Source organism: Bacillus nitratireducens, from assembly GCF_001884135.1.
Lineage (GTDB): Bacteria > Bacillota > Bacilli > Bacillales > Bacillaceae_G > Bacillus_A > Bacillus_A nitratireducens.
Map to the genome: position 1 here is coordinate 1 of NZ_MAOC01000086.1, position 115,343 is coordinate 115,343.

Below are 115,343 nucleotides of genomic sequence, written 5' to 3' on the forward strand. Positions count from 1 at the left end.
GACCTTGTCCCTGTGAGAGTAGGACGTCGCCAAGCAAAAACCTAAGTCGTTTCGACTTAGGTTTTTTTGTGTTTATTTTTATTTACCGAATGTTAAAATCTATAAATTTAATAACGCCAAAGATGAAAAAAGAATAAAATAGAGGCTGTTTAAAATAATAGCAATGATTTTTTGTGCTCCTGATTTTCCGAATGCTCCTAAAATAATACCTAAGATAGGAGGTATTATTTCTATCATAAGTATATATCTAAAATAATGAGAGTAGAAAAAATGGGATGATATAAATAAGTATTCAATAATTACAGCAATTATCGCGATAGAGAAACATAAATAGGATAATAGCACAGGTATTTTTTTCACGGTTATTCCTCCTTAGAAATTAAATGGTTATAATATAAGTTCTATTGATGTATAGAATACAAGAGTATATATACTTTGGTTGAAACATACTGAAGTCAATTAGACATAAAATAGATCTCTAGAAATATATATTCTAATTCCCTTTTCTTCTTGCATATAGTTGCAATTCTTCTTTTGAATATAACTAAAACACGAACGTTATCGATTGCTAATAAAAAAAACATTCGATTATTTGTTGACATTGTTTATGAAATATTGTTAATATAGCCATAGAAACAATAATATATAAGACCTCATATAATCGCGGGGATATGGCCTGCAAGTCTCTACCTAACGACCGTTATTCGTTAGACTATGAGGGAAAGTCACTCGGTATTTTTCTATTCACAAGGGATACGTATGCCTGAGTAGAGCGCTTTCTCTCATAGTAAAAGAGAAACTGTTCTATTTCAGGCTTTTTTTATTTGAATCGGGGGGATTCTAATATGAAATCACTAGTTGGAGTCATAATGGGAAGTACGTCAGACTGGGAAACAATGAAATATGCTTGTGACATTTTAGATGAATTAAATATACCGTATGAGAAAAAAGTTGTATCCGCTCATCGGACTCCGGATTATATGTTTGAATATGCAGAGACAGCTCGTGAACGTGGATTAAAAGTTATTATTGCTGGAGCCGGTGGAGCAGCGCATTTACCAGGAATGGTTGCAGCGAAGACGAATCTTCCTGTAATAGGAGTTCCAGTTCAATCAAAAGCGTTAAACGGCTTAGATTCATTATTATCCATCGTCCAAATGCCAGGAGGGGTTCCAGTTGCAACTGTTGCAATTGGTAAGGCTGGTTCAACGAATGCTGGATTACTTGCTGCACAAATACTTGGATCATTTCATGATGATATACATGATGCATTAGAGTTGAGACGAGAAGCTATTGAAAAAGATGTGCGCGAAGGTAGTGAGCTAGTATGACGAGAATCATTTTACCTGGAAAAACAATCGGCATTATTGGAGGCGGCCAGCTAGGAAGAATGATGGCATTGGCAGCTAAGGAGATGGGATATAAAATTGCTGTTTTAGATCCTACAAAGCATTCACCATGTGCACAAGTTGCTGATATTGAAATTGTTGCACCATATGACGATTTAAAAGCAATTCAGCATTTAGCGGAGATCAGTGATGTTGTCACATATGAATTTGAGAATATTGATTATAGATGTTTACAATGGCTTGAAAAACATGCTTACTTACCGCAAGGCAGTCAGTTGTTAAGTAAAACACAAAATCGTTTTACAGAAAAGAATGCGATTGAGAAAGCTGGGCTACCAGTAGCAACGTATAGATTGGTTCAAAATCAAGATCAGCTAACTGAAGCAATCACTGAGTTATCATATCCTTCCGTCTTAAAAACGACGACAGGCGGATATGATGGGAAAGGTCAAGTTGTTTTAAGAGGTGAGGCTGACGTTGATAAAGCGCGAGAGCTTGCGAATGCAGCAGAGTGTATTTTAGAGAAATGGGTGCCTTTTGAAAAAGAAGTATCAGTTATTGTGATTCGTAGTGTAAGTGGTGAAACGAAAGTATTTCCGGTAGCGGAAAATATTCATGTAAATAACATTTTGCATGAATCTATCGTTCCAGCCCGCATTACAGAAGAACTTTCTCAAAAAGCAATTGCTTACGCAAAGGTACTTGCGGATGAACTAGAACTTGTGGGAACACTAGCGGTAGAGATGTTTGCTACAGCTGACGGTGAGATTTACATTAATGAATTAGCACCAAGACCTCACAATTCAGGACACTATACACAGGATGCATGTGAAACGAGTCAATTTGGTCAACATATTCGAGCAATCTGTAATTTACCTCTTGGCGAAACAAATTTGTTAAAACCAGTTGTCATGGTAAACATTTTAGGCGAACATATAGAAGGGGTCCTAGGACAAGTGAATAGACTAACCGGGTGCTATTTACACTTGTATGGAAAAGAAGAAGCAAAAGCGCAGCGAAAAATGGGGCATGTTAATATTTTAAATGATAATATTGAAGTCGCTCTAGAAAAAGCGAAGAGTTTGCATATTTGGGACCATCAAGAACAACTGTTGGAGGGAAAAAGATGATTAATCGTTATACACGCCCTGAAATGGGTGCAATTTGGACGGAAGAAAACAAATTTAAGGCATGGTTAGAAGTTGAGATTTTAGCTTGTGAAGCATGGGCTGAGCTTGGCGACATTCCAAAAGAAGATGTTAAAAAAATTCGTGAGCATGCATCATTTGATATTGATCGTATTTATGAAATTGAAAAAGAGACACGTCATGACGTAGTTGCATTCACTCGCGCTGTATCAGAAACACCAGCATTAGGTGAGGAACGTAAATGGGTTCATTACGGTTTAACATCTACAGACGTAGTAGATACAGCGTTATCTTACATCTTAAAACAAGCGAATGAAATCATATTAAAAGACTTAGAAAACTTTGTAAGCATTTTAGCTAACAAAGCGAAAGAGCATAAATACACGATCATGATGGGAAGAACACACGGTGTTCATGCAGAACCAACAACATTTGGTTTAAAACTTGGTCTTTGGTATGAAGAAATGAAACGTAACGTAGAGCGTTTCAAACAAGCTGCTGATACAGTTCGCGTTGGTAAATTATCGGGTGCGGTTGGTACATACGCGAATATTGATCCATTCGTAGAAAAATTTGTTTGTGAAAACTTAGGATTAGAAGCAGCACCAATTTCTACACAAACATTGCAACGTGATCGCCATGCTCATTACATGTCAACACTTGCACTAATCGCAACATCTATTGAAAAGATGGCAGTTGAGATTCGTGGTTTACAAAAGAGTGAAACACGTGAAGTTGAAGAGGCTTTCGCAAAAGGCCAAAAAGGTTCTTCTGCAATGCCACATAAGCGTAATCCAATTGGATCTGAAAATATGACTGGTTTAGCTCGTGTTATCCGCGGTTATATGATGACAGCTTACGAGAATGTTCCATTATGGCATGAGCGCGATATTTCTCACTCTTCAGCAGAACGCGTAATTTTACCAGATGCTACAATCGCGTTAAATTACATGTTAAATCGCTTTGGTAATATCGTTAAAAACTTAACTGTATACCCAGAGAATATGAAACGCAATATGACAAGAACATACGGCTTAATTTATTCTCAGCGCGTAATGCTTACATTAATCGACAAAGGTATGGTACGTGAAGAAGCTTATGATATCGTACAGCCTAAAGCGATGGAAGCTTGGGAAACACAAGTACAATTTAAAGAGCTTGTAGAAGCTGATGAGCGTATTACGAGCAAGTTATCACAAGAAGAAATTAATGAATGCTTCAACTATGAGCATCATATGCAACACGTTGATACAATCTTTGAACGCCTTGGGTTAAACGAAGCGTAAAATTTCATATGGCACAGAATAGAGTCATTCTGTGCCATTCTTTATAAAAACATTATTCACATTTTTCAAACTACAGGGGGCTTGCGAAATGCAAAAGCTAGAATTGCTGTATGAAGGTAAGGCAAAAAGAATTTATCGTACAGAATCAGCAGATATGGTTTGGGTAGAGTACAAAGATAGTGCGACTGCTTTCAATGGGGAGAAAAAAGAGACGATTACAGGAAAAGGTCGTTTGAACAATGAGATTACAACTTTATTGTTCAGAAAGTTACAAGAAGTAGGAATAAAAACACATTTTTTAGAGAAGTTATCTGAAACAGAGCAACTTGTTAAAAAAGTGAGTATTATTCCTCTAGAAGTTGTCACAAGAAATGTAATTGCAGGAAGTCTTTCAAAACGATTAGGAATGGAAGAGGGAACTGTACTTGCAGAACCAATCGTAGAATTTTACTTCAAAGATGATGATTTAGGAGATCCGCTTGTAACGGAAGATCATATTCGTGTATTAAACGTTGCATCACCAGAGCAAGTAAGCGTATTACGAGATATGGCTCTACAAATCAATCAAGTGTTGATTGATCATTTCGCAAGCTGTCGTGTAAGATTAGTAGATTTTAAATTAGAGTTTGGTGTAACAGATGAAGGAGAAATCATTTTAGCGGATGAAATTTCACCAGATACTTGCCGTTTATGGGATGAAACGAGCAATGAAAAATTTGATAAAGACGTATTCCGTCGTGACCTTGGAAATTTAACAGAAGCTTATGAAGAGATTTTAAAACGTTTAGGGGGAATTTCACATGTATAAAGTTAAGGTATATGTAACGTTAAGAGAAAGCGTATTAGATCCACAAGGAACAGCAGTAAAAGGGGCACTTCATAGTCTTTCGTTCACAGAAGTACAAGACGTTCGAATCGGAAAATATATGGAATTAACAATTGATAAATCAGTATCTGACCTTGACGCAAAGGTAAAAGAAATGTGTGAAAAACTATTAACAAACGTTGTAATGGAAGACTTCCGTTATGAAGTTGAGGAGGTTGTCGCACAGTGAAATTTGCAGTCATAGTATTCCCAGGTTCGAACTGTGATGTCGATATGTTCCATGCAATTAAAGATGAGCTTGGTGAAGAAGTAGATTACGTTTGGCACGATAGAGAGAATTTAGATGAATATGATGCAATTTTACTACCTGGTGGATTCTCTTACGGTGACTATTTACGTTGTGGTGCTATTTCTCGCTTTGCTAACGCAATGAAAGCAGTGCAAAAAGCTGCTGAGCAAGGAAAACCAATTTTAGGAGTGTGTAATGGATTCCAGATTCTTGTTGAATCAGGATTACTACCAGGAGCACTAATGAGAAACGAAAACTTAAAATTTATGTGTCGCACTGTTCAGTTACGCGTTGAAAATAATGAAACGATGTTTACATCACAATATGAAAAAGATGAAGTAATCAATATTCCAATTGCACATGGTGAAGGGAATTACTATTGTGATGAAGCGACTCTTAAACAATTAGAAGAGAATAATCAAATCGCATTCCGTTATGTAGAAAATCCGAACGGTAGCGTTTCAGATATTGCTGGTATTGTAAATGAAAAGGGAAATGTACTTGGTATGATGCCACACCCAGAGCGTGCTGTAGATGAATTGCTTGGTGGTGCTGAAGGGTTAAAAGTCTTTCAATCTATCTTAAAACAGTGGAGGGAAACATATGTCGTTAATGCTTGAACCAAATCCAACACAAATTAAAGAAGAGCGCATATATGCGGAAATGGGGCTAACAGACGAAGAGTTTGCCATGGTTGAAAAGATTTTAGGCCGTCTGCCAAATTATACAGAAACAGGATTATTCTCTGTTATGTGGTCTGAACATTGTAGTTATAAAAATTCGAAGCCAGTACTTCGTAAATTCCCAACGACGGGTGAGCGCGTTCTACAAGGGCCTGGAGAAGGTGCTGGAATTGTAGACATCGGTGATAATCAAGCGGTTGTATTTAAAATGGAAAGCCATAACCACCCTTCTGCTATTGAACCATATCAAGGAGCAGCAACAGGCGTTGGTGGTATTATTCGTGACGTATTCTCTATGGGAGCACGTCCAGTAGCTCTATTAAACTCACTTCGCTTCGGTGAATTACAATCACCACGTGTGAAATATTTATTCGAAGAAGTAGTAGCAGGAATCGCAGGATACGGTAACTGCATCGGTATTCCTACTGTTGGCGGCGAAGTACAATTTGATCCATGTTATGAAGGAAATCCACTTGTAAATGCAATGTGCGTAGGTTTAATTAACCATGAAGATATTAAAAAAGGGCAAGCGCACGGTGCTGGTAATACAGTAATGTACGTAGGAGCATCAACTGGTCGTGATGGTATTCACGGTGCAACATTCGCATCTGAAGAGCTATCTGAAAGCTCAGAAGCGAAACGTCCGGCAGTTCAAGTAGGAGATCCATTTATGGAGAAACTTCTTATTGAAGCTTGCTTAGAACTTATTCAGTCGGATGCACTTGTTGGAATTCAAGATATGGGAGCTGCTGGTTTAACGTCATCTTCTGCAGAAATGGCAAGTAAAGCAGGTATGGGTATTGAAATGTACTTAGATGATGTACCACAGCGCGAAACAGGAATGACACCATATGAAATGATGCTATCTGAATCACAAGAACGTATGTTAATTGTTATAAAAAAAGGTAGAGAGCAAGAAATAGTAGATTTATTTGAGAAGTATGGTCTTGCAGCAGTTACGATGGGGAAAGTAACGGAAGACAAAATGCTTCGCTTATTCCATAAAGGTGAAAAGGTAGCTGAAGTACCAGCAGATGCTCTTGCAGAAGAAGCACCAATTTATCATAAACCATCAAAAGAAGCAGCATACTTTGCTGAGTTCCAGCAGATGAAAATGGAAACACCAAAAGTAGAAAATTATAAAGAAACGTTATTCGCTTTATTACAACAACCGACGATTGCGAGTAAAGAGTGGGTTTATGATCAATATGATTATCAAGTTCGCACAAGCACAGTTGTTACACCAGGTTCAGATGCAGCAGTTGTACGTGTACGCGGTACAGAAAAAGGATTAGCAATGACGACAGATTGTAACTCTCGCTACATTTATTTAGATCCAGAAGTGGGCGGTAAAATTGCAGTAGCAGAGGCAGCACGTAATATCGTATGTTCTGGGGGAGAGCCACTTGCAATTACAGATTGCTTAAACTTCGGTAATCCAGAAAAACCAGAAATCTTCTGGCAAATTGAAAAATCAGTAGATGGTATGAGTGAAGCTTGTCGCACATTACAAACGCCAGTTATCGGCGGAAACGTATCAATGTATAACGAGCGTAGTGGTGAAGCAGTATATCCAACACCGACAGTTGGGATGGTTGGACTTGTACACGATTTAAAACATGTAACAACACAAGAGTTTAAGCAAGCTGGCGATTTAGTTTACGTAATCGGAGAGACGAAAGCTGAGTTTGGTGGAAGTGAATTACAGAAAATGGTCCACGGCAAAATTTTCGGCCAATCACCAAGTATCGATCTAGATGTAGAATTAAAACGCCAAAAACAAGTATTAGAAGCAATTCAAGCTGGCCTTGTTCAATCCGCACATGATGTTGCTGAAGGTGGTTTAGCAGTTGCAATTTCTGAAAGTGCAATTGGTGCTAACGGTTTAGGTGCTAATGTGAAATTAGATGGAGAAGCAACAGCAGCATTATTCTCTGAGTCACAATCTCGCTTTGTTATAACTGTAAAACGTGAAAATAAAGAAGCATTCGAGAAAGTGGTAGAAGCAATTCAAGTTGGAGAAGTAACAAATACAAATGAAGTAACAATTCATAATGAAGAAAATGAAGTATTACTTACAGCAAATGTAGATGAAATGAGAAAGGCTTGGAAAGGGGCAATCCCATGCTTGCTGAAATAAAGGGGTTAAATGAAGAATGTGGCGTTTTCGGAATTTGGGGGCATGAAAATGCAGCACAAGTTTCGTACTACGGATTGCATAGTTTGCAGCACCGTGGTCAAGAAGGCGCAGGCATCGTCGTAAATAATGGGGAAAAAATCATCGGTCACAAGGGGTTAGGTTTAATATCAGAAGTGTTTTCAAGAGGTGAGCTAGAAGGATTAAACGGAAAATCGGCAATTGGACACGTACGATATGCGACGGCTGGTGGAAGTGAAGTTGCTAATGTTCAACCATTATTATTCCGCTTTTCCGATCATAGTATGGCGTTAGCTCATAACGGAAATTTAATTAACGCAAAAATGCTTCGCCGTGAATTAGAGGCGGAAGGAAGTATTTTTCAAACTAGTTCAGATACAGAAGTACTTTTACATCTCATTAAACGTAGTACGAAAGATTCTTTAATTGAAAGTGTAAAAGAAGCTCTAAATAAAGTGAAAGGTGCGTTCGCATACCTTTTACTAACTGGAAATGAAATGATTGTTGCGCTAGATCCGAATGGATTCCGTCCTCTTTCAATTGGAAAGATGGGGGATGCTTACGTTGTAGCATCAGAAACATGTGCTTTTGATGTAGTAGGTGCAACATACATTCGTGATGTAGAACCTGGTGAATTACTTATCATCAATGATGAAGGAATTCACGTAGATCGTTTTACAAATGAAGTAGATCATGCAATTTGTAGTATGGAGTACATTTACTTTGCACGTCCGGATTCTAATATTGCAGGTATTAACGTCCATGCAGCACGTAAAAACATGGGAAAACGTTTAGCGGCGGAAGCACCTATTGAAGCTGATGTTGTTACTGGTGTACCAGACTCTAGTATTTCAGCAGCAATTGGTTATGCGGAGGCGACAGGCATTCCATATGAGTTAGGACTAATTAAAAATCGTTACGTTGGACGTACGTTTATTCAACCTTCTCAAGAACTGCGAGAGCAAGGGGTTAAGATGAAACTTTCAGCAGTAAGAGGTGTAGTTGAAGGAAAACGAGTTGTTATGATTGACGATTCTATCGTAAGAGGAACAACAAGTAAACGAATTGTTCGTATGCTTCGTGAGGCTGGAGCGACAGAAGTTCATGTAAGAATTGCTTCACCACCTCTTAAATATCCATGCTTCTATGGTATTGATATTCAAACGAGAAAAGAATTAATTGCAGCAAATCATACAGTAGAAGAAATCCGTGAAATAATCGGTGCAGATTCACTAACATTTTTAAGTGAAGATGGATTAGTAGATGCAATTGGACGTCCATATGAAGGGAAATATGGCGGTCTATGTATGGCTTACTTCAATGGTGACTATCCAACAGCTCTTTATGATTATGAGCAAGAGCTTTTAGAAAGTATGAAATAAGAAGAAAAAAGCTTCTACTTCCTTTGATGTAGAAGCTAGCTTCTTTCTTAAAACGGCCCGCCCTGGATGGGGAGAAATTAAAAGACGAGGTGTAAATAACGATGGCGAATGCATATAAGCAAGCAGGAGTAGATATTGAAGCTGGATATGAAGCGGTATCTCGCATGAAAAAACACGTACAAACAACAATGAGAAAAGAAGTACTAGGCGGTTTAGGCGGTTTTGGAGGTATGTTTGATCTATCAAAATTTGCATTAGAAGAACCTGTATTAGTATCTGGAACAGATGGCGTGGGAACGAAATTGATGCTCGCTTTTATGGCAGATAAACATGACACAATTGGTATTGATGCAGTAGCAATGTGTGTAAATGATATTGTTGTCCAAGGAGCAGAACCGCTTTTCTTCCTTGATTATATTGCTTGTGGTAAAGCTGAACCTAGTAAAATTGAAAACATCGTCAAAGGTATATCAGAGGGCTGTCGCCAAGCTGGTTGTGCATTAATTGGTGGAGAAACAGCTGAAATGCCAGGGATGTATTCTACGGAAGAATACGATTTAGCTGGTTTTACAGTTGGAATTGTTGATAAAAAGAAAATTGTAACAGGTGAAAAAATTGAAGCTGGTCAAGTATTAATTGGCCTAGCATCTAGCGGTATTCATAGTAATGGTTACTCTTTAGTACGAAAAGTGTTACTAGAAGATGGCGAACTATCTTTAGATCGCATTTATGGACGCTTAGAGCTACCTCTTGGTGAAGAATTATTAAAACCAACGAAAATTTATGTCAAACCTATTTTAGAACTATTGAAGAAACATGAAGTATACGGTATGGCACATATTACAGGTGGCGGATTCATTGAAAATATTCCACGTATGTTGCCAGAAGGAATTGGTGCTGAAATTGAGCTAGGAGCTTGGGAAATTCAGCCGATCTTCAGTTTACTTCAAGAAGTTGGGAAACTAGAAGAGAAAGAAATGTTCAATATTTTTAACATGGGTATTGGTATGGTAGTAGCGGTGAAGGAAGAAGATGCAAAAGATGTTGTTCGTCTTCTTGAAGAGCAAGGAGAAACAGCTCGTATTATTGGACGTACTCTACAAGGGACCGGTGTTACTTTCAATGGGGGCACAGCACTATGAGTAGATTAGCAGTTTTTGCTTCTGGAAGTGGATCTAACTTTCAATCTCTCGTTAATGCGGTAGAAGAAAAAAGATTGGATGCAGAAATTAGTTTATTAGTATGTGATAAACCAGAAGCACGTGCTGTTGGACGGGCACATTATCATCATATTCCGTGTTTCGCCTTTTCAGCGAAAGCATATGAGTCAAAAGAAGCATTTGAAAAAGAAATATTAAAGAAGCTAGAAGAGTATGAAATTGATTATGTTATTTTAGCTGGATATATGCGCTTAATTGGACCGACTTTACTAGGAGCGTACGGTGGGAAGATTATTAATATTCATCCATCACTATTACCGAGTTTTCCAGGGAAAGATGCTGTTGGTCAAGCGTTAGAAGCAGGTGTGAAAGTAACTGGAGTAACGATTCATTATGTAGATGCAGGTATGGATACAGGTCCGATTATTGCGCAAGAAGCAGTAGTTGTTTCTGAAGGGGATACGAGAGAAAGCTTACAAAAGAAAATTCAACAAGTTGAACATAAATTATACGTAAATACAGTGAATCAAATTGTTCAGTCTGTGAAAGAACCAACTGTTAACTAACATACAACCAGGGGTGAAGGATAAATGAAAAAGCGTGCATTAGTAAGTGTTTCAGATAAAACAGGAGTAGTAGAATTTGTTAAAGGTTTACTAGAACAAGGGATTGAAGTTATTTCAACAGGTGGTACGAAAAAATTACTAGAAGAAAACGGTTTACAAGTAATCGGTATTTCTGAAGTAACTGGTTTCCCAGAAATTATGGATGGCCGTGTAAAAACATTACATCCAAATATTCATGGTGGTCTATTAGCAGTTCGTGATAATGAAACACATGTAGCGCAAATGAATGAATTAGGCATTCAACCAATTGACTTTGTTGTTGTTAACTTATACCCATTCAAAGAAACAATCGCTAAGCCTGATGTAACATTTGCTGATGCAATTGAAAATATTGATATCGGTGGCCCAACAATGATTCGCTCTGCTGCGAAAAATCATAAATTTGTATCGGTAATTGTAGATCCAGTAGATTACGATGTTGTATTAGCAGAACTGAAAGAGAACGGCGAAGTCAAAGAAGAAACGAAACGTAAATTAGCAGCGAAAGTATTCCGTCATACAGCGGCATATGATGCGTTAATTTCTAACTACTTAACAGAGCAAATGGGTGAAGAAAGTCCAGAAACATTAACGGTGACATTTGAGAAAAAACAAGATTTACGCTATGGAGAAAATCCACATCAAAAAGCAACATTCTATAAAGCGCCATTCGCTGCAACTTCTTCTGTTGCATACGCAGAACAATTACACGGTAAAGAATTATCTTATAACAATATTAACGATGCAGACGCAGCGCTTAGCATCGTAAAAGAATTTACAGAACCAGCAGTAGTAGCGGTAAAACATATGAATCCATGTGGCGTTGGAGTAGGAACTGATATTCACGAAGCATACACTCGTGCTTATGAAGCGGATCCAGTATCAATTTTTGGCGGTATTATTGCAGCTAATCGTGAAATTGATAAAGCTACAGCTGAAAAGTTACATGAAATTTTCTTAGAAATTGTTATCGCACCTTCTTTCTCACAAGAAGCTTTAGAAGTATTGCAAAGTAAGAAAAATTTACGTTTACTAACTGTAAATATTGAAAAGGCAACAAGCGCAAGTAAAAAGCTAACTTCTGTACAAGGTGGACTTCTTGTTCAAGAGGAAGATACGTTATCATTAGATGAAAGTACAATTTCAATTCCAACGAAACGTGAACCATCAGAGCAAGAGTGGAAAGATTTAAAACTAGCTTGGAAAGTTGTAAAGCATGTGAAATCAAATGCAATTGTTTTAGCGAATGATAACATGACAGTTGGTGTAGGTGCGGGACAGATGAACCGTGTAGGTTCTGCAAAAATCGCAATTACACAAGCTGGCGAAAAAGCACAAGGTAGCGCACTTGCATCTGATGCTTTCTTCCCGATGCCAGATACAGTAGAAGAAGCAGCAAAAGCTGGTATTACAGCAATCATTCAACCAGGCGGATCAATCCGTGATGAGGATTCTATTAAAGTGGCAGATAAGTATGGGATTACGATGGTGTTCACTGGCGTACGTCATTTCAAACACTAATAGAGGATGTTTAAAAGGTCCGGTCGAGATAACTGTCGCATGTCGTCGTTGCATTGCCAGTGCGGTACTCATGTAGGAAAGCTACACTCCGTGTCCTCCTGGCAAATGCGCCTCGACCTGCTCGGTTCTCTCGATCCTCCCTTTTAAACTTCTATTGATACGGATGTTTAAAAAGCCCGGTCGAGATAACTGTCGCATGTCGTCGTTGCATTGCCAGTACGGTACTCATGTAGGAAAGCTACACTCCGTGTCCTCCTGGCAAATGCGCCTCGACCTGCTCGGTTCTCTTGATCCTCCTTTTTAAACTTACATTGATATGAAAACAAACTAGGAGCATAGCTTCTAGTTTGTACTTATTTAATTATTGGGGGATGAAATATGAATGTTTTAGTAATTGGCCGTGGTGGGCGTGAGCATGCTTTAGCTTGGAAATTTGCGCAATCTGAAAAGGTAGAAAAAGTATATGTAGCGCCAGGTAATGAAGGTATGCGAGATGTTGCAACACCAGTTGATATTGATGAGAATGATTTCGATGCATTAGTCTTATTTGCAAAAGAGAAGAATGTTGAATTAACTTTCGTTGGACCCGAAATTCCGCTTATGAACGGAATTGTGGATCGTTTTAAGGAAGAGGGACTTCGTGTATTTGGCCCTAATAAAGCGGCTGCTGTTATTGAAGGTAGTAAAGCTTTTACAAAAGAGCTTATGAAAAAGTATGATATTCCAACTGCGGCATATGAAACTTTTACAGACTATGAAGAAGCAGTAAAGTATATTCAAAAAGTTGGTGCACCGATTGTAATTAAGGCAGATGGTTTAGCTGCTGGTAAAGGTGTAACAGTAGCGATGACGCTTGAAGATGCATTACAAGCTGTGAAAGAAATGCTGCAAGATGTCAAGTTCGGCGAAGCGAGCAAGAAGGTCGTTATTGAAGAGTTTTTAGATGGACAAGAATTTTCATTAATGGCATTTGTAAATGGAACAACTGTGCATCCGATGGTAATTGCTCAAGATCATAAACGGGCTTTTGATGGGGATAAAGGTCCAAATACAGGTGGAATGGGTGCATATTCTCCAGTACCACAAATTCCAGAATCAGCAGTTCAAGAAGCGATTCAAACAGTATTACACCCAACTGCCAAGGCGATGATTGCAGAAAACCGTTCGTTTACAGGTATTTTATACGCAGGTCTTATTTTAACAAATGATGGTCCAAAGGTAATTGAATTTAATGCACGCTTTGGCGATCCAGAAACAGAAGTTGTATTACCTCGCTTAGAAAATGATTTAGTTGATGTATGTAACGCTGTATTAGATGAAAGTGAGTTAACATTGCAATGGTCAGAGGAAGCGGTAATTGGTGTTGTACTTGCTTCGAAAGGATATCCAGAAGTATATAAAAAAGGTGACATTATTAACGGATTAGACGCATTGCAAGATGTGATTGTTTTCCATTCAGGCACAGCGATGAAGCATGGTGACTTTGTAACAAACGGTGGCCGTGTACTATTTGTTGCTTGTAAGGCGAATAGTTTACAAGAAGCGAAAGACAAAGTATATAAAGAAATCGGTAAAATTGAGAGTGATGGTCTATTTTATCGAAGTGATATAGGATATCGTGCAATTGGGCATGAGATGACGAGAAGCTAATATAAAAATCCCGCTGATTTCTCAGCGGGATTTTTTATTCATCTTTATCTTTTTTCAATTTTCCTTTTTGCTTTGCCATTTCTCGAAGCAAATACTCGATGTGTGCATTGACGCTACGAAACTCATCATTTGCCCATTTTTCGATGACTGCGTGTAATTCAGGATCAATACGTAATGGAAAGCTTTTCTTTTTAGCCATAATTATTTACAACCTTTTAATATAGGCTTCCTGTATTAATAACTGGTTGCGCACCTTTATCTGAAACGATGGCAACTAATAAATTGTTCACCATATTTGCTTTACGCTCGTCATCGAGTTCCAGTACGCCTTCTTCATCTAACATATGGATTGAATCTTTCGCCATCTTCACAGCACCTTCAACAATCTCTTTTCTAGCAGCTAATACTGCTTTTGCTTGTTGACGTTGGAGCATTGCATGGGCAATTTCTGTTGCGTAAGCTAAATGTGTTAAACGAGTTTCTAATACTTCTACACCAGCAATTTCAAGGCGTGCTTCTAGCTCACGCTTTAATTCTTCAGAGATTTCTTCAGTGTTTCCTCGTAACGTGATACAAGTTTCATCTTGGAAATTATCATAAGGATATTTTGTTGCAACGTGGCGGATTGCTGTTTCGCTTTGAATTTCTACGAATCGATCGTAATGTTCAACACCAAACATTGCTTTTGCAGAATCAACAACTTTATATACGATAACAGCTGCAATTTCAATTGGATTTCCCTCAACATCATTTACTTTTAATTTCTTACTGTTAAAGTTTTCAACACGTAAAGATACAGTTTGACGGAATGCAAACGGAATTGTTAAAAATAAACCGTTTTGACGAATTGTTCCTAAATAATTACCGAAGAACGTAATAACTTTCGCTTGATTCGGTTGAACGATACCGATACCTGTAGCTAAAACAGATGCTAATATGAGAACTAAAATAGCTATTACAAACATTTCTTGTACAAGGCAAAATACACCGATAGCGGCTAAAAATAAAATTCCAATAACGCCGAGAAATCCATTAACATAAAATACTTGTTTTTCTTTCATATGATCGCCTCCTGATATAAAAATGATATCACTTTTATATCATTCTATGCAAGGGGTTTACACCTAATTTTCTGAATTTTATCGCTTGATGTTTTTTATGTATGTTTTAGGGGTGAGAATAAGAATGTACGTTCTGTTTTGTGGTAAAATAAAGAAGACTTAACCGCCCACTGCAGCAGCTAAGTCTCTTTGAGAGCATCTTGCATCGTGACAAATGATTCAAAGCGGTTTTGCCAGGATTAATTCTTCAATCGCTGACTCAATCTCTTTGTCAGAAGTATCATAACTTCCATTTGACTTTGGTTTGTCATGACTGGAAGCTTGATTCACTTCTTCTTTAGCATGTCCTTTTTCAGTAAAATTCATGCTAGGCATTTTAAATGCGCCCATATTCATATATTTTCCAAACTTACATGCTTCAACGATAGGGCAGAAACGAACGATGCCCTCTGCAATTTTCATGGCACCAATCCATAGTAAAACTTTAGACCAAGTGCACCTAGGTTTACGTACGAGTTTAGCTGTACTACAACCGAAGAGGATAAGTCCGAGTGTGATTCGAATTAGAGCACTAATTGTACCGATGTTTTGCTTCATTAGAAAAACACTCCTTTTTGATGAACTTCGAAATAGAAATACTATTTCATTTGTTAGTATTCCGTATAAGTTTTTTGATATGTAATCCAACATTTAACGTTGAAAAAGATGTTGGAATGGGCGTGTGTGTAAGTAGCTTTTTTTGTTATAATGAAAGAATGCATAAAAGGGAGCGCGAAACTTGACTCGCCTTTGTGAACAGATGTAGTAGAAGAACTTCAAAAATCCTAATAAAAACTAACTGCTTTTTTGAGCAGGGATATAGATATGATTAGAAAAAAAGAAAGGGTGTTTTCATGTACGATATTTCCAAATGGAAACATGTATATAAGCTAGATCCAAATAAGGAGCTAAGCGATGAACATTTAGAAATGATTTGTGAGTCTGGAACGGATGCTGTTATTGTGGGCGGAAGTGATGGTATAACAATTGATAATGTATTACACATGCTAGTTAGCATCCGCAGATATGCAGTTCCTTGTGTGTTAGAGGTTTCTGATGTGGAGGCAATTACACCAGGATTTGATTTTTATTATATCCCAAGCGTTTTAAATAGCCGAAAAGTAGAATGGGTAACAGGTGTTCATCATGAGGCATTGAAAGAATTTGGGGATATTATGGACTGGGACGAAATTTTCATGGAAGGGTATTGTGTTTTAAACCCTGAAGCGAAAGTAGCCCAGCTTACAGATGCGAAATGTGATTTAACAGAAGATGATGTGATTGCATACGCGCGTTTAGCAGACAAGTTATTACGTTTACCGATATTTTATTTAGAATACAGCGGTACGTATGGAGACATTGAACTTGTTAAAAATGTAAAAGCAGAATTGAAACAAGCTAAGCTATATTATGGCGGTGGAATTTCTAATGCAGAGCAAGCGAAAGAAATGGCGCAGTATGCTGATACAGTAGTTGTTGGAAATATTATTTATGATGATATAAAATCCGCGTTAAAAACAGTTAAAGCAGTAAAAGGAGAGTAGGTGCAGGCGTATATGAGTACGACAGATAGGTTATTAAATGGTTTAAATCCAGAGCAACAAAAAGCAGTACAAACAACGAATGGACCACTTCTATTAATGGCAGGTGCAGGTAGTGGTAAAACACGTGTGTTAACACATCGTATTGCGTATTTACTTGGTGAAAAAGGTGTAGCACCATGGAATGTACTAGCTATTACCTTTACAAATAAAGCAGCTCGTGAAATGCGCGAGCGTATTGATACACTTGTCGGACCAGAAGCAGAAGATATTTGGATTTCTACGTTCCACTCTATGTGTGTACGTATTTTACGACGTGATATCGATCGTATTGGTATTAATCGTAACTTTACAATCTTAGATTCAGGCGATCAGTTGACTGTAGTCAAGAAAATTATGAAAGAGCGCAATATTGATCCGAAAAAATTTGAGCCGCGCTCTATTTTAGCTGGTATTAGTAATGCGAAAAATGAATTGTTATCTGCAGATAAATATGCGAAAAAAATTACAATCGCTGATCCATATGAAAAATTAACGAGCGATGTATATACAGAGTATCAAAAACGTCTTTTGAAAAATAATTCATTAGACTTTGATGATTTAATTATGACAACGATTCAGCTATTTGAACGTGTTCCAGAAGTACTAGAGTTTTATCAGCGTAAGTTCCAATACATTCACGTGGATGAGTATCAAGATACGAACAAAGCGCAGTACCTTCTTGTTAAACATTTAGCAACACGTTTTAAAAATTTATGCGTTGTAGGTGACTCAGATCAGTCTATTTATCGCTGGCGTGGGGCTGACATTTCTAACATTTTGTCATTCGAAAAAGACTATGAGAATGCGCAAGTTATTCTGTTAGAACAAAACTATCGTTCGTCACAAAATATTTTAAATGCAGCGAATGCTGTTATCGAAAAAAATACGAATCGTAAACCGAAGAAATTATGGACAGATAATCAAGTTGGAAGCAAAATCTCGTATTACCGTGCTGCAACGGAAAAAGACGAAGCATATTTTGTTGCGAAAAAAATTCGTGACGATATTCAAATGGGGAAACGAAAATATACTGATTTTGCAGTATTATATCGTACAAATGCCCAGTCTCGTATGGTCGAGGAAATTTTCCTGAAATCTAATATTCCTTACAAAATTGTCGGCGGTACGAAGTTCTACGATCGTAAAGAGATTAAAGACATTTTGGCGTACTTACGTTTAATTGGGAATCCAGATGATGAGATTAGTTTCGCACGTATTATTAACATGCCGAAGCGTGGAATTGGTGCAACTTCTATCGATAAAATTATTAATTACGGTGTACAAAATGGAATTTCATTAACTGCTGTGTTCGATGAGATTGAACATGTTGGAGTAAGTGCGAAAATTACAAAGGCAGTAAAAGAATTCGCAGGTTTATTACACAACTGGGTAAATATGCAAGAGTATTTATCTGTTACAGAATTGGTTGAAGAAGTTATTGAAAAGACAGGCTATCGCGACATGCTGAAAAATGAGCGTACTTTAGAAGCAGAAGGTCGTCTAGAGAACTTAGATGAGTTTTTATCTGTTACGCAAACATTTGAATCTCAAAGCGAAGATAAGAGCCTTGTTGCATTCTTAACAGACTTAGCGCTTGTTGCTGATATTGATCGTGTAGATGAAGATCCAACTGCTGGTGAAGAAGTTATTTTAATGACGATGCACTCAGCAAAAGGATTAGAGTTCCCAGTTGTCTTTATTGTTGGTTTAGAGGAAGGGATATTCCCGCATACTCGTTCTCTGATGGAAGAAGATGAAATGCAAGAAGAACGTCGTCTTGCTTATGTAGGTATTACTCGTGCAGAAGAAGAATTATATTTATCCAATGCACAAATGCGTACTTTATTTGGTAGAACAAGTATGAACGCATCATCTCGATTTATTACAGAAATCCCGGCAGAACTAGTGGAATCATTAAATGAAACAGCGCCGAAGCGTGAAACTTCGTTTGGGGCAAAAGGAAGAACGAAAAGTACAACAACAAGTACAACTACAACACGTTCTCGTTCAGCTTTCGTACGTCCTGCAGCTAAGACAACGGGCGGCGAACAAATTGGCTGGGCGGTAGGTGATAAAGCTTCCCACCAAAAATGGGGAGTCGGTACAGTTGTAAGTGTAAAAGGTGAAGGTGATGCAAAAGAATTAGATATTGCGTTCCCAAGCCCAATTGGTGTTAAACGTTTATTAGCAAAATTTGCACCTGTGACGAAACAATAGGAAAGGAATGAGGATATGTCAAAAGAGATAGCAAAAAAACGTATAGAAGAACTACGTGATTTGTTAAATACATTTAATTATCAATATCACGTATTAGACAATCCTTCTGTTTCTGATGCGGAGTATGACCGTAATATGCAGGAGCTTATAAAATTAGAAGCAGAGAACCCAGAGTTTATGGGTGAAGACTCTCCCTCCATTCGCGTTGGGGGGACTATTCTTGATATATTTGAAAAGGTAACGCATAAATCACCAATGTTAAGTTTAGGAAACGCGTTTAATGAAGGAGATTTGCGTGATTTTGATCGAAGAGTACATCAAGGAATTGATGATGCGAATGTAAGATATATATGCGAATTAAAAATTGACGGACTTGCTGTTTCACTTCATTATGAAAAAGGACGCTTCATTCAAGGAGCAACACGTGGTGATGGTATAACGGGTGAAGATATTACCCAAAACTTAAAAACGATTAAAGCTATCCCACTGCGTTTAAATGAAGAAGTAACGTTAGAAGCACGAGGCGAGGCCTATATGCCGAAGCGTTCATTCGTTAAGTTGAATGAAGAGAAAGAACAAAATGGTGAAGATGTATTTGCAAATCCACGTAATGCGGCAGCAGGATCGATACGTCAACTTGATCCAAAAATTGCAGCAAAGCGTAATTTATCTATGTTTGTGTATGGTCTTGCTAATGTAGAAGAAAAAACAATTCCATCCCATAGTGAATCACTGGATTTCTTAGGTGAGCTTGGATTTAAGACGAATCCAAATCGTCGCACATGTGAAACAATCGAAGATGTAATAGCCTATGTAGAAGAATGGCAAGAAAAACGCCCGCATCTTGATTATGAGATTGATGGAATCGTTATAAAAGTAGACGATGTTGCTCTTCAAGAAAGCTTAGGAACTACAGCAAAGAGTCCAAGATGGGCGATTGCTTATAAATTCCCGGCTGAAGAAGTTGTTACGAGATTAACAGGGATTGAATTAAGTGTCGGCCGCACAGGGGTTGTAACACCAACTGCAGAGCTAGAGCCAGTGCGAGTAGCTGGAACTGTTGTTCGTCGTGCTTCTTTACATAACGAAGATTTAATTCGTGAAAAAGATATTCGAATCGGTGACTACGTTGTTGTGAAAAAAGCTGGAGATATCATTCCTGAAGTTGTGAACGTTATTTTTGATAAGCGTACTGGTGAGGAAGAAGAATATCATATGCCAACGCATTGTCCAGCGTGTGAGAGTGAACTTGTTCGTTTAGAAGAAGAAGTAGCACTTCGATGTATAAATCCGGCTTGTCCAGCTCAAATTCGTGAAGGGTTAATTCATTTCGTTTCAAGAAATGCAATGAATATTGATGGACTTGGAGAACGTGTAATTACACAACTTTTTGATGCGGATTATATTCGTACGTTTGCTGATTTATATTCATTGACGAAAGAGCAGTTACTACAGCTAGAACGTTTCGGTGAAAAATCAGCAACAAATTTAGTCCAAGCAATTGAGAGTTCTAAGGAAAACTCATTAGAGCGGTTATTATTTGGTCTGGGTATTCGTCATGTCGGTGCGAAAGCGGCACGCACATTTGCTGAGCATTTCGAAACGATGGATGAGCTTGTGAAAGCGACGGAAGAAGAACTAAAAACAATTAATGAGATTGGTGAAAAAATGGCTCAATCCGTTGTAACGTATTTCGATAATGAAGACGTATTAGAGCTATTACAACAATTTAAAGAGTATGGCGTGAACATGGCATACAAAGGTATAAAAATTGCTGATTTACAAAATGTTGAATCGTACTTCGCAGGAAAAACTGTCGTCTTAACAGGGAAATTAGAAGTTATGGGCCGCAGTGAAGCGAAGAAGAAAATTGAGGCATTAGGTGGAAAAGTAACAGGAAGTGTTAGTAAAAGTACGGATTTACTTGTTGCTGGTGAAGCTGCTGGTTCGAAGTTAGCACAAGCAGAGAAGCACAATGTTGAAGTTTGGAATGAAGAGAGGTTCTTACAAGAGCTGAATAAGTAAGAGGTGCAAACTTACGATGAAAAAAATAGCGTTAGCGGTATTAAGTCTTAGCCTACTTGTAAGTGGGTGTAGCATGGGTTCTAACAAAGATGAAAAAACAGTTGAGAAATCAGGGAAAGCGAAAGAGCAAGCTGTTATCTCAAAATATTCCATTTCGGATGAATATTATAAGACAACATTTCCATTTGATCCAGGTCGTGCACGTGGTTTAGTTGGACAAAGTTTGAACAATCGTCTAGATATAGATGAATTTGAAACGGGACTAATGCGCATTGCGAAAGAATCATTTAGCACGAAAGATTATTTCTTTAAAGGCGGAAAGTTTCTAGAGGCTCAAGATATACAAATGCTTGTAAAAAGAAAGCGTACAGATGCCGAACAAAAAGAGCTAGAGGATAAGTTGAAAAAAGATGCAGTTAAATTTCCAAATATCGGACTGAATCCAGCCTTAAGTGAAGGTTCGGAGTCACTAGAAGTAAAAAATACAAAAAATCCAATGTATATCTCAAATATTTTGGAACATGACTATTACTTACAAAATGGTGATAAAAGTACTGAGCCTGATGGTGTTGTAGTTGGATTAGCGATGAATTCGGTTCATTATTACGAGGAAGAGCATGGTTATCCGCGTGAGGCTAAAATCGAGCAAGAAAAAATGTTAGCTGAAGGGAAAAAAATGGCACAAGAAATCTTGAAAGCCATGCAGCAAAAAAGCCCTGGAATAAAAGATGTTCCGGTTACATTTGCAATTTATCGTCAAGGTCCAAAGTCTTCACTTGTGCCAGGGAATTTTGTTTCTTATGCTAAGGTAGAAAAAGGTAGTGAAACGGTTGAGGATTGGAAGCCGATTAATGAGAAATACTATTTGTTCCCGTCTGAACAAGCAAAATCGGATAATAAACGTGAAGATCTTGCAAGGGTGTCAAACTTTAAAGCGAAATTAAGTGAGTATTTCCAAGGCGATTATACAGCTGTTATCGGTACTGGAATGTATAGAGATGATGAATTAAAAGAAATGAAGCTCGATATTCCTGTTCAATTCAATGGGGAAGCTGAAGTGATTGGCTTTACACAATATGTAGCGGGACTTGTTATGGAATACTTCCCAAATTATATGAGAGTACAAGTGACAATTAAATCAGTGGAACGTCCAGAAGCAATTATTATACGTGAAGCGAAGCAAGATGAACCACTTGTGAAAATTTTAGATTAAAGATGAAAGCTGTTTCTATAAAGGAACAGCTTTTTTTCTTGAAAAATTTTGTTATAATTTTAAATGTTACAAATAAAGGGGTAAGGGGTAAGATCATGGAAGAACTAAGCTTTCAAGTCATTATTTTATTAATTGCATTCGGGTTTTTAGCTGCTTTTATTGATTCGGTTGTTGGAGGAGGAGGGTTAATTTCGCTTCCTGCACTTATGTTTGTCGGTTTATCACCAGCTTCGGCAATCGCAACAAATAAATTAGCTGCAACGATGGGGACGCTTACGAGTACAATTTATTTTATTCGATCAGGTAAGGTTGATTTTCGAATTGTAGGAAAGTTAATCCCGTTAACTATTATTGGAGCAGTTGCAGGTGCTTTAGTAGTAAAGTTTATTCCGCCTGATATTTTGCGTCCACTAGTACTTGTGATGTTGGTTTTTATTGCCATTTATATTATTGCGAAAAAAGATTGGGGAAGTGCATCTACCTATAAAAAGATGACAAAAGGAAAAACATTAATGTTTTTCTTTGTTATTTTAATGATTGGGTTTTATGATGGATTTTTTGGACCGGGGACAGGATCCTTTTTAATTTTTGCATTTTTATTAATTGGTTTGGATTTTATTCAAGCGGCAGCATCTGGAAAACTTTTGAATTTCGTTAGTAATATCGTATCTTTAATTACTTTTTTATTTTTAGATGTGATTCATTTTGAATACGGTATTATTATGGGGTTATCAATGATTTTAGGTGCTTATTTTGGATCGAAGTTTGCGGTTCAAAAAGGTGTTGGATATGTAAGGACTTTATTTTTATTAGTTACTATTTTATTGATAGGGAAAAATGTTTTGGAATATACTCATATTTTGTAGATTCATACGTATGTATGAATCTCTTTTTTTTTATTATATTTTAAAAATTTATTAATTTTTAAAATATAAGTCTAGGAATATTTGAATAAATCTAAATTATCGTGTAGAATAATGTTGTAAAATGTAAACGTTTTTCTAAGGGGAGGCTAAAAAAATGGTAGTAGCATACAAACATGAGCCATTTACAGATTTTTCAGTAGAGGCTAACAAATTAGCGTTTGAAGAGGGTTTAAAGAAAGTAGAATCTTATCTTGGACAAGACTATCCATTAATTATCGGGGGAGAAAAAATCACTACAGAAGACAAAATTGTTTCTGTAAACCCTGCAAATAAAGAGGAACTTGTTGGTCGCGTTTCAAAAGCAAGCCGTGAATTAGCTGAAAAAGCAATGCAAGTAGCGGATGCAACATTCCAAACTTGGAGAAAGTCAAAACCAGAAATGCGTGCAGACATTTTATTCCGTGCTGCAGCAATCGTTCGTCGTAGAAAACATGAGTTCTCTGCTATTCTTGTAAAAGAAGCAGGTAAACCATGGAATGAGGCAGATGCTGATACAGCAGAAGCAATCGACTTTATGGAATATTATGCTCGTCAAATGTTAAAATTAAAAGACGGTATTCCAGTAGAAAGCCGTCCAATTGAATATAATCGTTTCTCTTACATTCCATTAGGAGTAGGTGTTATCATTTCTCCTTGGAACTTCCCATTCGCAATTATGGCAGGTATGACAACAGCTGCTTTAGTTTCTGGTAACACAGTATTACTAAAACCAGCTAGTACAACTCCTGTAGTAGCAGCGAAATTTATGGAAGTATTAGAAGAAGCTGGTTTACCAGCTGGCGTAGTAAACTTCGTTCCAGGTAATGGTTCTGAAGTTGGTGACTACTTAGTAGATCACCCTCGTACACGTTTCGTTAGCTTCACTGGATCTCGTGATGTAGGTATCCGTATTTATGAGCGTGCAGCGAAAGTAAACCCAGGCCAAATTTGGTTAAAACGTGTTATCGCTGAAATGGGCGGTAAAGATACAATCGTTGTTGATAAAGAAGCAGATCTTGAATTAGCAGCTAAATCTATCGTTGCATCAGCATTCGGATTCTCAGGACAAAAATGTTCTGCATGTTCTCGTGCAGTAATCCACGAAGATGTATACGATCACGTATTAAATCGTGCTGTTGAATTAACAAAAGAATTAACAGTAGGTAACCCAGAGGCGAAAGATATCAACATGGGACCTGTTAATGACCAAGCTGCATTCGATAAAGTAATGAGCTATGTTGCAATTGGTAAAGAAGAAGGTAAAATCGTATCAGGTGGCGAAGGAGACGACTCTAAAGGCTGGTTCATCCAACCAACAATCGTTGCTGACGTTGCAGAAGATGCTCGCTTAATGAAAGAAGAAATCTTCGGACCAGTAGTAGCATTCTGTAAAGCAAAAGACTTTGATCATGCACTTGCAATTGCAAACAATACAGAATACGGTTTAACAGGAGCAGTTGTTACTAACAACCGTGACCATATTGAAAAAGCACGTGAAGACTTCCACGTTGGTAACTTATACTTCAACCGTGGATGTACTGGTGCAATCGTAGGTTACCAACCATTCGGTGGCTTTAACATGTCTGGTACAGACTCTAAAGCTGGTGGCCCTGATTACTTAGCACTTCACATGCAAGCAAAAACTACTTCTGAAACTTTATAAGAAATAGTAGAAAAGATCTTCACAGACTGTGAAGATCTTTTCTTTTTGAGAAACTCTCGATAATAGAAGCTAGTTAATTTCAATTAAGAAAGGGTTACCGAATATTACTATTTGTTCTTTGGAATTAGTTAAACCCTATTAATAGTGGGATAAACATGTAAATAGAAACAAAACAGCGAGAAAAATTGACTTATTAGTCATATTTTTTAGTATTCATTTTGAGAATTTCCTGTATAATACAATTTGAAAGAAAATCTATGGTTAGACAAGAGAACACTCCTTTCGGTTTTGCTCACTGAAAGGGGTGTTTTTTTACGTCGCCAAAAACTCTGCTGTACTCGTTACATTTGCGTATACTCCATTTAAACTCGCCAAAATTGTATTATGAATATAAACAGCTGGTATAGTAGCATTCTTAAATGAAAGATCTTTTGTAGCACAAGCATCGTGTATTAGGGTACAGTGAAGGCCAAAATCAAAAGCAGCCCTTACCGTAGCATCAATACACATATGGGTCATCATCCCGCATATTACGACGTGCTCAATTCCTGAACGTTGTAATCGTTCTAGAAGATCAGTTTCTCGAAAGCTATTTGGATAATGTTTAAGGATAACGGTTTCCTCTCTAAGTGGACGGACATTTTCATGAATATGGACACCTTCTGTATTGGGTAGGAAAAAAGTAGCGTTATCTTTTATAGCTACATGCTGGATATGAAAAATAGGTTCGTTTCTTATTCTAAAATGTTGCAGTAGCTGATTAGCATATTCACTTGCTTCTACTGGATTACGTAATTCCATCTTTCCATTTGGAAAATAATCATTTTGAATATCGACGAGCAAAAGGGCTGTTTTCATATATTCATCTTCCTCCGAGTTTCATATTCAAATAATGTTATTCAATTCATAGAGAGGATTCTCCTTTTAAAAAATATGAGGGAGGAGAATTTAACATAATATTGTATTGTAATTTTTTATTTGAAAATTTCAATAGAGAAATAATTAATATTTTTCCGAAAAATGTATTGACTCTTATTATTCTGAGTTCTATAATGAGAATTAATTAAATGACAATTAAATCGATACACTCTTATCCAGAGAGGTGGAGGGACTGGCCCTACGATACCTCAGCAACGGGTTTTTTAATACCGTGCTAATTCCAGCAAGCTTAAAGTAAGCTTGGAAGATGAGAAGATGTGAACGAGTACATATAAGTGCTCTCCTTCTTATCTTTTACAAGTGATAAGAAGGAGAGCACTTTTTATTTTACCTCGAAAGCTCTACTTCAAGTTTTACAGCATATAGGAGGGAAGAAAATGATTTCTTTTAACAATATAAGTAAAGTATATGAATCAGGTGGGCAATTTGTTCATGCAGTGGAGGATGTAACGCTATCAGTTGAAAAGGGAGAAATTTTTGGCATTATCGGATTTAGTGGTGCTGGAAAGAGTACGTTATTACGTTTAGTAAACATGCTAGAGAGACCAACTGAGGGAACGATTTCAATAGATGATAAAGATATTACATCATTATCGACGAAAGAATTAAGGAAGCTAAGACAAAGAATCGGGATGATTTTTCAAAGTTTTAATTTATTTAATTCAAGAACAGTGTTTGGGAATATTGCTTATCCATTAAGGTTAGCGAAAGTATCAAAGAATGAAATAAAAGAAAGAGTAAATGAACTGCTGAAGTTTGTAGGATTAGAAGATAAAGCAAACTATTATCCAGAGCAACTATCAGGTGGTCAAAAGCAACGTGTTGGTATTGCTAGGGCACTTGCAACATCGCCAGATATTCTTATATGTGATGAGGCAACATCAGCTTTAGATCCAGAAACGACGACAGAGATATTAAACTTATTAAAGAAAGTAAATCGAGAATACAATGTAACGATTCTTCTTATTACACATGAAATGCACGTGGTGAAAGAAATTTGTCACCGTGTAGCTGTAATGGAGAAGGGGAAAGTTATTGAAGAAGGGAAACTATTTGACGTTTTCACACAACCAAAAACAAAAACAACTCAAAACTTTGTACGTTCTGTTATTAATGATCACTTACCGGAAAGTGTGCTAGCGAAAATTCAAAACGGAGGTCAGATTTACCGCTTAACGTTTACTGGTGAGGAGACAGGACAGCCTGTACTATCATATATTGCGAAAAATTATAACGTTGATGTAAATGTTCTTTACGGAAATATTATTGAACTCCAAAATGTTTTATTTGGAAATCTTCTAGTAGAACTACAAGGTGAACAAAGAGAGATTCAAAAAGCATTACAACATCTAAGACTGCAAGTGCAGCTGAAGGAGGTAGAAGCTCATGCGAGTTGATTGGAGTATATTTTGGCCTCGCATATTAGATGCGACGGGGGATACCCTCTTAATGGTAATTGTAACTCTTATATTTGCTACAATTCTCGGTATACCTCTAGGTTTACTGTTGTATGTAACGAGAAAAGGAAACTTTTTAGAAAATAAATGGGTCTTTTCTATTCTTAATATCATAATTAATACAATTCGTCCGGTTCCATTCATTATCTTTTTAGTAGCTTTAAGCCCACTAACAAGAAGTGTTATCGGAACGACGATTGGAACAGCAGCAGCAATCTTCCCAATGACGTTAGTTGCATCAATTGGTATTGCTAGAATGGTTGAAACAAATCTGGTTTCTGTTCCGAAAGGGGTAATTGAAGCAGCGCAAGCAATGGGAGCTTCACCAATTAGAATTGTTTTTGAAATTCTTGTGCCAGAAGCGTTAGCGCCATTAATCTTGGGTGTTACGTTTATGACAGTTGGTTTAATTGAATTTTCTGCAGTTGCTGGGCTTGTCGGTGGTGGCGGTCTTGGTGACTTAGCAATGACATATGGTTATCAACGTTTTGATACGTCAGTTATGTTTGTAACGGTTGTTTTACTTATTATTCTCGTACAAATAGCTCAAAATTTAGGAAACTACTTTGCAAAAGTCTTTTTACGTAGATCATAAAAAGGAAGAGGGGAAAAGAAAATGAAGAAAATTTTAGCATTTGCATTATCAGCGATCGTAGGAATTACAGCTTTAAGCGGCTGCTCAGGTGGAGATACGGGTGCAGGAGCGAAAGAGAAAGTAGTTCGCGTCGGTGTAACTGGAACAGATGGAGACGCTTGGGAAATTTTGAAGAAAAAAGCTGAAAAAGAAGGGATTAAAATTAAACTGGTTGAGTTCTCTGATTACACAACGCCAAATAAAGCGTTAGCTGATGGAGATATTGAATTAAACTCATTCCAGCATATCGCTTTCTTAGAGCAATTTAAAAAGGAGCATAAGTTAGATATTACAGCTGTCGGTACAACGCAAATTGCACCAATGGGCTTATACTCTGAAAAATATAAGAAAGCAAATGAAATCCCAGATGGTTCAGAAATTGCTATTCCAAATGATCCAACGAACCAAGCACGCGCATTAAAACTTCTTGATGCAGCTGGATTATTAAAGCTTAAGAAAGATTTCGGCCTATTTGGGGATCCAAGTGGTATCGCTGAAAATCCGAAGAAGCTAAAGATTACACCGGTTATCGCACAGCAAACACCTCGTGTATTAAAAGATGTAGCAGCTTCAGTTATTAATAATGGTGTTGCTGGTCAAGCTGGATTAGATCCAGCGAAGGATCCTATTTTCTTAGAAGATCCAAAGAATGAAAATGCGAAACCTTATATTAATATTTTCGCAGCTCGTACGAAAGACAAAGATGATCCAACGCTGAAAAAAGTAATTGAATTGTATCATTCAAAAGAAGTAACAGATGCAATTAAGAAAGAAACGAATGATGGTTCAATTTCAGTAGATCTTTCACTTGAGGAGCTTGAAAAAATCGTAAAATAATTATTGGGTTTAACGACTAACAGTAGGAACCCCTCCGCTGTTAGCTCGTTCAACATAGAATCTACTTAACAAACAAAACCCTAATTCTGTACCTTCCAATTTTGTATAACATAGAATCCAATGTTTGTTAAGTAGAGTGATGGACCAGGAGTTTTCCTGGTCTTTTTTTTATTAATGAAAATAGCTAGCAAATAGTAAGGTAATCCAAGTTATAACGGGATAAGAAAATAAGCTGAAAAGGAGTGTAATTACGAATTGCTTTTTATGAATGAAGTATTTTTCGGATAACAAGAAGAAAATAGAAAAGATGACAATGAAAACGGCTGATATTACCCCAGGATTATAAGAACGATAAATGAAATACAAGATAATATGCTGAACGGCGTTAAAGAAGATACAGCTCTGTATAAAAAGGATCAAGTAAATAGAAGATATGATGCTTAATTGATATAGAATGACTATGATTAAGACGAAGGTTGTTAATATGGAAATTGCAATGAAAAATTGTTTGTTAGTTATAAAATGGATTGAAAATCGATTAGCGATATATTGTGGCATTCGGAAAGCTTCTTCGAGGTTATGAAAAAAGAATAGAAGGGGGATTAGCCAGATTATATTAGTGGTGAAATGTCTTGTTGAAGATGTTTTAATCAACTTATATCAGCTCCAATAAAGGGATAGAAAGCCTATAAGAAAAGGCTTTCTACAAGGGTATAGTTATTCAATTATGATGCTTTTTAAATTACTCTCAGGTTGCGGTTGTTCTTCCGCATAAGAGGAGAGCTCCTCTTGCAAAATATTTAGTGCTTGCTTAGCTGATTGCTGAATCGGATTCGGTAGCTCTTCTAATATACGCATACCGACTTTTATTTTTGTACGAATTATTCTTCTTAGTAGCTCCTCATGCATGCACTACACCTCCAAACCGAATGTTTAGTACATCTTCTTCAAACTTCGCTCCTTGAATAGAAAGGTGTGTTAATGTTTTTGGTAATGTGATGTTCCGTTTAACAGAACCAGCTCGAATAATAAGTTCATCACCTTTTTGATTTAATGAAAGTTCACTTTTGTTTGAGAAGGGAATGGATAGAACGAAAATATACTCATCGCCATCTTTTTTCACATATTGTGTGCGGCCATTAAATTTCACTTCAGTAGGAGAAGGGTCTGATTTAAATAAAGCATTTCCTACACGCTCTAACATAGGTAAACCAACAACTTCTTGTTCAAACATGGGAGCTTCGTAAATAGGAAGTGGCTGAAAACTATCTTTAATTAACGCCTTATATTTCTTTTGTGTATCTTTCCATGCCTGAAAGTAAGGGTCGGTAACAGTGTTAGGGATGACGCGGTTAATCATAATGGCATCAACGTTATAATCGTATAAGTTTAAATACGTAAAGCTGCGCTGAGCTTCTTTAATGACCATTTTTTCAGGATTTACAACGATGCGGATACTTGTTACCTCTCGGTTTGATAAAATATCTCTCATTTCTCCAAGCTGTTCAAGTGTATTTGTTAATTCGTCCATAATATCATCGGTTGGAAGGGGGACACCAAGAAGTGGTTGAGCTACAGGACGAACAACTTTTAAAATCTTCCTTTTAATAGGAAAGAGTTTTTCCATCCACCAGCCGAGCATGTCTGGAAAGCTAAGCATTGCTAAAGTTTCTCCAGTCGGTGCGCAATCAATAATGATGACGTCGTAAGTGTTGTTTTTATAGTAATCGAGTACTCGAAGTAAGCTAATTAAATCTTCCATACCAGGGAACATCGTTAATTCTTCTGTTGTAATATCATCAGCTGCTTTGGAAGTGAAGAGTAGTGTAATATATTTCTGCAATTTCCCCCAGCCTTTTTCCATTTCATAAATCGTATTAATCTCTTGTGCCCATAAATTTTTACGAATTTCTAATGGCTCAGAAGATAGTTTTATGCCAAATGAATCTCCTAAGCTATGAGCAGGATCTGTACTCATTACTAATGTTTTTAATCCTTGTTTTGCACTTTGGATTGCTGTTGCTGCTGAAATGCTAGTTTTTCCTACGCCGCCTTTACCTGTATACAGAATAATTCTCATCATTAATATCCCCTTTGTTTCGAATATCGAATATTACGAGTGTCGAAATATTTAATTGAATAAAAACCCAACTAGGGTCTTATTCAATCGGAATGTTTTTCATTTTAGGTGTAGAAACCTTTTCTTCTGTTTTTTGCTGTGACGTAGCAATGTGATTCATGATCTTTTGGAATATTTGTAGTAAGAATGCTTTTTCTTCTTCTGACAATGCGTCTGTCACTAGGCTAAAGTAATGGGCTGCATTTTGTTTTACTTCTTGAACGAGCATTACGCCGTTTTCTGTTAAGCGAATTAATACAATACGTCGATCGCTTTCATTCCGGTAGCGCTCAATATACCCCTTTTTTACAAGACGGTTTACAACGCCTGTCGTTGTACTCATCGGTATATCAAGAAGGTCGGCGATTTTTGTCATTGTAATATCTGTATTGCGCTCCATCCAAAGTAAACAAAATACTTCTGTTTTAGAAAGTGTTAAATCAAGGCTTACCCATTCTTCAGGATAGAAAAGTTTCTTGGCGTTATCTAGCAGTAAGTCTAAAAAATGTTCATATTGCAGCAATTATTTCCACTCCCGTATATTTCGAGGTTCGTAATATTTGTTTTTATTTTATGTGGAATTGAAATAAATGTCAATAATTTTAACTGTTTTTTCAGATTAGACAGAAATCTATCTTTAAAATAATATTTTTTTATGATAGATTTATAAATAGCAAAATAGAATTTACATAAAAATCCATCATGATAAATATATTTATCTATAATGGGTGTATAGCTAACGAGGGGGAGAACGATGAGAAGACGAAATACGCAAGCGTTCACGTTTTTAGCATGGACTTCATTTGTTTGCGCGCTTTCAGGTATGCTAATTGGGATTTATACGTTAGATGAAACGCTTAGTGTAAAAGGATACTATTTAATTGGAACATTATTTTTAACAATGTCTTGTTTTGTGTTACAAAAAACAATTCGTGATAATGAAGAGGATAACGAGAGATTTCCAAAAAATAAACCGTTAGATAAAGAGTAAATCGTAAAGAAAGGCATTTGCCTTTCTTTTTTTATGTAAAAATACCGTAAGTGCCGTGTGTTGACTTGCTTGAAGTACTGAAAATTTGGTATCATCAATAGTATTGTAGATTGAACGATATATTATGGAGGTGGCCTAGCCGTGTCAAGAATTTCCGTTGAGAATGTAAAGCACGTAGCACATTTAGCACGTCTTGCAATTACTGATCAAGAAGCAGAAAAATTCCAAAAACAACTAGATGCAATTGTTACATTTGCAGAACAGTTAAATGAATTAGATACAACTGATGTAAAACCAACAACTCACGTATTAACTATGAAAAATGTTATGCGTGAAGATGTACCAGAAAAAGGTTTACCAGTAGAAGAAGTATTAAAAAATGCACCGGATCACAAAGATAATCAAATCCGTGTTCCAGCAGTATTAGAATAGAGGAGGGAATTTCGATGTCATTATTTGATCATTCGGTATCAGAGTTACATAAGAAATTAAACAACAAAGAAATTTCCGTTACGGATTTAGTAGAAGAATCTTACAAACGTATTTCGGATGTTGAAGATAACGTAAAAGCTTTTCTTACATTAGATGAAGAAAATGCACGCGCGAAAGCGAAAGAATTAGATGCAAAGATTGGTGCTGAGGATAATGGCTTATTATTCGGTATGCCAATCGGTGTAAAAGATAACATTGTAACTAACGGTCTTCGTACAACTTGTGCGAGCAAAATGTTAGCAAATTTCGATCCAATTTACGATGCGACAGTTGTACAAAAGCTAAAAGCTGCTGACACAGTTACAATCGGTAAATTAAATATGGACGAGTTCGCAATGGGTTCTTCAAATGAAAACTCAGGTTTCTACGCTACGAAAAACCCATGGAACTTAGATTACGTTCCAGGCGGATCTAGTGGTGGTTCTGCAGCAGCTGTAGCAGCAGGAGAAGTATTATTCTCTCTAGGTTCTGATACGGGTGGTTCTATCCGTCAGCCAGCTGCATATTGCGGCGTTGTAGGTTTAAAACCAACTTACGGACGCGTATCTCGTTACGGATTAGTAGCATTCGCATCTTCACTTGACCAAATCGGACCGATTACGCGTACAGTAGAAGACAATGCATACTTATTACAAGCTATTTCAGGTATTGATCGTATGGATGCAACTTCTGCAAACGTTGAAGTTGGAAACTACTTAGCTGGTTTAACAGGCGACGTTAAAGGTTTACGCATTGCTGTACCGAAAGAATACTTAGGCGAAGGTGTTGGCGAAGAAGCTCGTGAGTCAGTACTAGCTGCGTTAAAAGTGTTAGAAGGTATGGGCGCAACTTGGGAGGAAGTATCTCTTCCACACTCTAAATACGCTCTAGCAACGTATTACTTATTATCTTCTTCTGAAGCATCTGCTAACCTTTCACGCTTTGATGGCGTACGTTACGGTGTTCGTTCTGATAATGTAAATAACTTATTAGATCTTTACAAAAACACACGTAGCGAAGGTTTCGGAGATGAAGTAAAACGTCGTATTATGCTTGGTACATTTGCTCTTAGCTCTGGTTACTATGATGCATATTACAAAAAAGCACAACAAGTACGTACATTAATTAAAAACGACTTTGAAAATGTATTTGCTAACTATGATGTTATTATCGGACCAACAACGCCAACTCCGGCATTTAAAGTGGGCGAAAAAGTGGACGATCCAATGACAATGTATGCAAATGACATTTTAACAATCCCAGTAAACTTAGCGGGTGTTCCAGCGATTTCTATCCCATGTGGATTCGGTGCTAACAACATGCCACTTGGTCTACAAATCATTGGTAAACACTTCGATGAATCGACAATTTACCGCGTTGCACATGCGTTTGAGCAAGCAACAGACTATCATACAAAAAAAGCAAGTCTGTAAGGAGGCGAGCATAGATGAATTTAGAAACAATTATTGGTTTAGAGGTTCACGTTGAGTTAAAAACAAATTCGAAAATTTTCTCTGCGAGTCCAACAGAATTCGGAGCGGAGCCAAATACACAAACAAGTGTAATTGACTTAGGATACCCAGGGGTACTTCCTACTTTAAATAAAGAAGCAGTTAACTTTGCAATGAAAGCTGCAATGGCATTAAACTGTGAAATCGCAACGGAAACGAAGTTCGACCGTAAAAACTATTTCTACCCAGATAATCCGAAAGCTTACCAAATCTCTCAATTTGATAAGCCGATTGGTGAAAATGGTTGGATTGAAATCGAAGTAGACGGTAAAAAGAAACGTATCGGTATTACACGTCTTCATTTAGAAGAAGATGCTGGTAAATCAACGCATACAGCTGATGGTTCATTAGTAGACTACAACCGTCAAGGTATGCCTTTAATCGAGATCGTATCTGAGCCAGATATGCGTACTCCAGAAGAAGCATATGCATACTTAGAGAAGTTAAAATCAATCATTCAATATACAGGCGTATCTGATTGTAAGATGGAAGAAGGTTCTCTTCGTTGTGATGCGAATATTTCACTTCGTCCTGTTGGACAAGAGAAATTCGGTACAAAAGCAGAACTGAAAAACTTAAACTCATTCACTTACGTACAAAAAGGTCTTGAGCATGAGCAAGTGCGCCAAGAAAAAGAATTATTATCTGGTGGTATCATCCAACAAGAAACACGTCGTTATGATGAAGCAACGAAGAAAACAATCTTAATGCGTGTGAAAGAAGGATCTGACGATTACCGTTACTTCCCAGAGCCAGACTTAGTTGAACTTTACATCGATGATGAGTGGAAAGAAGAAATTCGTGCTTCGATTCCAGAACTTCCAGATGCACGTAAAGCTCGCTATGTTGCAGAAATTGGCTTGCCAGCTTATGATGCACACGTATTAACATTAACGAAAGAGATGTCTGATTTCTTTGAAGCAGCAATTGAAGATGGAGCAGATGCGAAATTAACATCAAACTGGTTAATGGGTGAAGTGCTTGCATACTTAAACAAACAGCAAAAAGAATTAAAAGACGTTGCATTAACGCCTGCTGGTTTATCTAAAATGGTTCAATTAATTGAAAAAGGTACAATTTCTTCTAAAATCGCGAAGAAAGTATTTAACGAATTAATTGAAAAAGGTGGAGACCCAGAAGAAATCGTTAAAGCGAAAGGTCTTGTTCAAATTTCTGACGAAGGTACACTTCGTAAGGTTGTAACAGAAATTCTTGATAATAATGAGCAATCTATCGAAGACTTTAAAAACGGTAAAGACCGTGCAATTGGCTTCTTAGTTGGTCAAATTATGAAAGCGACAAAAGGACAAGCTAACCCACCGCTTGTTAACAAAATCTTACTTGAAGAGATTAATAAGCGATAAAAATAAAAGAGGAATTCTTATTTTTGAGCGCTAAAATAGTATAGATTCTTAAAGATTAAACAGAAAAAACACCCGTATTTGGGTGTTTTTTCTGAGTTAATCAAACGTTTGTTTAAATGGTGAAAAATAATTTAAATAAACGTTTGATTAACTGTCAAAAGTGAAAAAATGTTTGTATAGCAACTATGGTATGATAGTTGCAAAAAGGTGGGAATAATGATAAATCTAGACATAGAGGTTTTTTTCATCTCATGAAATAATAGATAATTATTATTCGTTATATGTAAATTGTTGTGAGGAAATAGATGGACATAAATTTTTTTGTCAAATAAAGCAAAACCATTATGAGAGAATGTTACTTATGATGGACTACACGAATCGGGTTCTTACTGCCTGTTTGAGCGGGATAAAAGAAGGATAGGAAGATGAGAGGAGGTAGGCATAGGGATACTGAATAAGGGTTCGGTGTATTCTTTTTTCAATGAATAAAGAATTTCCTGTGCTAATACATGATGAAGCGAGCAAGGATTATTTATAACCCTACTTCTGGACGCGAGTTATTTAAGAAGAGCTTACCAGAAGTATTACAAAAATTAGAACAAGCTGGATATGAAGCATCTTGTCATGCGACAACTGGTCCTGGAGATGCAACTGTGGCGGCGAGGCAAGCTGCGGATCGTAAGTTTGATGTTGTTATCGCAGCTGGTGGTGATGGTACGTTAAATGAAGTGGTGAACGGTTTAGTAGGACATGAACATCGTCCAAAGTTTGGAATTATTCCAGTTGGAACGACAAATGATTTTGCGCGTGCGATCGGTGTACCTCGTGCTATTGAAGAGGCTGCGGATATTATTTGTGAAGGGAAAACAGTTCCGTTAGATCTTGGTAGAGCGAATGATACATATTTCATTAATATCGCTGGTGGCGGCCGTATTACAGAATTAACATATGAAGTGCCAAGTAAGCTGAAAACGGTATTAGGTCAACTTGCTTACTATTTAAAAGGAATCGAAATGTTACCATCATTACATCCAACATATGTTGAAATCGAGTATGATGGGAAGTTACTACAAGAAGAAATTACGATGTTTTTAATTACAAATACTCGTTCAGTTGGTGGATTTGAAAAGGTAGCACCATATGCGTCTATTAACGATGGGTTATTTGATTTATTAGTGCTGAAAAAAGGTTCTATCGCTGATTTAATTAAAGCAGCAACACAAGCGCAGCGTGGGGAACATATTAACAATCCAAAAGTGCTATATACACAAGCGAATCGAATTAAAGTGCATTCACCAGATAAACTAATGATTAATTTAGATGGTGAATATGGTGGAGATGCACCGATGGAATTCGAAAATATATATCATTGTCTGGAACTATTTGTTCCTGAACATCAAGAGGATGCCCTGTAAAGGCATCTTTTTTTTGCTTTTATCTCACTATTTGCGAGTAATAAGACTCTCTCGCTGATTAAAGTTTCACTTTATACAGATGAATTGTAAATTGGAAGTTAGTTTGATTTTCATGGTATTTTTACAAACCGTTTATTTTATATCCATATTTTATTGATAAACTAGAAGAGATAAGAAATGAGAGGTAGGATGCTATGGAGAAGGTAAAAGCAATATTATTTGATAAAGATGGGACATTAATGGATTTTCATTCAATTTGGATAAAAGTAGCAGAAGAGCTTGTAGCTGAATGTATAAATTTATATCAATTACCAGAATCAATGCAGCAGGTTATATTAAAAGAGATTGGCGTGGACGGAGCAGTCGTTCATCCGCATAGTGCGCTAGCAGCAGGAACGAGCCTTGATGTAGCGAAGGGGATTTGTAAATATATCGTATCATCTAGAGAAGAAGAGATGCATGAATGGGTAAGTGAAAAATTGTTTTCTCTTATGTATGAGCATCGAGAACATATGAGAATGACGGCAGATTTACCAAAAATTTTACAAGTATTAAAGGATAGAGGGTTTATTTTAGGTGTCGTCACAGCTGATGATTTTGCACCGACAGAATTATTTTTAAAGCAGTATCAATTAGAGCCCTTTTTTGATTGTGTCATAGCCTCAGATACGTTTCCGGCACAGAAACCAGATAAAAGAATTGTAGAATCGTTTTGTGAGAGATTTAATTTAGAAACATATGAAGTAGCGGTCGTCGGGGATACACCGACGGATTTACATTTAGCGAAAAATGGTGGCGACTGCTATGCAATTGGCGTACTATCTGGTACGGGTGATCGTCAAACGTTAGAACCACTTGCAGATTTAGTGTTACAATCTGTTGAAGATTTAATTTCTCATTCAAGTGAGTTTATTTGGAAACAAGGAAAGTCTAATGTATAAACGGATAAGTCTATAAAGACTCTTTATGAGTCTTTATAGACTTATTTTTTATGCCGCGATATTAAGAGAATGGGATGAATACTAGAAAGGGGAAGTTGGCATACATCTTGCAATATAAAGAGAAAACATTGTATAGAAAAGGATGGGGTACACAATGAACACAAAAAAATTTGCTAAAGTAAATGAACAAATTCCAGGACCGAAAGCAGCGTCTTTATTAGAACGCCGCCAAAATATAGTACCAAAAGGAGTAAGTAATGGTATTCCAACATTCGTACAGTCTGCAGATGGAGCTCTTGTAACAGATGTTGATGGTAATCAGTACATTGATTTTGCAGGAGCGATAGGGACAATTAACGTAGGACATTGTCATCCAGCTGTTAAAGAAGCACTTCATAAACAAGTAGATCAATATATTCATACGGGATTTAATGTCATGATGTATGAGCCATATATTGAATTAGCGGAAAAGCTTGCTGCATTAGCGCCAGGAAGTTTTGATAAACAAGTCCTGTTTTTAAACAGTGGTGCAGAAGCAGTTGAGAATGCGGTGAAAATCGCTCGTAAATATACGAAGAGACCTGGGATTATCGCATTTTCTAAAGGGTTTCACGGGCGTACATTAATGACAATGACGATGACAAGTAAAGTAAAACCATATAAATTTGGATTTGGCCCATTTGCTCCAGAAGTATATAAAGCGCCATTCCCATATGAATACCGTCGTCCAGAAGGATTAACAGAAGAGCAGTATGATGATTTTATCATTGAAGAGTTTAAAAACTTCTTCATATCAGAAGTAGCACCAGAAACAATTGCAGCTGTTGTAATGGAACCTGTTCAAGGGGAAGGTGGATTTATCGTTCCAAGTAAGAAATTTGTTCAAGAAGTACGCAGCATTTGTTCAGAGCACGGTATTTTATTTGTAGCGGATGAAATTCAAACAGGCTTTAGTCGTACCGGAAAATACTTTGCAATTGATCATTATGATGTCGTTCCAGATTTAATTACGGTTTCTAAATCATTAGGTGCTGGTGTACCGATTAGTGGTGTTATTGGCCGTAAAGAAATTATGAATGAGTCTGCACCGGGAGAACTGGGCGGAACGTATGCAGGAAGCCCACTAGGATGTGCGGCTGCATTAGCAGTACTTGATGTAATAGAAAAAGAGAATTTAAATGATAGAGCGATAGAAGTAGGAAAAGTCGTAATGAGCCGATTCGAAGAGATGAAAAATAAATATAATTGCATTGGTGATGTGCGCGGTTTAGGAGCAATGTGTGCATTTGAGCTCGTTCAAGATCGTAAGACGAAAGCGCCTGACAAAACATTGGCAGCTAATTTATGTGCGGAAGCAAATAAACGCGGATTACTTCTACTATCAGCAGGAACATATGGAAATGTTATTCGTGTGTTAATGCCATTAGTTATTACAGATGCGCAGCTAGAGGAAGGTTTAACAATAATTGAAGAATCATTGCAAGCTTGTTATGAGCAAGCAAACATCGCTCGTGTTTAAAAACTAAATTATAAATCGCAAACATTCTAGCTTACTCTATATAAAATGCAGAAAATTCACTTTATAATAAAGGTAGTAAAGTGAATCGATGGATATGAAGTAGGGAGTGGCTAGGATGGTTGCAGAAAAGGAACGAGTGTTGATGGATTTACAAGATGTATTTGAATATGCATTTGACGAAATTTTTGTTACAGATGATAAAGGAATCGTTGTGCGTGTAAATAGTATGTGTGAAAGACATTACCAGCTCTCTGCTAAGGAATTAGTAGGAAAGCATGTAAAAGAACTACAAAAAGAAGGGATTTTTTATCCGTCTGCAACGTTAGAAGTAATTGAAAAGAAAAGGCCAGTTGAACTTGTTCAAACAACGAAATCAGGAGAGTATTTGCATGTTCGTACAAGACCTGTTTTTGATGATGAGGGAAATTTAAGAAGAGTGATTAGTTATTCCCGAGATCTTACAGAACTCTATCAATTACGTCAAAAGGTAGAGGAAATGGATAATCAGTTAAAAACATATAAAAAGGAATTAAGAGAAACATATGAACACGAAGGACTTATTTTTAAAAGTATCGCTATGCAAAAAATAGTCGAAACAATCAAAAAAGTATCTGTGGTGGATAGCACTGTTCTCGTATTAGGTGAGACGGGAGTAGGAAAAAGCCGATTAGTACGCCATTTGCATGAAGTAAGTCACCGGAAGAATGAAAGTTTCTATGAAATTAATTGTGCGGCATTGCCGACGAATTTAATTGAATCAGAGCTTTTTGGATATTCAGGTGGGTCTTTTACAGGGGCAAATCGTGAAGGGAAAAAGGGATTACTAGAATCAGCACATAAAGGGACCCTTTTCTTAGATGAAATTGGTGAAATGCCGCTTGAAATTCAAGCGAAGCTTTTGCAAGTATTACAGGAGAAAACATTTCGGCCGGTAGGAGGAAGAGACTTAAAAAAAGTAGACGTTCGTATAGTCGCGGCTACGAATAGAGATTTAAGTAAAATGGTAAAAGAGGGAACATTTAGGAAGGATTTGTATTACCGCCTAAATGTAATCCCAATTTCAATTCCTCCGCTTCGTGAAAGAACAGAAGATATATTACCGTTAGTCTATCATTATTTACAGCACTTTAATAAAAAGTATGGACGTGATGTGAAGCTAGCTCCTAGTACGTTACAAATGTTTGTAGGGTATTCATGGGAGGGAAATAATAGAGAGATAGAAAACGTAATCGAGAGGATTGTTATAACTGCTGACGATGTTATCACGATAGAAGATTTACCGATATCGATGCAGGAGTCTACAGTTGAGCAATCGGGTCAAAGTCTCTATAAAATGTTAGAAGAAGTGGAACGAAACATTATCTTAAAAACATACAAAACACATGGATCCAGTTATAAAGTCGCAGAATTCTTGAAAATAAGCCAATCTGCTGCTACTAGGAAAATTAAGAAGTTTATAGAGGAGGATTATATAGTTGGAGGAGAAGAAGGAACTTAAAAAAGTGCTATCACGTTTTGATGTTCTTTTCCTTGCGATAGGCGCCATGCTTGGATGGGGTTGGGTTGTACTCTCAGGGGATTGGGTTACATCGGCTGGTTCTATAGGGGCAGTTATTGCTTTCGTTATAGGAGGATTACTTGTTATTTTCGTTGGACTAACATATGCTGAACTTGCTTCTGCCATGCCGGAAACAGGCGGTGGTTTACTATATGTAAAAAAAGCATTTGGGAAAAAATCAGCATTTATCGCATCGTGGGCAATGGTACTTGGATATGTATCAGTTGTTACTTTTGAAGCTGTTGCTTTACCAACAGTGGTAGATTATATACTGCCAAATTATCAAAGTATTTATTTATGGACGATAGGAGGTTGGGATGTATACTTGACGTGGGCGATGATTGGAATGGGCGGGGCATTACTTATTACAATCATTAACTACTTTGGTGTCAAAACAGCCGCTGTATTTCAAAGTATATTTACAATATTTATTGTAGCGACGGGCATTATGCTCGTTTTTGGATCTAGTTTTAACGGGGATACAAAAAATTTAGAGCCATTTTTTATAAATGGTGCAGGCGGAGTAATGGCTGTCCTTATAATGGTTCCATTTCTGTTTGTCGGATTTGATGTAATCCCGCAAGTAGCGGAAGAAGTGAATCTTCCGTTTAAAGAAATTGGAAAACTTTTAATATTCTCTGTTGTTTGTGCGGTCGTATTCTATCTACTTATTACAGTTGGAGTTTCGATGGCATTAGATCAAAATGCACTCTTGAATACAAAATTGGCAACTGCTGATGCGATGGGAGCAGTATTTGGATCGAAAATATTTGCGAATATTTTAATCTTTGGCGGGTTAGCTGGAATTGTTACAAGTTGGAATGCTTTTATTATTGGAGGTAGTCGTGTGTTATATGCGATGGCTAAAAATGAAATGATTCCAGCTTGGTTTGGAAAAGTACATCCGAAATATAAAACACCTACTAATGCGATTATGTTCCTAGGGATGTTATCATTTTTTGCTCCGTTACTTGGAAGACCAGCACTTGTATGGATTGTAAATGCAGGTGGACTTGGGATTGTTGTTTCATATTTATTAGTTAGTTTATCATTTTTAAAGTTACGCAAAACAGAACCTAATATGGCTAGACCGTTTCGCGTGAAGAATGGAAAAGTAGTCGGGAGTATAGCAGTAATATTAAGTATTGGTTTTATTTTATTGTATATGCCAGGGATGCCTGCTGCATTAATTTGGCCGTACGAATGGCTAATGGTGTTAGGCTGGACGATTTTAGGTGGTTATTTCTTTATGAGAATGCTGTTTGATAAGTATAAGAACAATTCTAATGAGAATGAAGATATAGAGGAGGAAGAAAACATTGGATAAAAAAGCGACGTTCGTAAACTTAGAGAAAAAGGCGATGTATATAAATGGTGAGTGGATTACACTGCAAGAACAAATCGAAGTAAATAATCCAGCGACAAAGGAAGTATTTGCAACTGTGCCAAAGGGCGGGATTACAGAGGCAAAGCAAGCAGTTGATGCTGCACATGAAGCTTTTAAATCATGGTCAAAATTAACTGCAGCAGATCGCGCAGTTAAGTTGAAAAAATGGTTCACACTCATTGATGAAAATAAAGAAGAAATTGCAGCAATTATGACGAGAGAACAAGGAAAGCCGTTTGCAGAAGCACTTGGTGAAGTAAATTATGCAAATAGTTTTGTTGAATGGTACGCAGAAGAAGGAAAGAGAGTATACGGTGAAATGATTCCTGCTTCTCATCCGAATAAACGTATTTTAGTTATAAAGCAACCAGTTGGGGTTATGGCAGCTATTACACCATGGAACTTCCCAGCTGCTATGATTACGAGAAAGGTAGCTCCAGCGCTTGCAGCGGGCTGTACAGCGGTTGTGAAACCAGCGAGCCAAACACCATTAACGGCATTGAAGTTAGTTGAATTAGCACATGAAGCAGATATTCCAAAAGGTGTAATAAATATTGTAACAGGTAGTGCAAAAGCAATTGCTGATACGTGGATGGAAGATGAGCGTGTTCGAAAGGTTTCCTTTACAGGATCAACTGAAATTGGGAAAGAATTAATGGCTAGCGCTGCACAAACGATGAAAAAGGTTTCACTTGAGTTAGGTGGTCATGCTCCATTTATTATTATGAATGATGCTGATTTAGATAAAGCGGTAGAAGCGGTAATCGGTTCGAAATTCCGTAACGCAGGACAAACGTGTATATGTACAAACCGCGTCTTCGTTCAAGAAGCAGTGTACGAAGAATTTGCAGGAAAGTTCACAAAAGCTGTAGAGCAGCTTAAAGTTGGGGACGGATTCGGTGAAGGAACAACTGTAGGTCCACTTATTGATGCGAATGCAATTTCGAAAGTACAAGAACATATTGAAGATGCAATTCAAAAGGGTGGAGAAGTTTTATACGGTGGCCATAAATTTGCAGAGTTAGATGGATATTTCATTCAGCCAACAGTAATTGGATTGGCAAATGACACGATGCTTTGTATGAATGAAGAAACATTTGGGCCGGTTGCACCAGTCGCTAAATTTAAAACGGTTGAAGAAGTAATCGAACGCGCAAATAATACACCATATGGCTTGGCTGCTTATATTTTCACAAAAGATATTAGTCAGGCATTCCAAATTAGCGAAGCATTAGAGTACGGAATTATCGGCTTAAATGATGGACTTCCATCAGTTGCACAAGCACCATTTGGTGGCTTTAAAGAAAGTGGTATCGGCCGTGAAGGAGGCCATTTCGGTATCGAGGAATATTTAGAAATTAAATATATTTCGTTAGGGCTATAAGTAGTATACTAGAATCTCGATAAGGTAACAGAGAAGGAGATTCTAGTATGGTATATTGGCTATTATTACTCGTAACAATTATTTTTGAAGTGGCTGGAACGATTGCGATGAAATTATCGAACGGTTTAACAAAGCCCGTTCCAAGCGTACTTATTTTCGTATTCTATGGAATTTGTTTCAGTGTGTTTGCTATCGTTGTTAAAAAGATTCATTTAAGTATTGCCTATGCAATTTGGTCTGGTGTAGGAACACTACTTATTACAATCATTAGTGTGTACTTTTTTAAAGAGCATATTAATTTATTCCAAGCATTTTGTATTCTCTTTATTGTTTTAGGAGTAATTGGACTTAAGGTTTCATCAGCATCATAAAAGGCTATCTTCCGGTGTGGAAGATAGCCTTTTATTTGTATTAAAATGCCCAGTTACCTTTACGGAAAATAGGCTCATGTCTTCCATCAGCTGTAATACCATCGATATCAAGCTCAGCTGATCCGATCATGAAGTCATTGTGTGTAATACTAGTGTTTGCTCCGTTTTCAGCAAGTTCTTCTTTAGACATTGTTTTTCCGCCAACTAAGTTGAATGCATAAGCACTTCCGATTGCAAGGTGGCAAGATGCATTTTCATCAAATAGCGTATTGTAGAATAAAATATTTGTGTTTGAAATTGGTGAGTCATGAGGTACTAAAGCCACTTCTCCTAAGAAGTGAGAACCTTCATCTGTTTCTACTAAATGTTTTAAAGACTCTTCACCAGTTTCAGCTTTGTAGTCTACGATACGTCCGTTTTCAAATGTTAACGTGAAGTGATCGATAATGTTACCTGCAAATGCTAACGGTTTTGTGCTAGATACTTGGCCGTTCACACCTGTTTTAAGTGGCATTGTAAATACTTCTTCAGTTGGAATGTTAGCCATAAATGGTACGTCCTTTTCATTTAAGCTACCAGCACCAGCCCATACATGCTTTTCTGGAAGTTCGATCGTTAAATCTGTTCCAGGGCCTGTATAGTGAAGAGCTTTATAATGCTTTTCATTTAAGTAATCTACTTTTGTATGTAGCGTTTCATCATGTTCTTTCCATGCTTCCACAGGATTCTCTAAATCAGCACGAGTAGCTTTGAAGATAGCATCCCATAGTTTAGCTTCTTGTTCCTCTGGCGCTACATCAGGGAATACTTTCGCAGCCCATTCTTTCGTAGGAACAGAAATGACACACCAGCTTACTTTGTCCGCTTGTACGTAATCACGGTATACTTTCATCGCTTCACCGGCTACTTTATGAGCAGTTGCGATACGAGTTGGTTCTACGCCTTTTAATAAATCCGGATTTTCTGCATAAATAGACATAAATGCAGCGCCTTCTTTTGCTAATTCTTCACGAGCATGTGCTTTCCAAGAAGGAAATTCAGAGAAAGCTTCTTCAGGAGCTAGATCGAACTTTAAGCGTGTTAACGTCTCATCATTCCAATCAACATATACGTGTTTTGCACCAGATTTATATGCTTTTTCTGTAACGAGGCGTACAAACTGTACAGCCTCAAGAGGTGCACTAATTGATAAAGTTTGTCCGGGTTGAATATTAACACCAACATTGACTGCAAGAGCAGCATATTTCTCTAACGTTTGTTCAAATGACATATGTATAATCTCCTTTAGTTTGAAAGATTTCTTACTATATATAATACAAGAAAATTCTAAAAATATATATAAATATAAAGTAAAAAGAGAGCTCAAAATGTATTGAGCTCTAATAGTTATTTAATCGAAGAAGCAAATTGTTCTACAGTCGTTGTATGGTGTATGCGAACACGCTTCATTTTTAACAACTCATCAGGTTCACCCTTCGTAATGAATTGTCCAGGTTTCGTTGTCGTTGCAAATTGATAGTATTTCTTTGTTTCTGCGACAACTTTATCGTCTACATGACCGAATGGATAAGCAATTGCGATAACAGGCTTACCTGTTATTTTTTCGAGCTTCTCTTTCGATCCTTTTAATTCTTCTTCATAGTTTGTAATTTTCGGCAAGTCTGCATGTGTTGCTGTGTGAGATTGTACAGAAAAAATACCTGAATCAACCATTTCTTTTATTTCAGATGTAGAAAGAGCGCCTTCTACATCAACGTTATCAACAATCATATATTCAGTTGCTGTCGGTTTGAAAGTATCATCTTTTAGCTTTTGTAAAATGCGAAATGCATTCATATTATTTTTCATACCGTCATCAAATGTAACGAAAATGGGTTTATTTACTTTATTAATATCGCCCCAACGTTCAAATGTTAATAATGTATAACCATTGTCTTTTAAATACTTCATTTGAGCTTCAAAGTTAGCAGGCGATACGAATAAATCTTTAATACCCTGCCCGTGATAATCATCAATTGCGTGGTACATGAGAACAGGTACTTTTTGCTCGAAAGTAATAGTAGATTTCGTAAGTGGAATAGCTTTTCCACCCTCTATTATTCCTGTTGCTTCAATTTGGAATTCACCGCGTTTTCCTTCAAATTCTTTTATATCAAAAGGAAGTGTAAATTGTTTCTCCTTTTCTTTAGAAGAAAAAGATTTAGTATTTTCTTTTCCATCAGCAGTACGCCAAATTTTATACTGCACTTCGGTTAAAGAATCTTTTATATCTGTTATATGAATGGCTGTGTTTGTAGATTCGTGCGTAATTGGATTATAAGAAATTTTACCTTGTGTTTGTACAGTCTCTTCTTGTTTTTTTACTTCTTGTACCTTTTTCTCTTTTGCAGGTTCTGGGCTAGCATTATTTGTGTTACAGCCTGCTAGAATGGCAGACGTACATAAAGCAATTGCTGCATATTTTCTCATGAAATCACCTTCTATTGTGTATTATGTTGCATACTTACATTAAAATCCCCACCGCTATAAGAGAGGTGGGGATATACCCTTGTTCATCATATCATTTTTAGATATGGGATAGGTTAGTGACTCTGAATAGATGTATTCTTTCGTTTTTTATTAGAATTGATAATAATATAACCGACTACAAAGATAAGAGGAATAATGAAGACATAGATAGGCATTCCCCATAAATAATAGCTTTTCATGGTCAAGACTAGTAAATGTAAGAAGTCGAAAAGGGCGTGGGCTTTCATAATATCCTCCAATATTTTTTACAAATTATAACATTTTTCGTTTGTGATTTGTATATTTTGGTAAATGTTTTAAGTTAATTTTAAAGTAAGAGAAAGGTTTATTAATATGCAATTTTGCATATATAGAGTGATTTCTATTTAAATATTAGGATTTTAGACTATAATAAGAACCGCTATAAATGTAAGCAAGAATGATGTACGGAGTGGAGAACAGAAATGAAATATAAAAAACTAGTATATATACTTTTCATATCGCTATTCATAGTCGGTTGTCAAAGTGAAGTGAGTAAAGCGAATAGTGTGGAGGAGTATATTCCATCACGCCTTATGAATGCGGAAGTTACGGCGGATATTATGACGATTGAGATGGATCGTGATACCCGTAAAAAAGTAGAGGGTATTACTAAAAAAATGAGAAATCATGTGGAAAATGATCAAGAATGGTATGTAAACTACATATCGGGGCATATAGATAAACAGGTGAAACCTTATCATCCTAATTTTGGTGTTACGGAAGAAGAATATAATTTTTTTAGAAATGCCGTTGAGAATAGTAGTTTATCTAATACAAGTGATGGGAAACTTAAATTTAAGCAAAAAAGTAACCATGAGATAGAAATTATTTCAAGTAAAAATCTGGAGCTATTTCATAATATAGTAATTGATACGGAGAAAAATATAGTGAAAACTTCGTTTGGAGAATGTCAGTATGTTGGAGAAGAGGAAACACCTTTGGAACAAAAGATAACGGGGCCCTGGCATGGCAAGCAATGGATGCTAAAAGAACAAAATTTAATTTACGTATTTTCTTTGGGGAAACTTGAAGGAGAGAATAAATCCATTATTGATATTTCAGTAAAAGGTATACATGAAGGAAAGCTTATTAGTAAAGAAGAAGTAGTTGAATTTCGTTCAGTTTCATAAAGCATCAAAAAATCACCTTACTTAAACAAGTAAGGTGATTTTTTGTTAAATAAACAATCCAGCGATTGTTGCAGATAAAATAGAAGCAAGTGTTGATGCAAATAGCATTTTCCAACCAAATTTGGATACGACGCTTCCTTGCTTTTCAGAAAGGGCACGGATTGTACCAACGATTGCACCAATTTGGCTAATACTTGCGAAGCTAATTAAGAATACAGTAACGATTCCAACTGTACGTGGATCTAATGTTGCAGCAGCGCCTTTTAAATCAAGGATTGCTACGAATTCATTTAAGACAATCTTCGTACCCATAATACCACCAGCTGGGATAATATCATGAGTTGGGATACCCATTAAGAATGCGAATGGAGCAAGTATATAACCGAAGATTTGTTGTAAAGTAACAGCATGTCCCATTGCACCTGAAGCAGCGCTGATTACGTAGTTTACAACTTCCATAACACCGATAAAGGCGATCATTAATGCGGCAACGATACCAGCTACTTTTAAACCATCAAGTGCACCGTTAATCATTGCGCCGATAAAGCTGTCTCCGAATAAACTTCTATCAAATTTTTGAATCACTTCATCTTCCTTTTTCGTATCAACTGGTGTTAATAACGAACAAACGATTAAGCTTGAGAATAAGTTTAGCGGAAGGGCTGCTAGTACATATTTCGCATCCAACATCATTACGTATGATGCTGTAACAGAAGCAGAAACTGAGCTCATCGCAGAACAACAAATGATAAACATACGGTTTTTATTGAAATGTTGTAAATCATTTTTAATAACGATTAACGCTTCACTTGAACCGAAGAATACAGAGTTTACTGCGTGGAATGATTCAACGCGTGGTAAACCAGTAATTTTTGAAATTGCACCGCCGACAACGCGAACGATGAATGGTAAAACACCTAGATAACTAAAGATTGAAAGTAGTGCTGAGAAAAATACGATAATTAATAATACATTTAAGAAAAAGACAAAATCTCTTTGAATTCCATTAAAGAGAAAATCAACACCTGTCGTACCAAGTTTAATTAGTTTGTTGAAAACTTTACCAATGAAAACAATGATTTGTTGACCAATCTTTGTGCCAAACATAAACCAACCGATTAAAATTTGAAAACCAATCATAATAGCAATTGCACGGAAGTTGATTTTACTTTTGTTGTTTGACAAAGCAAAACATAAACCTAAAACGACAAGAATGCCGATAATGCTCATTACATATTGCATGTAGTTGCCCCTTTCAGAAGTTCGTATAAAGTTTGTACATAAAACGCTCGTTATATTACTAAAAATAAAGTAATAGAGGTTTTATGTCATACGTAAGATGTCTGACCTTTTTGAAAATAAAAAATAAAAAAAGACCCCTATGGATTCACTTTCATCTATGAGAGAAAGCTAATCAATAGGAGTCTTTTTATACATAGGCTAATATTCATTAGTTTTCCCCATAGTCCAGCAATTTAAGGTTGCCGGGTAGAAACTCTCGATCCATATTATCGACTATATATGAGGTAACATCGTCCGTATTAAATTAGTAGTAGCGTAACATTACTAGAGAACTATCGTCAATAGCTTTTTTTCTTCCAATAGAAATAGACCATATAAGTATGATAAAATGTAACGCAGTGTTATGAAAAAGAGAGGTCGGAAAATGAGTACAAAAATGACGCCACCAGTTGAAAAAAACGAGTTTATAGATGTAGTGTTTGAAGATTTAACACATGATGGTGCCGGTGTTGCGAAAGTAAAGGGATATCCTATTTTCGTTAAAAACGGATTACCAGGTGAGGAAGCGCAAATTAAAATTATTAAAGTGAAGAAAAACTTCGCGTTTGGTCGTTTAATGAAGCTTCATCAAGAAAGTCCATATCGTAAAGATGCAGAATGCCCCGTGTACAACGAGTGCGGCGGTTGTCAGCTTCAGCACTTAACATATGAAGGACAATTACAAGCGAAAGAAAAACAAGTACGCGACGTTATGCAGCGCATCGGCGGACTAAGCGATGTTCCTGTTCATCCTGTACTTGGCATGAAAAACCCGTGGGTATACCGTAATAAAGCACAAGTGCCAATTGGAGAACGTGAAGGTGGACTTGTGGCTGGTTTCTATCGTCAAGGAACGCATGACATCATTAATATGGAATCATGCTTAATTCAGGCGGAAGAAAACGATACATTAATTCAAGAAGTAAAACGTATTTGTGAAAAGCACGGTATTTCGGCTTACAATGAAGAGCGTAACAAAGGAACACTTCGCCACGTAATGGCTCGCTACGGGCAAGTAACAGGGGAAATTATGCTTGTCTTCATTACTCGTACAGCAGAATTGCCGAATAAAAAAGCAATCATTGAAGAAATTGCAGCGAAATTCCCTGAAGTAAAATCGATTGTACAAAACGTAAACACGAAGCGTACAAACGTAATCTTCGGAGACACAACGACAGTACTGTACGGATCAGAATATATTTATGACTTTATCGGTGACATTAAATTTGCGATTTCAGCACGTTCATTCTATCAAGTAAACCCAGAACAAACGAAAGTGCTATACGATAAAACGTTAGAATACGCACAATTAGATGGTAACGAAACTGTAATCGACGCATACTGCGGAATCGGATCAATTTCCTTATTCCTAGCACAAAAAGCGAAAAAAGTGTACGGTGTTGAAATCGTCCCAGAAGCAATCGAAGACGCAAACCGAAACGCAGCACTAAACAACATGACAAACGCTGAATTTGGTGTAGGAGAAGCAGAAGTAGTTATTCCAAAATGGTATAAAGAAGGCGTAATCGCTGACACAATGGTCGTAGATCCACCGCGTAAAGGTTGTGATGAGGCACTACTAAACACAATCATCGATATGAAGCCAAAACGCGTCGTATACGTATCATGTAACCCAGCAACGTTAGCACGTGACTTAAAAGTACTAGAAGAAGGCGGATATAAAACGCAGGAAGTACAACCTGTTGATATGTTCCCGCATACTACTCATGTAGAGTGTGTAGCTTGGCTTAAGTTGGTATAATAGAAAAGCAGTTGATATAGAAAAAATCTATACCACCTGCTTTTTGGTTTATAAAAATACCATTCAGCAACGCTTTTAGTCAAAATAAATATTGCTGATTTTTACAAATTATAAATTGAGAGTTTGAAATTGTATTCATATTGAGAGGATTTGAATTTGAAATGATAGATAATTTTTGGAATGATTTACCACGACCGTTTTTCGTACTTGCACCAATGGAAGATGTGACAGATGTTGTTTTCCGTCACGTAGTAAGCGAAGCTGGTCGTCCAGATGTATTTTTCACAGAGTTTACAAATTCGGATAGCTATTGTCATCCAGAAGGTATGAAAAGTGTACGTGGCCGTTTAATTTTTACAGAAGATGAACAGCCAATAGTGGCACATATTTGGGGAGATAATCCTGAATATTTCCGTCAGATGAGTATTGGTATGGCAGAGTTAGGATTTAAAGGCATCGATATTAATATGGGCTGCCCTGTACCGAACGTAGCATCAAGAGGAAAAGGTAGTGGCCTTATTCTACGTCCAGACGTTGCGGCAGAACTTATTCAAGCAGCAAAAGCAGGCGGACTACCTGTCAGCGTAAAAACACGACTTGGCTTTAAAGAGTTAAGTGAGTGGGAGGATTGGTTAACGCACATTTTCAAACAAGATATTGCGAACCTTTCTATTCATTTACGCACAAGAGAAGAAATGAGCCAAGTAGACGCGCACTGGGAACTAATTCCAGAAATTAAAAAATTACGTGACCGCATTGCACCAAATACGTTAATAACAATCAATGGAGACATTCCTGACCGTCAAACTGGAATGGAACTTGCTGAAAAATACGGTATTGATGGAGTTATGATCGGACGAGGTATCTTCAAAAATCCATTTGCTTTTGAAAAAGAGCCAAGAGAGCATAGTAGTAAAGAACACCTTGATCTTCTAAGACTGCAGCTTGATCTTCAAGATCAATATGCAGAAGTATTACCACGCTCTATCACAGGGCTTCACCGCTTCTTCAAAATTTATGTAAAAGGCTTCCCTGGAGCTGCTGAACTAAGAAATCAATTAATGAGCACGAAATCAACTGATGAAGTGCGTGCGTTGCTTGATAAGTTTGAGGCGAGCGTTGATGTGGTAGAAAATAGTGAAACGGTGTAACTTTTGAAAGTTACACTGTTTCATTTTAATTAAGGTGAACTGTATCATAAGTAAGTGAGGTATTCTATGTAAAACAAGAGTAAGAAAAGAATACAGGAGAAAATCGAAAATGGCGGGTTGGTCTTGATTTTCACTGATATTATCATGTTTATTTTATTATGCCTATAACTTGGAGGCTATGTGAATGTTAAGTGATCAGACGAGATATTCTAGGCTCGCGAATATAACAAAGATAATAAATACAAAATTAGAACTACGTGAAGTATTGCAGCGTGTAACAATGGCGATATCAGAGGAGATTGTTAGGTGCAACGCTGTTGGAATTTATTTACCTCAGGAAGATGGAACATTTAGAGGGTTTGCAGGAAAACCAGAGACCATAAGTGGCGTAACGATTGATACTCAGGTAATTGATCCTGAAATAGATTTACTAGCAAAAGAAGTTATTGAAACAAAAAAAACCATCTATATCCCTGATACCTCAAAGGATAATCGGCCGGACCCGAGACCAGTTGATGCGTTCAAAATTAAGTCCTTATTAGCCCTGCCTATCTCATTTGGGCAAGAGTTATTTGGTCTGGTTTTTTTATTTGATTATGGAACTCCAATGAACTTAACAGATTCAGAAATTCAGAGTGTTGAAGCTTATGTAAATATGGCTGCGGTCGCAATTCAAAACGCAAATAATTTAACACAAAAGGAAAACCTCATTGCCGAGAAGCAGCTGTTACTAAATGTTACCCGTGATTTATCAATGTGTTCCTCGATACAGGAAAGTTTTGATAAATGTTTTTTTTACTTAGGACAGATTTTAGAGAGTAAAAACGTGGCTATCCACCTTTTAGACCCGCTAGACAAAACGACGATTAAAACAACGAAGTTAAGCAAGGACTGTGATTGGGCAGAAGCGTATTGGATGGAGAAAAGCTATGAAGCCAAGATCCAAGAGGTTATTCAAACAAAAAATATAGATAGTAAGGGTCTACTGATGATTCCATTGGTTTCAATGGGAGAAGTATTAGGGGTAATCGTCGTTGGTAAAGAGGGAAAAGCTCACAATTACGATAATTCCCAAATTCAACTGGCAAAATCTATCGTTGATGCTACAGCTCCTACGTTTTCAAACTTGTTATATACGGATCGACTTGAAAGCATGGTGGAAGAGCGAACGAGAGAACTAGCTACTGCTAATGAAAAAGTTACAAGTGTGATTGAAAGTATTACGGATGGATTCTTTACTTTGAATAATAAATGGGAATTTACGTACGTAAATAAGCATCAATATTTTCCACAAAGAAAAACAGCAAAAGATGTATTAGGCAAGAATATACGGGAAGTTTTCCCGAGTAGCGTCGACACAGTCATGTATAAGGAATTTCATCGTGCAATGTCAGAGCGAACTACAGTTCATTTCGAATTTCTCTCTACCTCTGATGAATATTGGCACGAAGTTATTGCATACCCGTATGATGATGGTATTTGTTGTATTTTTAAAAACATAACGGAAAAAAAGCGATATGAGCAGGAATTGAAGAGGTTATCCAACATAGATTTAATAGGGCAAATGGCAGCAGGTATCAGCCATGAGATTAGAAATCCAATGACAACAGTACGAGGATTTTTGCAGTTATTAAAAGAAGAGAGCATCTATGAGAAACATAATAAGTACTTTAATTTAATGATTGAAGAACTTGACCGTTCCAATTCTATTATTACTGAATTTCTCTCAATAGGTAATACAAGGAAATCAGATTTGCAGATGTTCGATTTAAATTCAATTATCCACGATAGTATTCCTTTAATAAAAATTGATACGTATAATCAAAATAAATATATTCAAGTCGATACAAATGACATTCCGGAATTACTTTTAAATCGTAATGAGATACGGCAATTATTAATAAACTTATACCGAAATGGCTTAGAAGCGATGAGCACAGGGAAAGTTCTAACCATTAGTACCTACAAGGAAGGTCAAAATTGTGTGGTGCTTGCAGTGCGGGATCAAGGAAAAGGTATCAGGCCTGAAGTATTAGAGAAACTGGGTACTCCATTTTACACGACCAAAGATAATGGAACTGGATTGGGGTTAGGCATATGTTATGCCATTGCTGCCCGTCATAATGCAAAAATAGAAATTCAAACAGGATCGGAAGGCACTACCTTTTTTGTTAAATTTAATTATGAAAATAATGAACAATAACCTTATTTAGATTAGTTACGGTGAACCGTACCACAAATAAAAAGGAAAACCTAAGTAAACACAATCAATATATTTCACCTGAATTTTGCGTAACATTCATGTTTGAGTTGCCCACTAAATTAGAGTTGCATAAAAAGAAATGGACTAACCTATATCAGGTTAGTCCATTTTCAAGTGTGTTAATTAATAGTAAATCCCCATCCGTAGTTTCGCACGATTATCCCATTATTTTTTGATGTTTTAAAATCATCCCCAAAAGCATTAATCCACCTAAGACTACAAAACCTCCCCCTAAAATGTTAAAGTAGTAACTTAACGACATTAATTTACACATGCTAAAAGCATTATTATAATCAACATTTCAGGAGGAAAAACAATGGCAATGAGCAACAACGATATATTAAAAAGAGTAAGGTACGCTTTAGATATAAGAGATATAGATATGGTAGAAATCTTTGAACTTGGCGGGATGGAAGTAACGAAAGAGGACGTACTTGATATGCTTACAAAAGTAAAGAGAAGTCCACAACATGAAGCGGAAGATGATGATGTAATCGAAGATGAGTACGTATTAACATGCGACATGATGATGCTAGAGGCATTTTTAAATGGATTTATTACTTTAAAAAGAGGGAAGCAAGATCCGAAACCAGGGCAACCGGCACCTGTACAGAGCAAGGAGAGTGCCAATAACCTTCTTCTAAAGAAAATGAAAATAGCACTATCTTTAACGAGTGAAGATGTGCTTGATATATTAGACAGCGTAGGCGTTACGGTAACAAAAGGAGAGTTAGGCGCTCTGTTAAGAAAAAAAGGCCATAAGCATTACAAAGAGTGCGGCGATAGATACGCAAGGAATTTCATTAAGGGATTAGGCGTAAAGTATAGAGGATAATAAGTTCGTTAAAACGGTAAATGATATAATAGGTAGAGTAGGAAGTTTGTATCCTACTCTTTTTTATTTGTAAAAATAATACACTAGGTGATGAAATGGTACATACATATTTAGGTGAGACAATTAATTTTCATATAACTTATAAGAAGAAAAAGTCCGTGCGTCTTTTTGTAGATTCTTACGGAAATGTTGAGGTGCAAGCTCCGAAAGGGACGCCTGTTGAATACTTAGTCCAATTGTTAGAGGAGAAATGGGATTGGATTCAGAAAACACGTAAGGAAATGCAGGAGAGAGTGCGTGGTCCACAGGAAAAGGCTTATGATCAAGGAGAGGGGTTTCTGTATTTAGGGCATACATATCCGATACAGATTTCTCAAGATGCAAGTATAGAGCAAGATAACGCGGTGTTTGAAGGGGATAAGCTACATATTTATGTGAAAGAATTTAAGGATGAGAAAATACAACAAGCTTTAAAACGATTTTACTATAAGCAGTGTAAGGCGTTAGTAGAGAAGAGTATTAAAGCACATCAAAATAACTTTAAAACAAAACCGCGTTCTATTCGTATTACAGATAGTAGTCGTACGTGGGGAACTTGTGATTCAAATCTACAGCTAACATTCAATTGGAAGTTAGCGATGGCGCCACAGCGGGTAATTGACTATGTAGTCGTTCACGAAATGTGCCATATGGTTCATTTAAATCATGATCGCTCTTTTTGGCGCCTTGTCGGGAAGATAATGCCTGATTATAAGGAAATGGAGAATTGGTTAGCATTATCTAGTTGGAAGATGACGGTTTAGTAGGGAATATCGATTTTTGTCGGTAAAGCGATATTTCTTATCGAACCGTTGATATAATTTCATTTATCAAGGAATTTTTCAATGGGGAGAAAGTAAAAGGAGATGTCACAGCAGACATCTCCTTTTTGTCGGGCGTAGGAACTATCGTCCAAACTTCACAACGAAATCTCCATCCACTTTCTCCATCTCATATCCACGATACCCCTCTGAAAGTAACGTTTGCTTTTCACTAACATCACTCATCGGAACATCTTTAATATCCGTCCAATTGTTTTCTTTATCCCCACGCAATTCCTTCACAAAAACATACCGCATACTACCACCATACTTCTCCTTCAATGCAGCAATTTCCATCCCTTGCGCAAATTTATCCTTTAAACTAGGAATGTTAAAAGGTGCAACGGTGCAGCAAACATAATCATATTTGCTGTCTTCTTTTTGTAATTCATCCATAATGACTGTGGCTAATATTTTTTGCATCCCATTTCCTCGGCAGTTCGGATGAACGTTTGATATTTCTTGATAGATGACGCGGTGTAGTTCGTTTTCTGATAAGCCAATATCAAGTCCTAAATGTTCATCATCAATAGGAGGGACGAGCAGGGCACGAAATGCGATGAGTTCGTTTTCGATAAAAGCACCGATCATCATGCCGTTTCCTTCTAGAATGTATTGAAATTCTTCCAGTGAGAGCGGTTGTAAACGACCTTTATCTTCTAATGCTTCAACTACAACATTTTGTAATGATAAAATTTGTTCCATATGTTCTAAAGATAGTAATGTAACGTGAAATGGATCGTTATTTTGTTTTAATGTTCCTTCGTATAGAACTGTCATGTGTTAGTCCTCCTTTAGCGTACAACGTCTTGAAAGACGATTAGTTCTTGTAATGTATCTTCGTTTATTTCAATGCCGAGTCCTGGCTTTTCGTTTAAGCGAATGAATGGTACGTCGTAATGTAAGTTCCCGATGTCTTTCGTGAACTTTAATGGTCCTGTAAGTTCGACGCTCGTAATGATTTTTTTCGAGAAAGCGACATGGAATCCTGCAGAAGAGGCAACGGATGATTCGACCATGGATCCAACTTGGCATTCAATGCCTGCCATTTCAGCTTGATGAGCGAGTTTTACAGCGGGATATATGCCGCCGCATTTCATTAGTTTTATATTTACTTTATCAGCTGCGTCTAATTTAATAATTTGGCGCATTTCACGAGAGCCTTTTAATCCTTCATCAATCATGAGCGGAAGGTCTGTTTTATAACGAATATGAGCCATTGCGTCAATATCATCCGCTATAACAGGTTGCTCAATCCAATCGATGTTTAAATGTCCTAATGAACGAAGTGCCGTTAATGTGTTTGCGCTATTTTTCCACCCTTGGTTTACATCAACGCGAATCGCGATATCACTTCCTACACGTTCACGTACTGCTTCAATTCGTTTTACATCTTCTTTTACATTTGTACCGACTTTCATTTTGAAAGATTGGTAACCTTTCTGAATCATAGAGACAGCTTCTTCAGCCATGTCTTCTGGGTCTGCGATACTTAAGACGTGAGTGACAGGAAATTCTTCATGGTAGCGCCCGCCAATTAATTGATATACAGGTTGGTTTAATTTTTTGCCCATTATATCAAAACAAGCAATATCTATCGCAGCCTTCGCAGTAGGTACACCGTAAATTGTATTGTCCATCATATCGTGTATTTTCTCGATGTTCATTGGATTTTGTCCAATGAGCGTAGGAGCTAGTGTATGTTTTAAAGTATGGAAAGTACTTTCCCATGATTCGCCTGTAACGTGATCATCAGCAACGCCTTCACCGTAACCGATAACGCCGTCATTTGTTTCCATTTTGATGATAATAGAAGGCATATCAGAATAAGAACCATAACTAATAACAAACGGATCGCGAAGCGGTAAACGAATTGCATAAAGGTGAATAGCTGTAATTTTCATTGGGTAGAGACCCCTTCCTGTTTACAATAGTTTTGTACATTTGATATAGTTGACGTTAAATAGTCGTTAATTAATGATAAGGAGTTAGAGAAATGATGATAAAAATTGCAGTTGTCGGTTCAAAGGAGTTTATGGAGAATCTTTTGCCTATTGCTCATAAACTAGAAGAAATAGAGATTGATCCATATATTTACCTTCATCCGGCGGAATCTTCGGAACTTTTAAAGCGTTTAAAGCCTTGTGATTTCATCTTTTTCTCAGGTGCTTTACCTTATTATATGGCAAAAGAAATAAGAGAACAATTAAGAATTCCAAGTACGTACTTACAGCAAGACGAGGCAACTGTCGCATCTTCCATTCTTTCTGTCATGTATCACCAACGTATTCAACCACATAAAATTTCAATTGATTTAGTAGACCGCTCATTCATTATAAATGTGTTCCATGATATCGGTATAAAAGAAAGTCCACAAGTGTTTGATTATGAAAATATGCTTTGGAGTAAAGATGAGATAAAGAGAGTTATTGATTTTCATGTAGCTAAATATCAATCTGGAGATGCTCATTTAGCTTTAACTAGTATTCACGCTGTCTATGATGAACTTCAAAAAATAGGTATTCCTTCAGAGCGTATGATAGATCCGAAGCAATCCATTATACATGGGTTAAAAGATGCGAAAATAAAAGCTGAGTTAGCAAAAAGCCATTCAGCTACTGTTGGTGCTTGTATGATTTCTTCTTTAAAATTACGAGAAGGTTTGCTTGAGCAATTAGATGTCATTTCAAAAGAACTACGTGGTTCATTTAAAAAAGTTGATGAAATGACGTTCATTTTGTATACGACTCGTGGTGATATTGAATCGATTATAAAAACAAATATGATAAATAATTTATTTGCGAGTATAGAAGGAACGATAGCTATTGGATTTGGTTACGGAAAAACTGTGAAGGAAGCAGAGCAAAATGCTAAAATCGCTCAAGGTTTCGCGAAGAATAATCCAATAGACCACTGTTTTTATATACTAACAAGTGATAAAGAACTATTTGGTCCGTTCCCGAAAGAACAGAGAGTACAAAGTTTGAAGAATGACAACCCAGAACTAATGAAAATAGCGAAGGAAACGAAACTTAGTCCAGCAAACTTGTCAAAAATTATTCAATTTAGTCAATCGCATCCGTCATTGAAGTTTACAGCAGCAGATCTTTCTGAATACTTACAAGTGACTCGGCGATCAACAGAAAGGTTATTAAAGAAACTAGTTGATTATAGATATGCTCATATTTGCGGCGAGGAAATGCCCTATCAACAAGGGCGCCCTCGCGCAATATATGAACTGAATTTACCGTTATCTTTAAGCTTCTAGTTGAGCCTTTTGTTTTTTTAGTAGTTCTGCTTTTTCAATATCTGATAGTTTCGTAATTGTGAGACCAGTTATGCCGTAAATGATTGAAATAATAGGTACGATGAAATTCAATATAGCATAAGGAGCATATTCGAATGCGCCAACTCCAAGTGTTGCGAGTATGAATACACCACATGTATTCCAAGGTACGAAAACAGAAGTTAATGTTCCGCCATCTTCTAATGCTCTGGATAAATTTTTAGAATGTAGTCCTTTTTCTGTGTATGCATTTGCGTACATTCTTGAGGGAACAACAATCGAAATATATTGTTCAGAGCAAGTAAGATTTGTTGCAAAGCAAGATGCGATAGTAGAAGCGATAAGTCCTTTTGCTGATGTCGCTAATTTTAAAATTTGATTTACAATTGAGCGAAGAATACCAGTATGTTCTAGTACTCCTCCGAAAGTCATAGCAACAATTGTCATAGAAACTGTATTCATCATCGAATCTAAGCCACCGCGGTTAAAGAGTTCGTCTACTAGCTTGTTTCCAGTGTCTATGACAAATCCATTTTGGAGTGCACCGACAGATGCGGAGACAGAACCGCCTTGAATAAAGACTTGTGATAAGAATCCTAAAATAATACCTACAAGAATAGCTGGTATAGCAGGAACTTTTTTAGCGACCAATACCATAACGACTACGGGTATGATTAATAGGAAAGGCGAGATAACAAAGTTTTGTTGCAATACTTGTAATGTTTGCTCTATGCTTTTTGCATCAATATTGTTAGCGCCAAAGCTTCTTCCTAAGAACGCATAAACGATAAGAGTAATAATTAAACCTGGAATTGTAGTAAATAACATATGACGAATATGTGTGAATAAATCTGTATTTGTTAATCCTGCGGCTAAGTTTGTTGTGTCTGAAAGCGGTGACATTTTATCGCCGAAATAAGAACCGGAAATGATAGCACCGGCAACCATTGGAGCTGGGATTCCCATACTTAGGCCAATGCCCATTCCTGCAACACCAATTGTTCCCATTGTAGACCAAGAGCTACCGATAGCTAATGCAACAATAGAACAAATAATTGTAATTGAGACTAAAAATAGTGATGGAGTTAAAAGATTTAAACCGTAATAAATCATTGTTGCGACGATTCCGCCGCCAATCCAAGCACCGATCGTTAAACCTACTAGAATAATGATAACGATAGCGGGTAATGCGAGGCGAATTCCTTTATACATTGCTTCTTCAATGTCGTTCCATTTGTAACCGTAACGCCAGGCAACGATAGAAGCAACGGTTGTACCGATAATAAGTGGGACGTGAGGGCTTTGTTTTAATACAACAATTGTAACCATCATAACTGCAACTGTAATGATAATAGGGATTATTGCTACGCCAAAAGGTATTTCTTTTTTCATAAACTGCCTCCTCATTATGTATGTTTGTATTTTTAGAATTGTCGCAAAATAGACGTTTATTAAGTTATAATAACTAAAAATACATGTAAGCGTCAATAAAAAACAGAAAATAAGGAATGTTCTATCTGTATAAAGTGAGTTGTCGATAGTATTTAAAAATAAATAATTGACTTTTTTCTTAAAATTCAATATGTTCATAAAAACATCTGTTTTTCATAAGTATAATTAACCTGAATGGTTTGTAATTTGGGAAGGAGAATGTGGCTTTGAAAACATTAGAACTACAAGAGCGTTTAATGGAAATTTTTCAGCATTTGCATGAAAACCCTGAAGTGAGTTGGAAAGAGTATGAAACGACAGCGTATATTACTAACTTTTTAAAAGAAGAAGGAATTTCATATAAAACATTTGATGATTGTCCAGGCGTAATCGCTGAAATCGGAAGCGGGAACCCAGTTATTGCGATTCGTGCTGATATGGATGCACTATGGCAAGAAGTAGACGGAGAATTTAAACCGAATCATTCATGTGGTCACGATGCTCATATGACGATTGTAATGGGTCTTATTTTACAATTGAAAAATATGAGATGGGATAGTGGAACGGTTAGATTTATTTTTCAACCGGCAGAGGAAAAAGGAAATGGTTCTTTAAAGATGGTAGAGAAAGGCGCCGTGGATGATGCTGATTTCTTATTTGGTGTTCATTTAAGGCCGATTGAAGAACTGCCTTTGAAACAAGCTGCCCCATCTATTCGTCACGGAGCAGCAGGATTTTTAGAAGGGTTGATTCACGGAGATGATGCACATGGGGCACGCCCGCATCAAGGGATAAATGCGATTGATGTCATCACGATGATTAATATTGGATTGAAAAATATATGGCTACCACCGCAGACGTCGTATTCTGTTAAGATGACGAGATGCCAAGCTGGTGGTGATAATCTAAATATTATTCCAGGTAACGGACATTTTAGTTTAGATGTAAGAGCAGAAAATAACATATTACTAAATGAATTAAAGCAAAAAATAGAGCAAGTAATTCAGTCAGCTGAATCAATGGGATCTAAACTTTCTTATGAGTGGATTGATCTTGCACCAGGGGCTGAAGTGTCAGAAGAAGCTGAGCGCTTTATGCGTAAAGGTATTCTTGAAGTGTATGGGGAAGAGGGATGTACTGGACCACTGTATACGACAGGAAGCGATGATTTCCATTACTACACAGTGAAGAGGCCACATTTAAAAGCTGTCATGCTTGGACTAGGGGCAAACCTACAACCTGGATTACACCATCCGTATATGAAGTTTGACCATTCTTGCATAATGGATGGAGTAGAAATATTGAAACAAACTGTATTGAAAGTATTAGAAAACAGGGGCTAGAAAGCTCCTGTTTTTTTTGTAGGAATTTGTTGTTAAGTCGATATATTCGATTTTGCGATAATATAATTTCGCGTACCAATTAATTTGATAAAAATGAGCATTCAGTACGTGGTGTATAATAATAGTAATATTTCTTAATAGGAGCAAACGAATGAACGAACAATATTACGATGCTGTATTAAATATAAAAACTGTCGGCGAGCAAAAAGGATTTAATAAGTCTATGCATTATCACCGTTATGAACCGACGCCATATAGCGGATTAGATGAGTTATTGAATCAATATGAAATAAGAAGTAGCGACCAGGTTGTAGATTTTGGGTGCGGAAAAGGACGATTAAACTTTTACATGCACCATAAGTGTGGTGCTTCGGCCGTTGGGATTGAAATGAATGAAGAGTTTTATAAAGAAGCAATGGATAATCGTGATCGTTATGCGCGAAAAGTGAGAAACAGTAAAGATAAAATTCGGTTTGAATGCTGTTTAGCGCAGGAATATGAGATTGATCCACGTGATAACCGGTTTTATTTCTTCAATCCATTTTCTGCCCAAGTATTTATGAACGTAGTAAATAACATTTTACTTTCGGTAGAAGAAACGGAGAGAGAAGTAGATATCATTTTATACTATCCTTCTGAAGATTATATTTTCTTCTTAGAGAACCAGACTGCGTTTGAATTGAAGAGAGAGGTTAGATTGCCGGGTGCTTATGAGAAGAATGGGAATGAGAGATTTTTAGTTTATACATTAGGATTATAAAAAAAGCAGGTGCCAAGGCACCTGCTTTTTTTAAACTCACGTCTATATAATTAGTTACGGATTAAGTAATCAAATGCACCTAAAGCTGCGTTTGCACCTGAACCCATAGAGATGATGATTTGTTTGTAAGGATTATTTGTACAGTCACCTGCAGCAAACACTCCTGGTACGTTTGTAGCGCCGTGCTTGTCTGTTACGATTTCACCGCGAGCGCGTTCAACTGTTTCGCCTAACCAGTCTGTGTTTGGCACAAGACCGATTTGTACGAATACACCTTGTAATTCAACGTGATGAACTTCTTCAGTTTCACGATCGATGTAAGAAATACCGTTTACTTTATCAGTACCAGTAATTTCTTTCGTTTGAACGTTTTTCAGAACAGTTACGTTTGGTAAGCTCTTAAGACGCTCTTGTAATACAGCATCAGCTTTTAATTCTGGCATGAATTCAAGAACAGTTACATGCTTAACAATACCTGCTAAGTCGATAGCTGCTTCGATACCAGAGTTACCTCCGCCGATAACCGCTACGTCTTTTCCGATGAATAATGGACCGTCACAGTGTGGGCAGTATGCTACACCTTTATTTTTGAACTCAGCTTCACCTGGTACGCCAACATTACGCCAGCGAGCACCTGTAGAAACGATTACGCTCTTACTTTTCAGAACAGCGCCGTTTTCAAGTTCCACTTCAATAAGTTCTTTTTTCTCTAAACGTTTCGCACGTTGTAGATTCATTACATCGATGTCGTATTCTTTTACGTGCTCTTCAAGACTTGCTACTAGCTTAGGACCTTCAGTGCGTTTTACGCTGATGAAGTTCTCAATGCCCATAGTATCCATTACTTGACCACCGAAGCGCTCAGCAACGATACCAGTGCGGATGCCTTTACGTGCTGCATAAATTGCTGCACTTGCACCAGCAGGGCCGCCACCAACAACAAGAACATCGTATGGATCTTTATCAGAAAGCTCTGATGCATCTGGACCGTTACCCATTTTAGCTAAAATTTCTTCAAGTGTCATACGACCGCTTCCGAAAGATTCGCCGTTTAGGTACACAGTTGGTACTGCCATGATGTCTTTACTTTCTACTTCCTCTTTGAATGCAGCGCCATCAATCATAGTATGTGTAATACCAGAGTTAAGAACGCTCATTACGTTAAGAGCTTGTACAACATCAGGACAGTTATGACAACTTAGGCTGATATAAGATTCAAAATGATATTCGCCTTGAATGTTTTTGATTTGATCGATTAATTTTTGTTCAACTTTTGGAGCACGTCCACTAACTTGAAGTAAAGCTAACACTAATGAAGTAAATTCGTGTCCTAATGGAATACCAGCGAATACGACACCAGTGTCTTCACCAGGGCGATTTACGCTAAAGCTTGGTGTTCTCTCTAATTCAACTTTTTCTACTGTAATCTTAGATGACATAGTAGCTAATTCGTCTACTAGAGCTAACATATCTTTAGATACGTTATCGTCTCCTGCGCTTACTTTAAGTAAAATATCGTTCTCCATTAACTGAAGGTATTGGGATAGTTGTGTTTTTATATCTGCATCTAGTATCATTTTGATCGAACTCCTTAGATTTTGCCTACAAGGTCAAGGCTTGGTTTAAGTGTTGCAGAACCCTCTTGCCATTTAGCTGGGCAAACTTCACCTGGGTTGTTACGTACGTATTGAGCTGCTTTAATTTTGTTAACAAGAATGCTTGCGTCACGGCCGATACCGTCAGCATTGATTTCCATAGATTGGATAATGCCGTCTGGATCGATGATGAATGTACCACGAGCAGCAAGACCTTCTTCTTCCATTAAAACGTTGAAGTTTGTAGTGATTGTGCGAGTTGGGTCACCAATCATAATGTATTCGATTTTGCCGATAGTTTCTGAGCTATCATGCCATGCTTTGTGAGTGAAGTGAGTGTCTGTAGATACAGAGTATACTTCAACGCCTAAGTCTTTTAGAGTTGCATATTGGTTTTGTAAGTCTTCAAGTTCAGTTGGACAAACGAATGTGAAGTCTGCTGGGTAGAAACAAACTACGCTCCATTTTCCTTTTAAACTTTCGTCAGTAACTTGGATAAATTCTCCATTATGGTAAGCATTAGCTTTAAACGGTTTTACTTCTGTGCCGATTAATAACATATTAAAATTCCTCCTAAAGGTTGGTTTTGAGCATCGGAAATTAGTTTGCTCATAAAATATATTTTTTAATTAACTATAATAATTCTAATTCGATATTAATTATCATATAGAAGTGGTTATTTTGTCAAGAGAATAAACCAACTTTATACCAATTTAATTAATATTTATTCTCAATTAAGGCTACTAGGGAATTAAAAGGTAATTTTCAAGTCATAAATTTTCAATGAGTGTTTGAAAGAGTAGTGTGTATGTTAGAGACATGGTGTAAGTATAAATTCTTAGGAAGGAAATATTTCTTAGAAGTTGTAGATTTGAAAAGGAACTGCTTACTTCTATTTTACAAAGAATTGTGAGATAAATAAAACAAAATGTATCGGAATCTTTGTGAACAATTATTGTCATCATAAATATATATAATAAGAAGTATATTGCAATGAGAAATAGAAACATTGACGCTCATTTCTAACAAGATATAATAAAAGCGAGATATGTATTGCAATAGAGAAGATATAGTATAGATTGAAAAAACTTCAGTCTATTATTTTTTACTTCTTTTAGAAAACGTTTACATTTAGTGTGGAGGGGAAACCATGTCTAAGTTCACGAAGTATTTTTTAATGGAAGCTAAAGATGTGATTGCATATGTGCAAGAGAAATTACCTAGGTTCGAGCATGCAAAGGGGCTAAAGTGTAAAGAAATAGGTGATGGTAATTTAAATTATGTGTTCCGCGTTTGGGATGAACAGAAGAACATTTCTGTCATTGTAAAGCAAGCTGGGGATACAGCGCGTATTTCAGATGAGTTTAAGTTGTCGACGAATCGAATCCGTATAGAATCAGATGTTTTGCGATTAGAAGGAGAGTTAGCATCTGGACTGGTGCCAAATGTATATTTGTTTGATAGTGTGATGAATTGTTGCGTGATGGAAGATTTATCAGATCACACAATATTGCGTACAGCACTCATAAATCATCAAATGTTTCCGAGGCTTGCTGATGATTTAACTACTTTTATGGTAAATACTCTTCTATTAACATCAGATGTTGTAATGAATCATAAAGAGAAGAAGGAACTCGTGAAAAATTATATAAATCCTGAGTTATGTGAGATTACAGAGGACCTCGTATATTCAGAGCCGTTTACAAATCATAATAAACGCAACGAATTGTTTCAATTAAATGAGGGTTGGATTAGAGAGCATATTTATAGTGATAAAGAACTTCGTATGGAAGTAGCAAAACTTAAGTTTTCTTTTATGACGAATGCACAAGCGCTACTTCACGGTGATTTACATACTGGTTCTGTTTTTGTAAAAAGTGATTCTACAAAGGTTATTGATCCTGAATTTGCTTTTTATGGACCTATGGGATATGACGTTGGGAATATAATGGCAAATTTAATGTTTGCATGGGTGAATGCAGATGCAGTGATGCAATCTGGTATGGAGAAAGATACATATATGAACTGGCTAGAATCTACCATGATTGATGTAATTGATTTATTTAAGAAGAAGTTCTTAGATGCTTGGGATATTCATGTGACAGAGGTTATGGCGAAGGAAGAAGGCTTTAACCAAGTTTATTTACAATCTATATTAGAGGATACAGCTGCAGTGACGGGTCTTGAGTTAATTCGTCGTATTGTTGGTCTAGCGAAGGTAAAGGATATTACTTGTATGGAGAATGATGCAGCGCGTGCTAGAGCGGAGCGAATTTGTCTTAAGGCAGCGAAGAAGTTTATTTTACAAGCGAATCGATATAAAACAGGTAGCAGCTTTGTAGAAACGTTAAGAAAACAAATGCATAGTGCGAAATAAGGGGAGAAGATGATGGCAGAGCAATTAATACCAATTCAGTGGAAAGATGATGCTTTAGTGTTGTTGGATCAAACGGTATTGCCGAACGAAGTAGTCTATGAATCTTTTAAAACGGCTGAGGGTGTTTGGGATGCGGTTCAAGTAATGAAAGTACGAGGAGCGCCGGCAATAGGTGTTTCAGCAGCCTATGGTGTGTATTTAGGGGTAAAGGAAGTTGCTGAAAGTTCGGCGGAAGAATTCATAGAGGAAGTAAAAAAGGTATGTGCATATTTAGCAACCTCAAGACCGACGGCAGTAAATTTATTTTGGGCACTTGAAAGAATGGAAAGTGTAGCGAAAGAGAATGCTCACTTATCAATTGTGCAGTTGAAAGATAGATTATTAGAAGAGGCAAAAGAGATTCATAGAGAAGATGAAGAAATTAACCGTCAAATTGGAGAACACGCATTAACATTATTCCGTGATGGCATGGGAGTATTAACGCATTGTAATGCAGGGGCGTTAGCAACGACGAAGTACGGTACTGCGACAGCTCCAATGTACTTAGCGAAAGAAAAAGGATGGGACTTAAAAATCTATTCGGATGAAACACGCCCTAGATTACAAGGTTCAACGTTAACAGCATTGGAACTACAGCGAGCGGGAATCGATGTAACGGTCATTACAGACAATATGGCAGCAATGGTCATGTCACAAGGGAAAATTGATGCGGTAATCGTTGGATGTGACCGCGTAGCAGCAAACGGGGATGTAGCAAATAAAATTGGAACATTAGGCGTATCTATTTTAGCTAAATACTACAACATTCCGTTTTATGTAGCAGCACCAACACCGACAATTGATTTGAAAACACCGACAGGAAAAGAAATTCCAATTGAAGAAAGAGATGCTTCTGAAGTAATCAATCGTTTCGGACAATATTCTGCTCCGAAAGAAAGTAAAGTATATAATCCGGCATTTGATGTTACGCCATATGAAAATGTAACAGCGATTATTACGGAAAAAGGGATTGTGGAAGCGCCGTTTACAGAGAACTTAAAAAAGCTATTTTAGTAAGTAGATATATAGTCAGTCATCATAAGCTTCATACTTAGGGGGATGTATATGTTATTACAAAACGAAAGAGAAGAAATTGTAGCGTATGGAAAGAAAATGATCTCTAGTGGTTTAACAAAGGGGACTGGGGGTAATATTAGTATTTTCAATCGTGAACAAGGTCTTGTTGCGATTAGCCCAAGTGGTTTAGAGTATTATGAAACAAAACCTGAAGATGTAGTAATATTAAACTTAGATGGTGAAGTAGTAGAAGGTGAGAGAAAACCGTCAAGTGAACTAGATATGCATCTGATTTATTATAGAAATCGTGAAGATATAAATGCGCTTGTGCATACACATTCACCTTATGCGAAGACGATTGCGTCATTAGGATGGGAACTTCCTGCTGTATCGTATTTAATTGCTTTCGCAGGCCCGAATGTGCGCTGTGCACCGTATGAAACATTTGGTACGAAGCAATTAGCAGAGGCTGCTTTCGACGGCATGATTGATCGCCGTGCTGTTTTACTTGCGAACCATGGTTTAATGGCCGGAGCGAATAATATAAAAATGGCATTTACTGTTGCGGAAGAAATTGAGTTTTGTGCGCAAATTTATTATCAAACGAAAAGCGTCGGAGAGCCGAAATTATTGCCAGAAGATGAGATGGCGAATTTGGCGAAGAAGTTTGAAGGGTATGGGCAGCAGTAGAATGAAAAAACACCCTCAAGATTTTACTCTTGAGGGTGTTTCTATGCCTTCTTAAGCAACAAATACATAAAGTAAGGGGCACCAATTAAAGCAACGACAATACCTGCGGGGATGCCGTTAGGTTCGACGATATTTCGTCCGATTGTATCCGCTAGTAGCAATAACCACCCGCCGATTAAAACGGCGATTGGCATGAAGATTTGATGCCTTGGACCTACTAAAGATTTTGCGATATGAGGAGCCATTAGTCCAATAAAGCTAATTCCTCCTGTTACAGAAACAGCAGCGGCAGCAAGTGCAACGGCTGCGATTAATAAGTATCTTCGTTCTTTTTCAATTTCAATTCCAACACCGATTGCGACTGGCTCGTTTAGTGCTAGTATATTTAATCGATTTGCTTTATAGAAGACAAATGGGATTAATACGATTAGCCATGGAAGCATTGCTAAAACAAATGTCCAGTCATCTCCCCAAATGTTTCCGGCAATCCATTTTGCGATAAAGTCCACTTTCATACGATCAGCGGATGAAATAAGGACAATCATCGCTCCAGATAGTGCAAATGAAAAACCGATACCGGTTAATGTTAATTGTATTGGCTGAAGGCCTGTGGATTTGCTATATGAAAATACGTAAATTAGAACAGCTGTTAGAAACGCACCGATAAATCCAACGACTGGTAGTAAGTAAAGAAATGAACCTACGTCTATTGGGAAGTATAAAAAGAAAACAGCAACAGCGACTCCAGCTCCAGAATTGATTCCGAGAATACCAGGTTCAGCTAAATCATTTCGGGTAATGCCTTGCAGGATAGCCCCTGATAAAGCGAGAGCCATACCAGCTAATAATGTAATGACAATTCTAGGTAGTCGTAAAGAATATAAAACGAATTCTTCTTTAAATGTACCTTGTCCCATCAGCGTTGGGATTAACCTGTCATAGGAGAGGGCGGCAGAACCGAGCCCCATTCCAATTACAATAGTTGTGATGGTAAGTATAAGTAATGCGAGTATGATAAGACGTTGTTTCTTTAGAATAGATTGCATCATGAGAAAGTTCTTCCTCCTTTACGTACAATGAATAGGAAGAATGGTAATCCTACAATTGCGACGATTGCAGCAACTGGTGTTTCGTACGGAGCGTTAATTGTACGTCCGATTGTATCTGCGAGCAGCATAAAGGAAGCACCAGCGATCGCTGACATTGGTATAACGAAACGGTAGTCTGGTCCAACGATTGGACGAACCATATGCGGTATCATTAAGCCGATAAAAGCCATGTTTCCGACAAGTGCTACAGAAGCGCCAGCAAGCAAGATAATAATGATAAATAAAATCGTTTTAATGACGATAATTTTTTGACCAAGTCCAACAGCAACTTCTTCACTGAAACTAAGGACTGTCAATTTCCTTGCAAGTAAAATAGCGATAAATATACTTATTGAAATAACAGGAATAATAATTTTTAATTGGCTCCAAGTCGTTCCAATTACGCCCCCAGCCGTCCAAAGTGATACATCTTGTGAAATTTTGAAGTAAATGCCGACGCCTTCTGAAATTGCAAGTAGAAATGCTGAAACTGCAGCACCCGCTAATACAATTCGAAGAGGGGAAAGTCCGCCCTTTTTCACCATGCCAATTCCAAATACCATAATAGCGCCAATTGCAGCACCGATAAAGCAAGCTAGTGTTAAGTAAAGGTAGCTTATAGAAGGGTTGAAAGCAAGTGTTAGTGCAAGTGCAGCATTTGCTCCACCAGATAGCCCTAATAATCCAGGATCTGCAAGTGGATTTCGTGTTAATCCTTGCATAATTGCTCCAGAAACAGCAAGTCCAGCTCCTACAAAAACAGCGGCAACTTCACGTGGTAAACGTATTTCGCGAATAATAGATATTTTGTCTCCTTTAGCGGAGGAAGTGAGTGCTAACCATACATCTTTTATAGAAGTATCTGCAGCACCTAACACCATTGCGAACATAAAAATAAGAAAGAATGCAATGATACTCAAAATTAATTTGTATGTAAAAGCCATGGAACGTGGATTATCGTGATCTTTTGTCATTCGTTTCACATCTTTTCTTTTCATAGAATAAAGGAAGAGGAATTCTTAAATTAAGAATTCCTCATGTTTGTATTATTGACCAAGAAAGCTCTTCTTGAAGAAGTCTAGCTGGAAATCTAATGTAAGTGGATCATTGAAATAGAATTCCATCATGTTCGCTTCATATACACGATTATTTTTTACTGCTGGAATGTTTTTATATGATTCTGTCTCTTGGAATGAGTTATCAGTATCTTTGTTTTTACTTACGATTAAGTAATCACCAGCGAACTCAGGTAATACCTCAGTAGATAATGCGTAGTATCCTTCTTTTAAAGCTTTTTCTTTTACTTTTTCAGGCATTTTTAATTTCATTTCTTGGTAAAGAATTTCTGTTCCACGGCCCCAGTTTTCGCCGTATACATAAAGCTGTTTGTTGAAGTTTTCAACAACAGAAACTGTTGCATCTTCACCGATTTTAGCTTTAATGTCTTTTCCAGCTGTTTGTGCACGTTTCTTGAAATCATCAACCCAAGTTTTTGCTTCTTTTTCTTTATTTAATAATTTACCGATTTCTAAGTGTTGTGTTAAGTAATCAACTTTTCCGTAAGTGTATGTTACAGTAGGAGCGATTTTCTTTAACTTATCAACATTTTTAATATTAGATAAACCAATGATTAAATCTGGATTTAATTCTGCAATCTTTTCAACATTCTCATCTGATACTTCAGCAACATTTTTAAGCTTGCTATCAAAACGTGGGTTTTGTTTAGACCATGAATCTACCCCAACAAGATTTACACCTAATGACATTACGTTACCAGCGAATGATGATAGGACAACAACACGTTGTGGATTTGCTGGAACTTCAACTTTACCATTTTCAGATTGGTATGTAATTGTTTCTGACTTCTTACCTTTTGCGTCGTTCTTCTTGTCTGTTGAACCATTGCTACAAGCACTCATAACAAGGACGAACAGAACTGTTAGTGAAATAAATAATTTTTTCATCGTCTTTCTCCTTTGGATAGATGATATGTGATATACAATAAATTGTTTAACTGCAATCTCTTTGAAAGAGTAGTGGTAATACAAAAGTCTTGAATATGAGATTTTACAATATAGTATTGACCATATTAATGAGAGAAGATGTAATCTCACAGTTGCTAATAATTAACAAATTGATAATGATTATCACTATTGATTCTTTAAATAATATAATTTTATATAGGTGTATTGTCAATAGTAATTTTGATTGTAAATTTTGCGGAAACAGGTTATATTTTATTGAGAATGATAATCAATGACTAATAGCTGAGGAGTGAACACGAATGAATCAAGAAGAATTGTTTGATGTAACCGTGATAGGCGGAGGGCCTGCGGGGCTTTATTCAGCTTTTTATAGTGGACTAAGAGAGATGAAAACGAAAATAATAGAATTTCAACCACAGTTAGGTGGTAAAATACATGTTTATCCGGAGAAAATGATTTGGGATATTGGCGGATTATTACCGGTTACTGGCGAGAAATTAATTGAGCAACTTGTACAACAAGGATTAACATTTCAGCCTGAAGTTGTATTGAATACAAAAATAGAATCAATTATTCGTAATAAAGATGGTATTTTTACGTTGAAAACAAGCAATGGTGAAGAACATTTTTCAAAAACGGTGATCGTCGCAACTGGGAGTGGTATATTGAATCCACAAAAGTTGTCAATTGAAGGTGCGGAGAGATTCGAAGTCTCAAATTTAAATTATACAGTTAAATCGTTAAAACGTTTCAAAGATAAAACGGTAATTATTTCAGGTGGAGGGAACTCTGCAATTGATTGGGCAAATGAATTAGAACCAATCGCGAAAAAAGTGTACTTAACATATAGAAAAGAAGAATTATCTGGTCACGAGGCACAAGTTAAACAACTTATGAATAGTTCAGCAGAATGTTTCTTTAATACATCGATTACAAAATTAATTGCTGGTGATAACCATGAAACGATTGAATATGTAGAATTAACAAATCATGAAACGGAAGAGGTTTCTCAGTTATCTATCGATGAAGTTATTATTAATCATGGATATGAACGTGACATTACATTATTGGAAAATAGTGAGCTAGATGTCGCAATTGTAGATAATTACTTTATTGCAGGGAATGCAAATAGTGAGTCCTCGGTAGACGGATTATATGCTGCTGGAGATATTTTAAAGCATGACGGAAAATTACATTTAATTGCAGGGGCATTCCAAGATGCTGGAAATGCTGTGAATAAAGCGAAACAATTTATTCAACCAGATGCAAGTGAGTATGGTATGGTTTCTTCTCATAATGAGGTATTTAAGAAGAGAAATCGAGAATTGATTAAGCAGATGATAAAATAATAAGGTGAAACTTTAATTAGTGGGGGGCCATCCCCCTACTGATTATCAGCCCGCACCAATCGGGCTTTTATTTCCCACAAATAGCGGGATAAAGGAACAAGTATACCCCCACTTACTTCTCTATTCGATTAGATGAGAGATGTAAGTGGGGGTTTTCCTGTTTACTATATTTTCAATCATGATAATGACACCGGTTTCATTAGTTCATGTGACATGAACGTTTTATTTGTAATCTCTCTAGAAAACAATGAATCTAGGATTGGTTTATGCTGTCCCTTTTTCCTGTTCATTAGGAAATGGCATATTTAGTATAGACGCAATGTATTGTTTTCCGTGTTTTCGAGCTAATGATTCTAATATTTGGCGAACGCGTTTTGTAAGATGACCTTGTTTTTTTATAGCCTCACAATATGCGTCATAGAAAACGTATTTAGCCCAAAGGAAATCATCTTGTTGGAATAAGAAATGATTTTTGTACCATTCGCCAATTGTATGATAGCAATTGTTTTCATGTACTGCTGCACTTTGTGAAAGAATACGATCGGATAAAGAATTAGATAGATGAGAAATTGTGTTGTCTGTTTCAACTCGTAATGTTTTTTCTAACATTGTAATGATGTGACGAGTAGCCATATGTTAACTCTCCTTTGTGTAAATGGGTAATACCATTCTATATTTAAAAAAATACTTACTATACTATTATACAATATATGGAATGCATCTACCTGCTTTTTAATTTGTATTTACAAAATCTTTTTTATTTGTTTACAAAAATAAAGTAAGATACAGTATATATATGAAAAAATAATAAAGGAATGAACACATTGTATATAACGATAGAAGAGGCTGCGGAGTATTTGAATTTACCCAAATCGTACGTTGAAGATTTAATTCAGCAAAAGAAAGTTCGTGCACTGTTTGATGGAGAGCAATATTTAATAAACAAGGAACAGTTTAATACACATTTAGAACAAATGGAGAAATATAAGCAGTTAGTGGAAGAAATATTAAACGAACCAATTCCAGAAGATATGGATGTTAAAGACGAAGATTAAATTTATAAAAAGCCCCCGTATTAAGATATGCAGAAATGTATCTTAATACGGGGGCTTTTTATATTAAGGGGTGAAAAAGTCATTCAAAAACTTAGAGTTACTTTAAGGGAAAGAAGATTTTATAGGGATTAGTACTATTAGTTAAAAGCATATTTTTTCATAGCGGGGACAAACATAGCGAACATAACCTGTACAGATACATATACTATCAGTGCAAAAGCTTATAAATTAATGGAAGGGGTTTTCTCGTGAGTTTATTTAATTGGGATTTTTTGGAAAATTTAATTGGATCTTATGTAAGAATAAACAGAGGTGGACCAGAATCTCAAAAAGGAGCAATAGTATCAGTATATGCGGACTACTTCGTATTACAGAATGAAAAAGGAGAGTACCATTACTACCAGCTTCGCCATCTGAAAAGCATTACAAAAAATACGAAAGATGGTGGGATAGGTGATTCCGTATGGTCGGAAGAAGACAGTGCGGAAGACTTTGAAACGCTACTTCAAGGCTTCAAATACCGCTGGGTGAAAATTAATCGTGGCGGTCCAGAGAAAATTGAAGGTATTTTACAAGATGTTTCTAGCGATTATGTAACGTTAATTATAAAAGAAGAAGTTGTATTAATTGCACTATCTCATATTAAAAGTGTTAATTATAATGCACCAGTAAGTGGAGAGAGCGATGAGAGTAGTGATGAGAGTAGCGATGAGAAAAGTAATGAAAACAGCAATAATTCAAGTCGAGCTCGTGCACTAAGACAATCAAGTAGAGGAAGATAATACAGAAAGGAGGGTATGAACTTGAAGAGTGTAGTAAGCTGTGATCAAATCAAAGGTTTAGTCGGTGAGAATGTAAAAGTAAATCTTCGCGGACCGGAAAGTCGAGTAGGTGTACTGTTATTGTTAGGAAAAGATTATCTTACACTACAATTACCCCATGGAGAATTAGTGTATTATCAGCTGAAACATGTGAAGAGTCTAGTCAGGAAAGTGAAAGAAGCACAAGGAGAATATGGTTCATGTTTCTATGCTGATGAAGATACTTTTTTAGATGTATTAAATGACTTGAAGTATAAATGGATAAAGATTAATCGTGGTGGACCAGAGTGTGTGGAAGGTTTATTAAGTGATATACATGATGGAAGTATTACACTAGTAAACGGTGATGAGGTCATTTATGTAATTAATTCTCATATTAAGAGTGTGAGTCAAGTAGTTAAAAGTAAAAAGAATGAAGAAGAATAATGTTTAATAAATAAGAGGGGCATTATGATTGAAAGTGAAGAACGATTTCATATTTCGCTGCAATAATTTCGCGGTATATGAAAAAGAATTCTTACTATTAAAAGACAGAACATTGCCCCTGATTATTTTTTTGAAATGGAAGACAGAAAAGCGCAATTTCATAGAAAGGAGGATATAGATGAATGAGTTAAACAAGAACATTGGGGAAAATATATACGTTAAATTAATCGGTGAAAAAAGGTTTAGAGGTATATTAATTGATGTAGGAAATGATATTGTAGTTCTTTACAATGGACAAGACTATGTGTATATATCTTTATACCATGTCCAATATTATAAATTTTTGAGAGGGCATGATGAAGAAATATTAAAACCAGATGTGGACTCTGTAATTAAGAGAGAATCACCTTCAATTTCTTTGAGGAAAGTATTAAGCACATCTAAAGGGATTTTTACAGAAATTTATGTGGCAGGAAATGCTCCAATACACGGTTATGTTACAAGTGTAATGAACGATTATATTGTTTTTTATAGCCCGGTTTATAAAACGGTATATATATCTTTAAAGCATTTGAAATGGTTAATTCCTTATAAAGAGAACCAAGTACCTTATTCCCTCAACAAAAATGAACTCCCCGTAAATCCATTAAATATTACTTTAGCTAGAACATTTGAAGAACAGCTTATTAAAATGGCTGGGAAAATTATGGTTTTTGATTTAGGTGAGGAATATAACAAAATCGGAAAGATGGCGAAAATTGATGAAGGACATATTGAAATATTAAAAGCACGTGACGCAAAAATGTATGTGAATATTCAACATGTGAAATCTGTCCATTGTCCGTAAGCTAGTTTAAAGGGCTGGCTTTTTCTTTTATATATGTGGAAGAAAAGGTCGAGCTTATTTTTTTACCGTTATTTGGATATGAGGGGGGAAGTGAATTGAATATATAAGTATGTTCCTGTTTTTACTTATAAAGAGGTAACCTTGTACTACATTATAAAAAAAGATGTACGAGCTACTTTTTGTTGTATTCAATTCACTTTTTGAGTAAGTGCTGCTCAACTAATTTATTAAAGGGGTTTTATTTGTGGAGCAGTTTCCAAATTCGTTTTCGATTACGTTGCTTGGCAGTGCTGGTGGAGCAGCAAAAGCAGTGTTAGCAATTTTGAATCAAGCGGTAGTAAATGAAAAAGATCCAATTTATGACGTCATAAAGAATGTGAATTTTCATTTGGTGGATATAAAACAAAAAGATAAAAGTTATTATGATGAGTTGTTTCCAAATTTGAAAGAGCAATTTTTTTTATATGAAATAAATCTTCAAGATGTAGTCAAATTTAAACAACATTTAAAAGAAAAAGGAACGAAGGTTGTTATTGATGTTTCAGGCGCAGATACGATTAGGGTACTGAGTTGTTGTAATGACCTTGGTATTTGTTACATTAATTCGGCTTTGGAAAATGAGGCAGTAGATCAAGACGATAGTTTACTTGGTTTTCAGCTTACGGAAAGGTATACGAGGTTTGAGAAGGAGAAAGAAACATTTACAAATACAAGAGCGATTATAGGCTCGGGTATGAATCCTGGTGTTGTTCAATGGATGGTTGTTGAACTTATGAAAGAACGTCCAAATGAAAAGCCACGAGCATGCTATATTGTAGAACATGATACTTCGTTTTTGAATGATAAAGGGCTAATAAAACCTCATACACTTTATGCATCATGGGCAGTAGAGCGTTTTCTTGATGAAGCGATATGGAGTTATCCTATGTATATGAGTCATCATCGTCCACTTTACTTTTATGAGGATGTATATGCTTCAGAGTATAAGGTAAAGTTAGGTGAAAAAGAATTTTACGGTTGCTTAATGCCGCATGAAGAAGTTTTAATTTTAGGGAAATCTTTTAATATGGAAGTTGGTTTTCTTTATCGGATCAATGAGTATACAACAAACTTAATTAGACAGAACTTAGATAAAGTAGAAGATTTATGGAATTGGAATCGTAAAGTATTTAATCCAGCAGAAGAAGATATTGTAGGAGAAGATTTAGTCGGTGTGTTACTCGTTTATGAAAATGGCGAGACATACATGTATAATGTAATGAATAGTAGCCAAGTTTTTCAAAAATATAAAACAAATGCGACTTACTTCCAAGTAGGGTGTGGAATTTATGCTGGCTTATGTAGTTTACTGTTAGATGCTTTTGGACAAGGTGCTTATTATGTAGAAGAATTATTATTAAATACTGAAAGTAAGTATGGGGAATATTTAAATTTATATATGAAGGATTTTGTAGTAGGGCATAATGATTTTACAGATGGATTACTACATGATAGGGTAAGAATGATATAAAATGTGACTAAAAAGGAAGGAGGTGTATATCTCCTTCCTTTTTAGCATTAGAAGGTTAATATTGCCCTGAAAGCAATTTCATAATTATAATTTAAAGGGATAACATTTGAAATGTTTGTTGGTATTGATCAAGAGGAGTTTTTATATGAACAAATACAGGAGCTTGATTTATGAAGAAAGAGAAGCTTTAAAAGTATTTATATTATTATTCTATATTATATTCTTTTCATATGACATTATCTATTATTTCGTTTATCCCGCTATGAATATTAATGAAGCAAGGATAGGGTGGCCAGAAGGTGGTATGGGAATAGGCGTATATATATTAGTAATATCCTTATTTCCTATTTCGATATACTTTCAAAAACAAGGCTATGTATATTTTGTAAAATATTTATTTTTAATTGGGTACATGCTTATTGACCTTATTAATAACTTAATGATTTATTTACACAGTGATCGTGTTTTTGAAAATGGAAATATGGTTGAAATATTTTTAATTTTATTTGCACCGATTTTCGTGAATAGAAAATATTTTTATTTTGTTTCCTGTAGTGTAATTGGAAAATATGTATTTTTCACGCTGTTATTGCAAGATATAAAAGTTGTGATTCCGCTTGTTTTATGTGTATTCTTTTGTATTATTTCACATTCTCTGTTAAAACGTTTCCAGTCTTATGTAAGAACAGTTGTTGAGATGATGAGCAATATGAAAGAGACCGAAAATTTAGCTGTTATTGGGACTATGTCTACAACAATTGCTCATGAAATTCGAAACCCATTAACAGCTTTAAAAGGATTTACACAAATTCAAAAGGAAAGAAATCTTGAAGATACGATGAGTTATGAGATTATGCTGCAAGAAATTGAGAGAATTAATGAGTTTGTTAGTGAATTGATGTTATTAGGAAAACCGAAACCAACAAATTATGAATGGTGTAATATACGGGAAATCCTTTTATATGTTGTACAGTTAATGGAAAGTTATGCGACTCAATATAAAGTGAAATTTCATTTGCAAGTAGATGGAAATTTACCCGTTATAAATGGTGATGATAAACAATTAAAACAAGTGTTATTAAACATTATCAAAAATGGAATAGAATCGATGCCAAAGGGTGGGGATATTCAGATTCGTGCATATAAAAAAGCTGGAGAGAATTTGTGTATTTCTATTGAAGATCAAGGTTTTGGGATAGAAAATGAGAAAATAGAAAAGATCGGAAAAGCTTTTTATACAACAAAAGAGAATGGTACAGGCCTTGGACTAATGATTACATATAAAATTATTGAAGAACATCAAGGGAGTATCGCGATTCAAAGTAGTGTGGGCGTAGGAACGAAAGTGGAAATTTATTTACCAACAGTGTAGTACATTAGACGAAATTATTTTTCAGAAAAGTGTTCTTGTTGTGTAAATATAAACATTTTATAAAATGTTTCAAGAAGGGTTTTTTTTATAAAACACTTCGTTTATAATGGAGGAAAATATCGACATAGAGCTTTTAGCTCGTGTAACGGTTTGGTAGTGTTATGAAAAGAAAAGAAGGGGTGCACGCGCATCCTTTTTTCTATGCAGATATGATGAAAGGGGTGGTATGATGGAATTAACATTAAATTCAACTGTATGTTTACACACAATTCAATTTCGAAAAGAGCAAAAGAATTATATTGTAAAAGATACGATTACAGGAGAGACATATGAAATGCCGCCACTTTGGATTGATGCACTAGCAATGATGCGTGACGGCTTTTTATTGGGAGAAATAGAGGAGAAATTAAAAGAAGAGTATCCGGCCGAAGACGTAAATATGGTAGCATTTACGAGGCAATTGTTAGAGCTAGAACTTGTCGAAATGGTGGATGGAGAAGAGATAGCTTGTACAAAGAAGAGAGATAAAGATTATTTAGCTTGGTTACGCCCAAGAGTGGAACAATTCTTTTTAAACTTAAATAAAAAATATAAAAGCAAAGGTCAAAAATGATCTTTGCTTTTTTTGTAGGCCGTGTTTAAAAAATAACAGCAAATGCTCTTGCGAAAGCGCCGTCACTATCTTTAATTTTTAAAGGTGCTGCCGAGAAAAAGAAACGTTTCGCTTTAATAGCATCTAGATTTGTTAAGTTTTCAATTAAGTAAATGTTATTCCCTAGTAATATGTGATGAATCGGCGATGTTTCTGTCGTTACCTCATCAGGAGAAATAAAATCTAAACCAACTGATTTTACTTTTAATTGAACCAGTTCTTCAGCTAATTCTTCGGAAAGATAAAACGCTTCTTTCTCATAAGCGGCTGTATTCCACTTATTAGATAGATTGGAATGGAAAATGACAATATCATCTTCTTTTATATCGGTATTATGCAATACTTCCTTAGGTAACTTTCTCTCTTGAATATGAGTTACATCGATAAGAACGGCCTCACCTACAAATTGCTTTAGGGGTAATTGATCGATAGTGGTTGCACCTGAAATGAAATGCGCAGGGGCATCGCAATGTGTACCTACATGAACGACAGAATGAAAATCTGTAACTTGATAGCCCGTCTCTTCAACGTTTGTAATTGCTTCTAGTTGGATTTTTGGTGTTCCAGGAAATTGAGACATATTGTTTTCAAATGTTTGTGATAGGTCGATTACTTTCATTTTGAATACCTCCAATATATATTTTAAAATATAAAAAACTCATCTTTCATAATCAAGAAAGATGAGCTTTGCACACAATGGTTAAGTTTTATCTTGCAAAATGCATTGCATTTTGCAGGAATTAGCACCTATTCAGTTTGTATAAACTGAGGTTGCTGGGCTTCAAAGGGCCGGTCCCTCTGCCTCTCTTGATAAAGAAATATTTAGTTTTAATATTTTGATTTTTTAATATTTAAATTGTAATTCATTTCCTTTTTCAGTGCAATACAAAATAGGTATTCACCCAAATAAAGTTGCTCGCATATTGTAGCTTATGTAAATAGAATGCTGCGAAGGAGTGAGTGCAGTGACAGGTAATGTATTGAATTATTATGCCGGTGGAAATACAGCTAGAGGATTTCATAATTTATACGAAGAGAATTTAAAAGAGCTAGACAGGTTGTTTATTTTAAAGGGTGGTCCAGGAACTGGGAAATCTTCTTTAATAAAGGCAATAGGTCGTGAATGGGCTGAAAAGGGATATGATATTGAACTTTTGCATTGTTCTTCTGATAATAAGTCAGTTGATGGAGTGATTATCCCAAAATTAAAAGTAGGAATTGTTGATGGAACATCACCGCATGTTATTGAGCCCAAAATGCCAGGGGTTGTGGAAGAGTATATTAATTTAGGAGTTGCTTGGGACTCAGATAAATTAAGAAAGCAGAAGTTAGAAATTGAACGATTTGTATCAGAAGCGAGCAAGGCTTTCCAATCTGCTTACGGATGTTTTAAAGAGGCATTAGTTATACACGATGAGTGGGAGAAAATATATATTAATAATATTGATTTTAACAAAGCAAATGAACTAACAGATCAGTTGATTCAGAAATTATTTACAGATAAAAAGGGGAAACAATCGATTGTGAAACATCGGTTTTTAGGAGCTGCTACACCGAAAGGAGCAGTTGATTTCGTTCCTAATTTAACAGAAGGATTACCACATCGTTATTTTATAAAAGGACGCCCTGGCTCAGGAAAATCAACAATGCTCAAAAAGTTAGCGCAGGCAGCAGAAGAAAAAGGGTTTGAAGTTGAAGTATATCATTGCGGATTTGATCCAAATAGTCTTGATATGGTTATTGTAAGAGAATTAGGATTTGCAATTTTTGATAGTACCGCACCACATGAATATTTTCCGAGTCGCGTGGGTGATGAGATTATAGATATGTATGCTCTTATTGTTACACCGGGGACGGATGAAAAATATGCTAAAGAAATTCGTGACGTTTCCATTCAATATAAGGCAAAAATGAATGAGGCGATGTCTTTCTTGGCAAAAGCGAAATCAGTTCGTGATAAATTAGAACGAATTTATATTGCTGCAATGGATTTTTCAAAAGTGGATGCATATAAAGAGGAAATTCAAAAAGAGTTTGAACGAATTACCGCTACTGTAATTGAAAAGAGAAAGTAGGCTTTATTGAACTGTCAGAAAATTTCTGGCAGTTATTTTAGTATGTAGTAAAATTAGTAATATATTTGTCGAATTTCCAAGGAAATAATCAAAAAATGGGGATGGTATGAAATGAGAGGGAGAATTGAATTAGAGCTAGAAAGAATTGAACAAGAGAATGATGTGAAAATTTTATTTGCAGTGGAATCAGGGAGTCGTGCTTGGGGATTTCCATCGAAAGATAGTGATTATGATGTTAGGTTTGTTTATATACATCCAGTAGAATGGTATTTATCAATTCATGATAAACGAGATGTAATTGAATATCCGATTAGTAATGATTTAGATATAAGTGGCTGGGATATTAAAAAGGCTTTGCAGCTATTCGCAAAGTCAAATCCAGCTTTACTTGAGTGGATTCGATCACCAATTTTTTATTCGAAAAACTCTAATTTTCCAGAGCAACTTCAACAAATGAGTGAAAAGAATTTCGATCCAAAAGCAACGATATATCATTACTTACATATGGCGTCGAAAAATTATCGTGAATTTTTGCAAGGTGAGAATGTAAAGTTGAAAAAGTACTTTTATGTATTACGTCCTATTTTAGCTTGTAAATGGTTAGAAGAGAAAGGGACATTGCCCCCAGTAGAATTTGACCGGTTAATTACGGAACTATCAGTAGAGCGTAATGTATTGAATGAAATTGAAAAGCTACTAATAAAGAAAAGGGCAGGTACTGAATTAGATATTGGATTGAAAATTAATGTGTTGAATCAATTTTTAGAGGAACAAATTAATTATTATCAACAATATGTGAAAGGAATTAAAAAGGGATTGGGGATCGATATTGAGAGTTTGAATACACTATTTCGAGATATGCTGTTTGAAGTATATGAAAAAGAGCACAAGTGAGTTTGTGCTCTTTTTTATTTTGTAGGAGTAAAGAAAACCGATATAGCTGCGATAAGACCCGCAAATGAGGATAAATGAAAAATTTCATGCCAAGTTATATTGCATTGTCTATTCGTTATCGACTCGTTTTAATGGTTGATCTGCAGGACCTTCAATAACGTCGCCCTCAATTGAAAAACGGGAACCATGGCAAGGGCAATCCCACGTACAATCACCGTTATTCCATTCAACTTCACAGCCAAGGTGCGTACAAGTGGTATCGACGATATGTAATTTTCCTTCTGTATCTTTATAAGCACCTGCTCGTTTACCGTTGACATGTACAACAGAGCCCTCGCCAACTTCAAGATCTTCTGGTTTACGTAATGCGGTTTCAATTTTCCCTTCAATTAAATGTTTAGCAACATCAATGTTCTGAGAGAGAAATGTTTTTATATCTGGGTTTGCATGAAAGCGTGATGGTGCAAACAGCTCTTTATATGGGCTGTGAATTTTTAGAATGGAGTCCTTCAGTAAATGAGCTGCAGCAGTTCCTGTTGTCATGCCCCATTTGCGATATCCAGTTGCAACAAATATATTTGGATTCCTTTCGTTAATATGTCCGATATAAGGGAGCTTGTCTAGAGTAATTAAATCTTGCGCTGACCATCTATAGGGAACTTCATCTACTCCAAAAGTTGCTTCAGCAAAAGAATAGAGTGCTTCATAATGAAGCATCGTATTTATTCCCTGTCCCGTTTTATGGCTCTCTCCGCCAATTAATATCAACTTTTCTCCATTGCTTGTCATATAACGTAAGGAGCGTTTTGGATCATCGATGCTTAAATACATGCCGCCCGGATAATCCGTTTTTGCTTTTATTGCGAGAGCATAGGAGCGTTCTGCATACATCCGCGTAAAGAAAAAGCTATTAGCATCATAAAAGGGAAAATGTGAACAAGAGACAATATATTTACAAGTGATGCGATGGTCACCCTTTGTAATTACTTGTGGATAATCTCCTTTTTCCACATCAATAGCTGTTGTTTGTTCATAAACCTTTCCGCCCATCTCCACAAACTTTTCTAAAAGTGTTTTTAAATAAAGAAGGGGGTGGAATTGCGCTTGATTTTTCATCACAAGTGCAGATTGTACGGGAATAGGAATCGGCAGGGATTGAACATATTCACAAGGAATATTTAATTTTTGATAGGCTTCATATTCTTTCGTTAAATTTCGCAGGCCATTATCGGTAGTTGTATATAAATACGAATCTTCATTTGTGAAATTACAGTCGATTTTATATGTTTGCACAGTGTCACTTATGAATTGTAGAGCATGATTATTTGATTCATAGTAAAGCTTGGCCTTTTCAACACCGAAATGATTTATTAATTCGTCGTAAATAAGATCATGTTGTGCTGTTACTTTTGCGGTTGTATGCCCAGTTGTTCCATTTAAAACAGAGCCGGAATCAATTAAAACGACTCTCATTCCTTCTTTAGCGAGTAAATAGGCGGTGGTAATGCCTGTAATGCCAGCGCCGATAACAGCAACTTCTGTCTTTATATTTTCGGATAGATGAGGAAAAGTAGGCAATTGAGTAGATTCAATCCAATAGGATGATGGTAACTGCGGAAATGTGTCATCTGTCATTTTGGAAACCTCCTGAATTAGAACAATTTTCCTTTTAATATTTCCATATTATATGGAATTCATGTATGTTGTTTTCGTAGCATTCTATTCTTATTAAACGAAAGATAAAATTATTTTAATATAATTATTTTATTAGGGGCAGTATGAAGAAGTAGGATTTATATAAAGCTCAATTCAAATGATTCGATTTGTTGATTATATAGAGAGTTCTTGAATAGGATAGAGTCTATGGTGTGTAAGTGGATGTGTATATATAGCGGATAAAGCCTTATGAAATCTATGTTTTTTCTTTAGTGAAATAAAGTATAATTATAAAAATATAACCAACTTTTATTACTAGGTCATAAAAGTTGTTGACAATATAGAAATTCTATTGTTATGATTCATCATGTGGAAAGGTTGATAGAGAGTAAAAAGAGAAATGTTTTTCATTGATAATAAAAGCGAAAAATAAGTGACGATAGAGTGAGTATATTTTCCTTATAATAGATGCTTTTTGGATCACCTAGTAAAATCAATCTGGAAGCAAGAATTAATATATGCAAGTTGCGCAGGGCGCGGCATAAGAAAGGGGCAAAAGGATGAAGGAGCTTCATACGTTTGGGTGGTATGCAGCACGTGTATCACCACATTTGCCGAAAAAAGCATTTAAACCAGTTCCTACTCGTTTATTTGGTGGACTGGCTTATTTGCTTGTGGCATTGGCGGGGTTAATATCGATTGGTGTATTTGAATTGAATGTGTGGGCGAATCTAGGAATTGCGATTGTTCTCGGATTATGTTTTGCTTCACTTGGGTTTTTAGGACATGAAATTTTACATGGAACTGTTGTAAGAAAGGCATGGCTTCGTGATTTCTTAGGCGCGATTGCATTTATGCCATTATCAACAGGCCCTAAACTTTGGAGAAAGTGGCATAATGCAACGCATCATGTTCATACGCAGCATGAAGAGAATGATCCAGATGCATGGCCGACACTTGAGAAGCTAAAAAAGAGTAAGTTTCTGAGTTGGGTATATCGTATGCCTCTTCATGTACGTTCATTCTTTAGTTTTCTGTCATTAACAATTCAATTTACATTGCATTCGACTCGAATGTTCTTTCATTTTATAAAAGAATTTAAGTCATCCAATCAAAAATCTGTATGGCTTCAACTTCTTTTGCCTTGGACAGTTTGGATTAGTTTATTGTTTATTATGGGACCTGGAAAATGGTTATTTGCATATGTGATTCCGTTGTTAATTGCTAACTTCATTGTAATGGCATATATCGCAACAAATCACCGCTTAAATCCAATTGTTCCAGTAAATGATCCGTTAGCAAACTGTTTATCAGTAACAGTGCCGCGCTGGGTAGACGTTTTACATTTCAATTTCTCATATCATACGGAACATCATCTGTTTCCTGCTATGAGCTCTAAATACTATCCGTTAGTAAAAGATAAAATTAAAGAAATGTGGCCGGAACGCTATCATGAGATGCCAATGACCAAAGCTTTGGCAGCGCTATGGAATACACCACGTGTGTATTATCAAGGAAGTGAATTAGTTGATCCGCATAGGGAGCATTTCTATGGTTCTTTAGGAAATGGACTAGACCCTCATAATATTTCATATCGTGAGGATCATATAGAGGAAAAAGAGAGTATTAAAAAAGTAAATCAATAATAGATATATTTTACGATGAAAAAGCAAGCTCTTTTAGAGCTTGCTTTTTGTTATAAAGAAACTTCTTTTTTGTTCTTTGCCTTGACTTGTATAGAGTTAGTTTCTTTTCGTTGTAGTCGTTTTTCTAAAAGATTAACAAGGTAAGTGAATAGAAGAACAAGTGCGAGATAATATACACCAACGATTATATATGTATCTAATTGTTGGAAGTTACCTGCGGCAATGGATAAACCTGATCCCCATAATTCGGACATTCCTACATAAGCAACGAGTGAAGAATCTTTTAATCCAATGATGAATTGGTTCCCTAGAGGAGGAAGCGATAGGCGAAATGCTTGTGGTAATATAATACGGCGCATCGCTAAAGGATAAGGCATACCTAAAGAGCGAGCGGCTTCTAATTGTCCTCGGTCAACGGATTGAATTGATCCTCGGAAAATTTCAGTAATATATGCACCGTTATGAATTGCTAAAGCAATTGCGCCTGCCCAAAAAGGGGTAAAAACAACAACGGATGTAATCCCAAAATAGAGAATGGCAATTTGAACAATTAAAGGTGTACCACGAATAATGGCGATATATACATGAGCAATACTATTTAAAACTTTATTGTTAGAGATTCGAAAGAAAGCGACTAGTAATCCAATTAGTGAACCGAGTAATAGGGATGTTAGTGTTAATTGTAATGTGACTATAGTAGCCTTTAAGAGTGTGGGGTAGGTAGAGATAAAAATTTCAAACATATGTGTCACCTCATATTGTATGGATTTTAGTAGTGAATAAAATGCCCCACATACAAAGTGGGGCATGATTTATGAAATCTCTAAATGGCCAACTTACTTTGTTTTTACCTCGTCTCCAAGAATATTACGCCCAAACCATTTCTTACTAATTTTTTCATACGTACCGTCTTTAATGATTTCATCTAGCGCTTTATTTACCTTTTCGACCATGTCTTTATTGTCTTTATGAATAGCAATTCCCATTTCATCAAGGTTTAATGGTTTTCCAGCTTCTTTTATATTGGATTTACCTTCTTTAATCATACGAAGACCAACCATTTGATCAGTAATAACTGCGTCTACACGTCCTGGTTCTAAGTCCATAAGTGCAGTAATATCACTATCATATTCTGTAATTTGATCTGTATGTTTTGCAACAAGAGTTTTAAAGGTACTTGCTTTTACAACACCTATTTTTTTACCTTTCAAGTCCTCTGGAGAAGAGATAGATGTATTCTTTTTAGCTACAAAAATTTGTGCACCAGAGCGATAATATGGATTTGAGAAATTCACGGCTTTTAATCGCTCTTCTGTAATAGCCATACTTCCTAATATCACATCATATTTTTTTGATTGTAGACCTTGAATTAACGTTTCCCAAGGATTTGTAACGGGAACAGGTTTCATTCCCATCTTTTTCGCGAGAGCTTCACCTATTTCTACATCAAAACCGACAAGCTTTCCGTCATTTTCTTTATAATTAAAAGGTTTGTATAAACCACTCATCGCATAACGAAATTCTTTTTCACCATTAGATGAGGTAGTAGTGCTTTCCTTGCTACAGGCTCCTAGTATGAAGGATGTACACAGTGTAATACTCGCAACAATAGTTAATAGTTTTCTTTTCATAAAACCCCTCCTATATATTGATCATACGGATGGTTTTAAGTATGTTATCGAGATATTTTATTTGGATGATTAGTTGTGCACCGTATGACTGTATTTCTTTTCGTTTGAAACAGAAGTTACATTATAAAACGTTGCGTAAAAATTGCTTGGCCCGTTCATGTGATGGAGCTGAAAAGAATTGCGCGGGAGGAGCTTCCTCTACAATCTTCCCGTCATCCATAAAGATGACGCGGTCAGCTACATCTCTTGCGAAATTCATTTCATGAGTAACAATAACCATTGTCATTCCTTCTTCAGCAAGTTCTTTCATAACTTGCAACACTTCTCCAACAAGTTCAGGGTCTAAAGCTGAGGTAGGTTCATCAAATAGCATAATTTTAGGATTCATGGCAAGAGCTCGTGCAATCGCAATTCGTTGTTTTTGACCACCGGAAAGGAGGTGGGGAGTTACATCTGCCTTATCTTGTAGGCCAACTTTTTGTAGGAGTTGGTTTCCAATTTCCCTTGCATTTGCTGTCTCTAATTTTTTTACGTGAATAGGTGCTTCTGTGATGTTTTCTAGTGAGGTCATATGAGGAAAGAGGTTAAAGTGCTGAAAAACCATACCGACATTTTCACGGACTTTGTTTAAATTTGAATGCTTTGGATCAATTCGTTCACCTTGTAAATGAATTTCACCTTCATCGTACATTTCTAAAAAGTTAAGACAGCGAAGTAATGTACTTTTGCCGGAACCACTGGCACCGATTAAAACAACAACTTCTTTTTCTTTTACTTCTAAATCAATTCCTTTTAAAACATCAAGTGAACCGAATGATTTTACTAGATTTCGAACTTGAATCATACAAAACCCCCAGTCAAAAATATATTTTACAAATGTTGCCCCTTATTTCTGTAATTAGTCATAAATTGTCAGAATCCTTTATTTTTTTGGCGAGATTTGATATTCAAGGAAATTATGATTTTTAAAATCTCAATACCTTTCTATATCGAAAATATGGATGACAATATATAGATAGCACTTATATTGCTTATAAGAAGGGGAAAGAAGAGATGGAAAAAGAAAGGAAAACATTTTCCTTTGGTTTACGTATACGACCTATGCTATTTACGACAGCTTTAGCTTTAATTACATATTCAACAAGTTTATTTTTAATTTACGTTATATATGATTATTTTCAAAGTTATGTAAGTCAAACTGTTTATAATATTATCGTTATGTTATTAGGTGTAGTATGGTCTGGAATTTTAGCATATGGAGCAGCAATTTTTTTAATTAAAACACTTCGGAAGTTGGAAGAAGCTGCAAGGAAAGCGGCGGAGGGTGATATTCGGGAAGATGTCCCATTGCCAAAGACGGATGATGAAATTAAGTCTTTAAGTGCTGCATTTAATAGGATGCTAGGAAATTTAAGAGGTAGGGTAAAAAATATTGATACTACATTTTTGTATGCCAATAATCAAGTTCAGAAAATTAGAAAACAAACAGGTGAAGCGACAAAACAAGCACAAGGTGTGTCTGAAACTCTTGCGGAGATTTCTTCCGATGCCGAGCAATCAGCAGCATCGATTCAAGCGATCGTTTCTACTGTTGATACAACGACTTCTATTGCAAATGAAGGAAAAGCAAAACAGTCTGAAGAGTTGTCTTCAGAAATGGTTCAAGCTTTAGGACAAAGTACACGTGTATTTACTTCTTTAATTCAAGGTATTCAAACATTGGCGAGAGAAAATGAAGATTCGATGGAAAATGTACAGAAATTAGAAGAGCGAATGAAACAAGTTGAACACATTGTTTCTGTTGTGAGTGAGATTGCTACCCAAACAAATTTATTAGCACTCAACGCTTCTATTGAGGCAGCTCGTGCAGGAGAGCATGGAAGAGGCTTTGCGGTTGTAGCAGAAGAAGTACGTAAATTGGCTGATGAAAGTGATCATTCCGCAAAAAACATATCGCAGTTATTGCGGAATATGCAAGATGAAGTACAGCAAGTCGCATTGAAAATGACAGAGCAGGTGAAGAAAGCTAAAGAAGAGGCGAAACGCGGAGAAGCTACAGAATTAATTTTAAAAGAAATGTCATCAAGTGTTATGGAAGTAGCCGATGCAACCAAGAAAATTAGTAGTTATATGAATGAACAAGTGAGTCACATTCATCAAACAGGAGCACAAACAAAGGCTGTAGCAGCAATTGCGGATGAAACGTCAGCTGGTTCACAAGAAGTGGCACGTGTGACATTACAACAGTCTAAAAATATGATAGCAATCGATCAATTATTAAAAGACTTAGAGAATCAATCAGCGGATTTAAAGCAAACAATTGAACGGTTTTCAATGTAAAAGAGAAGAACAGAATGCTGTTCTTCTCTTTTTTTTAGCTAGATTTAATATCTAACGTTAAAAAGTATAAACTATGAACGTTTCCGCAACATTCTTTTCTGTCCCTTTCGGATGAAAATTATAGCGAGCTATAATATTAAAAGGGGTGTCTTTTATGAAAAAAGAAAAAAGACAACGATTAATTAAACAATTTGTAAAGGAGTATGAAATAGAGAAGCAAGAAAGATTAGTAGAATTGTTAGCAAAAAAAGATGTATTAGTAACACAAGCTACAGTTTCTCGAGATATTCGTGAGTTAAACTTAACGAAGGTACCTTCTCAAGAAGGATTAATGATATATAAATTTTTCTCAGAAGAGCATTTACAAACTGATATAAAGTTAAAGAAAAAATTACGAGAGGTTGTTGTAAAAATTGATTGTGTAGATCAATTAATGGTTATTAAAACATTACCCGGTAATGCACATGTTATTGGTGTTTTGTTTGATGAGTTAGATTGGAAAGAAAAAATAGGATGTATATGTGGAAATGATACATGCCTTATAATTTCTCAGTCGAAATCAGATAGGGAGATTTTAGAAGAAAGGTTAAATTTAATTATTTAGATGCAAAATCCTGTTTTTAATAAAAATTAAAAACAGGATTTTTGTGTAAATACGGAAGTTAAATATTCAACATATATGCGTAATACATGTATTTTTTTATTGAAAAAGCGGGATGGAGTGTTATAAAAATACAAATTCATATGATTTTAAAAAAATAACTTGTTTAATATTTCACAATGATAATGTGGATGTTTTCACAAAGGTGAAAGCGCGTAGCATTTATTATGTACTTGTAAGACATCAAACATATTTAAAAGGAGGTACAACAAATGAAGCATCCGATACATGTTACTTCAGAAATTGGGGAATTACAAACGGTGTTATTAAAACGACCTGGTAAAGAAGTGGAAAACTTAACGCCAGATTATTTACAACAATTATTATTTGACGATATTCCATACTTACCAATTATTCAAAAAGAGCATGATTATTTTGCACAAACATTACGCAATCGGGGTGTTGAAGTTCTTTATTTAGAAAAACTAGCTGCTGAGGCATTAGTAGATAAAAAACTTCGAGAAGAATTTGTTGATCGTATTTTAGAAGAAGGACAGGCTGACGTAAATGTTGCACATCAAACTTTAAAAGAATATTTACTTTCCTTTTCAAATGAAGAATTAATTCAAAAAATTATGGGTGGTGTACGGAAAAACGAAATTGAAACAAGTAAGAAGACACATTTATACGAATTAATGGAAGATCATTATCCGTTTTACTTAGACCCAATGCCTAATTTATATTTTACTCGTGATCCAGCAGCTAGCGTGGGCGATGGCTTAACGATAAATAAGATGAGAGAACCGGCGCGTAGACGTGAATCATTATTCATGGAGTACATCATTAAATATCATCCAAGATTTGCAAATCACAATGTGCCAGTTTGGCTAGATCGTGATTATAAGTTTCCAATTGAAGGTGGCGATGAGCTAATTTTAAATGAAGAAACAATTGCAATTGGGGTGTCTGCCCGTACGTCAGCTAAAGCAATTGAACGTTTAGCTAAAAACCTTTTTAGCCGACAAAATAAAATTAAGAAAGTGTTAGCAATAGAAATTCCAAAATGCCGAGCATTTATGCATTTAGATACAGTGTTTACAATGGTTGATTATGACAAGTTTACAATTCACCCAGCCATTCAAGGGCCAAAAGGAAATATGAATATTTATATTTTAGAAAAAGGTCCAGATGTGGAAACTCTTAAAATTACACATCGTACTTCTTTAATGGAAGCATTAAAAGAGGTATTAGGTTTAAGTGAATTAGTTCTTATTCCTTGTGGAGGAGGAGATGCAATTGCTTCCGCTCGTGAACAATGGAATGACGGTTCTAATACATTAGCAATTGCGCCAGGTGTAGTTGTTACATATGATCGCAACTATGTATCCAATACTTTATTACGGGAACATGGTATAGAAGTCATTGAGGTGCTAAGTTCGGAATTATCTCGTGGTCGTGGGGGTCCACGTTGCATGAGTATGCCAATTGTTCGTAAAGATATTTAGTATAAATAACGGAGAAAGTAGGGATGAAGTATGTTAATGACTAGACCAAATTTAAAAGGAAGAAGTTTTCTAGCTGAAAAAGATTTTACACAAGAAGAATTATTATATTTTCTAGATTTAGCAGCAGAATTAAAAGAGAAAAAGAAAAACGGTGTCCCACATCATTATTTAGAAGGTAAAAATGTAGCGCTATTATTTGAAAAAACCTCTACTCGTACGCGATGTGCATTTACAGTAGCATGTACAGATTTGGGGGCGAACCCTGAATATTTAGGGAAAGGTGATATTCAGCTTGGGAAAAAAGAATCCGTAGAGGATACAGCAAAAGTGTTAGGACGCATGTTTGACGGAATTGAGTTTCGTGGATTTAATCATGAAACTGTAGAATCTTTAGCACAAAATTCTGGTGTGCCGGTTTGGAATGGATTAACAGATATGTGGCATCCAACACAAACACTGGCAGATTTATTAACAATTAGAGAACATGTAGGGAAATTAAAAAATGTGAAGCTCGTTTACGTTGGAGATGGACGAAATAATGTTGCTAATAGCTTACTAGTTGGTGGAGCGATCGTTGGAATGGATGTACGTATTTGTACACCTGAATCTTTATGGCCAGAGCAAGAAGTAATTGATTTAGCAAAAAAATATAATGAACAGGTAATGATAACAAGTAATGTGGAAGAAGCTGTTGCGAATGCAGATGTAATTTATACAGATGTATGGGTGTCTATGGGTGAGGAAGAAAAATTTGCTGAACGTGTCGAGTTATTGAAACCTTATCAAGTAAATATGAAAATGATTAAAGAAACAGGAAATGAAAATGTGATTTTCTTACATTGTTTACCCGCATTCCATGATGTTGAAACGATGTATGGTGAGGAAGTTTATGAGAAATATGGGTTGAGGGAAATGGAGGTAACTGACGAAGTATTCCGCAGTAAACATTCAAAAGTATTTGATCAGGCTGAAAATAGAATGCATACAATTAAAGCGGTTATGGCAGCTACTTTAGGAAACATGGAGTAAAGAAGAAAGGGAGTCTTCCTTTCTTCTTTCTCCTCCTTTAGACACTATCATTCACTATGGCTTTCGTATTGTTATTGCAATTAAAGAGAGGTGAGTGGAATGGATGAAGATAAGAAATTAGGGTTGTTTACATTAACGGCGCTTGTAGTGGGGTCTATGATTGGCGGTGGAGCATTTAATTTAGCAAGTGATATGGCAAAAGGTGCTGGTGCTGGAGCCATTATTATTGGTTGGGTTATAACAGGAATTGGGATGATCGCGCTTGGATTATCTTTTCAAAATCTAACTGTAAAACGGCCAGATTTAGATGGCGGTATTTTTAGCTATGCAAAAGCAGGATTTGGTAATTTTATGGGGTTTAATAGTGCGTGGGGATATTGGCTATCTGCCTGGCTTGGTAATGTAGCTTACGGTACATTATTGTTTTCTTCATTAGGGTATTTCTTCCCAATCTTTGAAGGCGGTCAAAATGTAGCATCCATTATTGGTGCAAGCGTATTATTATGGTGTGTTCACATGTTAATTTTACGTGGAGTTCAATCAGCAGCACTTGTGAATTTAGTAACTACAATCGCAAAATTAGTACCTGTATTTGTATTTATTGTTATAGGAATCTTCGCGTTTCATATTGATACGTTTCTAGATGGATTTTGGGGGCAAACTGGTTCTTTTTCATGGGGAGCGGTTGGCAGCCAAGTTAAAAGTACAATGCTTGTAACTTTATGGGTGTTTATTGGGGTAGAAGGGGCTGTTGTTTTATCTAGTCGAGCAAAAAATAGAAGTGATGTAGGGAAAGCAACGGTTATTGGCTTAATTGGTACACTCATCATTTACATTTTAATTACATTACTGTCTCTTGGACTTATGCAGCAAGCAGATATTGCTAATTTGAAAAATCCGTCTATGGCTTATTTATTTGAAAGTGTTGTTGGAAAATGGGGGGCTATCTTTATTAATTTAGGTTTAGTCATCTCTGTATTAGGTGCTTGGTTAGGCTGGACTTTACTCGCATCTGAAATTCCATATTTGGCAGCTAAAGACGGAGTGTTTCCAAAATGGTTTGCAAAAGAAAATAAAAATAAGGCCCCAATAAATTCATTATGGATAACAAATGGCTTAATTCAAATGTTCTTATTAACATTCGTCGTTTCCGATCAGGCGTATAACTTTGCATTCTCTTTAGCATCTTCAGCTATTTTAATCCCATATGCTTTTTCAGCATTTTATCAACTGAAGCATAGCTTAAAGTCTGAAGAAGTGGATCGAAATAAAAATATAATAATTGGTTTGATAGCAAGTATTTATGGTGTGTGGTTAGTTTATGCAGCTGGTTTAGAGTATTTATTATTAACAATGACTTTATATGCGCCAGGTATTTTTATTTTTTACAATGTTCAAAAGCAAAAGAGTTCGAAGCAAATATTTACTCGAGTGGAATTAGCATCATCGGTAGCAATTGGTGCTTTAGCATTCTTTGCGATTTATGGATTAATTACAGGCAGTATTACTTTATAAAGCGCTGTGAAAGCGAAATTAACCGGAGGGCTGAAATATGGCACGAAGAAAAATTGTAGTTGCACTAGGGGGAAATGCGATACAGTCTGGAAAAGCTACTGCAGGGGCACAGCAAGAAGCATTAGAAAAAACAGCGGAACAACTTGTGAAAATAATGGAAAATGATGTAGATATAGTAATTGCGCACGGAAATGGCCCGCAAGTGGGGAATATTTTATTACAGCAAAAAGCTGCAGAAACGGAAAAGACACCTGCAATGCCATTAGATACTTGTGGTGCAATGAGCCAAGGGATGATTGGATATTGGATGGAAAATGCGATTGAAAAGGCATTGAAAAAACGGAATATAAAAAAAGACGTAGCAACGGTTATAACACGCGTTGTCGTGGATGAAAAAGATGAGGCATTTAAAAATCCAACTAAACCAATTGGTCCTTTTTATACGGAAGAGGAAGCAAGAAGATTAATGGAAGAAACAAAAGCAGTGTTTAAAGAGGATGCTGGCAGAGGGTGGAGACGTGTTGTTCCATCACCGAAGCCTGTAAGTATTCATGAGCATAAAGTAATTAATTCTTTAGTTGAGGATGGAAATATAGTGATAGCTGTTGGTGGTGGTGGAATTCCAGTAATTGATTCCGAAGAAGGGTTAAAAGGAACTGAAGCGGTTATCGATAAAGATTTTGCTGCGCAGAAATTAGCTGAATTAGTAGATGCTGATACGCTCGTAATTTTAACTGCAGTTGATCATGTGTATGTAGATTATAATCAACTGAATCAAAAGAAATTAGAGCATGTCACAGTGAATCAATTAGAAGAATACATTGAGGAAAAACAATTTGCTGCGGGAAGTATGCTTCCAAAAATTGAAGCTGCTATTAATTTTGTTAATACAAATCCAAAAAGAAAAACAATTATTACGTCTTTAGAAAAAGTATATGAAGCACTAGAAGAAAAAGCTGGTACTATTATTTCTAAACAGAATGTATGCATGTATGTTTAAATAACTGTGTGCGCTATTTATTAGTAAAAAAAGAATGAAGTTAGTAACTTCATTCTTTTTATTTATTAATATTTTTTGTACTCATTGTTCATAAAGTTTTCATGATGAAATCTTAATATATAAGTTAATTATGATAAAATTTAATTTGAATACGCTTTCTTGATTTTTCGCTCCAACATACAGCAAGAGAGAGGGAATTTTATGAATAGACGGAACGTAGTTAAAGACTTAAAACAATTTGAATTATTTGCTCATTTAACAGAAAAGAAATTGAAAGGTTTGGCGGAGTTTGTCTATTGGCGAACTTATAAAAAGGGTCAATTTTTATTTTTAGAAGGGGATTCAAGAGAAAGAATTTACTTCATGTTAGATGGTTTTGTAAAGTTAGAGCGGGTAAATCAAAGTGGAAATTTATTATATGATGACTATGTAAAGCGGTATTCTATTTTTCCTTATGGTGGTATGTTTACAGACAGAGGATATAACTATACGGCAGAAGCGATGACAGATGTAGAGGTATATTATATTCCGACAGTAATTTTCGAAGATATGGTGAAATCTAGTAGGACGCAATTAATGTACGTTGTTCAGCAATTATCATCAATATTAAAACTAAACGAAAATCGAGTGCAAAATATTACAATTCCTAATGCACAAGATCGAGTCATTCAAACATTAAATTATTTAATGCAAGATTTAGGAGAACAGAGTGGCGAAACGATTGTAATTTCATGCCCACTTACAACAATTGAAATATCAAAAATATCTGGGACGTCCCGAGAGACGGTTAGCGGCGTATTAAAACAATTAAAAAACGATAGTATTGTTACAATTCTGGATAAAAAAATTACAATACATAATCCAACATATTTTGAGGAGATCTCTATGTGAAAATTGCATATTGATTTTCTAATTCATATTGTATATTAATAAGGTTCTTTATATATTTATAAGGAACTTTTTTACGTTATCCTCTATAAAATGATTGTATATTATGGTAATAATAGCTAAAATCGATAATAAAAAAGCAAAGGGAAGGAGAGAAGGAATGGTTCGAATTGAGTATGATCGATTAGTAGCTATTTGTTACAGTATAGGGGTTTTGTTATTATTAAAAATTCCAAACGATAATGAATTAATTGGGGAAAAACTATTCAATTTCTATAAGGTCCCGGTATATACATATATTTATATGGGTTATAAAGTTTCAAATATATTAATTGTTTCTTTCGTACTACATATAATCGCATTTATATTATTTGTAAAATGGCTAGTGAAAAAGAAATCTAGTACATTTAGAACAATGAATAAGGTAAAGGTAGTAGGCATTAGTATTTTGATTTTAATGATGCCGTTTATTTTAAATAACATCCTCCATACATTGAATAAAACATGGTACTACGCAGGAAAAACAGGAGTAGAGGCGATAGAATATAAAAAAGAAGATAGCCAGTGTAGAATGGAGAAAAATGGAGAGGGTATCGAACAAAAATGCATTGTGACTTTAAAAAATTATCGTAATCATTCACAGGCATTAAAAGTTGTTTTATATGATAATGCAAACGAGAATTCAAAAGGTTATCCAGTACCGAAACCAGTCTATTTACAAAAACATGAGACAAAACAATTCGAATTTCAAATTCCTGTTGCTTATAATAGCGGTATTGAAAAAGATAAAGTACCAAATATTAAATTACATTCATTGCATAAAAATGATGAGAAACACAATTAATCCGTAATTGAAAGTTTATGAGTAGGAGCAATAATTTGAAAAGATATAGAAAATCAACTTGAATCATCCAACATGCTGTGAGGTAACGGCATATTGGATGATTTTTTATTTTATCCCCTTTTTTACGTATGAAAGGGTGGGATACTTTGTTGAAAGCGAAAAACATTACAAGGGTCATATGTTGTCTTCACTTTACGTAATCTTTGAAAGTTAGGGCCATAATAACTAGTTTGCCAATTTTTAATGTCGATATCGGGCCAATTGACATAGTCACCTAGTGTATAAGGATCTAAGCTTTCTCGTAAATCTTTAACCCAGTGTATATTGCGATTTTCTTCATCATCGCATTTCCAAGAGGTAATGTATTCTTGCGCAATAATTGCTTTACGATGGAAATAAGCTGTTTCAGTAGGGGGGATATTTTCAACAGCACCTACAAGCGATTGGTGCCAAATACTCGCATCTTTATTTGGAGCATGAGAAAGAAAATGTTGCATGATTTGAATTCCTTTAAGGGAAATAGGTTTATATACGTAGGAACCGGAGCGCTTGAAGTTTTCAGGGATGTTACCACTGTTAAAAAATTCAACAGCCTTTATATAAGGAACTTCATCTATAAAGAGAGAGGGGGTACCAGTTTCAAGAAGAGGAGATAATAAGGAATGGAGTTCAGAGGGAGAGCCAACAAACTCACCTCGTGCTTCAATTTTATTTCGTTGCTTTGCGAATAATTCAATTGATGAAGTGAGACGTTCGTCTATATAAGGCGCCCAGTTTTGCCAAGCTTGAAATGCAGCGATAAAATCTTCCCATTCCCATGTAATTGAGAAGATTGATACATTTTTTATAGGATGTACTCGAAAAGTTAAAGAAGTAACAATTCCGAAGTTTCCACCACCACCACCGCGGCACGCCCAAAACAAGTTAGGGTTTTTTTGTTCGTTTGCACGAATGATTTTTGCGCCAAATTTACCGCACGCTTGTACCATTTCAACTTCTACTAATTGATCACATGTTAATCCAAATAAGCGTGAAAGCATACCGATACCACCGCCAAGTGTTAATCCAACGATTCCAACACTTGCACTTGTACCAGCCGGTATTGTAACACCATAATTCCAAAGCTCTTTATAAACAGTGCCAAGATTTGCACCAGCTTCAATTGTTGCTGTTAATTTATCTGTATTAACAGTAATGCGATGCATTTCACTCACATCAATAATAAGTCCTCTATTTAAAAGAGAAAAGTTTTCATAGCTATGACGTCCGCCTCTTAAGCGAAATGGTATATGACGTTCACGAGCCCATTTTAATGCGTTACACACATCATTTTTATTTTGGCAAAAAACAATAATACAAGGGAGTTTTGGAATACTTAAATTTAAATTCATTCGGGCCACGTCATAGTCAGGATCTGAAGGTACGACGATACGACCGGTTAATTTTGTATGTTTCAATTTATAGCTCCTTCCTAAAATAATTCAGGCTTTTTATTAATATATGAAAAAGGTCTGTAATACGCGTGGACAAGGAGAGGAGAAGAATGAGATTTGCCTTGGCGAGAAATAAATAAAGCATAAGAATAAGGAATCTACATAGAGTTCAATGAAAACAGTTGCAAACTATTCATATTTTGTTATGATAGTGTTACGAAAACGTTTGCATAAAATTCCGATGGGATGCAAAAGGAGAGAATTAGTATGAATAAGACATGGTGGAAAGAAGCAGTTGCTTATCAAATTTATCCACGAAGCTTTATGGATTCAAATGGTGATGGTATTGGAGATTTACAAGGTATTATTGCAAAGCTGGATTATTTAAAAGATTTAGGTATAGATGTAATTTGGATTTGTCCAATGTATAAGTCGCCTAATGATGATAATGGTTATGATATTAGTGATTATCAAGATATTATGGATGAGTTTGGTACAATGGCAGATTTTGATGCTTTACTAGATGAAGTTCATAAGCGTGACATGAAGCTTATTATTGATTTAGTTATTAATCATACGAGTGATGAACATCCATGGTTTATTGAATCTCGTTCATCTAAAGACAATCCGAAGCGTGATTGGTACATTTGGCATGATGGTAAAGATGGTGCGGAACCAAACAACTGGGAAAGTATTTTTAATGGTTCGGCATGGGAGTATGATGAAGTAACAGAACAATATTATTTACATTTATTCTCACGTAAACAACCAGATTTAAACTGGGAGAATAAAGAAGTTCGTGAAGTGTTATACGATACAGTTAATTGGTGGCTTGATAAAGGGATTGATGGTTTCCGTGTTGATGCAATTAGCCATATTAAAAAAGAAGATGGCTTCAAGGATATGCCAAATCCAAAAGAATTAAAATATGTACCATCTTTTGATAAACATATGAATGTGGACGGTATTCAACCTTTATTAGAAGAGTTAAAAGAAAACACATTCTCTAAGTACGATATTATGACTGTTGGTGAAGCAAATGGCGTTAAGATTGAAGATGCTGAGCTTTGGGTTGGAGAAGAACAAGGTAAGTTCAATATGGTATTCCAGTTTGAACATTTAAGCTTATGGGATGCAGAAAAGAAGAAAGACCTTGATGTTATAGGATTGAAAAAAGTATTAACGAAATGGCAAAAAGGATTAGAAAATAAAGGATGGAACGCTTTATACATCGAGAATCACGATAAGCCACGTATCGTTTCAACGTGGGGAGATGATAAACAATATTGGCGTGAAAGTGCAACAGCTCTAGGAGCGATGTATTTCTTTATGCACGGTACACCGTTTATTTATCAAGGACAAGAAATTGGTATGACAAATGTTCAGTTACCAAATATTGAAGATTACGATGATGTAGCAATTAAAAATTTATATCGAGAGAAAATTGCAGAAGGCGTATCACATCAAGATATGATGGAAATTATATGGGCTTCTTGCCGTGATAATTCACGTACACCTATGCAGTGGAACGATGAGATGAATGCTGGTTTCACAACAAGTGCACCTTGGTTTGGCATGAATCCAAATTACAAAGAAATTAATGTTGAAAAGCAAAAAAATGACGAAAAGTCTATTTTCAATTTCTATAAGAAAATGATTGCCTTGAAAAAAGAGCACGATGTATTGAATTATGGTACGTACGATTTACTTTTAGAGGACGATCCACAAATTTATGCGTATACACGTACGTTACAGGATGAAAAAGTCATTGTAATTAGTAATATCTCAAAAGAGGAAGCTGTGTATAATGAGGGTTCATTTGCACTAGAATGCAAACGTTTGCTTTTAAATAACTATGAAGTTGCGGAAAATGAACAAGTAACTTCAATCACGTTAAAACCTTATGAAACAAGGGTTTATCGCATTTCATAATAAAAAAGGATGCTCTTAGAGCATCTTTTTTTATGAAAAAAAATAAATTTCTATTGCAAAGTGAAAACGCTTTTATTAAAATAGATTTATGAAAACGGTTGCGTAAAGAGAAAAAAGTAACATAAGGAATCGTTTTCATAAGAGAAACAGAAATTATAATTTAAATCATTATTTTGTTATAAATAAAGGGGAGGAAGAACAGATGAAAATTACGTCTTTTGATTTTTGGCAAAAGTTCGGGAAAGCATTATTAGTTGTTGTAGCTGTAATGCCAGCAGCTGGTTTAATGATTTCTATCGGTAAGTTAATTGGGATGTCTGCTGGGGATATTAACGCAGTTCATACAATCGCTCGCGTAATGGAAGACATCGGTTGGGCAATCATTACAAATCTACACATCTTATTCGCAGTAGCAATTGGGGGATCTTGGGCGAAGGATCGCGCAGGTGGTGCATTTGCAGCACTGTTAGCATTCGTCTTAACAAACAGAATTACAGGAGCTATATTTGGCGTAAACGCTGAAATGTTAGCGGATTCAAAAGCGACAGTTTCTTCAGTATTAGCAGGAGATTTAGTTGTAAAAGATTACTTTACTTCTGTACTTGGTGCGCCAGCATTAAACATGGGAGTTTTCGTAGGGATTATCACAGGTTTCTTAGGAGCTACTCTATATAACAAATATTATAACTATAATAAACTGCCACAGGCATTAGCATTCTTTAATGGAAAACGATTCGTACCATTCGTTGTAATTGTTTGGTCTACAGTCACTGCAATTGTATTATCACTTTTATGGCCGTTCATCCAAAGTGGATTAAATGAATTCGGTCGCTGGATTGCAGCATCTAAAGATAGTGCGCCAGTTGTTGCACCGTTCGTATATGGAACGTTAGAGCGTTTATTATTACCATTTGGATTACATCATATGTTAACGATTCCGATGAACTACACAGAGCTAGGCGGAACATATACGATGTTGACTGGCTCAAAAGTTGGACAAATTGTAGCAGGACAAGATCCATTATGGCTTGCATGGATTACAGACTTAAATAATTTACTAGCAAATGGAGATACGAAAGCATATAACGATTTATTAAATAACGTTGTACCAGCTCGTTTCAAAGCTGGACAAGTTATCGGCTCAACAGCAGCGTTAATGGGGATTGCGTTTGCGATGTTCCGTAATGTTGATAAAGAAAAACGTGCAAAGTATAAACCAATGTTCTTATCAGCAGCATTAGCAGTATTCTTAACAGGTGTAACAGAGCCAATCGAATTCATGTTCATGTTTATTGCTCCAGTATTATATGTTGTATATGCAATTACAACAGGGCTTGCATTCGCATTAGCAGATTTAATTAACTTACGTGTTCACGCATTCGGATTTATTGAGTTAATTACTCGTACACCAATGATGGTTAACGCAGGTTTAACAAGAGATTTAATCAATTTCGTTATCGTTTCATTAGTGTTCTTCGGTCTTAACTTTACATTATTCAACTTCTTAATTAAAAAGTTCAATTTACCAACACCAGGTCGTGCGGGTAACTATATTGATAATGAAGATGAGGCATCAGAAGGAACAGGAAATGTACAAGATGGTTCATTAGCAACAAAAGTTATCGATTTATTAGGTGGAAAAGAAAATATTGCTGACGTGGATGCTTGTATGACACGTTTACGTGTAACAGTAAAAGATTTAGATGTTGTTGCACCAGAAGCACAATGGAAACAAAATGGTGCTTTAGGACTTATCGTAAAAGATAAAGGTGTACAAGCAGTATATGGCCCGAAAGCTGACGTATTAAAGTCAGACATTCAAGATATGTTAGGTGCGTAATAATATGAAATTGCTAACTTTAAATTGTCACTCTTGGCAAGAAGAGAATCAAATTGAAAAAATAAAGTATCTTGCTAAAGTAATTCAAGAAGAAGATTATGATGTGATCGCATTGCAAGAAGTAAGTCAGTCTATACAAGCTGAAAATGTATGCGGTAACAAGAAAAAAGATAATTTTGGACTTTTACTGCTAGAAGAGTTAAGAGCATTAAATGTAAAAGCATACAATATTATTTGGGATTTCTCTCATATTGGATATGATGTGTACGAGGAAGGATTAGCAATTATAACAAAGCACAACATTGTAAAGGAAGATACGTTCTTTATCTCAGAAAATAAGGATACAACGTATTGGAAAACACGCAAAATTGTAAGTGCAACAATTGCTTATAATGATAAGAATATAACGTTTTATTCTTGCCATCTTGGCTGGTGGAATGATGAAGAAGAATCATTCAAGGACCAAGTTGATCGTTTAATGGAGCGTGTAAATAGTAATGAACTTTCCTTCTTAATGGGTGATTTTAATAACAATGCTCGTTTGGAAGGAGAGGGTTATGAGTATATGATGCAAAAAGGTTTATATGACACATATGAACTAGCGATAGAGAAGGATGAAGGAACAACTGTCCAAGGTGAAATTGCTGGTTGGGATGAAAATAAACATAATTTGCGAATCGATTTAATATTGTGTAACCAAAGTAAAACAGTTCATTCTTCAAAAGTTATTTTTAATGGCACAAACCGAAATGTAATTTCAGATCATTTCGGTGTAGAGATGCAATTAGACATATAATAGAAGAAATCCTCACAGATTATAAAAAGCTGTGAGGATTTTTTTAGGAATACAAGTATTTCCAAGAGAAAATACTTGTATTTTTTATGACATTTCCTATATATTTGTTATTATTGAATGTAAAACTAATTTGGTCATTTTGTATGCATACTTTTTTCACTTCGTTATATAATGAAGTAAGTGAAATATTTAATGGGAAAAATAGTATGTTTTCGTTTAATCCACGATGTAGAAAGTGATATAATTGCAAAATGCATGTATCATTTTCTAAAGAAGGAAAAATATATAATTAGGTGATAACTTTTATGAAACAAATTTGGCGTATTTATAAGACAGATTTACGGAATGTAGCCAAACATTGGGCTGCAATTGTTATTGTTTTAGGGTTAATGATTTTACCATCGTTATATGCATGGTTTAACATTAAAGCTTCTTGGGATCCTTACGGAAATACGAAGGGAATCCAGATTGCAGTTTCTAACCAAGATGTTGGATCAAATTTAAGAGGGAAAGATATTAACATCGGGGAAGAAATTGTAGATTCACTTAAGAAGGACAAAAATTTCGGGTGGAAGTTTGTTGATGAAAAGCAAGCAATTTATGGAGTAGAGCGTGGAGATTATTCCGCAAGTATTACTATTCCAAAAGATTTTTCTGAAAAGATTGCAACGGTCTTGAATGAAAATCCACAGAAACCGGAAATTGATTACTATGTAAATGAAAAGGTGAATGCCATTGCACCGAAGATTACAGCTAAAGGTGCATCGGGTCTTACAGAAGAGGTTAGTAAAAACTTTGTTAAAACAGCAAACGGTGAGATTTTTAAAATCTTCAATGACCTTGGAATCGATTTAGAAACTAACTTACCGAGTATTGAGAAGGTCAAGGATCTTGTCTTTAAGTTAGAAGCACAATTCCCAGAAATGAATACACTTGTGGATAAGGCATTAGATGATGCGACTCGAGCAGAAGATGTTGTAAAAGTAGCGCAAAAAGAGTTGCCAGTTGTAGAAAGTGTTATGAATGATGGGCAAGAAGCGTTAGGGAATTTAGATAAATTCTTTGCGAGAAATGATGAAACATTGAAACGTGCTCCAGGGACTATTAAGAATAACTTAATTGTAATGCAACAAGGTTTAGATAGTGCGGCAGCAATTACGGATTTCTTAAAAAATCCATCATTTGATTCTAATCTGACACTTCCAGATCCGGCTAAATTCCCAGTGTTGCCTAATATAACTATTCCGCACGTACCACAAATACCAGAAATTCCAGCGTTACCGCAAGTGAATGGTGAGGGGTATAAAAATATTGCTAAAAATATTGATCAAACTGTAAATAATGTTTTTAGTTCGATACGTGTCGGAACAACTTATGCACAAGGTGTTATAAACGGGTTGCAAAATGGTAATCTTGATCCGGAAAAAGCGAAACAAGATCTTAATAAGGTTTCTGAGACGCTGCAAGGTCGAGCAGATAGTGTTTCATATGTAATTGATGTCTTTACTAAATTTAAAGAGTCTGCATCAACTGATTTTGGAAAAGAATTCTTCCAAAAGAGAATAGAAAAATTAACAAACCTTAAATCAGCTATTGAAAATGCAAATGGTGGCGTTAAAGATATTGCCAATATTATTGGTACAGGGCAAGAAGTGAAACAAGATGTAAGAGACGCTACTAATAAAAAGTTAGATGCAATAAATAACTTGGTAAACCAAGCAGAAGCAGATTATAATGCTACGTTTGTAGCAGATTTCGAAAAAGCAGTAAGCACAGCTGAGCAATTGAAAAACACAGCTGAAAATGTAAAAGAAGACGCTCAGCAGTTAAGAGGGAATTTAAATCAAGATATAAAAGCAGCAAATGATTTAGTAAACCAAACAAATGAAGCATTAGACAATGGTAGAGAAAAATATGATAAGGCTGTAAATGATTACAGCAGATTAAAAACGGAGCTTGAAAAAGCAAGAGAAGACTTAAGTAACAAAGGTGTTAATGGATTAGATTCTACAAAAGTAGCCTTAAATGATGTAAATGGACAGTTCAAAGCAGGATGGAATTTAGTTAATGATATGATTCCGGTTATGGAAAGTACAAATAAAGTTTTGGGCGATGTGAATAGTGATAAAAATCTTAATGGCACAATTGCTAAGTTAAATAAAATAAAAGATGGTTTTCAAAAAGGAATCGATTTAACTGATAAAGGAATTGACGCTATTAATAAAGGTCAAAAACCAGCAGCAGATGTTATTGAAAGTATTAATCAAGTGTCTAAAAATGTTTCGGGCCAAATTGGTGACATCTTAGCTAAATATGATTCAGAAATCGTTCCAAACTTTAACGCAGCAATTGCTCGTACAAAAGAGATGTCTAAAAATACATCTCAAATTTTAGGCGAGGCAGATAAGAAGCTTCCAGATGTGAAAAAATTACTTGAAGATTCATCAAAAGGCTTAGTAGATGGTCAAAAGAAAATTGCAGATATTAAAGCTGAAATGCCAGCTACTGAGAAAAAGATTAAAGAATTAGCAGATAAAATTCGTGATTTTGAATCAGAAGAGGATATAAAAGACATCATACGCTTATTAAAGAATGATGTTGAAAAGCAAAGTGATTACTTCGCGAATCCAGTAAATTTAAAAGAGAATAAATTATTTGCAATGCCGAACTACGGTTCAGCAATGTCACCATTCTATACAGTGCTTGCATTATGGGTAGGCGCATTATTAATGGTTTCATTATTAACGGTAGAAGTACATGAAGAGGGCGCGAATTATAAGAGCCATGAAGTTTACTTCGGACGTTTATTAACATTCTTAACGATAGGTCTTTCACAAGCGTTTATCGTATCAATGGGAGATATATTCTTACTCGGTACGTACGTAGTCGATAAGTTCTGGTTTGTGTTATTTAGTTTATTTATCGGTGGAGTCTTTGTTTGTATCGTATACTCACTCGTTTCTATTTTCGGAAACGTTGGGAAATCGATGGCGATTATTTTACTTGTACTACAAGTAGCAGGATCGGGTGGTACGTTCCCAATTCAAATGACACCACCATTCTTCCAAGCGATTTATCCGTTCTTACCATTCACATATGCAATTAGTGCAATTCGTGAAACAGTAGGTGGAATGCTTTGGGATATAGTAATAAGAGATTTACTTGTGTTAAGTGTTTTCGTAGTAGTTATGATTATTGCTGCGTTATTACTGAAAACACCAATTAACAAATCGAGTGAAAAGTTTGTTGAGAACGCAAAAGGAAGTAAAATTATTCATTAAAAATAAAAGGTTCCTACCGATAGTGGTAGGAACCTTTTTGTTTAATCAAATTTTAATTTCTTTAATGCTTCTGCGAATGGATTGTTTAATGGTTCTTCTTCTTTGTTCTGCTGTTTCATATATTTTTGAACGTCGCGTTTATCAGCTTTGCTGCCGGATTCTTTTTTACGTCTCTCTTGGAATGTAGAAAGTTTCTCACGATAGCCACATTTACATGCGAAAATTTGGCCTGCTCCTTCACCACGAAGTTCTAGTTTCTTTTTACACTGAGGACAGCGTGCATTTGTAGTGCGGGATACATTTTTACGGTGACCACATTCGCGATCTTGGCATACAAGCATTTTACCTTTTTTACCGTTTACTTCTAACATTGGTTTACCACAGTCTGGACAAGACTTCGTTGAAATGTTGTCATGTTTATATTTTTTATCACTCGATTTAATTTCAGCAACAATTTCTTTCGTATAGTTCTTCATTTCAGAAATGAATACTTCTTTCTTTAATTTTCCTTTAGCGATAGCTTCTAACTTTTGTTCCCATTCACCAGTTAGTGTAGGAGATTTTAGCTCTTCTGGCACTAAATCAAGTAACTGACGGCCTTTTGAAGTAATATGAATATCTTTACCACGTTTTTCAAGTAAGAACGAATTGAATAACTTGTCGATAATATCAGCTCGTGTAGCTACAGTACCTAATCCACCAGTTGACTTTAACGTGTCAGCAAGTTGTTTGTTTTGCGTATCCATGTATTTTGTTGGGTTTTCCATCGCTGAAAGTAAAGTTGCTTCATTAAAGCGTGCAGGTGCTTTTGTTTGACCTGATGTTTGGACAATTAGTTTTATGTTTAATGTATCGCCTTTTTCGATGCGAGGTAAGATTTGTTCTTTTACATCATCGATTGCATCATCATCTTCAAATCGATTTTCATAAACCTCTTTCCAACCAGCATGTAAAATCGTTTTTCCACGTGCGATGAACGTTTCGTCACCAATTTTCGTGCGCAATGTTAGTTGTTCATATTCAAAGGCCGGGAATAAAACAGCTAAGAAACGTTTTACAACTAAGTCATAAATTTTACGTTCTTTATCTGTGAAAGCTGAGAAGTTTACATAGCTCTCTGTTGGAATAATTGCGTGATGATCGCTTACTTTGCTATCATCAACAAATGATTTATTAGATTTTACAGGTTTCTGCAATACTTTATGTGCTAAAGGACGGTATTCTCCAACTCCGCACGCTTTCAGACGCTCTGGAAGTGTGCCGACAATATCAGATGAAATATAACGTGAATCTGTACGAGGGTACGTTAAAACTTTATGCTGTTCATATAATTTTTGCATAATGTTTAATGTTTCTTTCGCAGAATAGCCAAATATTTTATTCGCATCACGTTGTAGCTCAGTTAAATCGTAAAGACCAGGAGCGAACGATTTCTTTTGCTTTTTATCAATGTCTACAACAGTAGCATTTTGCTTACTGATTTTGTTCACAAGTGCATCGATTTTTTCTTTATTGAAGCTGCGACTATTTCCTTTTGTGTCTTGCCAAGTTAGTTTTAATCTCTCAGCTGTTTGAGCTTCGATACCATAGTAAGTTTGAGCTTTGAAATGTTTAATTTCATCTTCACGGCTTGCAATCATGGCTACAGTAGGTGTTTGCACACGACCACAATTTAGTTGAGCATTAAAGCGAGTAGTTAATGCCCGAGTCGCATTAAGGCCGATATACCAGTCAGCCTCTGAACGTGCGACAGCAGAAGCGTATAGATTGTCGTATGCTTTTCCTGGTTTTAAATTTGCGAAGCCATCTTTAATTGCTTTATCGGTAACAGATGAAATCCATAGACGTTTAATTGGTTTCTGCATTTTAACTTTATCGATAATCCAGCGTGCGACCAACTCTCCCTCACGACCGGCGTCAGTAGCTATAATGATTTCATTTACATCTTTTCTAAGAAGCTGACTTTTTACAGCGTTAAACTGTTTCCCTGTTTGTTTAATAACGGTTAGTTTTAAACGCTCCGGTAGCATTGGTAAATCTTCTAAATTCCACTGTTTATATTTCACATCATAGCTTTCTGGATCAGCTAATGTAACGAGATGACCTAAAGCCCAAGTAACAATATATTTACTACCTTCAAGATAGCCGTTCCCTTTTTTATCACATTTCAGTACACGTGCGATATCACGTGCAACAGAAGGTTTTTCAGCAATTACAATACTTTTTGCCATATTTAAAAACATCCTTTCAAATTTCCATACGTTAAATATAGCATACATCTTTATTCTATTCAGTCTTGCTGACGGTTTGAGTTATTTGTGATGAAATATACCGAGGAGGGTTTTACTTATATAAATGTCAGATTTTAAGGGGTATCCATTGACATTGTAAATGAATTTCATTTTTATTATATAAAGGCGAAGAATGGTTAGACCAGGAGAGTTATGATCTCTATCATTCTATAGAAGGAAAGAACTTGTTATTTTACTAGAATAAGAGTAGACTTTGAAGTAGATGAATAATAAACACATGGGAGTTTGTGGATGCAAACTGAGAGTATGACTACTAGTCCGTCATTGACCATTTGAACCTGTTGGATAATGCCAGCGTAGGGAGAGTGTAAAAGCACATGTTCAGGCACTTTGCGTACGCGCAAAGTGCCTTTTTGTGTATCTCCCACCACTATAGTTAGGAGATGAAAAGGATGAATATGAAAGAAATTAGTAAAGTAGTGGATTTGGTAAGAGAGTCTAATCCGCTCGTTCATAATATTACAAATGTTGTTGTAACAAATTTTACAGCAAACGGTTTATTAGCATTAGGGGCATCGCCTGTAATGGCGTATGCAAAAGAAGAAGTAGCAGAAATGGCTAGCATTGCGGGAGCTCTTGTTTTAAATATGGGCACACTTCGTCCTGAAGAGGTAGAAGCGATGTTACTTGCTGGTAAATCGGCAAATACAAATGGTGTACCAGTATTATTTGATCCAGTTGGGGCAGGAGCAACTTCTTATCGAACAGAAGTTGCGAGACATATTCCAGCTGAAATCGATTTAGCAGTTATCCGCGGGAATGCAGCTGAAATTGCTAATGTTATTAATGAAAAATGGGAAATTAAAGGTGTAGACGCTGGTACTGGAAATGGTAATGTTGTAAATATTGCAAAACAGGCAGCGGATGAATTAAATACAGTTGCGGTAATTACTGGAGAAGAAGACGTTGTTACAGACGGAGAGCGAACTATTCTTATTCGAAATGGCCATCCTATTTTAACGAAAGTGACTGGAACAGGTTGTTTACTAACTTCTGTAATAGGAGCATTTGTAGCAGTAGAAAAGGATTATGTAAAGGCAGCAGTAGCGGCATTAACGTTTTATGGTGTAGCTGCGGAACTGGCAGCTGCTAAGACAGTGGAAAAGGGACCTGGTAGTTTCCAAATTGAATTTTTAAATCAGTTAGCGAATACAACTTCAGATGATATTAAGAAATATGGGAAGATTGAGCTTATATAGTAAGGAGGGGAACGAGATGCCGCGTATTACAAAGGCTGAAATGTCTAGATTATTATCGGTATATTTTATTATGGGAAGTAACAATTGTACGAAGGAGCCACTACAAGTATTGAGAGATGCACTTGAAGGCGGTATAACAATTTTTCAATTTCGTGAAAAGGGGGAAGGCGCTTTAACGGGAGAGAAACGTATTTGTTTCGCAAAAGAACTACAAGCAATTTGTAAGGAGTACGGTGTACCATTCATCGTAAATGATGATGTGGAACTAGCTCTTGAGTTAGATGCAGATGGCGTGCATGTTGGACAAGATGATGAAGGAATTACTTCTGTTCGTGAAAAAATGGGAGATAAAATTGTTGGTGTATCTACCCATACAATTGAAGAAGCACGCTGGGCAATTGAAAACGGAGCTGATTATTTAGGTGTTGGCCCTATTTTCCCAACGAGTACGAAAAAAGATACGAAAGCAGTTCAAGGAACGAAAGGTTTAGCCCACTTTAGAGAACAAGGAATTATGATACCGATTGTTGGTATCGGTGGGATTACGATTGAAAATACTGCTTCGGTTATAGAAGCCGGTGCGGATGGTGTCTCTGTTATTTCTGCGATTAGTTTAGCGGAATCTGCGTATGAGAGTACGAAGAAGCTAGTAGAGGAAGTAAGTAAGAGTTTGTAGATTTGTAAAAAAGTTGTTTCGTTTATTTAAACAAACGTTTGATTAAAAAAGCACAAACCTTTTAAAATTGTAGGTTTGTGCTTTAATTTAAAACATAATTGAAATTAAGAGCATTCCAATTCCGATAGAAGTAAAGGTTGCGATTAGGCCAGGAATCATAAAGCTATGATTTAAAACATACTTACCAATTCCTGTTGTACCAGTGCGATCAAAATTAATTGCAGCAACGATTGTCCCGTAGTTTGGAATGAAGAAGTATCCATTTACTGCAGGGAACATTGCAATTAGTAAAGCTGGTGGAATACCAAGTGATAGTCCAAGTGGCATTAAAGCACGAACTGTTGCTGCTTGGCTATACAGTAAAATAGATAGAATGAATAATGCGATAGCAAACAGCCATGGTGCACTAGTCACTAAGTGTTGAATTGATCCTTGAATCATATTTAAGTTTCCGTTGAAGAACGTATCTCCCATCCAAGCGATACCAAAAATAGCAACAACTGCTGTTGCCCCCGCTTTAAAGACGTTACCAGACACAATGCTTTCTACATTTGGTTTACAGAAAATAATAATAAGAGCTGCGATAGTTAACATAACCATTTCAATTGTGTTTGGCATGGAAAGACGAGCTAACTTCCCGTCAACCATCCATCCCGGACGAAGTGCTTCAAATGAACCAAGAAGTACGACAAGGAAAGTTCCTACTAGGAAAAGGATAACTGATAATTTAGCGCCTTTTGCACCCACAAATTCTTTTTTCTCTTCAAGTTTAGGGATCATTCCCTCTTTTAATCGCTTCAAGTATTCAGGATCTTCATTTAATTCTTTTCCCATTTTACTAGCAACGAATGCAGCTACCATACAAGCGATGAAAGTAGAAGGGATACTGACTTTTAAAATATCTAACAAGGTGATTTTATAGTCGGCTAACATTGCTAACAGTGCAACTGTTGCAGCCGATATTGGACTAGCTGTAATTGCCTGCTGTGAAGCGATAACGGCAATTGACATAGGTCGTTCAGGTCTAATTCCTGATTCACGAGATACTTCGGCGATAACAGGAAGTACAGAATAAGCGACATGACCTGTTCCTGCGCATAGTGTGAATAAATAAGTAACAATAGGAGCAAAGAATGTAATGCGCTTTGGGTTTTTTCGTAATGCTTTCTCAGCGAGATGGACAAGATAATCCATTCCTCCAGCAGCTTGCAAAGCACCGGCAGCTGTAATTACTGCTAAAATCATAAGCATTACATCAATAGGAGGAGCTGTAGGTTGTAAGTGGAAGACGAAAACAAGTATTGCCATACCAACGCCACCCATTACTCCTAGACCAACTCCACCTAAGCGTGCGCCAATAAAAATGCAGAGTAGTAACGTAAGAAATTGTAGCCAAAACATAATAAACTACCTCCGAAATTCGTAAGTTAAGATATATTCGAATAGTTTAATTTGAATGAAAATTAAATGAATATCCGGAATAATCCTTGTGTTGTATACGTTTTTTATTATATAACACAAGAAATGTAACATTCACGAACTTTGTTAAATTATTTCGAAAAAATAATACATTAAAACTTTATATTTGCATCTCTAAATAAGTGGACATTTTAATTTTTATGTTGTAATCTTTGAAAGAGAATATTTTAATTCTCATAGAACTCCCATATCGTTCAACTCGTTCAGCGAGAAAGGCAAACTGATGGAAACATGAGGACGCAAAACTACAGGGGCTAAGGTCAAACGACTATGCTAGCCAGTTACCGGACGGATAGGGTTGGTCTTGACCAATGCTCTTTTCATTGGTCTTTTTTTATTTGTAGACAAATGAGAATTGTTGTCATTTATTAATAAGGTTTATATTTTAATAGTTTTACTTTAAATTAAGTTAATTAAGAAAGGTGATGTTAATGAAAAAATATTGGCACAAGCTATCATTTCTTCAAAAAAATGTATTGTTAACTGTGTTAGTTATTTTGACGCTTGTTGGTACTATGGGAGCGTTAAGTTTTAACATGTTTCAAAATAGTATGATGTCTATATTTGAAAGGCATTCTTTTGAAACAGGAGATACGATATTACATAAATTAGACGCGGAAATATTGAGAGATGTTGCAAAAGACCCAACGGCAGAAAGAGAAAAGAGAGAGAAGTTAACAGAGAAATTAGATGAATCAACGGAAGAATTGAACAGTGTTGGACAAACGTATATTGTTGGAGCGAAAAAAAATGAAAAAGGTGAGCTACAAATCATTGATTTGTCTACAGGTTTAGCAAATGTTGTTGAAGTAAGGCCGGGAGAATATTATAAACAACCAGATCTTTGGATGGAAGCATATGATAAAGTAATGAGCACAAAAAAAGCAAACATGACAGAAGTATATGAAGACGCATTAGGAACATGGGTAACGATATTAGAGCCGATTAAAGATGGAGAAGGTAACATTGTGGCACTTGTTGCAGCTGATGTAGATGCTTCTATTGTTCCTAGTACAAAAGAAAAGTTCATTATACAAGGCTTAATGTTTATTTGTATTTCTGTTTTAATTGCAACTGTTATTCAATTCTTAATTGTGCGTAACGCACTTGCTCCATTACGGGATTTGCGTGAAGGATTGCGCAGAGTCGGTGAAGGTGATTTAAGTATTAAATTAGAGGAAAGACCAGATGATATTGGTATTATTAATGCGTATTTTAATAATACCATTGAGAAGTTTAAAGGAATTATAGATAAAGTGAAGCAGACAGCAGAACAGGTTTCCTTATCTTCGCAAGAATTGTCAGTGAGTACGAAAGAGAATAGCATGGCAGTCCAAGGAATCGTAAGTTCTATAGTTGAGTTAAGGGCTGGCGTTCAATCACAAGAAACTTCAGTACCAAAGTATTTAGGTATTGTATATGAAATGGAAGATAGGATGGAAGAGATAACTAATACTGCAAAACAAATGGCGAAAGAGTCTGAAGGTACGAAGCATCATTCAATAAAAGAAAATGGTGTTATTGAACAAATCATTAATCAAATGAGTTTAATCCAAAATGCAGTACAAGATTTATCTTCTATCATTTACTCGTTAGAAACAAGGTCAAAAGAAATAAGTGACATTGTAACTGTAATTACAGGTATTTCAAATCAAACGAACTTACTAGCTTTAAATGCTTCCATTGAAGCATCACGTGCTGGGGCAGCTGGGCGAGGATATGCAGTTGTTGCCGATGAAGTTCGTAAATTAGCAGAGAAAACGGAAGCATCAGCAAAAGACATAGCTAAATTAATAGGGGAAACGCAAGTTGAAACGGAAGAAGCTGTTGTTTCAATACAAAAAGCTTCAAAAGAAGTAGAATCCGGAATTAAACTTTTTCAAAGTAGTGGTGCTTTCTTTGAAAAAATTTCAAAATCAGCACAATCTGTTACAAATCAAGTTAGAGTTGTTTCTAGCAATTCAAGTGATATATTGCAAAATAGCCAAAATATTGTTCGTGTTGTAAATGAACTATCACTTATTGCAAATACGTATGCAAATAGTAGTAATAATATTGAAGAAAGTATGAAAGAACAGGAAATGTCTGTACAAGATATTGCTGAATTAGCCAGTTCTTTAAGCTGGCTTTCACAGGAGTTACAAGAGTTAATAGGGGAATTCAAAAGTTAAATGAAATGATTATACGTGCTTTTATTTGTTCAATAAAATGAATCATGCTACAATGAAAACGAATTAAGAACCGGGGAGCCAATTGGCTGAGAGGATGTAAGTATACATCGACCCTCAACCTGATCTGGATAATGCCAGCGTAGGGAGTTACTTTAAAGTGATGTAGCATAAGTTATTATAGAATAACTTGTATACAAGGCTTTCCTACATGATAGGAAAGCCTTTTCTTTTTTTGAAAACATATTTTGTAAGGGGGATTTTATTATGTCACAACAAGTTACAATTTCATTTTCAGTAGTACCACAAGCGAAGAACAAAGATGTGTATTCCGTTGTTGATAAAGCAATTGAAGTTGTACAACAGTCGGGAGTTCGTTATGAAGTAGGAGCAATGGAAACAACGTTGGAAGGAGAATTAGATGTACTTCTTGACGTCATTAAACGCGCGCAACAAGCTTGCGTCGATGCTGGAGCAGAAGAAGTAATCACTTCTATTAAAATTCACTATCGTCCAAGTACGGGCGTAACGATTGACGAAAAAGTTTGGAAGTACCGTGATGAATATGCAAAACCAGAAGCGATCTAAAATAATTACAACAATTTGGCTTATCCTTCTCATTGCTATATGGGAAGGATCTGTTTCATTATTTAAAATTGAGCCGTGGATTTTACCGAAGCCGTCTGCAATTGTGCAAGAGTTAATTGGAATGAAAGATTTACTATTACCGAATACAGTGCAAACGTTACAGGAAGTAATAATTGGGTTGTTTTTTGCAATTATACTTGGGACAAGTATTGCTATCATTATGGATGTTATCCCTTTATTTCGGATTTTAATGAATCCGTTGCTTGTTATTTCGCAAACAATTCCCATCGTTGTGCTCGCTCCATTATTTATTATTTGGTTTGGGTATGGAATGTTGCCAAAAGTAATGGTTGTTATTCTTGTTTGTTTCTTCCCAATTGCGCTTAGCATTTTAGAAGGTTTCCAAACGGTAGATAAAAATATGCTGAAGTTGTTACAAACGATGAAGGCGACAAAGTGGCAAATTTATCAGAAAGTAAAATTTCCAGCAGTGCTCCCGTACTTTTTCTCAGGTTTAAAAATAGCTGTTACATATAGTGTGATGGGAGCGATTATTGGGGAATGGCTTGGTGCCAGTGAAGGATTAGGGGTTATGCTTACAAGAGCAACAAAATCCTTTTTAACGGCTCGAGTATTTGGTGTTGCAGCGATTATCGTCATGGTGACATTATGCCTGTACTTTATTGTTGAATTTATGGCAAGAATAACAGCACCATGGATATACAGAAAGGGCGGCAGAAAATGAAAAAAGGTTTAAAAATTATGTTAGCTGCATTATTAGCAGTTGGTGTTGCAGGATGTAATCCGGCGAAGAAAGAAGAAAGTTCAAGTAAAGATAAAAAAGTAAAAGTCGTTTTAGATTGGTTTCCAAATACGAAT

The 115,343-nt window shown here is 36.1% G+C and carries 102 protein-coding genes and 7 riboswitches (1 of these 109 running past the window's edge); of the genes, 73 read left to right on the top strand and 29 right to left on the bottom strand.

The annotated features are described in order from the left end of the window. Window positions 1-99: 99 nt before the first annotated feature. A complete protein-coding gene (locus tag BAU23_RS23430; protein WP_071735228.1) occupies window positions 100-360 on the bottom strand; it encodes a hypothetical protein in 261 nt (86 codons plus the stop codon). Window positions 361-633: 273 nt separating this feature from the next. Beyond that, a riboswitch (purine riboswitch) is annotated at window positions 634-735 on the top strand. Between the two features lie 110 nt (window positions 736-845). Here BAU23_RS23430 and purE point away from each other — a divergent pair. The 12 genes from purE to purD all read left to right on the top strand — a co-directional run bounded on the left by purE (window position 846) and on the right by purD (window position 14,057). Continuing rightward, a complete protein-coding gene (gene purE / locus BAU23_RS23435; RefSeq protein WP_000839367.1) occupies window positions 846-1,331 on the top strand; it encodes a 5-(carboxyamino)imidazole ribonucleotide mutase in 486 nt (161 codons plus the stop codon). After that, entirely contained in the window at window positions 1,328-2,479 is a 1,152-nt protein-coding gene (gene purK / locus BAU23_RS23440; RefSeq protein WP_000196777.1) for a 5-(carboxyamino)imidazole ribonucleotide synthase, read from the top strand. Before purE ends, purK begins: the two co-directional genes overlap by 4 nt. Beyond that, the gene (gene purB / locus BAU23_RS23445) at window positions 2,476-3,783 is read left to right on the top strand and encodes an adenylosuccinate lyase (RefSeq protein ID WP_000610751.1); all 1,308 of its coding nucleotides are present in this window, start codon (window positions 2,476-2,478) and stop codon (window positions 3,781-3,783) included. Before purK ends, purB begins: the two co-directional genes overlap by 4 nt. An 88-nt stretch (window positions 3,784-3,871) precedes the next feature. Further along, window positions 3,872-4,591, top strand: coding sequence for a phosphoribosylaminoimidazolesuccinocarboxamide synthase (purC, locus tag BAU23_RS23450; RefSeq protein ID WP_071735229.1), 720 nt, complete (start codon window positions 3,872-3,874; stop codon window positions 4,589-4,591). After that, on the top strand, window positions 4,584-4,838 hold the full coding sequence (gene purS / locus BAU23_RS23455; protein ID WP_000278821.1) for a phosphoribosylformylglycinamidine synthase subunit PurS: 255 nt from the start codon (window positions 4,584-4,586) through the stop codon (window positions 4,836-4,838). Before purC ends, purS begins: the two co-directional genes overlap by 8 nt. After that, window positions 4,835-5,518 carry a phosphoribosylformylglycinamidine synthase subunit PurQ gene (gene purQ, locus BAU23_RS23460; RefSeq protein ID WP_000666771.1) on the top strand — a complete coding sequence of 228 codons (684 nt, stop codon included), beginning with the start codon at window positions 4,835-4,837 and terminating at the stop codon, window positions 5,516-5,518. The genes purS and purQ overlap by 4 nt, the downstream gene beginning before the upstream one ends. After that, window positions 5,502-7,721 (top strand): phosphoribosylformylglycinamidine synthase II, encoded by a 2,220-nt coding sequence (purL, locus tag BAU23_RS23465; protein WP_000055548.1) that lies wholly within the window; start codon window positions 5,502-5,504, stop codon window positions 7,719-7,721. Before purQ ends, purL begins: the two co-directional genes overlap by 17 nt. Further along, the gene (gene purF, locus BAU23_RS23470; protein ID WP_000879017.1) at window positions 7,706-9,121 is read left to right on the top strand and encodes an amidophosphoribosyltransferase; all 1,416 of its coding nucleotides are present in this window, start codon (window positions 7,706-7,708) and stop codon (window positions 9,119-9,121) included. The genes purL and purF overlap by 16 nt, the downstream gene beginning before the upstream one ends. A gap of 101 nt (window positions 9,122-9,222) precedes the next feature. Next, on the top strand, window positions 9,223-10,263 hold the full coding sequence (purM, locus tag BAU23_RS23475) for a phosphoribosylformylglycinamidine cyclo-ligase (protein ID WP_071735231.1): 1,041 nt from the start codon (window positions 9,223-9,225) through the stop codon (window positions 10,261-10,263). Beyond that, window positions 10,260-10,847: a phosphoribosylglycinamide formyltransferase gene (purN, locus tag BAU23_RS23480; protein WP_000088584.1), complete on the top strand. Its 588-nt coding sequence runs from the start codon at window positions 10,260-10,262 to the stop codon at window positions 10,845-10,847. The genes purM and purN overlap by 4 nt, the downstream gene beginning before the upstream one ends. A gap of 24 nt (window positions 10,848-10,871) precedes the next feature. Beyond that, window positions 10,872-12,407: a bifunctional phosphoribosylaminoimidazolecarboxamide formyltransferase/IMP cyclohydrolase gene (gene purH, locus BAU23_RS23485; protein ID WP_000745415.1), complete on the top strand. Its 1,536-nt coding sequence runs from the start codon at window positions 10,872-10,874 to the stop codon at window positions 12,405-12,407. A gap of 378 nt (window positions 12,408-12,785) precedes the next feature. Next, the gene (gene purD / locus BAU23_RS23490) at window positions 12,786-14,057 is read left to right on the top strand and encodes a phosphoribosylamine--glycine ligase (RefSeq protein ID WP_001101954.1); all 1,272 of its coding nucleotides are present in this window, start codon (window positions 12,786-12,788) and stop codon (window positions 14,055-14,057) included. Between the two features lie 34 nt (window positions 14,058-14,091). Here purD and BAU23_RS23495 read toward each other — a convergent pair whose 3' ends face one another. The 3 genes from BAU23_RS23495 to BAU23_RS23505 all read right to left on the bottom strand — a co-directional run bounded on the left by BAU23_RS23495 (window position 14,092) and on the right by BAU23_RS23505 (window position 15,715). Beyond that, entirely contained in the window at window positions 14,092-14,256 is a 165-nt protein-coding gene (locus BAU23_RS23495; protein WP_001085172.1) for a type II toxin-antitoxin system antitoxin, read from the bottom strand. A gap of 16 nt (window positions 14,257-14,272) precedes the next feature. Further along, on the bottom strand, window positions 14,273-15,118 hold the full coding sequence (locus tag BAU23_RS23500) for an SPFH domain-containing protein (RefSeq protein WP_000660690.1): 846 nt from the start codon (window positions 15,116-15,118) through the stop codon (window positions 14,273-14,275). A gap of 219 nt (window positions 15,119-15,337) precedes the next feature. Further along, the gene (locus BAU23_RS23505) at window positions 15,338-15,715 is read right to left on the bottom strand and encodes a YgaP family membrane protein (protein ID WP_000812358.1); all 378 of its coding nucleotides are present in this window, start codon (window positions 15,713-15,715) and stop codon (window positions 15,338-15,340) included. Between the two features lie 296 nt (window positions 15,716-16,011). Here BAU23_RS23505 and pcrB point away from each other — a divergent pair, with 296 nt between their 5' ends. The 6 genes from pcrB to pruA all read left to right on the top strand — a co-directional run bounded on the left by pcrB (window position 16,012) and on the right by pruA (window position 24,763). Then, the gene (gene pcrB, locus BAU23_RS23510; RefSeq protein WP_000272113.1) at window positions 16,012-16,701 is read left to right on the top strand and encodes a heptaprenylglyceryl phosphate synthase; all 690 of its coding nucleotides are present in this window, start codon (window positions 16,012-16,014) and stop codon (window positions 16,699-16,701) included. Window positions 16,702-16,713: 12 nt separating this feature from the next. Beyond that, the gene (gene pcrA / locus BAU23_RS23515) at window positions 16,714-18,957 is read left to right on the top strand and encodes a DNA helicase PcrA (protein ID WP_002074258.1); all 2,244 of its coding nucleotides are present in this window, start codon (window positions 16,714-16,716) and stop codon (window positions 18,955-18,957) included. 15 nt (window positions 18,958-18,972) lie between these two features. Continuing rightward, on the top strand, window positions 18,973-20,982 hold the full coding sequence (gene ligA / locus BAU23_RS23520) for an NAD-dependent DNA ligase LigA (RefSeq protein ID WP_000031423.1): 2,010 nt from the start codon (window positions 18,973-18,975) through the stop codon (window positions 20,980-20,982). Window positions 20,983-20,998: 16 nt separating this feature from the next. Further along, the gene (locus BAU23_RS23525; RefSeq protein WP_000717053.1) at window positions 20,999-22,195 is read left to right on the top strand and encodes a CamS family sex pheromone protein; all 1,197 of its coding nucleotides are present in this window, start codon (window positions 20,999-21,001) and stop codon (window positions 22,193-22,195) included. A gap of 95 nt (window positions 22,196-22,290) precedes the next feature. Next, window positions 22,291-23,061 (top strand): TSUP family transporter, encoded by a 771-nt coding sequence (locus BAU23_RS23530; protein WP_016128243.1) that lies wholly within the window; start codon window positions 22,291-22,293, stop codon window positions 23,059-23,061. A 154-nt stretch (window positions 23,062-23,215) separates the two neighbouring features. Beyond that, window positions 23,216-24,763, top strand: a complete 1,548-nt coding sequence (gene pruA, locus BAU23_RS23535) for an L-glutamate gamma-semialdehyde dehydrogenase (RefSeq protein WP_000259543.1) — start codon at window positions 23,216-23,218, stop codon at window positions 24,761-24,763. Between the two features lie 312 nt (window positions 24,764-25,075). On the opposite strand, the gene BAU23_RS23540 is transcribed toward pruA, so the two are convergent. Continuing rightward, window positions 25,076-25,621, bottom strand: coding sequence for a cysteine hydrolase family protein (locus tag BAU23_RS23540; RefSeq protein ID WP_000844904.1), 546 nt, complete (start codon window positions 25,619-25,621; stop codon window positions 25,076-25,078). 229 nt (window positions 25,622-25,850) lie between these two features. Next, window positions 25,851-25,956: riboswitch (SAM riboswitch) on the top strand. A 123-nt stretch (window positions 25,957-26,079) separates the two neighbouring features. Here BAU23_RS23540 and BAU23_RS23550 point away from each other — a divergent pair. The 3 genes from BAU23_RS23550 to BAU23_RS23560 are packed head-to-tail and all read left to right on the top strand — an operon-like array spanning window position 26,080 to window position 28,630. Further along, window positions 26,080-27,099: a methionine ABC transporter ATP-binding protein gene (locus BAU23_RS23550; protein ID WP_016128244.1), complete on the top strand. Its 1,020-nt coding sequence runs from the start codon at window positions 26,080-26,082 to the stop codon at window positions 27,097-27,099. Beyond that, window positions 27,089-27,754, top strand: coding sequence for a methionine ABC transporter permease (locus BAU23_RS23555; protein WP_001261864.1), 666 nt, complete (start codon window positions 27,089-27,091; stop codon window positions 27,752-27,754). Before BAU23_RS23550 ends, BAU23_RS23555 begins: the two co-directional genes overlap by 11 nt. A gap of 21 nt (window positions 27,755-27,775) precedes the next feature. After that, entirely contained in the window at window positions 27,776-28,630 is an 855-nt protein-coding gene (locus BAU23_RS23560) for a MetQ/NlpA family ABC transporter substrate-binding protein (protein WP_000721589.1), read from the top strand. A gap of 171 nt (window positions 28,631-28,801) precedes the next feature. Here the strand turns inward: BAU23_RS23560 and BAU23_RS23565 are convergent, their stop codons facing one another. The 4 genes from BAU23_RS23565 to BAU23_RS23580 all read right to left on the bottom strand — a co-directional run bounded on the left by BAU23_RS23565 (window position 28,802) and on the right by BAU23_RS23580 (window position 31,272). Then, entirely contained in the window at window positions 28,802-29,284 is a 483-nt protein-coding gene (locus BAU23_RS23565) for an HXXEE domain-containing protein (protein WP_071735233.1), read from the bottom strand. 63 nt (window positions 29,285-29,347) lie between these two features. Beyond that, on the bottom strand, window positions 29,348-29,539 hold the full coding sequence (locus tag BAU23_RS23570; protein WP_000544100.1) for a DUF3926 domain-containing protein: 192 nt from the start codon (window positions 29,537-29,539) through the stop codon (window positions 29,348-29,350). Continuing rightward, complete coding sequence (locus BAU23_RS23575; protein WP_002074267.1) at window positions 29,532-30,713, bottom strand: ArsA family ATPase; 1,182 nt, start codon at window positions 30,711-30,713, stop codon at window positions 29,532-29,534. Before BAU23_RS23575 ends, BAU23_RS23570 begins: the two co-directional genes overlap by 8 nt. 76 nt (window positions 30,714-30,789) lie before the next feature. Further along, a complete protein-coding gene (locus BAU23_RS23580) occupies window positions 30,790-31,272 on the bottom strand; it encodes a MarR family winged helix-turn-helix transcriptional regulator (RefSeq protein WP_000942491.1) in 483 nt (160 codons plus the stop codon). Between the two features lie 231 nt (window positions 31,273-31,503). Here BAU23_RS23580 and BAU23_RS23585 point away from each other — a divergent pair, with 231 nt between their 5' ends. The 11 genes from BAU23_RS23585 to BAU23_RS23635 all read left to right on the top strand — a co-directional run bounded on the left by BAU23_RS23585 (window position 31,504) and on the right by BAU23_RS23635 (window position 43,661). Beyond that, window positions 31,504-31,740 (top strand): YiaA/YiaB family inner membrane protein, encoded by a 237-nt coding sequence (locus tag BAU23_RS23585; protein ID WP_001254393.1) that lies wholly within the window; start codon window positions 31,504-31,506, stop codon window positions 31,738-31,740. Window positions 31,741-31,881: 141 nt separating this feature from the next. Next, the gene (gene gatC, locus BAU23_RS23590; protein ID WP_000086999.1) at window positions 31,882-32,172 is read left to right on the top strand and encodes an Asp-tRNA(Asn)/Glu-tRNA(Gln) amidotransferase subunit GatC; all 291 of its coding nucleotides are present in this window, start codon (window positions 31,882-31,884) and stop codon (window positions 32,170-32,172) included. A 14-nt stretch (window positions 32,173-32,186) separates the two neighbouring features. Next, window positions 32,187-33,644: an Asp-tRNA(Asn)/Glu-tRNA(Gln) amidotransferase subunit GatA gene (gene gatA, locus BAU23_RS23595; RefSeq protein WP_000051452.1), complete on the top strand. Its 1,458-nt coding sequence runs from the start codon at window positions 32,187-32,189 to the stop codon at window positions 33,642-33,644. 14 nt (window positions 33,645-33,658) lie between these two features. Beyond that, window positions 33,659-35,086, top strand: a complete 1,428-nt coding sequence (gene gatB, locus BAU23_RS23600) for an Asp-tRNA(Asn)/Glu-tRNA(Gln) amidotransferase subunit GatB (RefSeq protein ID WP_001047688.1) — start codon at window positions 33,659-33,661, stop codon at window positions 35,084-35,086. Window positions 35,087-35,595: 509 nt separating this feature from the next. Next, window positions 35,596-36,501, top strand: coding sequence for a diacylglycerol kinase (locus BAU23_RS23605; RefSeq protein ID WP_000977668.1), 906 nt, complete (start codon window positions 35,596-35,598; stop codon window positions 36,499-36,501). Window positions 36,502-36,695: 194 nt separating this feature from the next. Then, a complete protein-coding gene (locus tag BAU23_RS23610) occupies window positions 36,696-37,442 on the top strand; it encodes an HAD family hydrolase (RefSeq protein WP_071735235.1) in 747 nt (248 codons plus the stop codon). Between the two features lie 154 nt (window positions 37,443-37,596). After that, window positions 37,597-38,961, top strand: a complete 1,365-nt coding sequence (gene gabT, locus BAU23_RS23615; RefSeq protein ID WP_071735237.1) for a 4-aminobutyrate--2-oxoglutarate transaminase — start codon at window positions 37,597-37,599, stop codon at window positions 38,959-38,961. Between the two features lie 115 nt (window positions 38,962-39,076). Beyond that, a complete protein-coding gene (locus tag BAU23_RS23620; RefSeq protein WP_071735239.1) occupies window positions 39,077-40,459 on the top strand; it encodes a sigma-54 interaction domain-containing protein in 1,383 nt (460 codons plus the stop codon). Further along, on the top strand, window positions 40,437-41,846 hold the full coding sequence (locus BAU23_RS23625; protein ID WP_071735241.1) for an APC family permease: 1,410 nt from the start codon (window positions 40,437-40,439) through the stop codon (window positions 41,844-41,846). The genes BAU23_RS23620 and BAU23_RS23625 overlap by 23 nt, the downstream gene beginning before the upstream one ends. Then, window positions 41,839-43,290 carry an NADP-dependent succinate-semialdehyde dehydrogenase gene (gene gabD / locus BAU23_RS23630; RefSeq protein ID WP_000358094.1) on the top strand — a complete coding sequence of 484 codons (1,452 nt, stop codon included), beginning with the start codon at window positions 41,839-41,841 and terminating at the stop codon, window positions 43,288-43,290. Before BAU23_RS23625 ends, gabD begins: the two co-directional genes overlap by 8 nt. 47 nt (window positions 43,291-43,337) lie before the next feature. Further along, window positions 43,338-43,661, top strand: coding sequence for a DMT family transporter (locus tag BAU23_RS23635; protein ID WP_000263263.1), 324 nt, complete (start codon window positions 43,338-43,340; stop codon window positions 43,659-43,661). A 40-nt stretch (window positions 43,662-43,701) separates the two neighbouring features. Here BAU23_RS23635 and BAU23_RS23640 read toward each other — a convergent pair whose 3' ends face one another. Together BAU23_RS23640 and BAU23_RS23645 are read right to left on the bottom strand one after the other, a co-directional pair. Further along, window positions 43,702-44,931, bottom strand: a complete 1,230-nt coding sequence (locus BAU23_RS23640) for an aminopeptidase (protein WP_000007375.1) — start codon at window positions 44,929-44,931, stop codon at window positions 43,702-43,704. Between the two features lie 116 nt (window positions 44,932-45,047). Then, window positions 45,048-46,130 carry a polysaccharide deacetylase family protein gene (locus BAU23_RS23645; protein WP_071735245.1) on the bottom strand — a complete coding sequence of 361 codons (1,083 nt, stop codon included), beginning with the start codon at window positions 46,128-46,130 and terminating at the stop codon, window positions 45,048-45,050. Window positions 46,131-46,633: 503 nt separating this feature from the next. Here BAU23_RS23645 and BAU23_RS23650 point away from each other — a divergent pair. After that, window positions 46,634-47,341: a hypothetical protein gene (locus BAU23_RS23650; protein WP_071735247.1), complete on the top strand. Its 708-nt coding sequence runs from the start codon at window positions 46,634-46,636 to the stop codon at window positions 47,339-47,341. A 45-nt stretch (window positions 47,342-47,386) separates the two neighbouring features. Here BAU23_RS23650 and BAU23_RS23655 read toward each other — a convergent pair whose 3' ends face one another. Beyond that, window positions 47,387-48,583 (bottom strand): NupC/NupG family nucleoside CNT transporter, encoded by a 1,197-nt coding sequence (locus tag BAU23_RS23655; RefSeq protein WP_001200505.1) that lies wholly within the window; start codon window positions 48,581-48,583, stop codon window positions 47,387-47,389. A gap of 201 nt (window positions 48,584-48,784) precedes the next feature. Further along, a riboswitch (purine riboswitch) is annotated at window positions 48,785-48,886 on the bottom strand. A 121-nt stretch (window positions 48,887-49,007) separates the two neighbouring features. Here BAU23_RS23655 and rlmD point away from each other — a divergent pair. From rlmD to BAU23_RS23680, 5 genes are all read left to right on the top strand, one after another. Continuing rightward, complete coding sequence (gene rlmD / locus BAU23_RS23660; RefSeq protein ID WP_016128253.1) at window positions 49,008-50,384, top strand: 23S rRNA (uracil(1939)-C(5))-methyltransferase RlmD; 1,377 nt, start codon at window positions 49,008-49,010, stop codon at window positions 50,382-50,384. A gap of 161 nt (window positions 50,385-50,545) precedes the next feature. Continuing rightward, window positions 50,546-51,535, top strand: a complete 990-nt coding sequence (locus tag BAU23_RS23665; RefSeq protein WP_016128254.1) for a tRNA dihydrouridine synthase — start codon at window positions 50,546-50,548, stop codon at window positions 51,533-51,535. Window positions 51,536-51,719: 184 nt separating this feature from the next. Next, complete coding sequence (locus BAU23_RS23670) at window positions 51,720-53,738, top strand: GAF domain-containing sensor histidine kinase (RefSeq protein WP_000947581.1); 2,019 nt, start codon at window positions 51,720-51,722, stop codon at window positions 53,736-53,738. Window positions 53,739-54,114: 376 nt separating this feature from the next. Continuing rightward, window positions 54,115-54,633 (top strand): YehS family protein, encoded by a 519-nt coding sequence (locus tag BAU23_RS23675; protein ID WP_071735249.1) that lies wholly within the window; start codon window positions 54,115-54,117, stop codon window positions 54,631-54,633. Window positions 54,634-54,728: 95 nt separating this feature from the next. Next, window positions 54,729-55,436 carry a M48 family metallopeptidase gene (locus tag BAU23_RS23680; protein ID WP_071735250.1) on the top strand — a complete coding sequence of 236 codons (708 nt, stop codon included), beginning with the start codon at window positions 54,729-54,731 and terminating at the stop codon, window positions 55,434-55,436. Between the two features lie 141 nt (window positions 55,437-55,577). Here BAU23_RS23680 and BAU23_RS23685 read toward each other — a convergent pair whose 3' ends face one another. Both BAU23_RS23685 and BAU23_RS23690 read right to left on the bottom strand, forming a co-directional pair. Next, on the bottom strand, window positions 55,578-56,273 hold the full coding sequence (locus tag BAU23_RS23685) for a hypothetical protein (RefSeq protein WP_000217536.1): 696 nt from the start codon (window positions 56,271-56,273) through the stop codon (window positions 55,578-55,580). A 14-nt stretch (window positions 56,274-56,287) separates the two neighbouring features. After that, window positions 56,288-57,397 (bottom strand): mandelate racemase/muconate lactonizing enzyme family protein, encoded by a 1,110-nt coding sequence (locus BAU23_RS23690; RefSeq protein WP_071735252.1) that lies wholly within the window; start codon window positions 57,395-57,397, stop codon window positions 56,288-56,290. Window positions 57,398-57,489: 92 nt separating this feature from the next. Between BAU23_RS23690 and BAU23_RS23695 the strand changes: the two genes are divergently transcribed. Further along, a complete protein-coding gene (locus BAU23_RS23695; protein ID WP_000972822.1) occupies window positions 57,490-58,761 on the top strand; it encodes a hypothetical protein in 1,272 nt (423 codons plus the stop codon). On the opposite strand, the gene nhaC is transcribed toward BAU23_RS23695, so the two are convergent. Next, window positions 58,750-60,171 carry a Na+/H+ antiporter NhaC gene (gene nhaC / locus BAU23_RS23700; RefSeq protein ID WP_000711536.1) on the bottom strand — a complete coding sequence of 474 codons (1,422 nt, stop codon included), beginning with the start codon at window positions 60,169-60,171 and terminating at the stop codon, window positions 58,750-58,752. The two genes, BAU23_RS23695 and nhaC, sit on opposite strands and share 12 nt — an antisense overlap. A 266-nt stretch (window positions 60,172-60,437) precedes the next feature. Here nhaC and BAU23_RS23705 point away from each other — a divergent pair, with 266 nt between their 5' ends. Beyond that, window positions 60,438-61,553, top strand: a complete 1,116-nt coding sequence (locus BAU23_RS23705; RefSeq protein ID WP_000853502.1) for a M20 peptidase aminoacylase family protein — start codon at window positions 60,438-60,440, stop codon at window positions 61,551-61,553. Window positions 61,554-61,704: 151 nt separating this feature from the next. After that, entirely contained in the window at window positions 61,705-62,313 is a 609-nt protein-coding gene (locus BAU23_RS23710; protein ID WP_001005656.1) for an SAM-dependent methyltransferase, read from the top strand. Between the two features lie 50 nt (window positions 62,314-62,363). Here the strand turns inward: BAU23_RS23710 and ahpF are convergent, their stop codons facing one another. Continuing rightward, window positions 62,364-63,890: an alkyl hydroperoxide reductase subunit F gene (ahpF, locus tag BAU23_RS23715; protein WP_071735254.1), complete on the bottom strand. Its 1,527-nt coding sequence runs from the start codon at window positions 63,888-63,890 to the stop codon at window positions 62,364-62,366. 14 nt (window positions 63,891-63,904) lie between these two features. Then, window positions 63,905-64,468, bottom strand: a complete 564-nt coding sequence (gene ahpC / locus BAU23_RS23720; RefSeq protein ID WP_000924419.1) for an alkyl hydroperoxide reductase subunit C — start codon at window positions 64,466-64,468, stop codon at window positions 63,905-63,907. Between the two features lie 590 nt (window positions 64,469-65,058). Between ahpC and mtnK the strand changes: the two genes are divergently transcribed. The 3 genes from mtnK to BAU23_RS23735 are packed head-to-tail and all read left to right on the top strand — an operon-like array spanning window position 65,059 to window position 68,031. Then, complete coding sequence (gene mtnK / locus BAU23_RS23725) at window positions 65,059-66,285, top strand: S-methyl-5-thioribose kinase (RefSeq protein WP_000033233.1); 1,227 nt, start codon at window positions 65,059-65,061, stop codon at window positions 66,283-66,285. Window positions 66,286-66,297: 12 nt separating this feature from the next. After that, window positions 66,298-67,338 carry an S-methyl-5-thioribose-1-phosphate isomerase gene (gene mtnA, locus BAU23_RS23730; RefSeq protein WP_000840491.1) on the top strand — a complete coding sequence of 347 codons (1,041 nt, stop codon included), beginning with the start codon at window positions 66,298-66,300 and terminating at the stop codon, window positions 67,336-67,338. A gap of 51 nt (window positions 67,339-67,389) precedes the next feature. After that, entirely contained in the window at window positions 67,390-68,031 is a 642-nt protein-coding gene (locus tag BAU23_RS23735; protein WP_000926609.1) for an L-fuculose-phosphate aldolase, read from the top strand. A 41-nt stretch (window positions 68,032-68,072) separates the two neighbouring features. Here the strand turns inward: BAU23_RS23735 and BAU23_RS23740 are convergent, their stop codons facing one another. The 3 genes from BAU23_RS23740 to BAU23_RS23750 are packed head-to-tail and all read right to left on the bottom strand — an operon-like array spanning window position 68,073 to window position 71,083. Next, the gene (locus BAU23_RS23740; protein ID WP_071735256.1) at window positions 68,073-69,080 is read right to left on the bottom strand and encodes a FecCD family ABC transporter permease; all 1,008 of its coding nucleotides are present in this window, start codon (window positions 69,078-69,080) and stop codon (window positions 68,073-68,075) included. Then, a complete protein-coding gene (locus BAU23_RS23745; protein WP_000823045.1) occupies window positions 69,077-70,117 on the bottom strand; it encodes a FecCD family ABC transporter permease in 1,041 nt (346 codons plus the stop codon). The genes BAU23_RS23740 and BAU23_RS23745 overlap by 4 nt, the downstream gene beginning before the upstream one ends. A 48-nt stretch (window positions 70,118-70,165) precedes the next feature. Continuing rightward, on the bottom strand, window positions 70,166-71,083 hold the full coding sequence (locus BAU23_RS23750; RefSeq protein WP_000732562.1) for an iron-hydroxamate ABC transporter substrate-binding protein: 918 nt from the start codon (window positions 71,081-71,083) through the stop codon (window positions 70,166-70,168). 320 nt (window positions 71,084-71,403) lie between these two features. Here BAU23_RS23750 and BAU23_RS23760 point away from each other — a divergent pair, with 320 nt between their 5' ends. Continuing rightward, window positions 71,404-72,453 carry an NAD(P)/FAD-dependent oxidoreductase gene (locus BAU23_RS23760; protein WP_016128264.1) on the top strand — a complete coding sequence of 350 codons (1,050 nt, stop codon included), beginning with the start codon at window positions 71,404-71,406 and terminating at the stop codon, window positions 72,451-72,453. Between the two features lie 264 nt (window positions 72,454-72,717). Here the strand turns inward: BAU23_RS23760 and BAU23_RS23765 are convergent, their stop codons facing one another. Then, a complete protein-coding gene (locus BAU23_RS23765) occupies window positions 72,718-73,086 on the bottom strand; it encodes a hypothetical protein (protein WP_000235488.1) in 369 nt (122 codons plus the stop codon). A gap of 182 nt (window positions 73,087-73,268) precedes the next feature. On the opposite strand from BAU23_RS23765, the gene BAU23_RS23770 reads away from it, so the two are divergent. The 7 genes from BAU23_RS23770 to BAU23_RS23800 all read left to right on the top strand — a co-directional run bounded on the left by BAU23_RS23770 (window position 73,269) and on the right by BAU23_RS23800 (window position 79,097). Next, entirely contained in the window at window positions 73,269-73,508 is a 240-nt protein-coding gene (locus tag BAU23_RS23770; protein WP_002074296.1) for a helix-turn-helix domain-containing protein, read from the top strand. A gap of 248 nt (window positions 73,509-73,756) precedes the next feature. After that, entirely contained in the window at window positions 73,757-74,290 is a 534-nt protein-coding gene (locus tag BAU23_RS23775; protein WP_000051836.1) for an LSm family protein, read from the top strand. Window positions 74,291-74,311: 21 nt separating this feature from the next. Then, window positions 74,312-74,755 carry a hypothetical protein gene (locus BAU23_RS23780; protein WP_000844288.1) on the top strand — a complete coding sequence of 148 codons (444 nt, stop codon included), beginning with the start codon at window positions 74,312-74,314 and terminating at the stop codon, window positions 74,753-74,755. A gap of 178 nt (window positions 74,756-74,933) precedes the next feature. Beyond that, complete coding sequence (locus BAU23_RS23785; protein WP_001004264.1) at window positions 74,934-75,602, top strand: LSm family protein; 669 nt, start codon at window positions 74,934-74,936, stop codon at window positions 75,600-75,602. A 244-nt stretch (window positions 75,603-75,846) separates the two neighbouring features. Continuing rightward, the gene (locus BAU23_RS23790; RefSeq protein ID WP_000434709.1) at window positions 75,847-77,112 is read left to right on the top strand and encodes a hypothetical protein; all 1,266 of its coding nucleotides are present in this window, start codon (window positions 75,847-75,849) and stop codon (window positions 77,110-77,112) included. 145 nt (window positions 77,113-77,257) lie between these two features. After that, the gene (locus tag BAU23_RS23795; protein WP_001046393.1) at window positions 77,258-78,484 is read left to right on the top strand and encodes an ATP-binding protein; all 1,227 of its coding nucleotides are present in this window, start codon (window positions 77,258-77,260) and stop codon (window positions 78,482-78,484) included. A 229-nt stretch (window positions 78,485-78,713) separates the two neighbouring features. After that, window positions 78,714-79,097, top strand: a complete 384-nt coding sequence (locus BAU23_RS23800) for a hypothetical protein (RefSeq protein ID WP_000424118.1) — start codon at window positions 78,714-78,716, stop codon at window positions 79,095-79,097. A gap of 25 nt (window positions 79,098-79,122) precedes the next feature. Here BAU23_RS23800 and BAU23_RS23805 read toward each other — a convergent pair whose 3' ends face one another. Then, on the bottom strand, window positions 79,123-79,755 hold the full coding sequence (locus tag BAU23_RS23805) for a cyclase family protein (RefSeq protein ID WP_071735259.1): 633 nt from the start codon (window positions 79,753-79,755) through the stop codon (window positions 79,123-79,125). A gap of 85 nt (window positions 79,756-79,840) precedes the next feature. Beyond that, window positions 79,841-79,953, bottom strand: a riboswitch (SAM riboswitch). 148 nt (window positions 79,954-80,101) lie between these two features. Between BAU23_RS23805 and BAU23_RS23810 the strand changes: the two genes are divergently transcribed. Both BAU23_RS23810 and BAU23_RS23815 read left to right on the top strand, forming a co-directional pair. Continuing rightward, the gene (locus tag BAU23_RS23810; RefSeq protein ID WP_071735261.1) at window positions 80,102-81,211 is read left to right on the top strand and encodes a PRK06851 family protein; all 1,110 of its coding nucleotides are present in this window, start codon (window positions 80,102-80,104) and stop codon (window positions 81,209-81,211) included. 111 nt (window positions 81,212-81,322) lie between these two features. Continuing rightward, the gene (locus tag BAU23_RS23815) at window positions 81,323-82,105 is read left to right on the top strand and encodes a nucleotidyltransferase domain-containing protein (RefSeq protein ID WP_001214901.1); all 783 of its coding nucleotides are present in this window, start codon (window positions 81,323-81,325) and stop codon (window positions 82,103-82,105) included. A gap of 108 nt (window positions 82,106-82,213) precedes the next feature. Here the strand turns inward: BAU23_RS23815 and BAU23_RS23820 are convergent, their stop codons facing one another. Beyond that, the gene (locus BAU23_RS23820) at window positions 82,214-83,740 is read right to left on the bottom strand and encodes an FAD-dependent oxidoreductase (RefSeq protein ID WP_016128268.1); all 1,527 of its coding nucleotides are present in this window, start codon (window positions 83,738-83,740) and stop codon (window positions 82,214-82,216) included. 581 nt (window positions 83,741-84,321) lie between these two features. Between BAU23_RS23820 and desB the strand changes: the two genes are divergently transcribed. After that, window positions 84,322-85,407: a Delta(10) desaturase DesB gene (gene desB / locus BAU23_RS23825; RefSeq protein WP_000661218.1), complete on the top strand. Its 1,086-nt coding sequence runs from the start codon at window positions 84,322-84,324 to the stop codon at window positions 85,405-85,407. A gap of 50 nt (window positions 85,408-85,457) precedes the next feature. Here the strand turns inward: desB and BAU23_RS23830 are convergent, their stop codons facing one another. The 3 genes from BAU23_RS23830 to BAU23_RS23840 all read right to left on the bottom strand — a co-directional run bounded on the left by BAU23_RS23830 (window position 85,458) and on the right by BAU23_RS23840 (window position 87,882). Continuing rightward, window positions 85,458-86,150: an amino acid ABC transporter permease gene (locus BAU23_RS23830; RefSeq protein ID WP_000461545.1), complete on the bottom strand. Its 693-nt coding sequence runs from the start codon at window positions 86,148-86,150 to the stop codon at window positions 85,458-85,460. Window positions 86,151-86,243: 93 nt separating this feature from the next. Then, window positions 86,244-87,038: an ABC transporter substrate-binding protein gene (locus BAU23_RS23835; RefSeq protein WP_071735263.1), complete on the bottom strand. Its 795-nt coding sequence runs from the start codon at window positions 87,036-87,038 to the stop codon at window positions 86,244-86,246. 121 nt (window positions 87,039-87,159) lie between these two features. After that, window positions 87,160-87,882 carry an amino acid ABC transporter ATP-binding protein gene (locus tag BAU23_RS23840; RefSeq protein WP_000616933.1) on the bottom strand — a complete coding sequence of 241 codons (723 nt, stop codon included), beginning with the start codon at window positions 87,880-87,882 and terminating at the stop codon, window positions 87,160-87,162. Between the two features lie 209 nt (window positions 87,883-88,091). On the opposite strand from BAU23_RS23840, the gene BAU23_RS23845 reads away from it, so the two are divergent. The 8 genes from BAU23_RS23845 (at window position 88,092) to BAU23_RS23880 (ending at window position 96,760) form a co-directional block, all read left to right on the top strand. Continuing rightward, window positions 88,092-89,378: a methyl-accepting chemotaxis protein gene (locus BAU23_RS23845; RefSeq protein ID WP_071735265.1), complete on the top strand. Its 1,287-nt coding sequence runs from the start codon at window positions 88,092-88,094 to the stop codon at window positions 89,376-89,378. A 154-nt stretch (window positions 89,379-89,532) separates the two neighbouring features. Continuing rightward, a complete protein-coding gene (gene argR, locus BAU23_RS23850) occupies window positions 89,533-89,982 on the top strand; it encodes an arginine repressor (RefSeq protein ID WP_000711835.1) in 450 nt (149 codons plus the stop codon). 269 nt (window positions 89,983-90,251) lie between these two features. After that, window positions 90,252-91,484 carry an arginine deiminase gene (gene arcA, locus BAU23_RS23855; RefSeq protein ID WP_000682327.1) on the top strand — a complete coding sequence of 411 codons (1,233 nt, stop codon included), beginning with the start codon at window positions 90,252-90,254 and terminating at the stop codon, window positions 91,482-91,484. Between the two features lie 30 nt (window positions 91,485-91,514). After that, window positions 91,515-92,513 (top strand): ornithine carbamoyltransferase, encoded by a 999-nt coding sequence (gene argF / locus BAU23_RS23860; protein ID WP_000930304.1) that lies wholly within the window; start codon window positions 91,515-91,517, stop codon window positions 92,511-92,513. 99 nt (window positions 92,514-92,612) lie between these two features. After that, entirely contained in the window at window positions 92,613-94,028 is a 1,416-nt protein-coding gene (arcD, locus tag BAU23_RS23865) for an arginine-ornithine antiporter (protein ID WP_000343045.1), read from the top strand. Between the two features lie 37 nt (window positions 94,029-94,065). Next, window positions 94,066-95,028, top strand: coding sequence for a carbamate kinase (gene arcC / locus BAU23_RS23870; RefSeq protein WP_000113955.1), 963 nt, complete (start codon window positions 94,066-94,068; stop codon window positions 95,026-95,028). Window positions 95,029-95,229: 201 nt separating this feature from the next. Further along, the gene (locus BAU23_RS23875) at window positions 95,230-95,919 is read left to right on the top strand and encodes a Crp/Fnr family transcriptional regulator (RefSeq protein ID WP_001081901.1); all 690 of its coding nucleotides are present in this window, start codon (window positions 95,230-95,232) and stop codon (window positions 95,917-95,919) included. Window positions 95,920-96,076: 157 nt separating this feature from the next. Further along, the gene (locus tag BAU23_RS23880; RefSeq protein ID WP_000251623.1) at window positions 96,077-96,760 is read left to right on the top strand and encodes a hypothetical protein; all 684 of its coding nucleotides are present in this window, start codon (window positions 96,077-96,079) and stop codon (window positions 96,758-96,760) included. A 122-nt stretch (window positions 96,761-96,882) separates the two neighbouring features. Here BAU23_RS23880 and BAU23_RS23885 read toward each other — a convergent pair whose 3' ends face one another. Next, window positions 96,883-98,217: an FAD-binding oxidoreductase gene (locus BAU23_RS23885; RefSeq protein WP_000683266.1), complete on the bottom strand. Its 1,335-nt coding sequence runs from the start codon at window positions 98,215-98,217 to the stop codon at window positions 96,883-96,885. Between the two features lie 243 nt (window positions 98,218-98,460). Here BAU23_RS23885 and BAU23_RS23890 point away from each other — a divergent pair, with 243 nt between their 5' ends. The 4 genes from BAU23_RS23890 (at window position 98,461) to BAU23_RS23905 (ending at window position 106,042) form a co-directional block, all read left to right on the top strand. Next, window positions 98,461-100,125: a glycoside hydrolase family 13 protein gene (locus tag BAU23_RS23890; protein ID WP_071735267.1), complete on the top strand. Its 1,665-nt coding sequence runs from the start codon at window positions 98,461-98,463 to the stop codon at window positions 100,123-100,125. Between the two features lie 202 nt (window positions 100,126-100,327). Beyond that, window positions 100,328-101,965 carry a PTS transporter subunit IIBC gene (locus tag BAU23_RS23895; protein WP_000705548.1) on the top strand — a complete coding sequence of 546 codons (1,638 nt, stop codon included), beginning with the start codon at window positions 100,328-100,330 and terminating at the stop codon, window positions 101,963-101,965. A gap of 4 nt (window positions 101,966-101,969) precedes the next feature. Beyond that, on the top strand, window positions 101,970-102,761 hold the full coding sequence (locus BAU23_RS23900) for an endonuclease/exonuclease/phosphatase family protein (protein WP_000771956.1): 792 nt from the start codon (window positions 101,970-101,972) through the stop codon (window positions 102,759-102,761). A gap of 305 nt (window positions 102,762-103,066) precedes the next feature. Further along, window positions 103,067-106,042 carry a YhgE/Pip domain-containing protein gene (locus BAU23_RS23905; protein ID WP_071735269.1) on the top strand — a complete coding sequence of 992 codons (2,976 nt, stop codon included), beginning with the start codon at window positions 103,067-103,069 and terminating at the stop codon, window positions 106,040-106,042. A gap of 41 nt (window positions 106,043-106,083) precedes the next feature. Here BAU23_RS23905 and topB read toward each other — a convergent pair whose 3' ends face one another. Then, window positions 106,084-108,273 carry a DNA topoisomerase III gene (gene topB, locus BAU23_RS23910; RefSeq protein WP_016128273.1) on the bottom strand — a complete coding sequence of 730 codons (2,190 nt, stop codon included), beginning with the start codon at window positions 108,271-108,273 and terminating at the stop codon, window positions 106,084-106,086. Between the two features lie 288 nt (window positions 108,274-108,561). Beyond that, window positions 108,562-108,674, top strand: a riboswitch (TPP riboswitch). 72 nt (window positions 108,675-108,746) lie between these two features. Between topB and thiM the strand changes: the two genes are divergently transcribed. After that, a complete protein-coding gene (thiM, locus tag BAU23_RS23915) occupies window positions 108,747-109,553 on the top strand; it encodes a hydroxyethylthiazole kinase (RefSeq protein WP_001056102.1) in 807 nt (268 codons plus the stop codon). A 16-nt stretch (window positions 109,554-109,569) separates the two neighbouring features. Next, on the top strand, window positions 109,570-110,229 hold the full coding sequence (gene thiE / locus BAU23_RS23920; protein ID WP_071735271.1) for a thiamine phosphate synthase: 660 nt from the start codon (window positions 109,570-109,572) through the stop codon (window positions 110,227-110,229). Between the two features lie 87 nt (window positions 110,230-110,316). Here the strand turns inward: thiE and BAU23_RS23925 are convergent, their stop codons facing one another. Further along, window positions 110,317-111,630 (bottom strand): anaerobic C4-dicarboxylate transporter family protein, encoded by a 1,314-nt coding sequence (locus BAU23_RS23925; protein WP_000498716.1) that lies wholly within the window; start codon window positions 111,628-111,630, stop codon window positions 110,317-110,319. Window positions 111,631-111,912: 282 nt separating this feature from the next. Next, window positions 111,913-111,997, top strand: a riboswitch (cyclic di-GMP riboswitch). A 142-nt stretch (window positions 111,998-112,139) separates the two neighbouring features. On the opposite strand from BAU23_RS23925, the gene BAU23_RS23930 reads away from it, so the two are divergent. From BAU23_RS23930 to BAU23_RS23945, 4 genes are all read left to right on the top strand, one after another. Further along, a complete protein-coding gene (locus tag BAU23_RS23930) occupies window positions 112,140-113,879 on the top strand; it encodes a methyl-accepting chemotaxis protein (protein ID WP_071735272.1) in 1,740 nt (579 codons plus the stop codon). A gap of 61 nt (window positions 113,880-113,940) precedes the next feature. Further along, a riboswitch (TPP riboswitch) is annotated at window positions 113,941-114,042 on the top strand. 101 nt (window positions 114,043-114,143) lie between these two features. Then, complete coding sequence (locus tag BAU23_RS23935; protein ID WP_000082898.1) at window positions 114,144-114,464, top strand: MTH1187 family thiamine-binding protein; 321 nt, start codon at window positions 114,144-114,146, stop codon at window positions 114,462-114,464. Beyond that, on the top strand, window positions 114,436-115,209 hold the full coding sequence (locus tag BAU23_RS23940) for an ABC transporter permease (RefSeq protein ID WP_001057173.1): 774 nt from the start codon (window positions 114,436-114,438) through the stop codon (window positions 115,207-115,209). Before BAU23_RS23935 ends, BAU23_RS23940 begins: the two co-directional genes overlap by 29 nt. Further along, window positions 115,206-115,343, top strand: partial view of an ABC transporter substrate-binding protein gene (locus tag BAU23_RS23945; protein ID WP_000715540.1) — the start only. It continues 861 nt past the right edge of the window; only the first 138 of its 999 coding nucleotides appear in the window; its start codon is at window positions 115,206-115,208; its stop codon lies off the right edge, out of view. Before BAU23_RS23940 ends, BAU23_RS23945 begins: the two co-directional genes overlap by 4 nt.

Excerpts from the sequence above, each read along its gene's own strand:
- BAU23_RS23675 (WP_071735249.1), top strand. The coding sequence starts at position 54,115 with ATGGCAATGAGCAACAACGATATATTAAAAAGAGTAAGGTACGCTTTA.
- purF (WP_000879017.1), top strand. The coding sequence starts at position 7,706 with ATGCTTGCTGAAATAAAGGGGTTAAATGAAGAATGTGGCGTTTTCGGA.
- arcA (WP_000682327.1), top strand. The coding sequence starts at position 90,252 with ATGAAGCATCCGATACATGTTACTTCAGAAATTGGGGAATTACAAACG.
- ahpC (WP_000924419.1), bottom strand. The coding sequence starts at position 64,468 with ATGTTATTAATCGGCACAGAAGTAAAACCGTTTAAAGCTAATGCTTAC.
- BAU23_RS23820 (WP_016128268.1), bottom strand. The coding sequence starts at position 83,740 with ATGACAGATGACACATTTCCGCAGTTACCATCATCCTATTGGATTGAA.
- BAU23_RS23650 (WP_071735247.1), top strand. The coding sequence starts at position 46,634 with ATGAAATATAAAAAACTAGTATATATACTTTTCATATCGCTATTCATA.
- BAU23_RS23935 (WP_000082898.1), top strand. The coding sequence starts at position 114,144 with ATGTCACAACAAGTTACAATTTCATTTTCAGTAGTACCACAAGCGAAG.
- BAU23_RS23605 (WP_000977668.1), top strand. The coding sequence starts at position 35,596 with ATGATGAAGCGAGCAAGGATTATTTATAACCCTACTTCTGGACGCGAG.
- BAU23_RS23830 (WP_000461545.1), bottom strand. The coding sequence starts at position 86,150 with ATGTTTGAAATTTTTATCTCTACCTACCCCACACTCTTAAAGGCTACT.
- BAU23_RS23680 (WP_071735250.1), top strand. The coding sequence starts at position 54,729 with ATGGTACATACATATTTAGGTGAGACAATTAATTTTCATATAACTTAT.
- BAU23_RS23525 (WP_000717053.1), top strand. The coding sequence starts at position 20,999 with ATGAAAAAAATAGCGTTAGCGGTATTAAGTCTTAGCCTACTTGTAAGT.
- purH (WP_000745415.1), top strand. The coding sequence starts at position 10,872 with ATGAAAAAGCGTGCATTAGTAAGTGTTTCAGATAAAACAGGAGTAGTA.
- BAU23_RS23765 (WP_000235488.1), bottom strand. The coding sequence starts at position 73,086 with ATGGCTACTCGTCACATCATTACAATGTTAGAAAAAACATTACGAGTT.
- purS (WP_000278821.1), top strand. The coding sequence starts at position 4,584 with ATGTATAAAGTTAAGGTATATGTAACGTTAAGAGAAAGCGTATTAGAT.
- BAU23_RS23690 (WP_071735252.1), bottom strand. The coding sequence starts at position 57,397 with ATGAAAATTACAGCTATTCACCTTTATGCAATTCGTTTACCGCTTCGC.
- BAU23_RS23685 (WP_000217536.1), bottom strand. The coding sequence starts at position 56,273 with ATGACAGTTCTATACGAAGGAACATTAAAACAAAATAACGATCCATTT.
- BAU23_RS23555 (WP_001261864.1), top strand. The coding sequence starts at position 27,089 with ATGCGAGTTGATTGGAGTATATTTTGGCCTCGCATATTAGATGCGACG.
- BAU23_RS23695 (WP_000972822.1), top strand. The coding sequence starts at position 57,490 with ATGATGATAAAAATTGCAGTTGTCGGTTCAAAGGAGTTTATGGAGAAT.
- BAU23_RS23740 (WP_071735256.1), bottom strand. The coding sequence starts at position 69,080 with ATGATGCAATCTATTCTAAAGAAACAACGTCTTATCATACTCGCATTA.
- BAU23_RS23570 (WP_000544100.1), bottom strand. The coding sequence starts at position 29,539 with ATGCATGAGGAGCTACTAAGAAGAATAATTCGTACAAAAATAAAAGTC.
- BAU23_RS23900 (WP_000771956.1), top strand. The coding sequence starts at position 101,970 with ATGAAATTGCTAACTTTAAATTGTCACTCTTGGCAAGAAGAGAATCAA.
- BAU23_RS23585 (WP_001254393.1), top strand. The coding sequence starts at position 31,504 with ATGAGAAGACGAAATACGCAAGCGTTCACGTTTTTAGCATGGACTTCA.
- purD (WP_001101954.1), top strand. The coding sequence starts at position 12,786 with ATGAATGTTTTAGTAATTGGCCGTGGTGGGCGTGAGCATGCTTTAGCT.
- ligA (WP_000031423.1), top strand. The coding sequence starts at position 18,973 with ATGTCAAAAGAGATAGCAAAAAAACGTATAGAAGAACTACGTGATTTG.
- BAU23_RS23575 (WP_002074267.1), bottom strand. The coding sequence starts at position 30,713 with ATGATGAGAATTATTCTGTATACAGGTAAAGGCGGCGTAGGAAAAACT.
- BAU23_RS23665 (WP_016128254.1), top strand. The coding sequence starts at position 50,546 with ATGATAGATAATTTTTGGAATGATTTACCACGACCGTTTTTCGTACTT.
- BAU23_RS23500 (WP_000660690.1), bottom strand. The coding sequence starts at position 15,118 with ATGAAAGAAAAACAAGTATTTTATGTTAATGGATTTCTCGGCGTTATT.
- BAU23_RS23760 (WP_016128264.1), top strand. The coding sequence starts at position 71,404 with ATGAATCAAGAAGAATTGTTTGATGTAACCGTGATAGGCGGAGGGCCT.
- BAU23_RS23655 (WP_001200505.1), bottom strand. The coding sequence starts at position 48,583 with ATGCAATATGTAATGAGCATTATCGGCATTCTTGTCGTTTTAGGTTTA.
- BAU23_RS23550 (WP_016128244.1), top strand. The coding sequence starts at position 26,080 with ATGATTTCTTTTAACAATATAAGTAAAGTATATGAATCAGGTGGGCAA.
- purL (WP_000055548.1), top strand. The coding sequence starts at position 5,502 with ATGTCGTTAATGCTTGAACCAAATCCAACACAAATTAAAGAAGAGCGC.
- BAU23_RS23635 (WP_000263263.1), top strand. The coding sequence starts at position 43,338 with ATGGTATATTGGCTATTATTACTCGTAACAATTATTTTTGAAGTGGCT.
- BAU23_RS23880 (WP_000251623.1), top strand. The coding sequence starts at position 96,077 with ATGGTTCGAATTGAGTATGATCGATTAGTAGCTATTTGTTACAGTATA.
- pruA (WP_000259543.1), top strand. The coding sequence starts at position 23,216 with ATGGTAGTAGCATACAAACATGAGCCATTTACAGATTTTTCAGTAGAG.
- BAU23_RS23795 (WP_001046393.1), top strand. The coding sequence starts at position 77,258 with ATGAACAAATACAGGAGCTTGATTTATGAAGAAAGAGAAGCTTTAAAA.
- purE (WP_000839367.1), top strand. The coding sequence starts at position 846 with ATGAAATCACTAGTTGGAGTCATAATGGGAAGTACGTCAGACTGGGAA.
- gatB (WP_001047688.1), top strand. The coding sequence starts at position 33,659 with ATGAATTTAGAAACAATTATTGGTTTAGAGGTTCACGTTGAGTTAAAA.
- arcD (WP_000343045.1), top strand. The coding sequence starts at position 92,613 with ATGGATGAAGATAAGAAATTAGGGTTGTTTACATTAACGGCGCTTGTA.
- gatA (WP_000051452.1), top strand. The coding sequence starts at position 32,187 with ATGTCATTATTTGATCATTCGGTATCAGAGTTACATAAGAAATTAAAC.
- BAU23_RS23540 (WP_000844904.1), bottom strand. The coding sequence starts at position 25,621 with ATGAAAACAGCCCTTTTGCTCGTCGATATTCAAAATGATTATTTTCCA.
- pcrB (WP_000272113.1), top strand. The coding sequence starts at position 16,012 with ATGTACGATATTTCCAAATGGAAACATGTATATAAGCTAGATCCAAAT.
- BAU23_RS23815 (WP_001214901.1), top strand. The coding sequence starts at position 81,323 with ATGAGAGGGAGAATTGAATTAGAGCTAGAAAGAATTGAACAAGAGAAT.
- purN (WP_000088584.1), top strand. The coding sequence starts at position 10,260 with ATGAGTAGATTAGCAGTTTTTGCTTCTGGAAGTGGATCTAACTTTCAA.
- argF (WP_000930304.1), top strand. The coding sequence starts at position 91,515 with ATGTTAATGACTAGACCAAATTTAAAAGGAAGAAGTTTTCTAGCTGAA.
- BAU23_RS23530 (WP_016128243.1), top strand. The coding sequence starts at position 22,291 with ATGGAAGAACTAAGCTTTCAAGTCATTATTTTATTAATTGCATTCGGG.
- BAU23_RS23845 (WP_071735265.1), top strand. The coding sequence starts at position 88,092 with ATGGAAAAAGAAAGGAAAACATTTTCCTTTGGTTTACGTATACGACCT.
- desB (WP_000661218.1), top strand. The coding sequence starts at position 84,322 with ATGAAGGAGCTTCATACGTTTGGGTGGTATGCAGCACGTGTATCACCA.
- BAU23_RS23495 (WP_001085172.1), bottom strand. The coding sequence starts at position 14,256 with ATGGCTAAAAAGAAAAGCTTTCCATTACGTATTGATCCTGAATTACAC.
- BAU23_RS23840 (WP_000616933.1), bottom strand. The coding sequence starts at position 87,882 with ATGATTCAAGTTCGAAATCTAGTAAAATCATTCGGTTCACTTGATGTT.
- BAU23_RS23750 (WP_000732562.1), bottom strand. The coding sequence starts at position 71,083 with ATGAAAAAATTATTTATTTCACTAACAGTTCTGTTCGTCCTTGTTATG.
- mtnA (WP_000840491.1), top strand. The coding sequence starts at position 66,298 with ATGGCAGAGCAATTAATACCAATTCAGTGGAAAGATGATGCTTTAGTG.
- nhaC (WP_000711536.1), bottom strand. The coding sequence starts at position 60,171 with ATGAAAAAAGAAATACCTTTTGGCGTAGCAATAATCCCTATTATCATT.
- BAU23_RS23835 (WP_071735263.1), bottom strand. The coding sequence starts at position 87,038 with ATGAAAAGAAAACTATTAACTATTGTTGCGAGTATTACACTGTGTACA.
- BAU23_RS23925 (WP_000498716.1), bottom strand. The coding sequence starts at position 111,630 with ATGTTTTGGCTACAATTTCTTACGTTACTACTCTGCATTTTTATTGGC.
- BAU23_RS23875 (WP_001081901.1), top strand. The coding sequence starts at position 95,230 with ATGAATAGACGGAACGTAGTTAAAGACTTAAAACAATTTGAATTATTT.
- BAU23_RS23745 (WP_000823045.1), bottom strand. The coding sequence starts at position 70,117 with ATGAAAAGAAAAGATGTGAAACGAATGACAAAAGATCACGATAATCCA.
- thiM (WP_001056102.1), top strand. The coding sequence starts at position 108,747 with ATGAATATGAAAGAAATTAGTAAAGTAGTGGATTTGGTAAGAGAGTCT.
- BAU23_RS23640 (WP_000007375.1), bottom strand. The coding sequence starts at position 44,931 with ATGTCATTTGAACAAACGTTAGAGAAATATGCTGCTCTTGCAGTCAAT.
- purC (WP_071735229.1), top strand. The coding sequence starts at position 3,872 with ATGCAAAAGCTAGAATTGCTGTATGAAGGTAAGGCAAAAAGAATTTAT.
- arcC (WP_000113955.1), top strand. The coding sequence starts at position 94,066 with ATGGCACGAAGAAAAATTGTAGTTGCACTAGGGGGAAATGCGATACAG.
- purM (WP_071735231.1), top strand. The coding sequence starts at position 9,223 with ATGGCGAATGCATATAAGCAAGCAGGAGTAGATATTGAAGCTGGATAT.
- BAU23_RS23770 (WP_002074296.1), top strand. The coding sequence starts at position 73,269 with ATGAACACATTGTATATAACGATAGAAGAGGCTGCGGAGTATTTGAAT.
- BAU23_RS23785 (WP_001004264.1), top strand. The coding sequence starts at position 74,934 with ATGAATGAGTTAAACAAGAACATTGGGGAAAATATATACGTTAAATTA.
- BAU23_RS23610 (WP_071735235.1), top strand. The coding sequence starts at position 36,696 with ATGGAGAAGGTAAAAGCAATATTATTTGATAAAGATGGGACATTAATG.
- ahpF (WP_071735254.1), bottom strand. The coding sequence starts at position 63,890 with ATGATACTAGATGCAGATATAAAAACACAACTATCCCAATACCTTCAG.
- topB (WP_016128273.1), bottom strand. The coding sequence starts at position 108,273 with ATGGCAAAAAGTATTGTAATTGCTGAAAAACCTTCTGTTGCACGTGAT.
- BAU23_RS23905 (WP_071735269.1), top strand. The coding sequence starts at position 103,067 with ATGAAACAAATTTGGCGTATTTATAAGACAGATTTACGGAATGTAGCC.
- purK (WP_000196777.1), top strand. The coding sequence starts at position 1,328 with ATGACGAGAATCATTTTACCTGGAAAAACAATCGGCATTATTGGAGGC.
- BAU23_RS23560 (WP_000721589.1), top strand. The coding sequence starts at position 27,776 with ATGAAGAAAATTTTAGCATTTGCATTATCAGCGATCGTAGGAATTACA.
- gabT (WP_071735237.1), top strand. The coding sequence starts at position 37,597 with ATGAACACAAAAAAATTTGCTAAAGTAAATGAACAAATTCCAGGACCG.
- BAU23_RS23895 (WP_000705548.1), top strand. The coding sequence starts at position 100,328 with ATGAAAATTACGTCTTTTGATTTTTGGCAAAAGTTCGGGAAAGCATTA.
- BAU23_RS23645 (WP_071735245.1), bottom strand. The coding sequence starts at position 46,130 with ATGAGAAAATATGCAGCAATTGCTTTATGTACGTCTGCCATTCTAGCA.
- pcrA (WP_002074258.1), top strand. The coding sequence starts at position 16,714 with ATGAGTACGACAGATAGGTTATTAAATGGTTTAAATCCAGAGCAACAA.
- purB (WP_000610751.1), top strand. The coding sequence starts at position 2,476 with ATGATTAATCGTTATACACGCCCTGAAATGGGTGCAATTTGGACGGAA.
- argR (WP_000711835.1), top strand. The coding sequence starts at position 89,533 with ATGAAAAAAGAAAAAAGACAACGATTAATTAAACAATTTGTAAAGGAG.
- BAU23_RS23940 (WP_001057173.1), top strand. The coding sequence starts at position 114,436 with ATGAATATGCAAAACCAGAAGCGATCTAAAATAATTACAACAATTTGG.
- rlmD (WP_016128253.1), top strand. The coding sequence starts at position 49,008 with ATGAGTACAAAAATGACGCCACCAGTTGAAAAAAACGAGTTTATAGAT.
- BAU23_RS23505 (WP_000812358.1), bottom strand. The coding sequence starts at position 15,715 with ATGAAGCAAAACATCGGTACAATTAGTGCTCTAATTCGAATCACACTC.
- thiE (WP_071735271.1), top strand. The coding sequence starts at position 109,570 with ATGCCGCGTATTACAAAGGCTGAAATGTCTAGATTATTATCGGTATAT.
- BAU23_RS23930 (WP_071735272.1), top strand. The coding sequence starts at position 112,140 with ATGAAAAAATATTGGCACAAGCTATCATTTCTTCAAAAAAATGTATTG.
- mtnK (WP_000033233.1), top strand. The coding sequence starts at position 65,059 with ATGTCTAAGTTCACGAAGTATTTTTTAATGGAAGCTAAAGATGTGATT.
- BAU23_RS23800 (WP_000424118.1), top strand. The coding sequence starts at position 78,714 with ATGGAATTAACATTAAATTCAACTGTATGTTTACACACAATTCAATTT.
- BAU23_RS23890 (WP_071735267.1), top strand. The coding sequence starts at position 98,461 with ATGAATAAGACATGGTGGAAAGAAGCAGTTGCTTATCAAATTTATCCA.
- BAU23_RS23805 (WP_071735259.1), bottom strand. The coding sequence starts at position 79,755 with ATGAAAGTAATCGACCTATCACAAACATTTGAAAACAATATGTCTCAA.
- BAU23_RS23710 (WP_001005656.1), top strand. The coding sequence starts at position 61,705 with ATGAACGAACAATATTACGATGCTGTATTAAATATAAAAACTGTCGGC.
- BAU23_RS23620 (WP_071735239.1), top strand. The coding sequence starts at position 39,077 with ATGGTTGCAGAAAAGGAACGAGTGTTGATGGATTTACAAGATGTATTT.
- BAU23_RS23735 (WP_000926609.1), top strand. The coding sequence starts at position 67,390 with ATGTTATTACAAAACGAAAGAGAAGAAATTGTAGCGTATGGAAAGAAA.
- BAU23_RS23670 (WP_000947581.1), top strand. The coding sequence starts at position 51,720 with ATGTTAAGTGATCAGACGAGATATTCTAGGCTCGCGAATATAACAAAG.